We start from the raw sequence: 87,276 nt of genomic DNA, 5'->3' as shown, positions 1-87,276 counted from the left end.
CGGAGATCTCGCCGTCCTGGAAGGACAGGCCCTCGGGCAGACCCGTGACAGTGACCGTCGCGGCCGGATAGCCCGTCGTCTCGATCTTCTGCTCGTACGCCTGGCCCGCCACGACCGGCGCCAGCGACTGCGTCGAGACCGCAGCCGGCTCGGACACCTTGATCGCGTACTGCTGGTCAGTGGAGCCCAGCTCGTTCGTCGCCGTCACCGTGAACTTGAGCTCGCCGCCCTTGCTCGGGGTGCCCGAGATCACGCCCGTCTTCGCATCAAGCGACAGGCCGGCCGGAAGATCCTTCGAAGCGAACGTCACGTCGAGGCCCTCGGCCACGACCTGCACGTCCTTGCCCTCCGTGGTCTTGTACTCCGACAGGGTCGAGCCGTCAGGCAGGGACTGGGTCTTGAACACCGGCTTCTCGTTCACGCGGATGCTCAGCGTCACCGACGCCGAACCCTCGGAGTTCTTCGCCGTGAACGTCACCGGATACACGCGCGGAGCCGCCGCCACGGTGCCCTTCACCGTATTCGTCTGCGTATCGAACGACAGGCCCTCCGGAAGCGTCGTGTAATCGATCTGCGGGGCCGGGGAGCCCGTCACCGTCAGCGGCAGGCTGTACTCGGAGCCCACCGTCGCCGGCTTCACGTCCTGCTGCGTCGTCGAGATCACCGGCGTGCCCTTGACAAGCAGGTGCAGGCCCCTGGACACCTCGCCGTAATCATTGGACGCCTTCACGGTCACCGTGAACTCGCCCGCGACGGCAGGCGCGCCCTCGATCGCACCGGTCCCGGCGTTATACGCCAGGCCCTCGGGCAGGCCCGACACCTCGACCTTCGCGGCCGGATACGCGGCCACGTCGATCTTCTGCGAATAATCAACGGCATACGTCGCATCCGCCAGAGCCGCGGTCGTGACCACCGGGGCCGCGTTCACCGTCAGCGTCAGCTTCGTGCTCACCGCCGGATCCACGCCATTGGACGCGGCAACCGTCAGCTCGAACACACCGGACTCGGTCGGCGTACCCGAAATCGTACCGGTCGTCGAATCATAGGTCAGGCCGGCGGGCAGGCCGGTCACATCCGACGAGGAAGCCGCCGGATTGCCCCTGAACGTCAGCTTCGCGCTATACGCGTCGCCGACCTTCGCCGGATCAAGCGCCGTCTGATCAAGCGACAGCGGGGAGTCGATCTCCAGCGACGGGTGCAGCGTCAGCGTGCCACCCTCGTTCGTCACCGTGATCGTCGGGGTGAACAAACCGTATTCGGTCGGGGTGCCCGAAATCACACCGGTCGCCGCATCAATCGACAGGCCCTTCGGAAGACCCTCGGCCGCAAACGTCGGGGTGTCATACGTCTCGGTGCTGAGCTTGAACTGGTAGCTGTAGGCCTTGTTGACCTCACCAGTCGGAAGCGTCGCGCCATCGACCCCATCGTCAAGCACCGGCGCCTCATACACGAAGAGGGCGTAGGACTTGGTCACCGTGTTGTCGGCGGTCTTCGCCGTCACCTTGACGGTGTAGGAACCGCTCTTGGCCGGCGTACCGGAGATAACGCCGGTGGCCCCGTCAATCGTCAGGCCCGCAGGCAGGCCCTCGGCGGTGAACGTGGCGTTGCCGGTGAAGTTCTCGGCCTTGACGCTCGTGTTGTACGCGGTGTTGTAGGTGGCCTTCGGCAGCGAATCCGTGGAGATCAGCGGGCTGGCCGGAGCTTCGGTCGTCGGATCGGCGGTCGGCGTCGTCGGATCGGTGGTCGGCGTCGTGACGGTGGTGTTGTTGTCATTGGTGTCTTCAGCGTGTGCCGGCAGAGCGAGAACGCCCGCGGAGCACGACACGACGGCAGCGACGAACGCGCCGACCGTGCGGCTGAGGACAATCTTCCTATGTGGCTTCATAAATCCTCCTTAGAGGTTTCCCTTCTGACTCACCCCCCCCCGCAATCACGACAACGTAGAAGCGAAAGTGAGTCAACCCTTCAAGAGAGCTTGTGCTCCCCCTCCTCGACCTTCCGGCACCTCTTTCCCATGCCGTCCGGTGTTTGGATAACTTCACCATACATCGCTTTGACACACCGCGTGTCGATTGTGTTCAAGAATTTTCTTAGAGTTCGCATCGGCCGTGCGGACCAGCCGTGCCGAAACCGCTTTCCGCCAACTCCCGGAAAACCGCGGAAAATTGCGCGGAACGGCACATTATGCGCATCCGTCCGAAACCCCGGGAACCGCATCGTTCCGGAAAGGGGTTTCGCGACACGCCCGGGCGTGTCGCGTGTCATGTCACCACACACCATGCGCTACGTCGTAACACAATGGTCACACGCCACACAGGTCGCGCAGAAAACCGCACAGAAAACCACGGAAAGCCGCGGGCGACGCCACGCCGAATGCCGCTATGCCAGATGCCAGGAGGCACGATGGTACGGCGTCACGCCATGATCATGAATCGCCTGGCGGTGCGCCGCCGAACCGTAGCCTTTGTTGCTCTCCCATCCGTAGCAGTCCCATTCGGGATGGCTTGCGGCGAGATCCATCATCCACCGGTCCCTCGTCACCTTGGCGATCACCGACGCCGTCGACACCAAGGCGCACGATTGGTCGCCCTTCACCCGCGTCGTGATGGCCACCGGGCTGTCCATGGGCGGAGCATACAGCGTGCCGGCCACCGGAGTGATGTAATCGTTCGGCCCATCGAGTATGCCGGCGAAACGCAAGCGGGCGCCCGGCATCGTTGCTCCCTCGGCACGGCGCAGCGTCTCCTCCACCGCCGCGATTGCGCGCAACGCCGCCAGACCCAGGCAGTACGCGATGCCGAACTCGTCGATCTCCGCATTGCTCGCCGAACCGACCGCCCACGCGTCGCACCAGTCCTCAAGCGCCGGAAGCAGGACCTCGCGGCGCTTCTGTGTCAGGAGCTTCGAATCGCGCACGCCGTCGACGGGCCTCTCCCCCGCCAGCAGCCGGCGCGACGATATCGCCGCCACGCCCAGCATGACGGGCCCCGCCAGGCAGCCGCGCCCCACCTCATCGATGCCCAGCACCATATCGGCGCCGTCGGCCGCCAGCGAGCGCTCAAGGTCCAGGGTGGGATCCGGAACGGAGCGCCGCCCGGTCACTGCGTGCCTCCCGGGGACGACGCGCCGGACGCGGCAGGGACGTTGGCGAAAACATCCTCATGGTTCTGCAAGGTCTTCATATCCGCGAAGGGCCAGTACACGGCGAGCGCCACGCCCACCACCTTCGATTCGGGCACGAGGCCGTCGTTGCCGTCCTGCCGGTGGTAGCGCGAATCCGCGGAATTCGCGCGGTTGTCTCCCATGACGAAGAGATTGCCGTCGGTGACGGTCACGCTGAAGGAGAATTCCGAGGGCTCCACGCCCGCTTTGAGATACGAGCTCTCGTCGATGGCCATGCCGTTCACGGTAACCGGGGCGCCGTCGCCGTCGCAGGCCACCACATCACCGGGCAGGCCGATGACGCGTTTGATGAGGTAATCCGAGCCGTCCTGCGTCGCCGTTCCCGACAGCCAGTCGGCCGGGTCCTCGAACACGATGACGTCGCCGCGCTTGATGTCGCCGCGTTCGGCGGCGATGCGGCTCGTCACGACGCGATCGTTGATCTCCAGCGTCGTCTCCATGGACCCCGAGGGGATCACGTACATGCCGAAGACGAAGCAGCGCAGAACGACGACGATAAGAACCGGCACGACGAGCCAGTTGAGGATCTCGCGCAGGGTGACGCCTACGCCCTGTGCATCGTCCTCATCCTGGGCGTGCTTTTTGCGGCGGCGGCGCGAACCTTTGCCGCTCGCCTTGCCGTCGTCCGCACCGTTCCCGGAAGCGGCGCCCGTCATCGCGCCTTCGTCCTCGCGCTTGTCGTCATCGGTTCCGGCGACGGCGCGCATGGTGTCCAAATCGTCCATAACCACTCTTCCTGTGGATTGCCGCCGTCGCTCCCGGCGAGGAACGGGGCGGGCCCTGCCAGCGGGCATGCACAGCCTAGGATACCGGTGCGGGACGAAAGGGTGCATCGTATGGGCGCAAGAGGCATGACATGCACACATCGCGATGCGCACGGAACGCGCAGGGAATGAGCACGGAACGCGCACAGAACGCAAAAGGGCCCGGGACGAACCCGGGCCCTGAACGGCGAGCGCCTGCGCCGGAAACCGGCGCGACGCCCATCGCTTACTTGTCGCGACGCTCGGCGATACGAGCCGCCTTGCCGCGCAGATTGCGCAGGTAGTACAGCTTCGCGCGGCGCACGCGACCGTGACGCAGGACCTCGATGGAATCGATGCTCGGGGAATGCAGCGGGAAACGACGCTCCACGCCGGTGCCGAAGCTGACCTTGCGGACCACGAAGGTCTCGCGCAGGCCTGCGCCCTGGCGGGCGATGACGACGCCCTGGAAAGCCTGGATACGGGAGTTGTTACCCTCCTGGATCTTCACATTCACCTTGACGGTGTCGCCCGGACGGAAGGCCGGGATCTCGGTAGCACCGGCAAGCTGCTTGGCTTCAAATGCCTCAACGGCGTTCATATTGCACCTCTCGCGCCGCCGCATATCAGCGCAATCAGGGACGCGACGCGCGCGTCCGAACCTATCCCCTCCGGTTTGCCATCGGGGAGCGTGCCGATCCGCCGTCGAACGGCTGGACCCTCGATACCCCGCATCTATGCGGCAATGCAGGGCACGGCACAAACAGGCAGCATGATACCACGCACGGCGGCCAACGGCATCCGCGGCATGGGCGGACGCGTCAGGCCGTCAGGCCATCTGGAACATCCGACACGCCGGCCGTCAGGCCGTCAGGCCTTCGGGGAACTCGAGGTCGGATTTCTGCATCTCCTCGATATTCACGTCCTTGAAGGTGACGATGCGCACGTTCTTCACGAAACGCGACGGACGGTACACATCCCACACCCAGGCGTCGGTGAGCTGCACGTCGAAATAGACGTCCTGCCCGGCCGTGCGCACGTTGAAATCCACGTGATTGGCGAGATAGAAGCGCCGTTCGGTCTCCACCACATAGGTGAAGAGCTTGATGACGTCACGGTATTCGCGATACAGGGCCAGCTCGGCGTCGTTCTCGTAGTTGTCCAGATCCTCGGCGCTCATCAGGCGTCTCCTTTTCGATTGCGATTGCGGCCCAGATTGCGCCACCAGGCGCGTTTCTCGGGCTGTCGGCTTGCATCATCACCATACGCCCATTCGGTATGCATGCTCGAGGAGGTCTCCTCGTCGGGCGTGCCACCGGGAAGGTCGGCATCCTGTCCGGCGGCGGAGGAGGCGGCGGAGGTCGCGGCATCGGCGGCGCCAGGCGCCTGGGAGAATCCACGATTCGCCCGGTCGGCACCGGAGGCCCGGCCCGCGCCGTCCGACCCTGCACCGCCCGCGACGGCATCGTCGGAGCCGGCGCCGGCGGCCGCATTCGTGCCATCGGCGCCGTCGGCCGTGCGCTGCGCGATCTCCATCGTGCGTTCGCGGGCCGCCAATGCCTCCTTGACGCCGGGGTTGTCGATGATGTTATGCAGGCCGAAGGCCGCGAGCGAGCGGATCGGGTCGTATTCCTCGGCGATTTCGTCGAAGATGAGCAGGTCATGGTAGGTGCCGTCGCGGCCGTCCCACATGGCGTTGCGCGAGCGGCCGGTCAGGTCGAAGCCAAGCGACTCGTAGACGCTGGAGTTGCGCGTGTTCGCATCCGGTAGGCTCAGCCAGATGCGCTCCAGCCCCAGGCCGACGGGTTCGGGGGCGAAGCCGTAGGTCATGACGCGCGGCATGGCGTCGCGCGAGTAGCCGCGGCCGCGGTAGTCGATGCCGAGCACCACCTGCAGGCGCGCGGATTTGCCCCATCCGTCGATGTCGACAAGGAAGATCATGCCGATCAGATGCGAGGCGGGCTCCTCGGCGTGCCCGCCCGCGTCATCGGAGCCCTGCGGCGCGGCGGACGACGGGCGCTCGGGCGCATACATGGACCAGGCCATGACGCCGCGGGACTCGGGGTCGGAGTAGTCGGGCATGGCGCCGGCGCTGGTGCCGCCCCCCGTCCAGACGATGGAGCGGCTCACCCATGAGCGGACGGCGGCGCGTTCGGCACGGGACGACTTTCCGGTGATGACCTCGGCGTCATCGAAGGCGTGGATATCGTCCATGCGCTCGCAGTCCGCCCATGTCGCGGGGCGCAGCTCGCACATCTCGCCCTTGATATTCGGGATTGTGATGACCTCCGGAAGCGTGCGCTCCGGCTCATCGTGTGGCGTGGACATGGTGCGGATCTCCCCTTTCCGTGTGTCATGCATCGCGTTTGTCTGCATCGCGTCTCCATATATCGGTATATCGCGGATTCGCAAATCAATTCAGGCTATTCCAACAGCACAGGATAATCCTATGCCGTCGCCGGTGTGGCGCGCGTGGCCGAACCCACACCGGGACTTCATATGACGGCGGTCGGCGCGGACATAACGAAGGGCCGGCGTGGCGCCGGCCCTTGTATTGCGAAACCGCCGGGGCAATCGTATGCCCTCGGCCTCGGCTCAGCCCTTGATCTTCTTCATCACGAGGGCGCTCACGGCCTTGGCGTCGGCCTGACCGCGCGTCGCCTTCATGACGGCGCCGATGATGGCGCCCATCGGCTTCATGTTGCCGGACTTGAGCTTCTCGACGATGTCGGGGTTGTCGGCAAGTGCCTTGTCGACCTCCGCCTCGAGCGCGCCGGTGTCCTGCACCACCTCGTAGCCGTGCTTCTTGACGACCTCGGACGGGTGGCCTTCGCCGGCGAGCACGCCGAGCACCGTCTTCTTCGCAAGCTTGTCGTTGAGCTTGCCGTCGGCGATGAGCTTCTCCACCTCGGCCACGTCGGCCGGCGTGATGGCCATCTCCTCAAGCGACTTCTCCTGCTCGTTCGCAGCACGGGCGATCTCGCCGAGCCACCACTTGCGGGCGCCCTGCGCGGTCGCGCCGGCCTTCACGGTGTCCTCGATGAGGTCGAGGGCGCCGGCGTTGACGATGTCGCGCATCGCGTCGTCGCTGATGCCCCACTCGGACTGGAGGCGGTTGCGACGCTCGCGCGGCATCTCCGGCATCTGCGCCTTGATGCGCTCGATATGCTCCGGCGTGATGTGGAGCATGACGAGGTCGGGGTCCGGGAAGTAGCGGTAGTCGTCGGCGTCGGTTTTCAGGCGGCCGCCGGCGGTGGTCTGCGTGGCCTCGTCCCAGTGGCGGGTCTCCTGGAGGATTTCGCCGCCCTCGTCGAGAATCGCGGCCTGGCGGCGGATCTCGTAGGTCACGGTTTTCTCGATGCCGCGGAACGTGTTGACGTTCTTCGTCTCGGAGCGCGTGCCGAGCGGGTCGTTCGGCGTGGGGCGCAGCGACACGTTGACGTCGGCGCGCATGTTGCCCTGCTCCATGCGGGCGTGCGAGATGCCGAGGGCGCGCACGATGTCGCGCAGCGTGCGCATGTAGGCGCCCGCGATCTCGGCGGCGCGCTCGCCCACGCCGGTGATCGGCTTCGTCACGATTTCGATAAGCGGCACGCCGGCGCGGTTGTAATCGCACAGCGAATGGTCGGCGCCCTCGATGCGGCCGTCGGCGCCGCCCACATGCGTGTTCTTGCCCGCATCATCCTCGATATGCGCGCGCTCGATCGGCACGCGGAAAATCGTGCCGTCGTCGAGCTCGACGTCGAGGTAGCCCTCGCCGTTCGTCGGCTTGTCATACTGCGAGATCTGGTAGTTGCGCGGCATATCCGGGTAGAAGTAGTTCTTGCGTGCGAACTGGCTCCACTCGTTGATCTGGCAATGCAGCGCCAGGCCCAGCTTGATGGCGAAGTCCACGGCGGTCTTGTTGATCACCGGAAGGCTGCCCGGCAGGCCGAGCGAGACAGGCGTGAGCTGCGTGTTCGGGGCGCCGCCGAATTCGACGTGCGCGGGGCAGAACAGCTTCGTGTTCGTGCACAGCTCCACGTGGGTTTCCAGGCCGAGGACCGGATCGTACTTCTTCACGGCCTCGGAGAACTTCATCAATTTTTCTGCCATTTTGTTCCGTTTCCTTACGCTGTGAGAATCAGTCGGCGAGCCACGGCGTGGCCATCTTCGTGAGGATGTTGCCGCCCCAGGTCTCCTCCAGCGCCGCCTCGAGCGCAGCGGCCGGCTTGTACATGGCCTCGTCGTGCTGCTGGGGCGCGAAGAACTGGAAGCCGACCGGCATCGTGGAATCGTCCACGCCGCACGGCACGGAGATCGCGGGCACGCCGGCGAGGTTCGCCGGAATCGTGGTGACGTCGCCCAGGTACATGGCCAGCGGGTCGTCCGTCTTCTCGCCGAAGTGGAAGGCCGTGGTCGGGGCCGTGGGGGACGCGAGCACGTCCACCTGCTCGAAGGCTTTCGCGAAGTCCTCGATCACGAGCGTGCGCACCTTCTGCGCCGAGCCGTACCACGCATCGTAGTAACCGGCGGACAGGGCGTAGGTGCCGAGGATGATGCGGCGCTTGACCTCGTCGCCGAAGCCGGCCTCGCGGGTATAGGCCATCATGTTCGCGGCCGTCTGCGGCTTGTCGTCCGGCGGCATGACGCGCAGGCCGTAGCGCATGCCGTCATAGCGCGCCAGGTTGGAGCTGACCTCGGACGGCATGATGATGTAGTACGCGCCCAGGGAGTACGACAGATGCGGCAGGCTGACCTCCGTGACCTCGGCGCCCATGGACTTGAGCAGTTCCACCGCTTCGTTGAAGCGCTTCGCCACACCGGGCTGGAAGCCTTCGCCGGAGCCGCCGATCTCCTTGATGAGGCCGACGCGCACGCCCTTGAGGTCGCGCTTGAGGCCTTCGCGGGCCGCGGCCACGACCGGCGGGACCGGAGCGGGGATGGAGGTGGAGTCGCGGCGGTCGTTGCCGCCGATCACCTCGTGCAGCAGGGCGGCGTCGAGCACGGTACGCGCGCACGGGCCGATCTGGTCGAGCGAGGACGCCATGGCGATGGCGCCGTAACGGCTCACGCCGCCGTAGGTCGGCTTCACGCCGACGCTGCCGGTGAACGACGCGGGCTGGCGGATGGAGCCGCCGGTGTCGGTGCCGAGGGCGAGCGGGGCCTCGTAGGAGCTCACGGCCGCGGCCGAGCCGCCGCCGGAACCGCCGGGCACGCAGTCCTTGTTCCAGGGGTTGTAGGTGTTGCCGAAGGCGGAGTGCTCCGTGGAGGAGCCCTGCGCGAATTCGTCGAGGTTCGTCTTGCCGAGGATCGGCATGCCGGCGGCCTTGATCTTCTCGATGACGGTGGCGTCATACGGCGGCACCCAGCCCTCGAGGATCTTGGAGGCGGCGGTGGTGGGGATGCCCTTGGTCACGATCATGTCCTTGATCGCGATCGGCACGCCCGCGAGTTCGGGCAGGCCGTCGGTGTCGCCGGCGGCGAGACGCTTGTCGAAGGCGTCGGCCTGGGCGAGCGCCTCGTCGGCCGACACGTGGAGGAAGGCGTGCATCGTGGGCTCGGCGGCCTCGATCACATCGAGCTGCGCCTGCGTCAGCTCACGGCTGGAGACTTCCTTGTTCCTGATCTTCTCCGCCATCTGCGCGGCGGACAGCTTCACGAGTTCATTGCTCATCGTTGTGTCTCTCACCTCACTCGCCCAAGATCTGCGGGGCGACGAACATGCCCTGGTCGGTGACCGGGCCGCCGGCAAGGGCCTCTTCCTGCGTCAGCGGCGTCTCGGCGACGTCGGGGCGCAGATAGGCCTCGAGCGGAACGGGGTTGGCGGTCGGCTTCACGTCGTCGGTGGCGACCTTCTGAACCTCGTCGATGGCGTCCGCAATGACGTTGAGTTCGCCCTGCATGCGGGTGATTTCCTCATCGGACAGAGCGATCCTGGCGAGATCGGCCAGGTGCTCCATTTCTTTACGTGTGAATGTTGCCATGGCCCCCACTATATGTGCGCGACGTGACTTGCAGGCAACGTGGGTTCCGCGCGGAGCGGGCGCGGGGGCATCGTTTCATAACACTGTGATGGCTTGCGGACAGAAAACACGATTTTTCCGCCCCGAATCCCCCGATTTGGTCCGAAAACCATCACATTGTTCTTAAGAGAAGCCGAGCAAAGCAAAGCAAACCGGCCGGATCAGGCACGGGCGGCGTGCTGCTGGATCCAGGCGTGCATGGCGACGGCAGCCGCGGCACCGGCGTTGATGGACCGCACGGATCCGAACTGGGAGATGTAGACAACATCGTCGGCGAGGTCGAGGGCCTTCTTCGTCAGGCCCGGACCCTCGGCGCCGAACAGCATCAGGCAGCGCTCGGGGAACTCGTAGGTCTCGATGGGCACCGCCCCGGGAACGATGTCGAGCGCGATGATGCGCGGCATGGGCAGGCCGGCGTCGTCGGATTCGCACCGCACGTCGTCGATCAGCGCGTCAATGCTGGGGTGATGCTCCACATGCTGGTACAGCTCGGTCATCAGCGCGCCCTTGCGGTTCCATTTGTGGGGGCCGACGATATGCACGCGGTTGGCGGTGAAGGCATTCGCGGTTCGCACGATGGACCCGATGTTGAAATCGTGTGTCCAGTTCTCGATGGCGACTTCGAAAGGATGACGTCCGCGAGCGTCGAGGTCGGCCTTGATGGCCTCGACGCTCCAATAGCGGTAGCGGTCCATGACGTTGCGGCGGTCGCCATCGCACAAAAGCTCGGGATCGTACCGCGGGTCGGTCGGCTCCGGCTCGCCGGGATGCTCCTGGCTCCAGGGCCCGACGCCGACCTCGCGGAACTCGGGTTCGCCCGATGCCGCGACGAGCTTCGTGAACTCGGACGGTTCATGCATGGGCTGCGCTCACTTCGTCGACTGGTCGTCGGAATCAGCCGAATCGTCGGAATCGGCGGAATCGGCCTCGGCGCGCAGGTCGGATTCGTGGAAGACCTCGACGAACGGAAGATCGCTCGCCGCATCGGTCACGGTATCGACCACATGCACGACCGGGCGCTCCCCCTGCGCGGAGTCCACCCCGCCCACCAGCGCGGCGACGGCCGCGACGGAGGCGCCTTCGTTCTCGACGATGGAGAAGTCGAGGCTCAGCTCATTGCCGTGGCGCAGCGTCACCAGCGAGGATGTCTGGACATACGATTTCTCCGACAGCCACGCATCGAGAAGGATGACGCGCTTGCCCTTGATGGACGGCCCCTTGATGGACGGATAGACGAAATCCATGACGAAGGCGTCGAGGTCCTGCCCGCGGGAAGCCGCGGCGTGGAGCATGGCGCAGGCCAGGGGGATGGCGGCGGCGGTCAGCGCACCCACGGCATCGAAATCGTCGAGGCCGAAGCCTTCCTCCTCAAGCGCATCGAGAAGCACGTGGCCGGCAAGCTCGGACCCCTCGTGGTCATAGGTGATGGATGTGAGCTCGCTGAAGGGCTTGGCGGCGACCTCGGCGGCGACCATATCGCGCAGGCGGTCCTTCGGCTCGCGGAAGTACGACATGTCAGCACGCGCCGCGTCGGCGCGCAACTCGGGAGAACCCGTTCGCTTGAATTCGGAACTCATATCCACCACACTAGCCCAACCGCGGCACAGTGCCGGCCATGGTGCCGCCCGCGCCGCCGCCCGAGGCACCACCCGATGCCATGGTGGGCCGCGGAGGCATGCCGGGGCGGACGTCGGCGAACTCGGCCGCGGTCAGCTCGCGCACATCGGTTTTCTCCGGATCGAGCTGGCTGACCTCAGGAATGACCTTGCCTATCTCGATTTTCTGGAGCTTGCGCGCCGTCGGCAGCACACGCCCCTCGAGCGTGCCGACGAAGGCGTTGTAGTTCTTGACGGTCTGCGTGATGCTTCCGCCGAGTTTCGCGGCGCGATCGCCCAATGTGGCCATGCGGTCGTACAACTCGCGCGACAACGTGAACAACTCTTGGGCGTCATCGGTCAGTCCCTGCTGCTGCCACGCATAGGAGACGGATTTGAGCACCGCCCACAGCGTAACCGGCGAGCACAGCGCCACCTTCTTCGAGAAGGCGTAGTCCATCAACCCGGAATCCTGTTCGAGCGCGGCCTGAAGCACGGATTCGTTCGGCACGAAGGCGATGACGAAATCGGGCGTATCTCCCAGCGTCGGCGACGCCCAGTATTCGCGCCGGGCGAGCTCGTCCACATGGGCGCGCACCGCCTTGGCATGGCCGGCCAGCAGCTGCGCCTTGAGCCGCAGCTGCGTCTCGTCGGCGGAATCGGGAATATCGCATGCCCTCTGGTAATCGCTGTACGGCGTCTTGGCGTCGATGGGGATGCATTTGCCGCCGGGCATATGCACCACCATGTCGGGGCGCCGTCCGCTGTCCTCGAGCACGACCTGCGTGTCGAAGTCCACGTGTTGCAGCAGTCCGGCGGACTCCACGATGTTCTTGAGCTGGGCCTCGCCCCAGGCCCCGCGCACCTTGTTATTGCGCAATGCGGCGGCAAGCGACTCGGTCTGCTTGCCCAGCGATTGCTGCTGGCGGCCCAGAGCCTGGAGACTCGCACCAAGGGCGCCCATCTCCTGCTTGCGCGACTGTTCCATCGCGGCCACCCGACGCCCCAGCTCGTCGAGGTTCTTCTGCACAGGCGCGAAGGCCTCGAGCAGGGCGGCCTCGCCGTTCTTGCGCGCCTCCTGCGCATCGAGGGCGTCGGACTGCCCGCGCTGCGCCTTGAGCTGCTCCGCGCGCAGGCGCTCGGTTTCCTGCGCACGCATCTGGGTGACCTCGCCCTGCGTGTACTCGAGCTGCTTGCCCAGCTGGTCGCAGGTGGCCTGCGACGAAGCGAGCTGCGCCCGCACGCTCGCGAGATCTTCCACGGCACGGGAATCCGATGGCCGCGCCGTGGCTCGTCCGATGCCGAAACCGACTGCGGCACCAATCAGCGTCATGATGATGAGGATGACGACCTCTCCAAATGTCTCGAACATAGGTTCGATTGTAGCGCGACTCCATCGTGTTTCGCAACCCCCGAAACACGCGACACGCCCAACGCGATATCACAAAAGCCACGACTTGGAACGACGAGCAGGAAAGTACGCCGACAGCATAACCACCCCCGGACCGAGTGCGTTACGTTTGACCCACGGAACGCACCACCGGAAGGAGCGCAGATGGAAACCATCGCCACCATCGTCGTCGCCGCACTGCTGAGCCTTGCCATCGTCTGGTTTTTCTTCGGAAAACGTCAGGGCAGTGCGGCCGTGGTTGACAACGGCCGCCAGCGTATCACGGTCGGCGTGCAGGGAGGCTACTCCCCCGCCACCATCGAGCTGAAGGCCGGCATGCCCACGACCATCACCTTCGACCGCAAGGAAACCGGCGAATGTACGTCGCATGTGGTGTTCTCCGACCTGGGCATCGACGTGCACCTGCCCGGCAACCAGCGTACGAACGTCGAGATCCCGGCGTTGGCGCCGGGCGACTACCCCTTCGCCTGCGGCATGAACATGGTGCATGGTTCGCTTCATGTGGTCGGCGGTTCCACGCCTGCCGCAGGCGCCGCAACGGCGCACGATGCCCAGACGGCTTCCCGCGCCACGGCAGCCGCGCCCGCCCACTCCCCGGCCGCCGACGCCTCCGCCGCGGCGGAGAACGCGAACGAGACGCGGGACCTGACTCGCCGCATCATCGTCGGCACGGTTCTAACGGTTCCGGTGTTCGTCGTCGCCATGGCCATGATGGCGGCCGATATGTCGACGTGGCCGGCATGGCTTATGAACCCGTGGTGGCAGTTCGCGCTGATCACGCCCGTCATGCTCTACTGCGGCTGGCCCATCCACCGCGTCGGCTGGCTGGCGCTCGTCCACCGTTCCCCCGAGATGAACTCGCTCGTCACGCTGGGCACCTGCGCCGCGTACCTGTACAGCCTCGTGGTCTGCATCGCGCCGACCGCGCTGCCAGAAGGCTCGCGCGAGCCGTATTTCGAATCCGTGGGCGTGGTCATCACGCTTGTTCTCGTCGGCCGGCTTCTGGAAGCCAAGGCGCGCCAAGGCACGGGCGACGCCGTGAGCGCCCTCATCGGCCTGCGTCCGAACACGGCGCGTCTCGTCGACGCCGCAGACATCGCGTCCGGCGCATGGCGCAACCCCGGAGCGGGAACCGACGTGGCCATCGACTCGCTGAAGCCGGGCGACACCGTCATCGTGAAGGCGGGCGACCGCGTGCCCACCGACGGTGTCATCGTCGCCGGATGCGCACAGGTCGACGAATCCATGGTCACCGGCGAATCGCGCCCCGTCCCGCACGGGGAGGGCGACGAGGTGACGGGCGCGACAACCGTTCTGGACCGGCCGATCGTTCTGCGCGCCACCACAGTGGGCGACGACACCGTGCTGTCGCAGATCATCGCCATGGTGCGCAAGGCGCAGGCGACGAAGGCGCCGGTGCAGCAGCTGGCTGACCGCATCGCCGCCGTATTCGTGCCGGTCGTCGTGCTCATCGCCGCGTGGACCTTCGCCATCTGGCTTACGGTCGGCCCGCAGCCGCGCCTTGCGCATGCGCTGGTGGCCGCGGTGTCCACGCTTATCATCGCGTGCCCGTGCGCCCTCGGCCTGGCCACGCCGCTGTCGGTGACGTCGGGCCTCGGCCTGGGGGCGCGCAACGGCGTGCTCGTCACATCCGCGAACGCCCTGCAGCGCGCCCGCAATATCACGACCGTCGTTTTCGACAAGACGGGAACCGTGACGCAAGGCGTCGCGCATCTGGCGCAAGGCGGCGAGGACTGCGTGGCGCAGACCGACGATATGCCGAAGGTGTCATACGCCGACGATCCGGTGAAGCCCGATTCCGCCGCGGCCATCGCGGTCCTCCACGCGCGCGGCATCCGCACGATCATGCTCAGCGGCGACAAGGAGGAGACGACGCGCCGCGTGGCCGACGAGGTCGGCATCGACACGGCGATCTGCAACGTCAGGCCGGGCGGCAAGGCGTGGTGGATCGAACGCATCCAGACCGAGGCGGAGGCCGCGGGAGACACGGGCCTCGTGGCGATGGTGGGCGACGGCATCAACGATGCCCCCGCCCTGGCCACGGCCGATATCGGCTTCGCCATGGGCACCGGCACCGACGTGGCGATGCAGTCCGCCGACATCACGGTGATGAACGGCAGCCTGTCGGGCGTCATCACGGCCATCGACCTCTCGCATGCCACGATGCGCAACATCCGCGAGAACCTCACCTTCGCGTTCATGTACAACATCATCGGCATCCCGCTTGCCGCAGGCGTGCTCTACCCTCTGACGGGCTGGCTTCTCAGCCCCATGATCGCAGGCCTCGCCATGGCCCTGTCGTCGATATGCCTCGTCCTCAACGCCAACCGTCTGCGCAACGCGAAGGTGGCGGCCAATCTGGACGACGCCATGCCGACGCCATCGCACGCGGAGATTATCGTGGACTCCCAGGAAACACGTTCTCAGAACGCATTTTCACAGAAAGGACATGACATGTTCCACTTCGGAAAGAACAAGACCAAGGATTCCGACCAGACCTTCGTCGACCCGGTGTGCGGCATGACGGTGGGCGCCGACGCGCAGTCCGTCGAGCACCAGGGCACGACGTACCGCTTCTGCAGCGCGCATTGCGTGGAGGCGTTCAAGGCCGATCCTGCGAAATTCGTCAAGGGCTGAGGCCAAGGGCCGAGACCGCGGGAATCCCGTCACATCACAGGAAACAACACAACAGCACAGAAAGCCGCACCACGATATCCATCTCGAATCGTGGTGCGGCTTTCGTCATACGCGGCACCGGCGTCAGCGTCGCTCAGTCCTTAGGCCTGCGTACCGCCATCCGACGCACCAGCACCACCGGTACCCGCAGCACCGGTGGCACCGGCACCCGCGCCCTTACCGGAGGCGGCGCCCTTCAGCGGATCGGCCTGCCAGGCCGTCAGCTCCAGATGCATGCCGCCGGTCTGGTCCACCAGAACCGTGTCGCCGTTGTGCACCTGGCCGGCGAGGATCATCCTCGCGAGCTGGTCGCCCACCTCCGTCTGCACGAGACGACGCAGCGGACGGGCGCCGTAGGCCGGGTCGAAGCCCATGTCGGCGAGCCACTCGCGGGCCGTGTCGGTGACCTCGAGCTTGATGTTGCGGTCCTTGAGGCGATCGGCCACCTGGCTAACCTGGATGTCCACGATGCCGGCAAGCTCGTCGCGCGTCAGCGGGTCGAACATCACGATCTCGTCGAGGCGGTTGAGGAACTCCGGCTTGAAGTGCGCGCGCACGGCGTCCATGACGGCCGTCTCCTTGGCCTCGCGATCCATCGACGTGTCGGTCAGGAACTGCGAGCCAAGGTTCGACGTCATGATGAGGATCGTGTTCTTGAAGTCCACGGTCCGGCCCTGGCCATCGGTCAGACGGCCATCGTCGAGCACCTGCAGGAGCAGGTCGAAGACCTCGGGATGTGCCTTCTCCACCTCGTCGAACAGCACGACGGAGTACGGACGGCGACGCACGGCCTCGGTGAGCTGGCCGCCCTCCTCGTAGCCGACGTAGCCCGGAGCCGCGCCGATAAGCCTCGTGACGCTGCCCTTGTCCATGTACTCGCTCATGTCGATGCGCACCATGGCCTTCTCATCGTCGAACAGGAAGTCGGCAAGCGCCTTGGCGAGCTCAGTCTTGCCCACGCCCGTGGGGCCGAGGAACATGAACGAGCCGGTCGGACGATTCGGGTCGGAGATGCCGGCGCGCGAACGGCGCACGGCGTCGGAGACGGCCGCAATGGCCTTCTTCTGCCCGATGACGCGCTTGCCGAGATAATCCTCCATATGCAGGAGCTTCTCGTTCTCGCCCTGCATAAGGCGGCCCACCGGAATGCCGGTCCATTCGGACACAATCTGCGCCACGGAATCCGCATTCACGCGATCGGGCACCATCGGCGTGGCCTCAGCGCCGCCCGCGTTGGACTTGGACTCACGCTCCTCGCGCTCGGCCTCGGCGATCTGCTTCTGGATCTGCGGGATCTCGCCGTAGCGGATCTTGCCGACCTCGGTGTAGTCGCCCTCGTTCTGCGCCTTCTGCGCCTTGGTCTCGAGCTCGTCGAGCTGCTTGCGCAGGTCGCCGACCTTGTTACGGCCGCTCTTCTCGGCCTCCCACCGCGCCTTGAGGCCGCTGAGCTTCTCGGTTTTGTTGGCGAGTTCCTCGTTGAGGTTGGCGAGGCGGTCGCGCGACTGGTCGTCGAGCTCCTCCTGAGCCTTCTTCGCGGCATCGGCGTTCTTCGGGTTGCCGAGCAGGTACTGCTTCTCCATGGTCAGACGATTGATGCGCCGCTGGAGCGTATCGATCTCCTCAGGGCTGGAGTCCAGCTCCATACGCAGACGCGCCGCGGCCTCGTCCACCAAGTCGATGGCCTTGTCAGGCAGCTGGCGGCCGGAGATATAGCGGTTCGACAGCTGCGCCGCCGCGACGAGGGCGTCATCGTCGATCGTGACCTGATGGTGCGCCTCGTACTTCGGGGCGATGCCGCGCAGGATCGCGACCGTGTCCTCCACGCTCGGCTCGCCGACGTACACCTGTTGGAAACGACGCTCCAGCGCCGGGTCCTTCTCGATGTACTCGCGGTACTCGTCCAGCGTGGTGGCGCCGATCAGATGCAGTTCGCCGCGCGCCAGCATCGGCTTGATCATATTGCCCGCGTCCATGGAGCCCTCGGCGGAGCCGGCGCCCACGATCGTGTGGATCTCGTCGATGAAGGTGATGATCTCGCCGTTCGAGTTCTTGATCTCGTCGAGCACCGCCTTCATGCGCTCCTCGAAGTCGCCACGGTACTTGGAGCCGGCCACCATGGAGCCCAGGTCAAGCGAGATGAGGCGCTTGTTCTTCAGCGAGGTCGGCACGTCGCCGGCCACGATGCGCTGCGCGAGGCCCTCGACGACGGCGGTTTTGCCGACGCCGGGCTCGCCGATCAGCACCGGGTTGTTCTTGGTGCGGCGGCTCAGGATCTGGATGACGCGGCGGATCTCGGTATCGCGGCCGATAACCGGGTCGAGCTTGCCTTCCTTCGCGCGCGCGGTCAGGTCGGTCGAGTACTTCTCGAGCGCCTTGTAGTTGCCGTCGCCGCTGTCGGTGGTGACCTTCTGGTCGCCGCCGCGCACCTGCTCGATGGTGCCGCGCAGGGCCTTGGCGGTGATGCCGTGGCGGCCGAGGATGTCCTTGGTCTTGGAGTCGACGTCGGCCAGTGCGATGAGCAGATGCTCGCCGGTGATGAAGCTGTCGCCGTTGCGCTGCATCTCGTCATTGGCCTGCGTGAGCACCTTCTCGAGCTGGTTGCTCGGGCTCGGCTGCACGGTGGAGCTGCCCGACGCGGACGGCAGCGCCACGAGGGCGTTGCGGACCTCGGCGCCGACCGTCTTCGGATCGACGTTCAGGGCCTCGATCATGGCCGGGACAGGGCTGTTCTCCTGCGTCAGCAGCGCGTTGGCGAGGTGAAGGGTCTCGATCTGCGGATTGCCCGCGGCAGCGGCGCTCTGCACCGCGTCACTGATGGCCTGCTGTGCCATCGTGGTGAATTTCTGTTCCATAGGTTTTTCTCTTTCCGGTGCCGCCGTCGCGGCCTTCCTCGGCTGGCGCGGCGGGTTCCAATTGCTTTCGTAATCCCATCGCGAAGCGGCGTTCGGTCCGGCTCCGCGTATCTGGTGACTATGATATGCAAAATCTTGAGTCGTGTCCACTCAAGTTTTGGCGTTTCGCCGAGAGCAAGACCGACGGGGCGAGTCTGCGGACGAGAGGAAAGACGATGGAAAAAGACGAGGGAAAAGGAGAGGAAGTCGAGGGAAAGAGGAGGGCGTGGCGAGAACGCCACGCCCCGCCCGGGAAGAGAGCGCCCTGCGACACCCCTACTTCAGAAAGGTGTCGTTCGCGAGGTCGCGCGCCTGGGGCGCGGTCGTCAGGGCGTTGCCGTCGGCATCCTCGTAGGCGCCGGCCTCGTTCTGGAAGTCGAGCCATTCCTGGCCCGCCTCGTAGTCGAGCGATCCGAGCGTGAAGCTGCCGTTGGCCATGGCGTCGGGGTCGCCCCAGTACTGGTCGTCGACGATTTCCTTCATCGACGCCTTGGCCAGGTTGATGTCGATATTCGCGTCCGCCGCCTCGTCCACGAGGATCTGCGCGGCGTCGTCGGGATGAGCGTAGGCCCACTCGTAGCCCTGCTTCGTGGCCTGCACGAAGGCGCGCACGGTGTCGGGATCGGAGTCGATCAGCGACTGGTTCGTGATGATGCCGATCTGCTGTCCGTTGCCCGGCACGCCGTAATCGTGTTCCCAGAAGCAGGTCAGCGCAGGCCCGTCGAGACGCGACTCCACGCCCTCCCAGGTATCGTAGAAGCCGCCGAAATCGGCCTGGCCGCTCGTCATCGTCTCGAACGTGGATGTGCCGACCATCACCTTGTCGAAGGTGCCGGTGCCGCCGTCAGTCTGGATCATGCGGCGGATCACCGCGTCGTCCTCGGACGAGCCGAAGGACGCGAAGATCTTGCCGTCGAGGTCGCGCGGCCGCGTGATCGACGTGTTCGAGGCGAGGGCGCACCACACGGCGCTCGGCTTCTGCTGGACGTCGAGCACCATCTTGTTCTGCGCGCCCTTGGAATCGGCCACGGCGACGTTGTTCAGCGTGCTCAGCGCAAAATCGGCCGAGCCAGCGTCCACGGCCTGGTCGGCGCCGGCCTGCGATGTGGCGAGGACGTCGACGCTGATGCCGGCGGCCTCATACAGACCTTGGTGTTTGGCCACATACACGCCCACATGGTTGGTGTCGGGCGCCCAGTCAAGCATGAATGTGACGGTTTTCAACGATGACGATGACGCCGACGACGCCTGCGATCCGCCGGGCAGCGAACAGCCGCCAAGAGGCATGACGAAGACGAGGGCGCTGAGAAATGCGATGGATGCGATGATGCGCGAGCGGAAACGTGCCGCGAAACGCGCAGAAAGTGTGAATCCTGGCATGGGACCTTCTGGGCTTGTTCGCTTCTAGCCTGATACGCCCTTCACGGGCACGATGGGAAGAAGCGATAGGTCCGACCGCGTCCGCACTGAACGGAACCCGTTCACAGGACCGTCCCATTATGCAGCGCAGCCTGTACAACGCCCGCCGGCCCATCCCCGCAACACCGATTCGCCACGGAGCCCGCCCCTCCCGCAACAATGTAATGGCTTGCGGACAGAATCCGGCGTTTTCAGCGGGGAAAATCGTGGAAAATGTCCGCAAGCCATCACACTGTTATGAATTCGGACACCTGAATTCACAACCTAGCCGAGGAAGGAGGCGTCGGTGAGGTCGCCGGCCTGGGGCGCGGTCGTCACGGTGGCGCCGTCACCGTCCACGAACACGCCGTTCTCGGTCATGAAGTCAAGCCACTCCTGCGCGGCGGCGGTGTCGATCGACCCCAGCTTCAGCGAGCCGTCCTTGAGCTTGGTCGGGTCGCCCCAGTACTGCCCGTCCACAATCGCCTTCATCGAGGCCTTGACCAGAGCCTCGTCGAGATCGGAATCGGCCGCCTCCTGCAGCAGGATGTCGGACGCCTCGTCCGGGTTCTCGTACGCCCACTCGTACCCCTTCTGCGTGGCCTGCACGAAGGCGCGCACGGTGTCGGGGTCGCTGGAGATCTTGCTTTCGCTCGTGATGACGCCCATCTGCCCGCCGTTGCCGGGGATGTCATAATCGGCCGGCGAGAAGCAGGTGAGCGCCGGCCCGTTGAGCTCGGCTTCGATGCCCTCCCAGTTGTAGTAGAAATCGGCGAAATCGCCCTGCCCCTCGGCAAGCGACTGGAAGGTGGATGTGCCGACCGTCACCTGGTCGTAGGTGCCGGTGCCGCCGTCCTTGCGAATCATGGTCTGCACCACGGCCTCGCTTTCGGACGAGCCGAAGGTCACCTCGGTATGCCCGTCGAAGTCACGCGGCCGCGTGATCGACGTATTCGAGGCCAGCGAGCACCACACGTCGCTGTTCTTCTGCTCGATCTGCATGATCATGCGGTTGTTCGCACCCTTGGTATTCGTTTCGGCGGGCCCGGCGAGCGTGCTGATGGCGAAGTCCGCGGCACCCGAATCGACGGCCTGATCGGCGCCCGCGGAGGATGTGGCGAGGATGTCGACGTCGAGACCGGCATCGGCGTACCAGCCCTTGTTCTTGGCCACGTACAGGCCGATGTGGTTGGTGTTCGGCGCCCAGTCGAGCATGAAGTTGACCTTCGTCAGCTGCGTGCCGTTCGATGTGGCGTCGGTGCTGCTGCCGGGCAGCGAGCATGCGGCGAGCGGCGACACGACGGCCGCGAGCGCGGCGGCCGCGGCGAGGAGGCGGAGACGATGGGTGTGACGGATATGGCGGATGCGATGAGTGCGAGGCATATTCTTCTCTCTTGTCAACGATTCTCTTGCTAACGATAGCGATGGCACGGCCCGCCCTCTGCCCAGGGCACGGCCGCATCGGGACGATGCCCGGCCGTGCGAACGCCCTGCCCCTGCGTCCGCACCGCTTACCCATTATGACCGGACGGCGGTACAGGGGCGGAGGGAAACACGATGCTCCCGCGCGAATGCCCCTGCACCGCTGTCCGTTCCGATTGCGCCGCGTACGCCGCGCCTTGCCAGGCGTCAGGCTACGGCAACCTGCGCCGTCCGCTCGTCGGCGTCATCGTGCGCCCACGGAACCTCGACGCCGAAGCGCGCGGCGATCTGCTCCACCTCGCGCGCCGTCTTCTCGTCCACCTCGATGCCCTCGGCATCCGTGCGGTCGGCGGCGGCGAACTCCTTGTCTCCGGGAACGAGCACGGGCGAGCCGTCCACGGACGGCAGTGCGTGGAGGCGGTCCACGAAATCGGCCACGTATTCCTCGGTGGCCTCGCGCCCGCCAAAGGCGTCGGGGTCGAGCGCAAGGAAGAAATGGCCGATGCTCTGGCCGTGCACGTCGGCCGACAGCACGCCCAGCGGCAGCGCGGCCGTGAGCAGCTCCACCACCGCGCCGATGCCGTAGCCCTTGTACCCGGAATTCGTCTCGCCCAGGCCGCCGATCGGCGTCAGGCCGCCGCGGCCGCCCGGCTTCAGCGTCACGTTGTCGATGACGTCCTGCGCGTCGCGGTCGATCGTGCCGTCCGTGTTCATCACCCAGTCGCCGGGCAGCGGCTCGCCGAGCTTGGCATGCACCTCCACCTTGCCCAGCGACACCGTGGTGGTGGCGGCATCATACAGGAAGCGGCCACGCGACGTGGGCACGGCGACGGCAATCGGGTTGCTGCCGATGAACGGCTTGGCCGAATGCGTCGGCACCAGAAGCGCGTTGCTGTTCGTGGACGCGTAGCCCCACAGCCCCTCGTCGGCGGCGAGGCTGGCGTAGTAGCCGGCGGTGCCGAAATGGTTGGAGTCGCGCACCGCCACGGCGCCGATGCCGACCTTCTTCGCCTTCTCGATGGCAAGGCGCATGGCGCGCGTGCCCACGATCTGCCCCATGCCATGGCGGCCGTCGATCAGCGCGGCGGCGGGCATCTCGTGCACGATGCGCCCTTCCTCGTTCGGCTTGATATAGCCGTTAGTGATGCGCTGGTCGTACAGGCGCATGCGCTGGATGCCGTGCGAGGCGATGCCGTGGCGGTCGGCGTCCTCGAGGTTTTGCGCGATGATCAGCGCCTGCTCCTCGTTGAATCCGTAGCCGATGAACAGGTCACGAACCAGGGTGACGAGGCGGTCGTAAGAGACGATGGGCATGGACGATCCTTCCCTTCTGCATGGTTCCCGAGCGATGGGTTCCCGGGCGATGGATGCGATGGGTTCCCGGGCGATGCTTCCCACGCTAGGCCGGCCGGCGCGGCGACACGGGCGCGTGGGCATCGTGTTTCCCGGCACCCGCCCATAACGCGCGCTTATACCTCCGCGCGCCCTCTCCGCCGCGCGCCCTCACGCCTCCAAATACAAGCGATGCCATGGATCGCATACACAACCCATGGCATCGCCTAGCAGGAAATGGCCCGCGTCACTCGGATACGTCGAGGCCGAGCAAGTCGTCGATGGTCTCGCGGCGGATCATGACATGCGACCCGCCGTCGTCCACCGCCACCACGGCCGGGCGCAGCACCTGGTTGTAGTTGCTCGACATGGTGCGGCAGTAGGCGCCGGTCACGGGCACGGCGAGGATGTCGCCGCGCTGGATGTCGGCGGGCAGGTGGCAGTCGCGCACCACGATGTCGCCGGACTCGCAGTGCATGCCGACCACGCGCGCCAGCACCTTCTTCTCGCTGCCATGGCGGTTCGCGAGCGCCGCCTCGTAGTCCGCGCCGTACAGCGCGGGGCGGATGTTGTCGGACATGCCGCCGTCCACCGACACATAGGTGCGCACGGTGCCGTCGGGAAGAGTCACGGGCTTGACGGTGCCCACGCGGTACAGCGTGACGCCGGCCGGACCGGCGATGAAGCGCCCAGGCTCGAAGCTGACGACCGGCGCGGGCAGGCCCTTCATGATCTCGGCCGTGAAGGCCTTGGCGATGCGCCTGAGCGTGGCGGCCACGTCCATGGCCTCGTCCGAATCGAGATACGGCACGGAGTATCCGCCGCCGAGGTCGATCTCGGGCAGCACGTAGCCGTCTGTGGCGTAGAGCGTTTTGCGCAGCAGCAGCACGCGGCCGACGGCCTCGATGAAGGCGTCGGCATCGTGGATCTGCGAGCCGATATGCGAGTGCACGCCCACGAGCTCGAGGTATTCCGAGCGGCGCAGCACGTCCTTGAGCACGGCGATGGCGGGGCCGTCGGCGAGCGCGGACATGGCCTTCTCGAGCTTGGGGTTGCGGTCCTTCTTGCTCGGCGGGATGGCGTACAGCGAATTGACGCGCGGCTCGTCGTCCGGCTCGGCGGCGGAGGCGTGCTCCACCTCGTCGGGCAGATCGTATTCGCCGGTCAGCACGTTCACCGACACGCCGGGGGCGAGCAGCGGGACGCCGAATTTCTGGTCCTCGTGCGCGGTGGAGATGTACTCGTGGCCGCCCGCGTGCACGCCGACGGTCACGCGCAGCATGACCTTGGCGCGCTTGTTGTGGGCGCGGGCGATGCGCTCGACGCGCGCTGCCTCGTCCGGGGAGTCGAGCACGATCTTGGCGAAGTCGTTGTCGATGGCGAGGGCGATCTCCTCGTCGCTTTTGTTGTTGCCATGCAGCACGAGGCGGCGTCCGGGCACGCCCGCGGCGAGCGCGATGCGCATCTCTCCCATCGAGCAGGTGTCGATCGTCATGCCCTTGGACGTGACGATGCGGCAGATCTCCTTGCTCAGGAACGCCTTGCCGGCGTAGCTGACATGCGTCGTGGCGTTCGGGAACGCGTCACGCGCGGCCTTGACGAAGTACTCGGCGCGGCGCGCCACCTCGTCGGTGTCCATGACGTACAGCGGGCTGCCGTACTGGGAGACGAGGTCCCAGGAGTCGATGCCGTGGAACGAGATGTTCCCCTCGCTGTCGCGGCGCGCGGATGCCGGCCACACAGGGCTCATCCTCTCGCTTTGGTTCATCTTTCTGCCCTCCGTTGGGTATGACGGTTTGTTCTGACGATGTTGTGACGATGTTCCGACGATTGGACTGCCGGAATACGATGGCGCCGGCGCGGCGCCGATACGCGGGGCGGCGCCGGCGCCACGGCGGCGTCACATATGCTCGGGGGCGCTCACGCCGAGAAGGTCGAGACCGTTCTCGATGATGCGCTGCACCGCGTCGTTCAGGCGCAGACGGGCGGCGGCGCGGGCGGGCTCGGGGTTCTTCGCGGCCTCGAGCGCGGCCACGGCCTCGGCGTCGCCCTGGCGCTCCGCGTCGGTCAGCGGCATCGGCACCACGCGCTCGGCGGCGTACCACTTGTGGTAGCGGCCGGCGAGCTCCTCGAGATAATGCGCCACGCGATGCGGCTGGCGTTCGTCGCCCGCCTGGGCCACCATCGACGGATACAGCGCGATCTGGGCGAGCACCTCGCCGTCGGCCTCGGTGTCGAGCAGAGACAGGTCGGCGCCCTCGCGGGTCACGCCCGCCTCGGCGGCGTTGCGGTCCACGTTCTTGGAGCGCGCATGCGCGTACTGCACGTAGTACACCGGGTTGTCGTTGGAATGGCTGGCGAGCAGGTCGAGGTCGATGTCGACGGACTGGTCGTAGCTCGTGCGGGCCAGGGAGTAGCGGGAGGCGTCCACGCCGATGGCCTCGACCAAATCGTCGATCGTCACGACGTTGCCCGCGCGCTTCGACATGCGCACCGGCTTGCCGTCCTTGATGACGTTGACCAGCTGGCCGATGAGGATCTGCATATTCACGCCCGGCTCATCGCCGAAGGCCGCGCACATGGCCATCATGCGGCCGATGTAGCCGTGATGGTCGGCGCCGAGCATGTAGATGGCCACGTCCGCCGGGTCGACGTCACGATGGCGCTTGTCGTAGTAGTAGGCGATGTCGGCGGCGAAATACGCGTACTCGCCGTTGGACTTGATGATGACGCGGTCCTTGTCGTCGCCGTACTTGGTGGAGGCGAACCAGGTGGCGCCGTCCTTCTCGTAGATATCGCCCTTGCCGCGCAACAGCTCGATGGCCTTGTCGACGGCGCCGCCCTCGTACAGGCTGTTCTCGTGGAACCACACGTCGAAGTCCACGCGGAAGTCCTTCATGGACTTCTGGATCTCGGCGAACATCATCGGCACGGCGCGGCGGCGGAACTCCTCGCGCTGCTCGGAATCGCCCTCGGCGCCGTCCTCGCCCGTGACGCGCGGCAGCGCGAGCACATCCACGCCGTCGGCCTTGCCCTCGTCGATAACGCGCTGCGCGATCTCGTCGATATAAGCGCCCTTGTAGCCGTCCTCCGGCGTCTCCTCGCCGTGTGCGGCGGCCACGAGGGACTTGGCGAAGCGGTCAATCTGCGTGCCGTGGTCGTTGAAGTAGTATTCACGCACCACCTTGGCGCCGTTCGCCTCAAGCACGCGCGCCATGGAGTCGCCGACGGCCGCCCAGCGCGTGCCGCCGATATGGATCGGGCCGGTGGGGTTGGCCGACACGAACTCGAGATTGAGCGTGCGGCCCGACAGATGCGTGTTGCGGCCATAGTCCGCACCCTCGGCCAGAACCTGGTCGACCACCTGAGCGGCGGATGCGGAGTCCAGCGTGATGTTGATGAAGCCGGGGCCCGCCACCTCGACGCGTGCGATGCCGTCGGCCTTCTCGAGGCGCGCGGCGAAAAGCTGGGCGAGGTCGCGCGGGGCCATGCCCGCCTTCTTGCCCAGCTGCATGGCCACGTTCGTGGCCCAGTCGCCGTGGGAGCGGTCCTTCGGGCGCATCACGACGATTTTCTGGGGGATCATGTCTTCGGCGAGCTGGCCTGCCTCGCCGGCCGCCGCAAGATCGTGGGCGGTTTGGCTGATAATGCTGGAAAGTGCTTCAGGACTCATTCTTCAAAGTCTAGCGAGGGCGTTGCACAAGCGCGCCGCTCAGCCGGCGAGAAAATCGTCGTGCTCCTTCGCATGCCGCCTCCGCCACGCCTCGCGGCCGTAGTAGAACGCATAGCAGGCGGCCACGAACGGCACCATCATGACGATCATCGACCTCTGCGAGGGGTCGACGGCCACGAGCACCAGCGCGAACACGCACAGCGCGATGGCCAGCACCGGCACAAAGGGGAAGCCCGGCGCGCGGTAGCCCAGCGTATCGAGCGACGTGCCCTTGGCATGCAGCTCGCGGCGGAACAGGATATGGCACACCGACACGGAGATCCACACGAGCAGCGTGGCCAGGCCCGACACCGACACGAGCGCGAGGTACACGGTGTCGGCCGCGAACAGGCTCGACAGCAGCGCGAGCAGGCCGCCCGCGAGGCTCACGAGCACGGCCGGAACCGGCACGCCGTGGTAGTTCGTCTTCGCGAGCGCCGTGGGGAGCATGCGCTCCTTGGCCAGAGACCACACCATGCGCGAGCACACGTACAGGCCGGAGTTCGCGGCCGACAGGACGGCCGTGAGCACGACGGCGTTCATGATGTCTCCCGCGAAAGGCATGCCGATGCTCTGGAACACGAGCACGAACGGGCTGGTGTCGACACCGGATTCCTTCCACGGGATAAGCGCGGCCATGACGCCGATCGAGCCGATGAAGAAGATGACGAGGCGCAGCACCGTGGTGTGCACGGCCTTCGGCACGGCGGTGCCGGGGTCCTTGGTCTCGCCGGCGGCCACGCCGATCACCTCGGTGCCGGAGAACGCGAACACCACCGTCAGAAGCGTGGAGAACACGGGGGCGAAGCCGTTGGGGAACCAGCCGTCGGCCCAGAAGTTGCCCAGGCCGGGGGCGCCGGTTGTTGCGGAGCCGGAGCCTGCGCCGGAGCGCGGAATGGCGCCGACGATGACGAGCACGCCAATCACGATGAACGCCACGATGGCGACGACCTTGATGCTCGCGAACCAGAACTCCGCCTCGCCGTAGAGCCTCACCGACAGGATGTTGAGCACGAAGACCACGGCGATGAACAGTGCGCTCCAGACCCAGGGGGAGGAATCGGGGAACCATCGTTGCATAAGAAGACCCGCGGCCGTGAACTCCGACGCGAGCGCCACAGCCCAGTTCAGCCAGTACAGGATGGCGATCGTAAACGCCGTGCCCGGTCCGATGAAGCGGTTCGCGTACAGGTGGAAGCTACCCGCGTAGGGCATGGCCACCGACAGCTCGCCCAGCGACAGCATGACGCAGTACACGAGCACCGAGCCGATGGCGTATGCGAGCACGGCGCCGAACGGGCCGGCCTCGTGGATGGTGTGGCCGGAGCTCAGGAACAGGCCCGTTCCGATCACACCGCCGAGGGAGATCATGGTCAGGTGGCGCGATTCCATCGTGCGAGACAGGGTGTCGTGGGACGATGCCGCCTCCTGCGGGGCGGGGGCGGCGCTCACGGGGTCAGCGGCGTTCGCGGGATTCGGCGTCGCGGGATTCGGCGCGGCGTTCGCGGTCATCTTCGTGCTGGGTCTCTTGCTGTTACGGGCCATGGCCTTCCTTCATAGGGATTCCGCGCCGGTGTCGGTCGAACGGTGCGGATTGGGAATCCTCGGGCTCCTGCCCGGGTTCCGGCAATCAGAAAGGCGCCGGTCCCGTTTTCCACGGGGTTCCGACGCCCTGTGCGTTCCCATTATGCCGATGTCCGCCGACGCGCGCCCGCGCCCGCCCACAGGGCGGGCCGCATCGCATGCGGGGCTGGCAAATCGTCGACTCGCCTCACTCCGCCGCGATCGCGTCGATCTCGACAAGCGCGCCGGCCGGCAGGTTGTTGCCGCCGAAGGCGACGCGGGCCGGCTTCGTGCCGGTGCCGAAAACCTTCGCGTACTCGGCGTCGATGGCCTTGAAGTCCTCGACGTTCTTCATGTAGATCGTGGCGCGCACCACGCGGTCGGTGCCCAGACCGGCCGTGGCAAGAATCGTGGTGATGTTCTTCAGCGACTGCGCGGCCTGCTCGGCGGCCGTGTCGCCCGCGAGCTTGCCGGTGGCCGGGTCGATGCCCAGCTGGCCGGAGACGAACACGAAGCCGTTCGCGCGCACGGCCTGGCTGTAGGCGCCCAGCGCGGCGGGGGCATTCGGCGTGGCGATTGCTTCAAGATCTGCCATGATATGACCTTCCTCTACGATGTTTTCACGATTTTCCCGAGGCGCGACGTGACGATGCGCGGCATGACCGTGCGCGGCATGACCGTGCGCACGACACGGCCTTGCGCAACGCCGCCCCGTACCGCATATTATGGCCCGTCCGCGTTGCGCCCATCCCCGAACGTCCGCGATCCGCGCCCCGCATCTAACAGTGCCCCTCACTGGCACCACGCCAACCAGCAAGACCCACCGTCACGAGAAAACCCCAGCAATCCCAACAACAACCCCGCCAACAGTGCCCCCTCACTGGCACCGTGGTAACCAGCGAGACCCACCGTTGACCAACCCATCGTTGGAAACAGGCCACCCCACACCCAACAGTGCCCCTCACTGGCACCACACCAACCAGCAAGACCCACCGTCGACGGATGGCGGAATCGTATGCGAAGCCAGGTACCTGCCCGGAAACACTGTTCCGACCGACAGGCACGGCGTATGAAGGCGCATGGAAGCGTATGGAAAAGGCGCCGCACGAGGCGACGCCTTGGAGTGAGCCTGGAGGGATTCGAACCCTTGACCTTCTGTTCCGGAGACAGACGCTCTATCCACTGAGCTACAGGCCCTCGACCCTCCTATAATACGCGCATGCGGCGAGCGTGTCGCACATCACGCGCGCACGCGCCCAGCGCCAGTGCCTAGTACATCAGCGTGGCGAGCTTGCGACGAGCCGCCTTCACGCGGTCATCGCCGGGTTCGGGAATCGCGAAGTACTCGAGCAGACGGGCGCGCACCGGCTCCTTGTCGGCCGGATGCGCCGCGAGGAAGTCCAGCAGGCGCGCGAACGCGTCGGACACCTGGCCGCCGATCATATCGACATCGGCCACATCCATCTGCGCCTCGACATCGTCGGGATTCTGCGCGGCCTTCTCGCGCACGGCACGCACATCGGATGCACCATTGCGGGCCAGCAGCAGGCACTTGGAATGCTCGCGGGCCGCGCGCACATCGTGCGGATCATGCTCGAGCAGCTTCTCATACGCCAGCGCCGCACCGGAGTAATCGCCGGACTTCGCCAGCGCGTCGGCCTCGCGATGCTCGGGCGGCACCTGCTCTTCGGCGCCCGCGCCGTCGGCCCCCGCTCCATCGGCATCGGAATCGTCGGAACCGTCGCCGCTCATCGGCGCACGGCCCGTGACACCGGCCTGCTCGGCCAGCTGGAGGAGCTGCGGGATAATCGTGCTTTCGATCTGCTGCATCTCCTCGTCATGCGGCACACCCTCGAGAATCGGCATCGGGCGGCCGTTGATCAGCGCGAACAGCGCCGGCGCGCCCTTGATGCGCAGCGCCTGCGCTACCTCGGGGCTGTCGTTCGCGTCCATGCGGACGAGCTGCATCTTGCCGTCGAGACCGTTCACGATCGACGCGAGGCGCTTGGCCATCGGGAAGCAGCGGTCGTCGTCCTTGACCCAGATGAGCAGGAGAATCGGGAACGTGGCGGACGTGCGCACCATCGCCTCGAAGCCCGACGTGGTGGCGTCGACGACGTACTTGCCCGCCGCGGGCGCTCCGCCTGCCTCGCCGGCCTGCGCGTCGACCTTGTGCTTGAGGTCCTCAAGATCGACGGCACCGGCGAAATTCATTCCAGAAAGATTCGGTTGTGCATTGGACATACGACTATCTTTTCGCGCCGCGCGGCCTTTTGCAAGCTCCGTTCACTGCCCGCATATCGCACAACCCCGATACCGCGCCCACACCACTCGCACCGCGCGCGCCGCGAGCGCCGCGCGCTTAGATCGCCTTGACCGAAATCGGCTGGCGCTGGGCGCCGACGGCGCGAATCTGCTCGGACGACCCGGCCGGCGGTACATAAAGCGCCACCATATTCACATACGTGACCTCGATCGAACTCGTCGCGGTGGCGCCGCCGAACAGCGCGCGCTCCGCATCGGACGCGGGCAGCGCCTGTCGGTTGGAGTCGAGCTGCCGCGTCCACACCGAGTTGATGCGCCCGACCACGAGCTCGCCGCCGTCGACGGTGCGCATGGCCTCGATCTGCGAATCGTCGAGCGCGAAGGTCTCGGTCTGGCTGAAGTGCACCTGGCTCGCGTCGAAGGTCTGCTGGATCTTGTCGGACACGGACTTGACGTTCTGCCGCAGCTGGTCGTCCTCGAACTCGTTCGCGTACTGGCTGGCGTCGCGGTTCTGCAGCACGTCGGCGTATTGCGTGAGCGCGTCCTTCGGCGTCTGCGCGAGGCCGGTGTCGTCGGCGGAGCCCAGCTCGCTGCCATCCACGGAGAACGCGGGCATGACGGCGTTCTGGAACAGCGGGCACACGGCCCACAGCTTGTAGTCGTCATGCGCGGAGTCCTGCGTCATGACGAGAAGGCGCTGCGACTGCTGGTCGCTCGTGGTGGTGGTGAATGTGAAGATCGCGCGCGGCCACGAGTCGGTGATCGGCAGATTGACCTGCGATGCCTCGCCCGGCAGCTCGGTGACATCCGACTGCTTGCCGGTGGCCGCGTAGACGGTCAGCTCGCTGGTTCGCACGTCGAGCTCGGGGCCGGTGACGCGCTGCTGCAGCAGGCTCGCGTCATGGTTCTGCGTGGCGGTGTTCACGACGTCGAGGATGCGCGCACGGATCTGCGCCTCCTGGTCGTCGGTGACGGCGACGGTGACGGCATTCGCCGGGGCCGCGCCGTTGCCGGTGGCCTCGGCGAGCTTGCTCTGCACGGTCGGCAGCGGCTCGGAGCATGCGGCGACCGAGCCGAGCATGACGACGGCCGCGAGCGCCGCGACGGTTCTTTTCGCAAGGCCTTTCCTCATGATGCGCATGCGCTTCATCGCAGGTCACCTTCCTCTGCGTCGGACGGTTCATCGGTTGCGTTGTCTTCGGCTGCGTCGGTTCCACGATTCTTCCGCTCGTCACCGGCGTCGGAATCGCCGCCCTCGGAATCGTCAGCGCCCTCGGCACTGGCGGCGCCCTCGGCACTGGCGGCGGCGAGCTCGGCGGCGGCCGCGGCCACGTCCTCGGCCTGCGGTCGGAAAAGACTGTCGTCGCTCGGCGTACCGGCCGCGCCCGGAGCATCGGCACCGGCCTCGCCCGAAACGCCGCCCTCGCCGGCCGCATCCGAGGCATCCGCCTCGCCCGTCGCTTTCTGAGCAGCTTCCGGGGCATCCTTGATCGGCTCCATGCTGCCGGTTGTTGTGGCCACGTCCTCGAGCACGGCGCTGGCCGACAGGTCCGGGTTCTCGCTCTGCAGCTGGTTGAAGTACTCGCGGAAGTCGGAGACGGAATACGATGCCGTCGTCGTGCCGACCTCGTCCTTGATCTCCACGCCTTCCTGGCTTTCCACAAGCGTCGGCGCCTCGCGCGGGGTGCCATCGTCGGAGGCGGCGTCCTCGCGGTGCGTGTTCTGCTCACGATGGCGCAGGCGCATCATGACGGCGGTCTGCTCCCACAGCGGGGTCTCCTCCTCGCCGGCCTCGCGATGCTTCTTGCTCTCGTGCGCGAACACGGAGGCGGAGAGTACGGCGAGCAGCGCAAAGAGAAGCGCCACCACGTAGAACGGCATGGCGTAGTTCGGCACGCTCGCGCGGTGCCATTCCAGCTGTACCGTGTACGGCGACGACGCGGTTTGCGTGCCGTCGGCCGACTGCGCGTCGGCCGCCACGATCAGCACCGCCTGCGGGCTGTAGGTGTTGGCGTCAAGCTTCACGGAGCCGGTGCCGCAAGTGGCGCCGATCCACGTGTCGGCGTCCTCGAAGGAGAGGGAGGCCGCGGTCGCGTCGTCGGAGCCGGAAGTGCCGGCGGTGGTCTGCTCGGTCGACAGCTCGGTCCACGATTTCATGCCGTCGACCTGCGTGTATGCGGTGCCGTCGAGCCAGGCCGTGGCCGTGGCCTTGTCGGTGACGTCGGCGCACAGCTGCGTGCCGGCGTTCTCGGCGGTCACCTGAACCGTCACGGTGTCGTCGACGAGCTGGAGCGCGCCCGGCACGGTGGCCAGGTACCGCGTGCTCACGCTCGACGCGGTGGCCGCGACGTCATGCTGCGGCTTCCACACCGTGGAGTTGAGAATGCCGAAAACCAGGGCGATCAGCGCCAGCACGGCGAAGATCGGCGTGATGACGCCGCGCATGATGCGTGTGCGGCGATGCGGTTTCGACGCGGGCTTGGCGTTGTCGGAATCGCTGTCGGGGTTCTCGGCGCTGTCAGAGGCCTCGGGAGTCTCAGAAGCTTCAGGGGTCTCAAGGTTCTCGGGGTTCCCCTGGGCGTCCGCGGAGGCCGCGGAATTCTCGGGATCCGCGGCATCCGACGCGTCGGTTGCGTCGGCCACATCGTCGCCGGGCGCCACGAAGGCATCGGAGGCATCCGCTTCGTCGGTATACGATGCCTCCTGCCCGTCGCCGGAATCGCTGGCCGGAAGCACCTGGGTCTCGGCGATGTCGGCATCGTATGCCGGCGCATCGCCGGACGGCGCGGCATCGACCGCGGTATCGTCTGCCGGCGCATCGTATTCCACGGCATCGGACGCCGGCGCATCGTTGCCAGAATCCTGCGGAACCGCCATCACGCCCACCACGCTGTCATCGAAAACAATGCCGTGGAACGGCCCGGACGACTCCATGCCCTGCGCATCGCGGGATTCCTGACCCGCGTCCTCCGCGTCGTCGGGACGCTGCCGGCGCCACGCGCGGTCGTCGCCGTCCCTCGGGGCATCGGCCCCATCGTTCGGATACGTTTTGCTCATGATTCCCGATATTATCAACTCCCCCCTATCGCAAGCCCGATGGCCGGTGCCCGGCACCACGCCTCCACATACGCGAAATACCTAGGAATATGGCCTACCCGACTAGTACCATCGGTCGTATGTCTAGTTTCACCACAACTCTCAAGCACGGCCTCGCCGTCGTGTGCACCGTTGCGCTCTCCTTCGGCCTCACCGCCTGCGGCAGCAAGAACGATGCCTCGCCGAGCAGCAGCGCCACCGGAAACAACAACTGCGCCTCCCTTGCCTCCGTCGACACCAATCTGACCAAGGTCGACGGCATCTGCGCCACCGGCGATCTCGGCCAGGAGCCCCAGATCTCCTTCAAGAGCCAGCCCTTCGACGTGCATAACGACACGTATTCCGTGCTCCAGATCGGCGACGGCGACACCGTCCAGGAAGGCGATCAGGTCTGCCTGCAGAACAAGTTCGTCAACACCGACGACGCCTCGGTTCTCAGCTCCAGCTGGAACGCGGACCCGGCGGATTGCGCCACCATCAGCTCGGATACGATGCAGGACGATTACCTCCACTTCTTCGTCGGCCAGACGGTGCATACCACGATTGCGCTGGGGTACAACCTCGACGAAACCGACAGCGAGGACTCCGCGACGAGCAGCGATTCCGCGTCCTCCGATTCCGCGTCTTCCGATTCGAGCACGGACGCAAGCTCGGACTCGAGCTCCGCGGACGCCACCGCCAGCAACTCCGCCGACCGCCAGGACTCCGCCTCGCCCGTGACGCTCGCCGAGGCGCTGCAGTCCGCCGACTACACCGCGCAGACGGTCGATGACGAGACCTCGACGGATTCCGCCACGAGCTCGAGCTCCGATTCGAGCACCGATTCCGCCACGAGCTCGGGCTCCAGCGCCACGCAGACGCATTACCTCTGGGTGTTCACGATCATGTCCGCCACGGCGTCGAGCGACTCGACCAACTCCGCGTCCAGCACCCCGTCGGTCTCGAGCACGCGCGCGACCGGCGAGCAGGTGACCGACCTGCCCAGCGGCCTGCCGACCGTGACGCTCGATGATGCGACGGGCAAGCCGTCCATCGACGTGAGCACGTACACCGACCATGGCGACCAGCTCGTGGCGCAGCCGCTGATCAAGGGCAGCGGCGACACCGTGCAGGACGGCCAGAGCGTGACCGTGAACTACACCGGCTGGCTCACCGACGGCACCCAGTTCGATTCGAGCTGGGACAACGGCTCCCCCGCCACCTTCTCGCTCGACCAGGTCGTGACCGGCTTCAAGAACGGACTCGTCGGCCAGACCGTCGGCTCGCAGGTGCTTCTTATCGTCCCGCCGGACCAGGGCTATGGTTCGCAGGCGGTGTCGTCGATCCCCGCGAACTCCACGCTGATCTTCGTGGTCGACATCCTCGCGGCTTCCTGATCGCGGGTTGCTTCTGACCAAAACAGCCTGACCACGCACAAGGGCCTCCGACATCCGCCGGAGGCCCTTTCATATCGTTCGTTGCACCGGTTGCACCGATTGCGCAGGGAGCGTCAGAACAGGGTCAGGTCGCCGGAGGCGCGGCCCTTCATATCGTCGTAGTCGAGGATCAGGCATTCGAAGCCGCGCTCGCCGGCGAGAACGCGCGCCTGCGGAGTGATGGTCTGTGCGGCGAAGATGCCGCGCACCGGTGCGAGCAGCGGGTCGCGGTTGAGCAACTTGCAGTAGCGCGTGAGCTGTTCCACGCCGTCGATGCCGCCGTGGCGCTTGATCTCGATGGCCACATGCGTGCCGTCGGCGTCCTCGGCCATGATGTCCACCGGTCCGATGGCCGTCGGATACTCGCGCCGGATAAGCCTTGCACCTTCGCCGATGCGCTCGATCTGCTCGGCGAGGTAGCGCTGTAGATGGTCCTCGACGCCGTCCTTGACCAACCCCGGATCGGAGCCCAGGTCGAAGGTCTGGTCGGAATGCACCCGGTAGATGGCGACGGTGAGGATATCGGGGCCCTTCTCCGCCGTGGCGCGCAGGAAGCGCACCGGTTCGGATCCTTCTTCATCGCCCTCCGCATCGTCCGGGTCATCGTCCACATAGGTGTCGCGCACCAGTGACTCCCACCGCTCGCTGTCGGGGCCGTATTCGCGCAGGCGGCACGGCGCCGCCATCCAGTTCAGCGGCTTGTAGGAGCCGAGCTCCGAGAAGATGAGGACGCTGGAATCGGCCTTGACGAGGATCACGCGCGTGGCGCGCGGCAGCATGGCGTTGAGGCGGCCCGAGTACACCGCGGAACAATCGGCAACAATGATTCGCACATCGTGAAGTATACGGAGCCACCGCTACCGCCGCCTCGCCACGCGCGCCCAGACGCCTCGGCGCCACCGTATGCCCTACTCCCCGCGCTCCAACGCTACCTCGCGCCGGTACGCGTCGGCCTTCGCGCGCCAGTACTCGCGGTCGTCGGCGCCGATCGGGCGGATGACGCGGCAGGGATTGCCGACCGCCACGGAATGCGACGGAATATCCTTGACCACCACGCTTCCCGCGCCAATCACCGCATCGTCGCCGATCGTGACGCCGGGGCACACCACCACATTGCCGCCCATCCACACGTCGCTGCCGATGGTTATCGGCAGGCCGCCTTCGAGCGCCTCGTTGCGCACGCCCGCGTCGATCGGATGATATGGCGTATACAGCCCGATGCGCGGGCCGAGGAACACGTGGTCGCCGATGGTGATGGGCGCCACGTCGAGGAAAATGCAGTCGCTGTTCGCGTAAAAATCGTTGCCCACGATGGTGTTGCAGCCGTAATCGCAATGGAACGGCGGCTCGACCACAAGGTTCTCCCCCGCGCCGCCGAGCAGGTCGCGCATGATGCGCTCGCGCTCGGCGAAGGCGTCATACGGCGCGGTGTTGAATTCCTGCACGAGCCGGCGGCGGCGCAACGACATCCGCTCCAGCTCGGGATCGGCGGCGATGTACAGCTCGCCCGACAGCATGCGGTTTTTCTCGCTCATGGGCATTCCTTTCGTAAGGAGGGCGGTAGAGAGGGAGGCGTCTGGCTGCATGGTCCTCCCATCCCCTGCCATTATCCACGATTCCCCCGCTCTGCCCCGAAACCGTCAAAGCCAACCCAAAACCGCCTTAAACGGGTGCCGCCACACCCGCCGAAGCCCATCTCAACCCCAAAAATCGTCAAAACCAAGCCGAAATCGCCTTAAGCGGGTGCCGCCACACCCGCCGAACGCCATCCCAACCCCAAAACCACCCGCCGGAACCCCGAAACCGCCTAAAGCGGGTGCCGCCACACCCGCCCAAGCCCATTTCACACCAATCCAACCCACCCAACGCCCCGAAATCGCCTTAAGCGGGTGCCGCCACACCCGCCCAACGCCATCCCAACCCCAAAGATCGACAGAACCAAGCAGAAATCGTCTTAAGTGTGTGCCCCAACACCCGCCCAACGCCAAACCGGACCAAAACACCGCCGGACACCACCCCCTCCCATAACAATGGGATGGGAAACGGACACAAAACGGCCTCCGGACGGCAAAATCATACGTTTTCCGTCCGCAACCCATCACACTGTTAAAAGGAACCCGACGAACCACCCAAAGTGGGTGCCGCCACACCCACTTTGCGCGATTCCAACCCCAAAACCGCCCGCCGGAACCCCAAAACCGCATAAAGTGGGTGTCCACACACCCACCGAACGCCATTTCAGGCCGAAAAATCGTCAAAACCACCCCAAAATCGCCTTAAGCGGGTGCCGCCACACCCACCGAAGCCCATTTCACACCAATCCAACCACCCCACCCCAACGCCCCACATACAAAAAAACGGACGTCCGCGATCTATATCGCGGACGTCCGTCCGTAAGAATCCGGCACACCGTCCGACGCGCGAGCCTAGGAAACCCAAGGCCTCGCGCGCCTCACGCAGAGAGCCAGCAAGCCAGCAGCAGCCAAGCAAGCCACCCGCGGCAGCTGGCCCGGCCTACTCCGCGTCTGCCGACGCGCCAGAGCCAGCGGACGCGCCGGAATCGGCGGCGTCCTGCGGCTCCTCATCGTCGGTGCACCTTTCGACGGCCACAGTCAGGGAATTGGAGTCAAAGGCGGCAAACCCATCAGTAACCGTGAAGACGTGCTGGTGCCCGCTCGTGCTCTTCACACGCACGGATCCATGCTCGATCACCGTCAGAACCGGCTCGTGCTCGGGCAGAATTCCCATCTGTCCGTTCGAGGCCGGAATGATCACCGAGTACGCCGTGCCCGACCAGATCGGACGGTCGGCGGCCACGATGTTGACCTTCATGGTGGGTTTTTCGCTAGCCATTACTCGTCCAGTTCCTTCTGCATGTCATGCCACTTGTGCTCGAGGTCCTCGATGCCACCGATGCCGGAGAAGGCCTGGACCGGGACGTCGTCGTACACACCGTCGCAGATGCGCGTGAACGCCTCGATGGTCTCGTCGGCGGGCACATAGGAACCCGGGCGACCCGTGAACTTCTCGGCAACGTAGAAGTTCTGGCCGAGGAACTGCTCGATGCGGCGCGCACGCGCCACGATCGTCTTGTCTTCCTCGCCGAGCTCGTCGATGCCGATCAGGGCGATGATGTCCTGGAGCTCCTTGTTCCTCTGCAGGATGGCCTTGACGCGGTTGGCGCACTCGTAATGGGCCTGGCCCACGTAGCGCGGGTCGAGGATTCGCGAGGTGGAGGCCAGCGGGTCGACGGCCGGGTAGATGCCCTTCGCGGCGATGTCGCGGGAGAGCTCGGTCGTGGCGTCCAGATGGGCGAACGTCGTGGCCGGGGCCGGGTCCGTGTAATCGTCGGCGGGCACGTAGATGGCCTGCAGCGAGGTGATGGAGTGGCCGCGGGTCGACGTGATGCGCTCCTGGAGGGCGCCCATCTCATCGGCCAGGTTCGGCTGGTAGCCCACGGCGGACGGCATACGGCCGAGCAGCGTCGACACCTCGGAACCCGCCTGCGTGAAGCGGAAGATGTTGTCGATGAACAGAAGCACGTCCTGGTTCTCGACGTCGCGGAAGTACTCCGCCATCGTCAAGGCCGTGAGCGGGACACGCAGACGCGTCCCCGGCGGCTCGTCCATCTGGCCGAAGACCAGCGCGGTCTTGTCGAGGACGCCGGCCTCCTGCATTTCGCCGATCAGATCGTTGCCCTCACGCGTGCGCTCGCCGACGCCGGCGAACACGGAGACGCCGCCGTGGTTCTGCGCCACGCGCTGGATCATCTCCTGGATGAGCACGGTCTTGCCGACGCCTGCACCGCCGAACAGACCGATCTTGCCGCCCTGCACGTACGGGGTGAGCAGATCGATGACCTTGATGCCCGTCTCGAACATCTGGGTCCTCGGCTCGAGCTCGTCGAAGGCCGGCGGGTTGCGGTGGATGGGCCAGCGCTCGGTGACGGTGATCGTCTCGCCGGGCTTCTTGTTGAGGATGTGTCCGGACACGTCGAACACATGGCCCTTGGTCACGTCGCCGACGGGAACCTCGATCGGGCCGCCGGTGTTCGTCACCTCGGCGCCGCGGACGAGGCCGTCGGTCGGCTTGAGCGCGACGGTGCGGACGATGTTATCGCCCAGGTGCTGTTCCACCTCGAGGGTGATCTCATTGAGGGTCTCTCCCTCGGTGGAACCCACATTGTTGATATGCACAGTCAGTGCGTCGTAGATATCAGGCAGATGCCCGACGGGGAACTCGACGTCGATGACTGAGCCCTGGACTCGAACAACACGGCCGTGAGCCGCGGCGGCGTTATCCTCCGCCTTCAGCTCGGCCACACTTTCATTCTTAGCCATGGCTTTCCTATTCTTCTGTGGTATTCAGTGCGTCGGCACTGGCGATGATCTCGGTCAGTTCCTGGGTGATGGAGGCCTGACGCGTGGCGTTGAGCTTGCGCGTGAGGTCATCGACCAGGCTGTTGGCGTTATCCGTCGCCGTATGCATCGCGTTCTGCCGACTGGCGGTTTCTGACGCGGCTGCCGTAAGCAGGCACTCATGGATGCGGGACTGCACGTACTTGGGGAGGATCCTGTCGAGGACCTCCGCGGTGCTCGGCTCGAAGGAGTACAGCGGCGCCGTCAGGTCGGGCGCCTCCTTGACCTCCTCCTCGGCGTTCGCATCGCTCATATCGATTTCCTTGTCCACCACTTCCACAGGAAGCATGCGCAGGAGGCGCACCTTCTGCGACACCATGTTGATGAACTCGGTATACACGATGTAGAGCTCGCTCACGCCGCCCTGGCTCGCGGGGGCCATATACGCCTTGAGCAGGGTGTCCGAGATCTCCTCGGCCACCTCCACGCCCGGGGCGTCGGTATGGCCTTCCCACGTGGCCTTGACCTCGCGGTTGCGGTACTTGTAGTAGCTCACACCACGACGGCCGTAGACATACAGCTGCGGCTCCTTGCCCTGCTTGTCGAGGCGGGAGAGAAGGTCCTCCGTCTCGCGAAGGACGTTCGACGTGTACGGGCCGGCCATGCCGCGGTCGCTCGTGAGAGCGAGAACCGCGACACGGGGGTTGTCGGTCGAATCCTTCTTCTTGACAAGCGGGTGGTCGAGGTGCGTATGAGCGACCAGCGCGGCCAGTGCATCGGAAATCGCATCCGAGTACGGCTTCGCGGCCAGGGCCACGTCACGGGCCTTGGCGATATGCGAAGACGCGATCATCTCCTGCGCGTTGAAGATCTTCGACAGCGACTTGGTGGAGGCGATGCGTGACTTGTATGCGAGTTGGGATGCCATGACTAGTTACCCGCCTTCGCGGACTTCTTGGCGGACTTCTTGGTGTGACGCACGATTTTCTCCTGCTTCACGGCCGTCGGTCCTTCGCCCTTGTCGTCCTTGTTGATCAGCGGGGTGCCGTCGAGCTTGACATAGGTGTCGCGGTAGTCGTCCACGGCCTTGTCCAGCGCCTTCTCGGTTTCGGCCGTGAAGTCACCGGTTTCGGCGATCGTCTTGATGACGTCGCTGTTGTGGTCGACGTACTCGAGCATACCCTTCTCGAACGGAAGCACGTCCCCGAGCGGCAGATCGTCGAGCTTCCCGTGGGTGCCGGCCCAGATGGACACGACCTCCTGCTCCGGGGAGTACGGCGAGTACTGCGGCTGCTTGAGCAGCTCCATCAGGTGGGAGCCGCGCGTCAGCTGCGCCTTCGAGGCCGCATCCAGGTCGGACGCGAACATGGCGAAGGACTCGAGGGACTTGTACTGGGCGAGCGAGATCTTCAACGTGCCGGAGACCTTCTTGAGGGCCTTCGTCTGCGCAGCGCCGCCGACTCGGGAAACCGAGATGCCGACGTCCACGGCGGGACGCTGGCCGGCGTTGAACAGGTCGGACTGCAGGAAGATCTGGCCATCGGTGATGGAGATCACGTTCGTCGGAATGTAGGCGGACACATCGTTCGCCTTCGTCTCCACGATCGGCAGACCGGTCATGGAGCCACCGCCCAGGTCATCGGACAGGCGGGCGCAGCGTTCCAGCAGGCGGGAATGCAGATAGAACACATCGCCCGGGTAGGCCTCACGCCCCGGCGGGCGGCGCAGAAGCAACGAGATCGAACGGTACGCCTCGGCCTGCTTGCTCAGGTCATCGAAGACGATGAGCACGTGCTTGCCGTTGTACATCCAGTGCTGGCCGATGGCCGAGCCGGTGTACGGCGCGATGTACTTGAAGCCGGCGGAATCGGACGCCGGGGAGGCCACGATGGTCGTGTACTCCATGGCGCCGGCATCCTCGAGGGCGGCGCGCACGGAGGCGATCGTCGAGCCCTTCTGGCCGACGGCCACGTAGATGCAGCGCACCTGCTTGGCCGGGTCGCCGGTCTCCCAGTTCTTCTTCTGGTTGATGATGGTATCGATCGCGATGGCGGTCTTGCCGGTCTGGCGGTCGCCGATGATCAGCTGGCGCTGGCCGCGGCCGATCGGCGTCATGGCGTCGATGGCCTTGAGGCCGGTGGACAGCGGCTGGTCGACGGGATGACGATGCATCACGTCCGGCGCCTGCGCCTCGAGAATACGGCGGGATTCGCACTTGATGTCACCCAGGCCGTCGATGGGCTCGCCCAGCGGGTTCACCACGCGGCCGAGATAACCGTCGCCGACCGGGACGGACAGGACCTCGCCCGTACGGCGAACCTCCTGGCCTTCCTCGATGCCTGCGAAGTCACCCAGGATAACAACGCCGATCTCACGGGCGTCGAGGTTGAACGCCAGGCCCAGCGTGCCGTCAGCGAACTTCAGCAGTTCGTTGGCCATGCAGCCGGGAAGGCCCTCGACGTGCGCGATGCCGTCGCCCGCAGTCCTCACATATCCGACCTCTTCGGTCGGGGTATCCGAGGGCTTGTAGGAGTCGACGAAATCGTCAAGCGCCCGACGAATCGCGGCGGGATCGATGGACAGTTCAGCCATAGATCACTCCTTATTTCCTTCAGTTGCTACGTATGGATACGTATGGAAGTTCTCTCGTTCTACGCCACGGAACGCTGCAGGTTCTTCAGCTTGGCGACGACGGTGTTGTCGATAACCTCCGCGCCGTACTGAACCCTGATGCCGCCGAGCACGGATGCGTCGACGACGGAGTTCACGTGGACAGGACGATTGAGCTTTTTCGAATAAATCTCGATGATTCGCTTGATCTGCTCGCTCGACAGCTCGACGGCCGAGGTGACCGTCACCACTGTCTCGCCGCAATGCTCAGAGATCTTGTCGATAAGCCACTGGATCGTGTACAGGTAGCGCCTGTTGCGCAAATCCCTCGTGGCCTGCTCGGCGAGCTTCAGCGTGACCGGATTGAGCTGGTCCTTGTCGAACAGGTGGTCCAGCAGGGTCACGCGCCTCTCGGGGTCGGACTGGGGGTCCGACAGCTCGGAGCGCAGCACCGACAGGTTGAGCAGGGCCGAATGGATCTTCGCAAGCTCCACCGCAACCTGGCCCGTGCAGCCCATGGCATCCGCCTGGTAGAGCTGCGCGTCGATGGCAAGGTCCTCGGTGGCGTTCGCAATATGCGCGATACGGCTCCAGCGACGGGCGGCGAGATCGGAGAGAATCTCGACGGTCAGCGGATCGACGGCATTGCTGACGATATCCGTGACCAGCCGGGTTTTATCCGCGGCCGGGCGGGACGTATCGGTCAGCGCCCGTTCCAGCTTGATGTTCGTGTCCAGGATCTGGGTGAAGCCGAACAGCTCATCCGCGATCCGGCCGGCATCCAGGCCCTTGGCCTTGAGCTTCGGCGCGAATTTCTCACGCGCCGCCCTCTCGCTGGTCAGCGAAGTCTCTCCGCGCATTCCGTCACCTCCTTACTCAGTTCTTGTCGGCCGATTCGCTCTCGAGATCCCCGAGGACGGAATCGATCATGTCGGACTGCACGGCATCGGATTCGAGCTGCTTGCCCAGGATCTTGCCTGCGAGCGCGACGGACAGCGATCCGACCTCGCCCTTCAGGCTGACCAGGGCCTGCTGCTGCTGGGATTCGATGGACCTCTGGGCGTTCGCGGAGACCTGTGCGGCCTCCTGCTCGGCGCGCGTCCTGGCATCGGCGATGATATGCGATGCCTCTGCGCGGGCGTCGTCGCGAATCTTGGAAGCCTGCACGCGGGCCTGCGTCAGCTGATCCTCGTACTTCTTCTTGGCCTCCGCCGCCTCTTTCTCGGCGGCAGCGGCCTTGTCCATGCCGCCCTGAATCTTCTCGGCGCGCTCGTCGAAAATCTTCTGGAACCTCGGCAGGAAGAACTTATAGAAGAAGACCGCAAGGATGACAAGGATGATGAGCGACCAGAAGATGTCATACGTCTTCGGAATGAACAGGTCGATTCCGGAATTCTCTTCTGCGAAAGTCGTCATGCATCCCTCCTTTCCTTAACTCATGCCTTATTTGTTCCGCGCGCGAAGGGCGCGGCGGCTTTCGGCTTCGGTTCCTTCTTTTAGCTCTTCATGATGAAGGCGACGAAGCCCAGGAGGGCGAGCACCTCGATGATGGCGAGGCCGATGTACATGATGGTGTTGAGCTTGTTGGAAAGCTCGGGCTGGCGAGCGGTGGATTCCATCGCCTTGCCGAACATGATGCCCAGACCGATGCCGGGGCCGATGGCCGCCAGACCGTAACCGATGACGGAAAGATTACCGGCAACCTCTGCGAGGGTAGTGAGATCCATTGTTTTTCCTTTCTTAACGCAGACAGGATGTCTGCTCTAAGCATCGAAATGAGTTGCTTTATGAATGGTTCCGCGCCCTGCGTATCCGCAGGGGCTTGGTCCTACTCGTCCTCCGGATAGCTGCTGTTGATATAGACAGCGGTCAGCACGGAGAAGATGAATGCTTGCAGGGCCGCGATGAAGATCTCGAAGGCAGTCATCAGGAATCCGAACAGGAACCACAGGATGCCGACCGGCACCATGGCAGCGTTATGCACCTGGATGATGTACCAATCCGTCATCACCAGCGCGGTGGCCAGGGTCAGATGGCCCGACACCATGTTGGCGAAGAGTCGAAGCGTCAGGGCGCCCGGCTGGATGACGGCGATTTCGAGGAACTTGATCGGGGACAGCAGGATGTACACGGGCCATGGAACGCCCGCGGGGAACAGCTCCTTCTTCAGATACTTCCCGAGGCCTCCGTTGGAGCGGATGCCGGAACGCCAGTACTGGACGAGGGTCCACAGGGCGAACATCAGCGGCATGGCGATGGTCGCCGTCGCCGCGATGTTGAATCCCGGGATCACGCCGCAGAGGTTGAAGCACAGGGCGGTGAAGAAAATCGTGCAGCACATGGGCACGTAGCGCTTGCCGCGCAGCTCGCCCATCGTGGAATACACCACGTTGTACTCGACGAATTCGATCATCCACTCAACGAACCCCTGCCAGCGGCCGGGGATCAGCTTCGCCCTTTTCGCAGTGATGCCGAACACCAGCAGGAGGACCACTGTCATGATCGCCCTGATGAGGATGATTCGGTTCATTGCAAAAGGCGTCCCCTGGAAAAGTATTTCCGGGGGAAGGAAGTCATCGATGGAAGGCAGCTCCGAGGGCCCGTCAGCCAGGGTGAGTCCACCCGCGGCCGTCAGGACACTCAGTCCGACAGAACCTGTCATATACGCCTCCTACCTCTTTTGACAGATGTAACTATAGCCCCGCTCCAAGTCATGAATAATTGGCGAATTGTTTCGTATCGCTACGGATTTCGTCATGGCGGCCAGTCGGGAACGTTGTGTTTCCAACGTTTTCGGCATGTTCGTGCACACAGTGTCTTCACATTTTCCGGGGCGTGCGCGGCGCGCGCGTATGACGGCGTATTCTTCGTTCCCAGATGGAACGGCTGGCGCGGAGACCTTGGAAATGCTTGCGTTCCGGCCGGCGCGACGTTCCGGGACGCGAAATGACCAAAGACTGGACATTCGGCCGATTCTTTTTGCCTAAGGCGAAACCCTCCGGGCGTTGCGCCCCTGCCGCGCGAGGTTCTGCGGGGAGTGCGAAATCGTTGGAATTCCAAAGGTTTTCTACGATTCGACCGCCGGCCTCCCCTGCCGTTTTCCCACGATTTTCCGGCCGCAAGACCGACCCGCGCGCCACCCCGCGCCCCGCCGGAACATGACGTCCATGTTACGAACGTGCAAACGGACCCTCAAGACCACACTTCGAGATTCGCCGTCCTGTGGTCGCGGGCGATGGACGGGGAAATCGTGCTTCATGGCGAAGAATCCTCACCACCAACCGCCAAACCGGGCCCAAGCCGCCGCCCCAGCACGAAAACCGTGCCTCATGGCGAAGAATCCTCACCACCAACCGCCAAACCGGGCCCAAGCCGCCGCCCCAGCACGAAAACCGTGCCTCATGGCGAAGAATCCTCACCACCAACCGCCATCCGCCAAAAACGAACGGGGCGGCGGCCTCCTTACTTATATAGGAGACCGCCGCCCCGCGCCAGCCGCGCATCGGCCGCGCATCGGCCGCGCCGACCGCAATCCGAAGCCGGCTCTACCGGAACCCTTCCGTCAGGCCGTAGCCGTCGTGCGCGAAGGGCGCGAAATCGTCCTTACGCGGCGACTCCGCGGCGTGGCGCAGGCTGCGGTCGGTGCCCAGGCGCTTCTCGCGACGCAGCGTCGGGATCTGCGAGAGGTCGTACGGCGTCGTTTCGTACACCCAGTTGATCCAGTTGCGCCACAGCAGGTTGCCGTGCGCGCGCCATGAGAACAGCGGCTCGAGCGTGGGGTCGTCATGCGGGAAGTAGTTGCGCGGGAAGGGCACGTTCTTGAGGCCCTTCTTCATGTCGCGCTCGTATTCCTCGGCGAGCGTGCGCTTCGAGTACTCCCAGTGGCCGAGCGCGAAGACCTCGGAGAAGTCCTTGTTCGCCAAGAGGCCCGGGCCGGAGTCGGGGCCCCATGTGAGGATCTGCAGGTCCGGGTTCGCGCGGATGTCGTCCTCGTCCACGGATGCCAGGCGTGAGTGCGGCTGCAGTGCAATCTCGTCAAAGCCGTTCGTCAGGAAGCAGTACTCGTCCATCAGATACTGCGGGAACACGCCGAAGATCTTCTGCGGCTCGAGGTGCTTGCGCACGCCGTAGTGGTAGTTGAGGCCGGCCATGGCGCCCCAGCACAGATACATGGTGGAGAACACATGCGTCGACGCCCAGTCGAGAATCTCCTTGAACTCGTCCCAGTAATCCACCTCTTCGAAGTCGAGATGCTCCACGGGCGCGCCGGTCACGACGAGGCCGTCGTAGCATTTGTCGCGGAACGAGTCGAGCGTCTCGTAGAACTTGATGAGGTGGTCGTGGCTCACATGCGTCCCGGTGTGCGTGGAGGTGCGCATGAAGTCGACGTCGAGCTGCAGCGGTGACTTGGACATGAGACGGAGCAGCTGGGTCTCGGTCTCGATCTTCTTCGGCATAAGGTTCAGGATTACGAAACGCAGCGGGCGGAAATCCTGCTTCTCCGCCTCCGGATCCTCCAGAGCGAAGATGCGTTCTGCATCCAGCACACCGCGTGCGGGCAATCCCATCGGTATCTTGATAGGCATGTTTTTATTGTAATGAATCGGTGTGTGGCACGTCTTCGCTGGTAGATGAATGGTGGCGGGCGGAGGCGGGGCGGGCGCGCAGGGTGGGCGCGGTCGGGCGCGAGCTTGGCGCGCGGCGAGCAAACACGATTCTCCCGCTCCCCTCACGCCCCGCCCGCCGATACGGATGCGAGGAGGCGGGTGCGAGGAGGCCTGGAATCACGAAAACGCAGTGGGAAAATCGTGTTTTCTACACGGTCCGGGCACAGCCCCATGACAACGACACGCCGAGGCTTGACGCTCCGGCGTTGACCGTTATAGTAGTAGGCGCTGCCTGAAACGGCAGCCGACGCGGGGTGGAGCAGCTCGGTAGCTCGCTGGGCTCATAACCCAGAGGTCCATGGTTCAAATCCATGCCCCGCTACCAATCAGGTCGTTGCCCAAACGGGCAACGACCTTTTCGTTTTCGCACGCCAATGCCGGCCGACACGACCAACGGTGGCCTTGGCTGGCACTGCAGCCGCCAGCCAAGGCCACCCTTCCGGAAAAAGCCCAGCATTCCCAACGATTCCACCGCCAACAGTGCCTCTCACTGGCACGGGAGCCGCCAACGAGAGGCACCGTTACGGAAAAAGACCAGCATTCCCAACGATTCCACCGCCAACAGTCGGTCTCACTGGCACGGAAGGAACCAATGAGAGGCACCGTTGACGAACCCATCGTTGCAAACACGCCACCCCCACCCCAACAGTCGCTCTCACTGGCACGGGAGCCGCCAACGAGAGGCACCGTTCCAGAAAAAGACCAGCATTCCCAACGATTCCCCCGCCAACAGTCGGTCTCACCGGCACGGAAGTCGCCAGCGAGAGGCACCCTTCCAGAAAAAGACCAGCATTCCCAACAACACCCACCCCAACAGTGCCTCTCACCGGCACGGGAGCCGCCAACGAGAGGCACCGTTCCAGAAAAAGACCAGCATTCCCAACGATTCCCGCGCCAACAGTGACCCTCACTGGCACTAGAGGAACCATCCAAGGACACTGTTGGCGGAACCGACCCGACTTCGTGTCCGCAACCCATCACAGTGTTCCCATGTCCGGAACAATGTGACGGCTTACGGACATAATCGGACGTTTTCGAGCCGGAAAATCGTGTTTTCCGTCCGCAACCCATCACAGTGTTACGGAGAAGGCGCGTGCCCCGCCGCGCCCCGCGCGCGCAGGCACGCACCCGCGCCCCGCGCGTCGCTCACCGGCCGCCGCCGATGTGGGCGCGGGTCAGGTTCATCGGATCGAGCACATCGTCGAGTACCTCGGCGCGCACATTGCCCTCCTCGAGCGCCACGTCCTTGACCGTGCGCCCCTCGCGCAGCGCGCGCTTGGCCAGATGGCAGGCGCCCTCGTAGCCGAGGTAGCCGTTAAGCGAGGTGGCGATCGACGCGGACCGCTCGGCGCGCTCACGCCCCAGGCGCTCGTTGGGCTTGATGCCGTCCACGCAGTTGACGCGCAGCGTGTCCATCGCGTGGGCCAGCACGCCCATGCCGGTCAGGAGCATGTGCACGGTGACGGGTTCGAACGCGTTGAGCTGCAGCTGCCCGCCTTCGGCGGCGGCGGTCACGGTGGCGTCCATGCCGAAGATCGTGAACACGCTCTGGTTCACGCATTCGGGGATCACCGGGTTCACCTTGCCCGGCATGATCGAGGAGCCGGCCTGGCGCGCAGGGATGTGAATCTCGGCGAGTCCGGCCTGCGGGCCGCTGGCGAGCAGGCGGATGTCGTTGGCGATCTTGCCCAGGTGCACGGCGAGGCGCTTGAGCTGCGAGGAAAGATCGACGAAGTCGCCCATGTCGCTCGTGGCGGCGATCGGATCGTTGGCCTCGCGGATGGTCAGGCCCGACACGTAGCTGAGCTTGGAGACGACGAGCGAGCGGAAGCGCGCGTCGGCGCAGATGCCGGTGCCGATGGCGGTGCCGCCGAGGTTGAGCACGCACAGCGAGTCGATCTGGGACGCAAGCTTGGCCACGTCATCGTCAAGAACGGTGCCGAAAGCACCGAATTCCTGCCCGAAGGTCATCGGCACGGCGTCCTGCAGCTGCGTGCGGCCGAGCTTGACCATCGTGCTCGAGCGGCGCGCGAGCCTCTGGAACGACAGGGCGAGCGCGCGGGCGGAGCGGATGACCGGGCGCAGCGCGAACACGAGCGCGAGGCGGCAGGCGGCCGGGTACGTGTCGTTGGTGGACTGCGACTTGTTCACGGTGTCGTTCGGATGCACGGGCGTGTAGGTGCCGCGCTGGTAACCTCCGATTTCGAGGGCACGATTGGCGATGACCTCGTTCACGTTCATGTTGGTGCTCGTACCGGCGCCGCCCTGGAGCACGTCGACGGGGAACTGGTCGTCGAAGTCGCCGGCGTACATCTCGCTGCACGCCTGGTCGATGAGCTCGAGCTGTTCGGCCGTGATGCCGCCGAGCTCGGCGTTGGCGCGGGCGCAGGCCTGCTTGATCAGCGCATACGCGCGGATGAGCTCGGGGTGGCTGCTCACCGGAATGCCGCTGACGGCGAAGTTCTCGATCGCGCGCTGCGTGTGCACACCCCAGTAGACGTCGGCGGGAACCTGCTTGGCGCCGAGGGAGTCGTGCTCGATGCGCACGGCGGCGGTTCCGGAAGCGGCGGTTCCGGTGGCCTCCGCGCCGGAGGCCGGCTTGGCCGAGGCGGCCGAGGCGGCGTCCAGCGGCTTGTCCGCCACGTCGATGTCTGTGTTCTGGGTTGCGATCTGGTGGGTCATGGCTTGTCCTTATGTATACGCCGATGGGGCTGCGGATATCGAGGTTGCCGTGTGGTGAACCTCACGTGAAGCGAGAATAGGATCGCGCAAAACCATCTACAAGACCCCTAGTTCCTTGATTTGCCATAGGCAAAACCTATACTTTGAGTATCCACGATTCCCTCGCCGCCTCACCGGAGCGCCGGCCGAGATTCCCGACGAGCCGCCGGAACCCAGCATCCGCGCGGCTGCGCACGCGCCGCGCAATCGTCTGCACTCCCCGCGCCGGGCATCCGATCCGCGCCGGCGCATACCCCTCGCAAGGCCCGGCCGACGCAGGAAACCGTAACACAACCGAAACACCCCGCACGCCCACCCCCACCCCACCCCACCCCGAAAGGACACCCGCCCGCCCCATGATGACCCTCACCCAGATCCAGGCCTTCTACTACGCCGCCACCCTCGGATCGTTCACGTCGGCGGCATCGTATCTGGGCATGACGCAGCCGACCGTCTCCGAGCAGGTGCGGCGCATTGAAACCGAATACGGCATCACGCTGTTCGTGCGCGCCGGCCGCCGCCTCGTACCCACCACCGCCGGCCGCACCCTCATCCCCTGGGCCAAGCGCATGCTCGACGGCGAGCTCGGCGCGGACGCGGCCCTGCGCGCGCTCGTCACAGGTGAAAGCGGCACGGTGTCGTTCGGAATCCTGCGCAACGCGAGTTACTACGGCCTGTCCGACCTCGCGTCGGATTTCGGACGCAGCCACCCGAATGTGCGCCTGCGCCTCGTCGGTCAGAACTCCTTCGAGGTGGCGGACGCCGTGCGCTCCGGCGAGCTCGAGGCGGGGCTCCTGTGCCTGCCGGTTCCCGTCAATGACCTCGACTCCACGCTGCTCATGCAGCAGGAGATCGTGTGGGCGAGCAGCCGCGCGGAGCGCTGCGAGCGCCCGATGAGCGTGGAGCGGATCCCCGACGAGCCGCTGATTCTCTACGATGCGCATCACGGCTGGAACGATCCCTCGCGCCGTCAGCTGGCGCAGCGTGCGCAGCTGCGCGGCGTGACGCTCGAGCCGCAGATCGAGGTGGAGTCGGTGGATTCGGCGGTGCAGCTCGTGGCCAGTGGCCTGGGCGAGACGATGGTGCCGCGCGCGGTGGCGGAGGCGTCGAATTTCCCGACGAACGTGCATATCACGCCGTTCGACCATCCGATTTTCGACACCTTCGCGCTGGTGACGCGCCACGATTGGGAGATGTCTCCGATCACGCGCGAGCTGGCGACGATTGCGGTGACGAGGCTGATCTCCGCCGCCTCGCGCAACGATCAGATCCTCGTGAAGCTTCCGTTCACGCCGCGCTGAGGCATGACCCGCGCCGAAGCGCCACGCCCCGCTGAGGCCAGGCTCCCCGCCCCTTGCCAAGCTACGCGATGTCGATCAAGCTACGCGATGTCGACGCGCGTGCCGTCGGGGATATTCGCGTAGAACCACTGTGCGTCCGACACCGTCAGGCGCAGGCAGCCGTGCGAGGCGGGCTCCCCGAGCTTCTCGGCCTCCGACACGATGTACTCGCCGTTGATATCGGTGGGCACGGTGTGGAACAGGTAGTCGCCGTAGAAGCTGACCCAGTAGTTCGCGCCCATCTGCTCGTTGGGGTTGTAGAACGATTCGCCGCGGCTCTGGATGTAATACGTGCCGGTGGGAGTCGTGCCGTCCATGCCGGACGAGCAGATCATGGTGTAGATGGTGTCGTCGCCGTTCTTGATATACACGCGCTGCTCGGCGAGGGAGACCTGCACGGAAAGGTTGTCGGAGTCGTACTGCGACATATCCGGGTACGCGCCGCCCGAGGCGCCCTGCCAGTCGATGGCCTGCGCGGTGGTGGCGGAGTCGTCGGACGATGGGGCGTCGGTGGGTGTCGCATCGGCGCTGGCGCTGGCATCCGTGGAGCTGGCGCTGGCATCGGCGGAACTAGCGTCGGCGGCACCTGATTCCGCGGGCATGGTGTCGGCCACGGCCTGCTCGGCGCCATACGAGGCGTGTCGCAGCACGGCACGGTTGGTCTGCGCCACCGACAGCGCCACAAGCAGGCTCAGAACCACGATTCCGACGGCAAGCATGCCGAAAACGGTGAGGCGGCGGGTGCGCGCGATGCTGCGCGCGCGGTCCTCGCGGGACGCGTGGCGCGTGCCTTTCTTCGCATCCCCGCGATTCCCGGCATCCCCGCGGTCGCCCTGGCCCGACTGGCCGGCCTGGTCGGCGCGACGACGGGCGCGGTCGTTCTGCGCAGCACGCGACGCCGGGATATCACGGCGTACATCGTTGCGACGGGCATCGTTATGACGGGAGTCCTGCGCATCATGGCCGCGGCCCTGCGCATCATGGCGGCGGTCGGCTGTGTGATTCCGCGCCGGCGGAGGCGGCGGCACCTGACCGCGCCTTTTCGGAGGACGCGGCGGCTGCGACGACGCTCCCGAATGGCGCCTGCCGGCGTCGTGACCCGATCCTTTTCTCGCGCTCATACGTACCTTTCGTCCGTCCCGCCTGTTGGCACCAGGACCCTGCATCATCCGGGCGACCGTCGGATTCGACCGGCCGAATCGTCCAGTTCCATCGTCTTTCTCAATCGTATGCGGCGCCTTGCGCACCGCCGCGCGGCACTCCGCGTCAAACCCGCATCATCGTACCAAAACAAGCAGGGCAACACGTGGTCCGTCACGAAGGCATCACAAAGACCGGGACCGCGCGTATCCTTGATACGGACACCCGGGGTGGTCCCGGGAAGCAACAAGGAGATAACCATGGCAGAAACCTTCGACGTCGTCGTTGAAATTCCGCGCGGCTCGCACAACAAGTACGAAGTCGACCACGAGACCGGCCGCATCCGTCTGGACCGCACGCTGTTCACCTCCATGCAGTACCCGGATGACTACGGCTACATCGATGGCACGCTGGGCGAGGACGGCGATCCGCTGGACGCGCTCGTCATGATCCCGAACTCGGTGTTCCCGGGCTGCGTCATCGAGTGCCGCGCCGTGGGCCTGTACCACATGGTTGACGAGGCCGGCGGCGACGACAAGGTGCTGTGCGTGCCCGCCGACGTGCGTTTCGATGACATCAAGGACATCGACGATGTCTCCGAGTTCCACAAGAAGGAGATCGACCACTTCTTCTCGCAGTACAAGGCCCTCGAGCCGGGCAAGGAAGTCAAGCCGGGCTCCTACTGGACCAACGCCGCGAAGGCCGAGGAGGAGATCGTCGCCGCCCGCAAGCGCCTCGCCGATTCCGAGAAGTAAGCTCCGCGCCGCTGCATAGCGCAACCCAGCGCAGCGTAACGAAAAGCCGCACCCCGAACACGGTGCGGCTTTCTTATTTCCAATCTTTCCAGCGCCTCCGGTGACGAGTGCCCCGGCGACGCGATCAGGCGGCGACTCAATCAGGCGGTGACGACGAACCAGGCGGCGACGGCGACGGCGGCGCCGAACACAAGCACGGGAATCAGGCCCCAGCACAGCCACACGCGGCGCAGACCGGGGATGACTCGCCCCGGCTCGACGGCCACGCGCACGTAATCGGTTATCGAGATGCGGCGCGACCAGATCACGCTGGCCCAGCCGAGCATGACGAACGCCGCCACAAGCCCCGCCACCACGCACCACGCACGCAGGGGGTTGCGCTGCAGGCAGATGCGCCACAGATGCATCTGCGGCAGAAGGCACCATCCCATGCCGCACAGTCCCACGAGCCCTGACATGACGGTGGTGGACAGCGAGTAAATCATGCGCGTGCGCGAGGAACGCAGCAGCTCGTACAGGAAGGCGCCGACCACCAGCGCAGCCGCGAGCGCGGCCACCCACCTAAGCCAGTGCACGCCCAGGGGGTCGAGGAAGCTGAAGGCCACGCCGCCCACGCCCATCGCGATGGCGGCCACACGCGCGGCGACGGTCGACGGGGTGCGCAACGGGAAGGGGTAGGTGAAGGTGAACAGGAGGAGCATGACGAAGGCCTCGAGCGCGGTCCACGGGGACGGCGAGAGGTAGGCGGTGCAAACGCCCGGCGCGAACCACATGGCGGCCATGCACAGGTATCCGACGAGCTGCACGAGCAGGACGCGCATGGTCATGCCTTTGCCCAGGCCCGCGGTCTGCGGCCCTGGCGCGGCGGGCGCCGCGGTGGCGGCATGCGCGGCGGCGTCCGGCGTGTGCGTGGTCCGCCTGCGGTGCCGGGTGGCCGACGATGCACCCGATGATGCATCCGATGCGGATCCGGTGCGTTCGGGGGCCCCGCCGGGCTTCTCGGTGTCGGGCTTCTCGGTGTGCTCGACCATCTCATCCTCCTGACATATCGACGCGCCACCCCGGAGTGCGGCCTATCATGGGCGCACACCACGGCGCTTCCACCAAGCTTACGCGCGGTCGGGCCTGGCCGTCGCATGCGGCGCGCACCGCGCGCGGCAGAGGCGGGCGGAACGGCGGCGGAGGCGGGGTGCGAGGGGATCGCATCGGGTCCGGACCGGAATCCGGATCGGGGCCACGCGGGTCCGGACCGGGGGCACGGCATGCCGGCGTCATAGGGCATTCCTGTTCCACGATGCGGCCCCGTGCGTAAACATCAGGTTAATTTGCGCACCATAACCCGAAATCTGGGCGTGATTAAACTGATAACCGACCGAAACCTTGTGACATAACCGCATCACAGACGCGCCGAACGCGCAACAATGTAACCACACACCACTGCTGGCTCATACCACAACAGCATGCATGAAAGGCACAGCCGTGACAGACCTGACCTTGATGACGAACGCAGAGGACCCCGCGTCGGTCCTGCCGTCCCTGGCATTGCTCTCTCACCGCGTCCGCGTGCTTCCTCTGGACGCCGCCTCGCTGGTCCGCATGCCTGAATCCACGATTCTGTTCATCGACGCGCGCGACGACCTCGCCAGCGCGCGCACCCTGTGCAGGCTCATCCACGCCTCCGGGCTGTCCACCCCGATCATCCTCATCCTGACCGAAGGCGGCTTCACGGTGGTCAACGCGCAATGGGGAATCGCCGACATCGTGATCGATTCGGCAAGCCCGGCCGAGATAGAGGCGCGTCTGCGTCTGATTGCCGAGCGCGGGCGCCCGATGCCGGCGCAGGGCGGCGTGTCGGGCAGCGGTTCGTCGTTCGACACGCAGGAGGGCGTCATCCGTTGCGGCGAGCTGGTGGTGGACACCAACGGCTACACCGCGAGCCTGCGCGGCAAGCCCATCGACCTGGCGTACAAGGAGTTCGAGCTGCTCAAATACCTCGTGCTGCATCCGGGGCGCGTGTTCACGCGCGCGCAGCTGCTGCAGGAGGTGTGGGGCTACGACTACTACGGCGGCACGCGCACGGTGGACGTGCATATCCGTCGTCTGCGCGCGAAGCTGGGCGGCGAGTACGAGCATCTCATCGGCACGGTGCGCAACGTGGGCTACCGCTTCGATCCGCCGCAGGACCACGCGGACGAGATGGGCCTCGACCAGTCCGACGATCCGGCCGAATCCGCCGCATGAGCAACGCATCCGAATCCTCCGCCCGCAGCGGCAGCTCCTCTGCGCACGGCAACACCCGCACGCCAAGCGCAACACAGGACGCGACACGGAGCACATCACGGGGCGCATCGTATCGTGAAACCAAGGCCCAGCGCACAGCGCGCATGCACGACGAATACGAGATCCTGCGCGGAGTCTACCCGGAGCCGCGCTGCGCGCTCGATTTCTCAACGCCGTTCGAACTGCTCGTCGCCACCATGCTGTCGGCGCAGACCACGGACCGCATGGTCAACACCGTCACGCCCGAGCTGTTCTCGCGCTACCCCGGCCCCGAGCAGCTGGCGGGCGCACGCACGGAGGACGTGGAGCGCATCATCCACCCTTTGGGTTTCTTCCGCATGAAGGCGCGGCGCGCCATCGACCTGTCGCGCGCGCTTCTCGACGATTTCGGCGGCGAGGTTCCGCGCACGATGGAGGAGCTCACCACCTTGCCTGGCGTGGGGCGCAAAACGGCGAACGTGGTGCTCGGCAACGCCTTCGGGATTCCCGGCTTCCCCGTCGACACGCATGTGATCCGCGTGACGGGGCGCCTGCGCTGGCGCCGCGACTGGCGCTCGTCCAAGCCCGACCCCGTGGCCATCGAAAGCGAGATCTGCGCCGTGTTCCCGCCCGAGGAATGGACGGACCTGTCGCATCGTCTGATCTTCCACGGGCGCGACACCTGCCACGCGCGCAACCCCGAATGCGGCCGCTGCCCGCTCGCCGGAACCTGCCCCAGCGCCGGAATCATCTGAGCGCAAGCCGTGGATCATGATCGCAATCGCCTATAAGCGCGGGGCGAATCCACGGTCCAGACACGGCGCAATCGGAGCCACGCGCGTTGGGGCATGCACGTACAGTGGGCAACATGAGCACTTCTCACGACGATGGCATGGATTCCCGGACGTTCGCCCAGCCACAACAGCCAACGCCCGCGGCAGAACCGACGCAGACGCCAGTATCTGGCCCGACGTCCACGCCGGCCACATCGTCCACCCCCACATCCGCGCCATCGTCTGCCCGTGCGCAGCGCGCTGCCGCCCGCACCGCCACCCGCGCCACCGCGCGCGGATGGATCGTGTTCACCGCATGCCTCATCGTCTTCGGCTTCGCCGCCTGGCTCGTCTGGGGCATGACCGTCTCGCACAACAACCCCGTCGTGCGGCGCCTGTCGGGCGCCACGGGCGCATCGGTCACCATCGCCGTCGACGCCGTGCCCTCCTCGCTCGACGTGCACACTGACTCCGAGGACGCCGTGGCGCAGTACCTCGTCGGCAACGTCTACGAGACGATCTGCGGACGCAACGCCTCGAACAACGCGGTCGCCGGCCTTGCAACATCGTGGGAGACCTCCGAGGACGGCCTGACCTACACCTTCCACCTCGCCGATGGCATCCGTTTCTCGAACGGGCATACGCTTGACGCCTCCGACGTGGTCTGGTCCCTGCAGCAGACCGTGCAGAACGCCTATCTCGGCTCCGACGCGCTGGCCGGCCTCGCCTCCGTCACGCAGACCGACGCCTCCACCGTCACCATCACCCTGTCCACGCCCGACCCCACGCTGCCCTGGCGCCTGTCGGGCCGCGCGGGAATAGTGTGGGACGAGGAGGACCAAGGCGACGGCACGACGCCCGTCGCCGGCTCCGGTCCCTACGTCATCGGCGCGCTCGATGCCGGGCAGACGCTGACCCTTGAGCGCAACGACGCGTACTGGGCGTCCGGCCACACCGAGAACCCGCGCACCGTGACGCTGCGCGCCTACGCCGACGGACAGTCCGCCGTCGAGGATGTGAAAAACGGCACGGTGGACGCCGTGCTGCCCGCGGACTCCGACGCGCTGGCGTCGCTGGACGGCGTCGAGGGCGTGAGCGAAACCACAATGGGCTCCACCATGAAGACGGCGATTGCGTTCCATTCGGGCGGACAGACGTATTTCGCGGACGTGGCGTCGCGGCAGGCCGCGCGCAAGGCGATCGACACCGCGGGCATCGTCTCGTGGTGCGGCGCCACATGCGGCACGCTGAGCGAAGCCGTCGCGCCGCTTGACCCCGGCGCCGGCGACATCTCCCCCGCCGTCTCCTACGATCCGCAATCCAGCCGCGCGTTCTTCTCGTCGCTCGCCATGAACCTGAGCTTCGTGTACCGCGAGTCCGACGCCGCGGTGGCGCAGCAGGCGATCGCGCAGCTGTCGGCCGCCGGCTGGTGGGTTTTCGGCACGCAGCTCGACGATGCCTCCTACGAGCGGCAGGTGACGCAGGAACACGATTACGACATGACGATCGTGCATTTCGATGACAGCCGCGACATCTCCCGGATCAGCGACCCGAACGGCGTGGCACAGTACACGAGCTCCGAGGCGGACGAGCTGCGCGCGCGGCTCGCCGCCGCCACGAACGGAACCGACTATGCGAACGACGTGGCCGCGCTCGCCGACCGGCTCGATACCGACAGCCCCTATGTGTGGCTCTATGTGTCGACCCCCGTAGCCGCCTCGCGCAGCACCCTCACCGGCATGCCCGCCCTGTACTCGTCCGACCGCCTCGACCTCACCGCCCTCCACGTGAACTGACGCGGCGGGAAAATCGTCTGCCCAGACCCCAAAACCGTGCAAAGCGGGTGCCATCACACCCGCCGAACGCCATTTCAGGCCGAAAAATCGTCAATACCACCCCAAAACCACCCAAAGCGGGTGCCATCACACCCACTTTGCACGATTCCAGGCCGGAAAATCGTAAAAACCACCCCGAAACCGCCCAAAGCGGGTGCCGCCACACCCGCCGAACGCCATTTCAGGCCAAAAATCGTAGAAACCACCCCAAAACCGCATAAAGCGGGTGCCATCACACCCACTTTGCACCATTCCGGGCCCAAAACCACCCGCCGGAACCCCAAAACCGCATAAAGTGGGTGTCCACACACCCGCCGAACGCCATTTCAGGCCGAAAAATCGTCAAAACCACCCCAAAACCGCATAAAGTGGGCGCCACCACACCCACTTTGCGCGATTCCAACCCCAAAACCGCCCGCCGGAACCCCAAAACCGCCCAAAGCGGGTGCCCACACACCCGCCGAACGCCAAAACGTACCGAAACACCGCCGGACGCCACCCTCTCCCATAACAATGTGATGGGAAACGGACACAAAACGGCCTCCGGACGGCACAATCACACGATTTCTGTCCGCAAGCCATCACATTGTTAAAAGGAACCTGTCCCCGCCGCGAGAGGGCGAAGCGGAAACGGTCTCATGTCACGCTGAATCCTTAGACTGGCGGCTATGGCTGATAAAAAAGAATCCATCACAGCGAACCTGACCCCGCTGCCCGATCGCGTCGGGGTCGAGGGCCTCGAGAACAAGTGGGGCAAGGTCTGGGAGGAGTCCCAGGTCTACCGTTTCCGCAACACCCGTGACCGCAAGGCCGTCTACTCCATCGACACCCCGCCGCCCACCGCGTCCGGCCATCTGCACGTGGGCCATGTCTTCTCCTATACGCATACCGACGTCATCGCGCGCTACAAGCGCATGCGCGGTTTCGACGTGCTCTACCCGATGGGCTGGGACGACAACGGCCTGCCCACCGAGCGCCGCGTGCAGAACTATTACGGCGTGCGCGTGGACACGTCGCTGAAGTACGATCCCGATTTCAAGCCGCCGTTCGAAGGCACCGAGGGCAAGAAGATCCAGGCCAAGGACCAGGTGCCCTGCTCCCGTCAGAACTTCATCGAGCTGTGCGAGAAGCTCACCCCGCAGGACGAGGCGCAGTTCGAGCACCTGTGGCGCGCGCTGGGCCTGTCGGTCGACTGGACACAGACCTATAACACCATCGGCACGCACGCACGCCGCGTGGCCCAGAAGGCGTTCCTGCGCAACCTCGCCCGTGGCGAGGCCTATCAGAAGGAAGCCCCGGGCCTGTGGGACGTCACGTTCCAGACCGCGGTAGCCCAGGCCGAGCTCGAAAGCCGCGAATACGATGGCTTCTACCATCGTGTGGCCTTCCGCTTCGAGGACGGCACACCGATCTACATCGAGACCACCCGCCCCGAGCTGCTCCCCGCCTGCTGCGCCCTCATCGCGCATCCTGACGACGAGCGCTACCAGAAGTACTTCGGCCAGTACGTGTACTCCCCGCTGTTCAAGGTCAAGGTGCCGATTCTCGCGCACAAGGCCGCGGAGATGGACAAGGGCGCCGGCATCGCCATGTGCTGCACCTTCGGCGACGTCACCGACGTCGAGTGGTGGCGCGACCTGCATCTGCCGACCCGCTCGATCATCCAGCGCAACGGCCGCATCATCATGAGCGTGCCGGACTGGCTCGAGGACCCGGAGGGCATCGGCCTGTTCCAGCAGCTCGAGGGCAAGACCACGTTCTCCGCCCGCAAGATCATCGTCGAGGCGCTGCGCCAGTCCGGCGATCTGGACGGCGAGCCGCGCCCGACGAAGCGTATGACGAACTTCTATGAGAAGGGCGACAAGCCGCTCGAGATCGTCACCTCGCGCCAGTGGTACCTCAAGAACGGCGGCACCGACCCGCAGCTGAACGCCGAGCTCCTCGAGCGCGGCAAGGAACTCGACTTCCACCCCGACTTCATGCGCGTGCGCTACAACAACTGGGTCGAGGGCCTCAACGGCGACTGGCTCATCTCGCGCCAGCGCTACTTCGGCATCCCGTTCCCGCTGTGGTACCCGGTGAACGCCGACGGCACCACCGATTACGAGCACCCGATCACCCCGGAGGAAGCGGATCTGCCGATCGATCCGACGCAGGACGTCCCGGAGGGCTTCGACGAGGAGCAGCGTGACCAGCCCGGCGGCTTCACGGCCGAGAAGGACATCATGGACACGTGGGCCACGTCGTCGCTCACCCCGCAGATCGTGACCCACTGGGGCGAGCCCGGCGAGGACGGCTTCTTCAACGCGTCGTTCCCGATGGACCTGCGCCCGCAGGGCCAGGACATCATCCGCACCTGGCTGTTCAGCACCATCGACCGCGCGCATCTCGAGAACGGCGTGCTGCCGTGGAAGCACGCGACGCTCTCCGGCTGGATTCTCGATCCGGACCACAAGAAGATGAGCAAGTCCAAGGGCAACGTGGTTGTTCCGAACGAGCCGATCGACAAGTACGGCGCGGATGCCGTGCGCTACTGGGCCGCCTCCGCGCGCCTGGGCGTCGACGCCACGTATGACGAGGGCCAGATGAAAATCGGGCGCCGCCTCGCCATCAAGCTGCTCAACGCCACGAAGTTCGCGCTCGCCATCGGCCGCGAGGACGAGAACCACCATGTGGGCGAGCCCGCGCAGGCCGTGTGGGACCCCGCGAACGTGACGGTTGCGCTCGACCGCGCCACGATGGGTGCGCTGGGCAAGGTTATCGCCGAGGCCACCGAATCGCTCGAGAACTACGATCACGCCAAGGCGCTCGACCTCATCGAGACCTTCTTCTGGCAGTTCTGCGACGATTACATCGAGCTCGTGAAGAACCGCGCCTATGGCACGGCCGACGCGACGCACGAGATGCCGAGCGCCGAGGACGTGCTCTCCGCCCGCACCACGCTGGGCCTGGGCCTCGACGCCTTCGCCCGTCTCTTCGCCCCGTACCTGCCGTACGCCACGGAGGAAGTGTGGAGCTGGATGCACGCGGACGGCGGTTCCGTGCACCGCGCCGCATGGCCGGACGCCGCGTACTACGCGTCCTGCGCCGGCAAGGCCGATCCTGCCCAGCTCGACTGGGCCGGACGCGCCCTCGCCGCCCTGCGCAAGATCAAGTCCGAGGCCAAGGTCTCCATGAAGACGCCGATCCTCAAGGCCGAGATGAACGTCGACCACGAGGGTGCGAACTTCGTGAAGTCCTCCCTGCCCGACATCGCCGAGGCCGGCCACGTGACCGGCAAGATCGTGATCAACAGCGTGAGCCACGCGAACGATGCCGACGACGACCAGATCACCGGCGTCAAGATCGTCTCGAGCGAGCTCGGCGAGGCCCCGGCCAAGAAGCCGAAGGCCCCGAAGGCTCCGAAGGGCGAGTAAGCCAGGGCTTCCGAATACGGAACGAATACGAAAGGGGTCGCATGCTCCGGCATGCGACCCCTTGTTTTATGCGACGTTCTATGCGCCGTTTTATGCGCCATCCGCGCCTCTGGCAGCGCCGCCTCTCACAGCGCTCACAGCGCGTCGTAAATCGCGCCCGCGGCCTGCGCAATCGCGCCCCACGACGACCCATCGGTGAGGATCACCATCACATAGTCCCCCTTGTCGGAATACACGATGGCGGCATCGTGGAGCAACCCGTAGAGGAAGCCGACCTTGTCAGCCACCGTGCCGTGCTCGCCGATGCCCGTCGGAATGCCGGAGCGATACACCTGCGTCGTCATGTCCTCGAGCAGTTTCGCGCGCGAATCCGGGTCCATGAACGTGCCTTTGTACAGGCGCGTGAGGTAGTCGGCGAGGTCGCCGGCCGTGACGTAGGAATCGTCGGCGAAACCGGAGTTCATGAAGCCGGCGTCGCGCATCTCCTGCTGCACCGTCAGCGGGTTCTTCATGTTGAGCCAGGCGAGAGGGCAGGCGTTGTCGGAGTTGACGATCATGGTGTCGAAGCACGAGCCGAGCGTCTGGCCGTTGAACGGCGTGTCCCACGTCATGGTGCCGTTTTCGACGGCGCTGATCATGGAGTAGGCCACGAACAGCTTGTAGGTGCTCGCGCCGGTGAACTGCTGCTCGGGGTCGATGCTCACGATGGTGGCGTCGTTCGCCATGCTCACCACCTGGACGGCGTAGTCGGCGCCGGCGAAGATGGAGTCGAGCGTCGGCTTCATGTCGGCGGTGATGTCGACGTTGCGCGGGGTGGATGGCTCGGGGACGGGGGCTTCTTTCGTGAGGTCGGCGTCGGCGGCGTCGAGGGTTTCGGTAGCGGTGGGAGTGTCGGGGGTTTCGGTAGCGGCCGCGGCCTCCGACGATGCTCCGGCGCCGTTGCGCGTCATACGGTAGCGCGTGTACAGGCCGCATCCGACGACCAGCGCCACGACGATGACGATGGCAATGACGATGAGCGCGGGATGGCGGCGACGGGCGTGGGAGGCCGCCTTGGCGGGGCCGGCCGACGATTCGGATGACGGGTCGGAAAATCGTGCATCGTCTTGTTCGGGACCATCGGAAGGCCCATACGCTCTGTTCATCTTGCCTCGGAATGCTCTCTGCTGGAATCGGCGCCGTTGCGACGCAGTGACGGGACCCTATTCTACGGCGCGGCGTCACCCTTCCGTGCAATCAGGCGTAGACGTCGAGCGTGCCGGGATCGCCACCGGCGTCGATGATGCGCTGGTGGCGCTTCTTGGCCTCCTCGACCACGAACTGCTTGTACATCTCGGCGATCTGCATGTCGAGACCCGCGTCGCGGGCGATGCTGCGCAGACGCTCGATCTGCTGTTCCTCACGCTGCAGGTCGGCCGGGGCGAAGCCAGCCTGGGCCTTGAGCACGCCGACGCGCGACGTGGCCTTGAAACGCTCGGCGAGCAGGTGGATGACGGCCGCATCGATGTTGTCGATCGTGGAGCGCAACGCCTCGATCTGCTTCACCGCCGCATGCGTGCGCGGAGTGTCGGCCGACTCGATCGTGGTCGTGCGCTCGGTCGGCGTGGCGGATGCGGATGCCGCGGCGGATGCCGCGACGGATGCGATGCCGGAGCGCGCATCGGTGCGCGTCGCGGCGGATTCATCATGCTGGAAGGAATTGCTCTGGCCCTCAGGCCACTCGCCCGTAGTCGTTTCACTCATACGCCCAGCTTACCCATTCCCCGCGCCGTTCGCGTAAACCCGCACGCCAGATAAACCACGCGAGCCGGGAAACCACGCGAGTCTCACAAGCCACGACGGTCCGGAATCCGTACCACTTGTTATCGGAGATGGTGCCCGCCCCGTGCTCCATCCTCTCCACCCGCCAACGATGCCTCTCACTGGCGGCCACACTGCCAGTAAGAGGCATCGTTAACCAGAAACCCACCCATTCCCAACGATGCCCCCGCCAACAGTCGGTCTCACTGGTCGCCACAGTGCCAGTGAGAGGCACCGTTGAGAAAACAATCGTTGAAAACACTAGGCTTCCCCACCAACAGTCGCCCTCACTGGTCACCGCCCTGCCAGTGAGAGGCACTGTCGGACGAACGATCGTTGAAAACACTAGGCTTCCCCACCAACAGTCGGTCTCACTGGTCGCCACACTGCCAGTGAGAGGCACTGTCGGACGAACGATCGCTGAAAACACTAGGCTTCCCCACCAACAGTCGCCCTCACTGGTCACCGCCCTGCCAGTGAGAGGCACTGTTGAATTCGCGAGGAAGCGTGCGGATGGGAATCGGTCCGAAAGCCGTACCACCGTTATGAAAAACGACAACACTGGTATGGGCTTCCGACGTCGCCGGACCCCACGCCGAATCTCACGCACCGGAGCCCACCCGCCGGCTCTCGCGCACAAAGGCCCGAAACCCAGGCGCGCCCTTAGGCGAAAGCGCGGGTGTAGGTCTCGGCGGCGCAGAGTATGGCGGCGACGAAGGCGAGCATGTGAATCGTGGTGGTGTTCCAACCAGGGATATACACCGCCGACACGGCAAGCGCCACCAGAACCATGACGGACGCGATGCCGCTGGGCGCAAGATACCGGCGCGACAGCAACGCAACGGCAAGGGCCAGCGGCACCATCGCGCTAATTAGCACAACGGATCCGACAAGGCTTGCCGGCAGGGTGGGGTCGTTCACGATTCCCCAGCCGTATCCGTTCGCCGCGAGCATGCCGGCTTCGATGGCACACAGCACGGCCACCGCCAGCCATAGTCGCGCGATCAGGCGGTTCGGCTCGCCATCGGAACCGGGTGCGCGCTCCGGCGTAGGCCGGCTATCCCGCCCGGTCCGCTCTTCCACGATGTCACGATCGGTCTCGAAATCAGCCTCGTACTCGGTTTTCTGATCGGTCATGTCTCTCCAAACGTCTCTCCGATATTCCCCGACGGCGCGACGCACTGAGCGGCGCGCATCGATAGTCCCATCGTATGACGATTTTCACAATCGTGGTGTATTTCCAAACGCCGCCTTTCACATTGCGCTTCGCACACCGCCAGCTGCGCACACCGCTCGCCGCACAAAACACGCGCCGCGGCTGTCAACCCTCCATGTCATACTCGCAAATGTCCAACACCCGGGCGCCCCAAAAGGGGCTGAGATCAGGATGAACGTCCTGAGCACCGGCCGAACCTGTCACGTCAATGCGTGCGAAGGAAGTGAGTGGCTTCTTATGCCTATTCAGCAGTTCCCCACATCTCAATTCGGTTCCGATTCCGTCAACCCTGCCGACCCCGCCGTCCCCGCGTCTCCGGACGTCGCCCGCGCGATGGCCGCGTTCGAGGCAGCGAAATCCGTGGCGACCGCCGCCGACGGCACACCTGATGCCAACGCCGCCTCCGCGCATGAATGCACCTGCGGCGCGAACGGCGTCGACCCCGCCGACGCGAAGCGCTTCGCCAAGCAGCACAAGGTCGACGACCAGGCCCGCGGCAGCTCCCGTCGCGACGCCGTGCAGAAGCGCATCACACGCCCCGTGCATTTCGAGAACGCCTCCGGCTCCTACGACCTCGAGATCCCCTTCACCGAAATCAAGCTCAGCGACACGCCGAGCTTCACACTCGCCAGCGGTCGCACGGTGCCGTCGAAGCCGAACGCCCCGTTCTACGATTACAACACCGAGGGCCCGCAGACCGACCCGAAGGACGGCCTGCCCGCCATCCGCCTGCAGTGGATCGCCGACCGCGGCGACACCGAGGCCTACGAGGGCCGCGCCCGCGACCTCGCCGACGACGGCCGTCGCGCCGAGCAGCGCGGCGAGGCATCGAAGGAATGGCGCGGCGCCAAGCGCGCCCCGTTACGCGCCGCCACCGATCCGCAGACCGGCGAGACCAAACACCCCGTCACGCAGATGTGGTATGCGCGCCACGGAATCGTGACGCCGGAAATGCGCTACGCCGCCGCACGCGAGGACTGCGACGTCGAGCTCGTGCGCTCCGAACTGGCAGCCGGCCGCGCCGTCATGCCGCTGAACATCAACCATCCCGAGGCCGAGCCGATGATCATCGGCGAGCGCTTCCTCACGAAGCTCAACGCGAACATGGGCAACTCCGCCGTCACCAGCTCCATCGACGAAGAGGTGGCGAAGCTGCGCTGGGCCACGAAATGGGGCGCCGACACGGTGATGGACCTCTCGACCGGCAACGACATCCACACCACACGCGAGTGGATCCTGCGCAACTCCCCCGTCCCGATCGGCACCGTGCCGATGTACCAGGCGCTCGAGAAGGTGCAGGAGGACCCGTCCAAGCTCAGCTGGGAGCTGTTCCGCGACACCGTCATCGAGCAGTGCGAGCAGGGCGTGGACTACATGACGATCCACGCGGGCGTGCTTCTGCGCTACGTGCCGCTGACCGCGAACCGCGTGACGGGCATCGTGTCCCGCGGCGGCTCGATCATGGCGCAGTGGTGCCTCACGCATCACCGCGAGAGCTTCCTGTATACGCATTTCGACGAGCTGTGCGAGATTTTCCAGAAATACGATGTCTGCTTCTCGCTCGGCGACGGACTGCGCCCCGGCTCCCTGGCCGACGCGAACGACCGCGCGCAGTACGCGGAGCTCATGACGCTGGCCGAGCTCACGCAGCGCGCGTGGGACCACGATGTGCAGGTCATGATCGAAGGCCCGGGCCACGTGCCCTTCGACACCGTGCGCATGAACATCGAGATCGAGAAGGCGCTGTGCAAGGGCGCGCCGTTCTACACGCTCGGCCCGCTCACCACCGACGCCGCGCCCGGCTACGACCACATCACGTCCGCCATCGGCGCCACGGAAATCGCGCGCTACGGCACGGCCATGCTGTGCTACGTCACGCCGAAGGAGCACCTGGGCCTGCCGAACAAGGACGATGTCAAGACCGGCGTCATCACGTACAAGATCGCCGCGCATGCCGCGGACATCGCCAAGCACCATCCGGGTGCGCGCCGCCGCGACGACGAGATGAGCCGCGCGCGCTTCGAATTCCGCTGGGACGACCAGTTCAACCTCTCGTACGATCCGGACACCGCGCTGGCCTACCACGACGACACTCTGCCGGCAGGCGCCGCGAAAACGGCGCATTTCTGCTCGATGTGCGGGCCGAAGTTCTGCTCGATGGCGATTTCGCAGAACATCCGCAGCGAGTTCGGCGGCGCCACGGAGCAGCGCCGGCTCGCCGACGAGGTGCTCGGCGAGAACGCGGCGGGCGCCGGCGTCGGCGGCATGACGTGGGATGGAGCTGGCGCTGGGCTCGGCGCTGGCGCGGGCACGGGCGGCGTCCAGCGCGGCGTTTTCCGCAAGGTCGCGTCCCCGAAATCGTCACGATAGTCCCGCTCTCCGTGCGAACATCGTGAACATCGTGCACACTGCGCGCGGCCGCATAACCGCGGCCGCACAACGGAAAACACAACAGAAAACACAGACGTGCGACGCGAGCCCTGCCCGGCGTCGCGTCGCATAGACCTGCCGGCGGTTCCCTTCTTCCGCCGCGCGGATCTTATGGCCTGCGGGACTGCCTTCCCGCAGGCCTTTTCCATACCCGCGGCATCGCGGCACCGACAACCAATCTCCCAACCGAGGCGCTGCCCACCAACCGCCCAGCCAACCTCCAAACCACCGCATCACCCCACTTTTGCGGCCAACTCACCGCAAAACTACCCCATTACCGCAACCACCAACCGCCCGCCATACGCAAAACGCCCACTTTTGCGGCCACATGACCGCAAAAGTGGGCGGATATCGCAATCGTCGGAGCCAGCCTCGGGCCAACCCTAGGCCAAAGCCCCAGCCAGCCCCAGCCGACCTCAGCCTTTACGCGGAGGGAACGGCGGCCGGATTCTGACCGGAGGCCAGCGCGGCGAGGAAGTCGCGGTTGGACGCGGTCTTCTTCATGCGCGGAACGATGGCGTTGTACGCCTGCTCCACCTCCATGCCGCCGAGCGCACGGCGCAGGCGGTAGATGATCATGAGCTCCTTGGGATCGGTGATGAGCTCCTCGCGGCGCGTGCCGGACGCATTGATGTCGATGGCCGGGAACATGCGCTTCTCGGCGAGCTCGCGCGACAGGCGCAGCTCCATATTGCCGGTGCCCTTGAATTCCTCGAAGATCACCTCGTCCATCTTGGAGCCGGTTTCCACCAGCGCCGACGCGATGATCGTCAGCGAGCCACCGTTCTCGATGTTGCGCGCCGCGCCGAAGAACTTCTTCGGCGGGTACAGCGCCTGCGCGTCCACGCCGCCCGACAGGATGCGGCCGGAGGCGGGCGCCGCGATGTTGTAGGCGCGCGCGAGGCGGGTCATGGAGTCGAGGAGCACAACCACGTCCTGCCCCAGCTCCACGAGGCGCTTGGCGCGCTCGATGGCGAGCTCGGCCACGATGGTGTGGTCGCTGGCCGGACGGTCGAAGGTGGAGGAGATGATCTCGCCCTGCACCGTGCGCTGCATATCGGTGACTTCCTCGGGTCGCTCGTCCACGAGCACGACCATGAGATGCACCTCGGGGTTGTTCGTGGTGATGGCGTTGGCGATCTGCTGCAGCGTGATGGTCTTGCCGGCCTTCGGCGGAGACACGATAAGTCCGCGCTGGCCCTTGCCGATCGGCGCGCACAGGTCGATCATGCGGCCGACGAGGCGGTTCGGCGTGGTCTCCATCCTGAGGCGCTCCTGCGGATACAGCGGCGTGAGCTTGCTGAACTGCGGGCGCTGCGCCGCCTCCTCCACGCTCATGCCGTTGATGGTCTCGAGGGACTGCAGCGGCACGAACTTCTGGTGCGCGTTGCGGTTGTTGCGATTGTTGCCGCCGTCGTTGTTATTGTTGGCGCGCGTGTAGCCGCGCACCGCGTCACCCTTGCGCAGACCGTACTTGCGCACCTGGCTCATCGACACATACACGTCGTTCGGGCCCGGCAGGTAGCCGGAGGTGCGGATGAACGCGTAGGAGTCGAGCACGTCCACGATGCCCGCGACGGCGACGAGGTTGTCCTGACGCTCGTCGGCGCGCATGCGGCGGTCGTCGCGGTTCTGGCGGTCGAAGCGGTCGGACCTGTCGGCGTAGCGGTCGCGGCCCTGGCGGCCCTGGCGGTCCATGCGGTTGTCACGATTCGCTCGCTCGTCGCGGTCGTCGCGCATGCGGCCCTGGCGCATGCCGCGGCGGTCGCGGTTGTCGCGCATGGCACGGTCCTGTCGGGCGTCACGGGTGTCACGATCGCCACGCTGGGCACGGCGCTGGTCGCCGCCCTGCGGGCCGGGCACCGGCTGCTCGCCGGAACGGCTCGGCAGGCTCGCGAGGATGTTGTCGAGCTCGCTGGCTGCGCTGACGCGACGGCGGTTCTCGCCGCGGTTCTCCGCGTTGCGATGGCGGCGACGCGGCAGATCGAGGTCAAGGTCGAGCTGACCGGTCTGGAGGGAGGCGCCACGGTCGCGCGTCTCGGTGTGCGCGTTCTTGGAATCGTCATGCGTGGGGCGGCCTGCGTCGCGGGTCACGCGGCGCGCGCCTGCAAAGCGGGGCACACGCACCTCGCCGGCGCTGTCGTCGCGCGTGGCCTCGGAGGTCTGGGCGCTGTCCTCACGCGTGCGGTTCCTGGGCTCGGGAAGATCGAGAAGCGGCAGGCTCTTCCTCATCCCTCCCTGAGCGGAGCTCCCGTAACTGGGTGATTCGTCCAAAGCCTGTGCCGCCATCGCCTGGGTTGCGACGGAGACCGCGCTGGCCTGCGAGTCGCCCTGCTCCTGCGCAGAGGCCACAAGCGAGACCAAGTCGGATTTCCTCAGCGCGGTAAAGCCCTTCAGGCCCATATCCTTGGCCTTTTCACGGAGCTCCGCGACCGTCATTGTTGAAAGATTCTGGCTATCTGCCACTTCCGATGTACCTTTCGCTGCTCCCGGCCATGCGAATATCGTCATTGCGATGCCGGAATTTCCATAAGATACCGAGGCAGAAACCATTCCGCCTCTTGTGCCAGGAGCCGAGTGCTGTGCTACGAACGCCCGAAGACCATGTCAATCAGATAAATGGATGTGAATGAAGCTTCCTCGAAGCGCTTCCTAACTCCTGAGCTGTCAGACACAATAATAACAGCCGGCGACCAATGCAAGCTGCACGCCACGCGGATGAGCGCCGGAGACGGGAAAGATGCACGATATACGGCGTGTCCACGATGCGCGCGCCCTCCGGAAGCCGCGCCTTATGCGAATGTCTTATGCGAATGTCGCCGCGCAGGCATGACAAAGGGCCCCGGATTCCTCCGGGGCCCTGATGCCTCAGCATGCGATGGCGTCATCGTATGCATGACGGCACGGCATATCGTATGCCGTCACGACAAGCCGCCATGGCATGCCGCGACGCGCGCCTTAGCGGCGATGCGCGCGGTAGAACTTGATGAGGCCCTGCGTGGACTGATCCTGCGCAGCGAGCGCGTCGTCATCCTGGGAGATGGCCGGCGTGATCTGCTTGGCGAGGACCTTGCCGAGCTCGACGCCCCACTGATCGTAGGAGTCGAGGCCCCACACGGTGCCCTCGACGAGGGTGATGTGCTCGTACAGGGCGATGAGCTCGCCGAGCGCGAACGGGGTCAGGTCGTCGCCGAGGATGGACGTGGTCGGGCGGTTGCCGGTGAACACGCGGGCCGGGACGACGTCCTCGCGGGTCTCGCCGTCGGCGCGCACCTCGTCGGCGGTCTTGCCGAAGGCGAGAGCCTTGGTCTGGGCGAGGAAGTTGCCCAGGAACAGCTCGTGCACGTCCTGGTCGCCGTCCTTCGTCGGGTTCTTCGTGTTCACGAAGGCGATGAAGTCGGCCGGGATGAGGCGGGTGCCCTGGTGGATCAGCTGGTAGAAGGCGTGCTGGCCGTTGGTGCCCGGCTCGCCCCAGAAGATCTCGCCGGTCTCGGTGGTGACGGGGGTGCCGTCCCAGCGCACGGACTTGCCGTTGGACTCCATCGTGAGCTGCTGCAGGTAGGCCGGGAAGCGGTGCAGGTACTGGTTGTACGGCAGCACGGCGTGGCTGGCGGCCTTGAAGAAGTTCACGTACCACACGTTCATGAGACCCATGAGCGCGACCACGTTCTTCTCGAACGGCGTGGTGGCGAAGTACTCGTCGATGGCGTGGAAGCCGCGCAGAAAGTCCTCGAAGCGCTCCGGGCCGAGCACGACGGCCAGGGAGGTGCCGACGGCGGAGTCGACGGAGTAACGGCCGCCGACCCAGTTCCAGAAGCCGAAGGCGTTGGTCGGGTCGATGCCGAAGGCCTCGACCTTGTCAAGGGCGGTGGAGACGGCCACGAAGTGCTTCTTCACGGCGTCCTTCTTGGACTCCTCGGAGCCGTCGATGGCGCCCTGGGCCTTGAGGGTGTCGAGCAGCCAGGTGCGGGCGCAGCGGGCGTTCGTCAGGGTCTCGAGGGTGGTGAAGGTCTTCGACACGATGATGAACAGCGTGGTCTCCGGGTCGAGGTCCTTGGTCTTCTCGGCCAGGTCGGTCGGGTCGATGTTGGAGACGTAGCGGGCGGAGATGCCGGCGTCGGCGTAGGCCTTGAGGGCCTCGTACGCCATGTTCGGGCCGAGGTCGGAGCCGCCGATGCCGATGTTCACGACGGTCTTGATGGTCTTGCCCGTGACGCCCTTCCACTCGCCGGAGCGGACCTTGTTGGCGAAGGCGTAGATGCGGTCGAGGGTCTCGTGCACGTCCTTGACGGTGTCCTGGCCATCGACGATGTACTTGCCCTCATCCTCCACCGGACGACGCAGCGCGGTGTGGAGCACGGCGCGGTCCTCGGTGTTGTTGATGTGCACGCCCGTGTACTGCTGCTTGATGCGCTCGTCGAGCTTGATGTCCTTGGCGAGGTCGGCGAACAGCTGCAGGGTCTCCGGCTTGATCAGGTTCTTCGAGAGGTCGAAGTAGAGGTCGCCCGCCTGGAAGCTGAGCTTCTCGGCGCGCTGCGGATCCTCGGCGAACCACTTGCGGAGGCTGATGCCCTCGGACTGGAGCTCGTCGTAGTGCTTCTGCAGGGCGGCCCACGCCGGGGTCTGCGTTGCGTCGATAGGAGGATTGATGGCCATTATGCTGGTCCTTTCCTTATGGTCACTGAGGGCTTGTGGGCCCTAAACGTTCCTCTCAATAATGTACTCACGCAAAGGACAGAACAGGCCCCTGGCGCGGGCGCGTGGAATGGGTTGCGCCAGAGGAGGGAATCGTGGAATCGTTCGGAGCGCCGCCCGCATGTCAGAGGATATCGTCGCGGCCGATCTCCTGCAGCTTCGCCACCATCGCCTTGACCTCCTGGCTGCGCGCACGGGGCGCGACGAGCAGCGCGTCGGGCGTGTCGACCACCACCATGTCGTTGACGCCGAGCAGCGCGATGGTGCGGCCCGCCTCCGTCACGATGACGTCGCCGGCGGAGTCCAGCTGGACGAGGTTGTCGGGGTCGCCGAGAAGCTTGATGTTCTGCGCGTTGTGGCTTGGCAGCAGCGCCGCGAGGGAGTTGAAGTCGCCGATGTCGTCCCAGCCGAAGCCGCCGGGGACCATCGCGACGCCGCCTTCCGCGGCGAGCGGCTCGGCGATGGAGTAGTCGAAGGCGATTTTCTCGATGGCGGGCCATACGGAGGCCATCGTCTCTGCGCGGCGCGGCGTGTCCCAGGCATCGGCGATCTGCGCGATCTGCTGCGCCATCTGCGGCTTGTACTGTGCGAGGCGGTCGAGCAGCGTGCGGGCGCGCATGACGAACATGCCGGCGTTCCAGTGGTAGTCGCCGGTGATGAGATAGGCCTGCGCCGTGGCGGCGTCGGGCTTCTCGACGAATTCGCGCACCGTGAAGGCGTCGGGCGCGTCGGGGACGGACGATGCGAGCGAGTCGCCCTTGCGGATGTAGCCGAAGGCCGTGGACGGACGCGACGCCGCGATGCCGATTGTGCACACGTAGCCGGCGCGGGCGGCGGCGACGGCCTCGCGCACGGATTTCGCGAAGGCGGCCTGGTCGCGGATCACGTGGTCCGCGGCGAAGGAGCCGACCACGATGTCGTCGCCGTGGCGACGCGCGAGAATCGCCGTGGCCAGGGCGATCGCGGCCGTGGAATCGCGGCCGACGGGCTCGGCGAACACGGCGTCGTCGGCGAGGGCCGGGATCTGCTCGCGCACGGCGTCCACATGCTTCTCCCCCGTGCTCACGACCACGTGCCCCTCGCCCGCCAGCGCCACGAGGCGCAGGTAGGTGGACTGAATCAGCGTGCTGCCCGAGCCAAGGAAATCGTAGAGAAACTTCGGCCTGTTCTTGCGGCTGATCGGCCACAGGCGCGAGCCGACGCCGCCCGCGGGGATTATTGCGTAGAAGTCGTCAATCTTTTCGCCAGTCATGCGCCCATCTTCTCACACCGCGTGCCCCGCCGCGCGCCTCGACATGCGCGGAAGCGAGTTCCGCTGCCTCGGCGCATGCTCTGTGTCGGCCTCCGCCGCGCCCGTCCCGTCCTGTCCTGCCGCGCCGTCTCGCCCGCCGCGCCCCGTCCTGCCCGCCGCCGCTCCGTCCTGCCCGCGCGACACGCGCGAAAATGGGACGATTTTCGCGTCTTTTCAGTGTTTCCCAAGCGACTTTCTATTCTCGATTGGACAAATCGTGAAAAAGCATTATGCTTTGTTAACTGTGCATGGCGCTTCTACGAGCGCGGCATGCCACTTTAGCTCAGTCGGTAGAGCGGCTCACTCGTAATGAGCAGGTCGGCAGTTCGATTCTGCCAAGTGGCTCCCTGAAATCCCGGCCGATTGACCGGGATTTTTTCGTGCACGAGATTTTCAATGCAATGGGGGTTCTTTCAGATCTTTCCATGCGCAGCGCGAGTGGCGGAATCGGTAGACGCGCAGGATTTAGGTTCCTGTGTCTTTTGACGTGAGGGTTCAAGTCCCTTCTCGCGCACTTGTTTATCCGGGGCGGCGGGGCGACTGCGCGCGGCAACACCCGCCCAACGCCAAACCGGTCCGAAACACCGCCGGACGCCACCGCCTCCCGCAACAATGTGATGGGAAACGGACACAAAACAGGGTTTTGGCGGCACAATCGTACGATTTCTGTCCGCAAGCCATCACATTGTTAAAAGGAACCCGGCAAACCACCCAAAGTGGGCGTCCCGACACCCACTTTGCGCCATTCCAGACCCTGAAATCGTCAAAACCACCCCAAAATCGCCCAAAGTGGGTGCCGCAACACCCGCCGAACGCCAAACCAGCGGAAGACCCGACCGGACGCCGCCTTCTTCCGCAACAATGTGATGGGAAACGGACACAAAACGGGCTCCGAACGGCACAATCACACGATTTGCGTCCGCAAGCCATCACATTGTTCCGCAGAGGCCGCGCATCGCGAGACGGACGGCCGCGGAACGTACACTGGAGTCATGAACGACAACCGCACCGCCGCGGGCCACATCCCCACCAACACCCCCGCCTCCACCGAAACCCTCGTCACTCCCACCGGCACCTTCGACATCCCGCGCTTCCACGCGGCGCTCGACGGCCTTTTCGCCAGCCATCGCACGGACGCGGTCGAATCGTTCCTCCTCGACGCGCTCGCGCAAACCGACGACCTCGCCGACGCGCGCGGCCGCCTCGCCGTACTCGCCGAGCTCATCGGATTCTACCGGTCGCGCGGCCGCCACGACGAGAACCTGCCGCTCGTGCAGCAGTCGATCGAACTCGCGCTGTCGCTCGGCCTCGAGGGCACGCCCGAGTTCACCGCCACGCTGATCAACGCGGCGACCGAGCTGCGCGCCGCCGGCCGCTATGAGCAGGCGGAGGACCTGTATCGCCAGGCGCTGGCGGAGGCGGAGTCGACGCTCACGCCCGGCAGTCGCGAGCTCGCGGCGCTGCACAACAACCTCGCGCTGCTCTACCAAGACACCGATCGCCACGCCGAGGCCGTGAAGGAGTTTGCGAAGGCGTTGGCAATCCTGGGGTCGCAGGCCAATGATGGCGCGGACGATAACGCCGCCACTCACTCCCCCGCCGATGTCGACATCGCCTCGACGCATGCGAATCTCGCGCTCAGCCTGCTGTCGCTGGGCCGCCTCGACGAGGCGCTCAAGCACGCAACGACGGCGACGGCGATGTACGCAACGGGGCTGGATTCGGCGCATCGTGCGGCGGCGGAGGCCACCGAGGCGCAGGTCCACTTCATGCGCGGCGAGTTGCCGGAGGCGCAGCGGCATTACACGACGGCGCTCGGCATCATCCGCGAGCGCTACGGCGCCGACAGCGAGTATTACCGCGTGACGCGCGACAATCTGTCCGCCGTGACCGAGGCGATGGGCAAGGCGCCGGACAAGGCGAGCGCCGCGCAAGGCATGGCGCACGATATTCCCGCCGCCACACGCGACGCAACCACCGACGCAACGACCGTACCCGAAGCAAAGCCCGACACAACCCCCGACACCTCCCCCTCCCCCGCACCCGCCACAATCGTCGACACCATCACCGGCCTTGACCTCGCGCGCGCCTACTGGGAGGAATGCGGCAAGCCGATGATCGCCAGCCGCTACGCCGACGTACGCGGCCGCATCGCCGCCGGCCTCGTGGGCCACGGCTCGGAATGCTACGGCTTCGACGATGCCATCAGCCGCGACCACGATTTCGGCCCCGGCTTCTGCATCTGGCTGACCGACGAGGACTACGCATCGTTCGGCGTGCGCTTGCAATCCGATTACGACGCGCTGCCACGCACCTTCCGCGGCTTCGGCCCGCGCCTCGAAACGCCGCGCGCGGGCAAGCGCGTGGGCGTGTTCCGCATCGGCGAGTTCTTCGAATCGGTCACGGGCCTCGCGCAGGCTCCCGACGACCCGCGCATGTGGGTGACGTTTGACGAGCCGACGCTCGCCGCCGCCACGAACGGCCGCGTGTTCGCCGATCCGGTCGGCGCGTTCAGCCATGCGCGCCAGGCGTTCCGCAATATGCCGGACGGCGAGATCCTACGACGCGTCTCGCAGCGCCTAGGCATGGCGGCGCAGGCCGGTCAGGCGAACCTGCCGCGCATGGCGCGCCGCGGCGACGCCCCGGCTGCGCACCTGTGCGTGGCGGAATTCTGCACGGCGGTGACATCGTTGGTCTTCCTGCTGAACAACCCGATGCCCGTGGGTTACATGCCGTATTACAAATGGCAGTTCGCGGCGTTGCGGCGCCTCAGCGAGCGCCCCGGCATGCGCCTGACGGGCGTCTGCGCCGAGCTCGAGGCGCTGACGGCCGCCGACCCGCTGTCCGACCGCGCCGCCACGCTCGTCGATTCGGTGTGCCGGCAGATCGTGCACACGCTGCGCGTCATGGGCCTGACGCGCTCCGACGAAACCTTCCTCGACTGGCATCGCCCCTACGTCGAGGAGCTCATGCGCGCCGCGTTCGGAGGCGGCGGCTTCGAGGGCGGCGCAGGCAACGGCGGCGCGGGAAGCAAGGAGGAAACACGATGACACGATGGGCCAACGGGCATCGCCACGATGAGAAAGACGATGCCTTCGTCAGCGATTTCGGCGGCATCGGCGACGAACCGGATGTTCTGGCACATGACGCTGGCGCGGATTCCGGGAACGCTGCGGATGCAGCGGACATGGCGAAGCGCATATCGTCGAAAGAAAAATCGTCGAAAAGCACAGCGCCGGACGCACCAATGCCCGCCTCGCCAACGCCCGCCGACGCCTCGACACCCGACGACGCCGCGTCACCGCGGCTCGACCCGGACCGTCGCATCGGCATGCCCGGCGGAACGCCGCTGGTCGAGGCAATCGTGCGCGAGGAATGGAAGCAGTTCCAGGATGTGAACAACGAAGGCGGACGCGCGGCGTGCCAAGGCAACTGGCCGGTGTTCCACCAGATGCGCCTGAGCCAGTTCCTCACGTGGCCCGAGGACCTCAAGTCGAGCTATCTCGCGGATCTGCGCGGCGCGGCGGCCGAGGGGCGCAACCTGCTCACCGAGAAATACGCGCGCATGATGGCATCCACCGATCCGGTGTATTACCGCGAGCGCCTCGAGCCGTTCCTGCCCGCGATCGGCGAGGCGCGCACCGCCCAGCAGGAACGCATCATCGCCCGGCAGGTGGCGTGGGCTGCGGATTTCGCAGCACGTTATCCGCGCCTCGGCGCAGGCATGCGCCGCCTGCGCACCAGTGACGACACGCGCGACGCCACGAGTTTCGAAACCTACCTGCGCGGCGAACTCGGCACGTATTCGCAGCACACTCTCGACCTTTACGATGCGATGATCGACGATGACGTGCGCCTCGGCCGCAACCTGACCGAGCTCACGATCTACAACACCGTCCTCCTCGGCGGATTCGCCTCCCTCGACGAAGCCGAGCACGCCCAGCCCGCGGCGTGACTGCGCGCCGGCACCCGCCGAACGCCACCGCCTCCCGCAACAATGTGATGGGAAACGGACACAAAACAGGGTTTTGACGGCACAATCGTACGATTTCTGTCCGCAAGCCATCACATTGTTAAAAGGAACCGGGCCAAACCGCCCAAAGTGGGTGCCACCACACCCGCCGAACGCCATTTCAACCGGAAAATCGTCAAAAACCACCCCAAAACCGCCTTAAACGGGTGCCGCCACACCCGCCGAAACCCATCTCGACCCTCTCCAGACCCCGAACCGGCCCCGCCCCGCCAGTAAAAGGAACCCGCCCCACCCAGCAGAAAGAACCACTTCGTCACAATGTGAAACGCGGCAGCCCCGCTCCGCCACGCGCCGCACCCTCGCGCAGAACCGCCGAAAACCGCGCAAAATCCCGCGAAATCCGCACCGCGCACCGCACGGAACCCGAAAATTTGCAAAAAAGTCGGCAAAAGCCATGTTCAATCCACGAACGGTGGCTTACCATGTTTTCAGCGACCGCACCGCCCGCCGGGGAGTGTCGATGACGACTGGCAAGGCGTCCCGGCGATCGCAACGCGACCCGGATATGCGCATCCGCGCCGCAGCTTAGAAGCAAAGGAGAAAGACATTGTTCACCAACGACTATGTCAAGCGTGTCTATGAGCAGGCCGAGCGCCGCGACGGCGACCAGCCCGAATTCCTCGAGGCCGTGCGTGAGGTCCTCGAAACCCTCCAGCCGGTTGTGGAAGCCCACCCCGAGTACGAAGCCAACGCCGTGCTCGAGCGTTTCATCGAGCCCGAACGCGTGATCAAGTTCCGCGTCGCCTGGGTGGACGACGAGGGCAAGCCACAGGTCAACCGCGGCTATCGCGTGCAGTTCAACAGCGCCATCGGCCCGTACAAGGGCGGCCTGCGCTTCCATCCGTCCGTGAACGAATCCGTCATCAAGTTCCTCGGCTTCGAGCAGATCCTCAAGAACTCGCTGACCACGCTGCCGATCGGCGGCGGCAAGGGCGGCTCCGACTTCGACCCGAAGGGCAAGTCCGACGCCGAGGTCATGCGCTTCTGCCAGGCCTTCATGACCGAGCTGTGCCGCCATATCGGCCCCGACACCGACGTGCCGGCGGGCGACATCGGCGTGGGCGGCCGCGAGATCGGCTACCTCTTCGGCCAGTACAAGCGCATCCGCGACCAGTACTCCGGCGTGCTCACCGGCAAGGGCCTGGAGTTCGGCGGCTCCCTCGCCCGCACCGAGGCCACCGGCTACGGCCTGTGCTATTACACGCAGGAGGCGCTGCAGACCCTGCGCAACGACAGCTTCGCCGGCAAGACCGTCATCATCTCCGGCTCCGGCAACGTGGCCATCTTCGCCACGCAGAAGGCGCAGGAGCTGGGCGCGAAGGTCGTCACGGCCTCCGATTCCAACGGCTATGTCTACGATCCGAACGGCATCAACCTCGACGTGGTCAAGGACATCAAGCTCGGCCACCGCGGCCGCATCAAGGAATACGCCGACCGCGTGCCGGGCTCCGAGTACCACGAGGGCTGCAAGGGCGTGTGGACCGTCAAGGGCGACATCGCCCTGCCGTGCGCCACGCAGAACGAGATCGACGAGGAATCCGCCAAGACGCTCGTCGCCAACGGCGTGACCGTGGTGTGCGAGGGCGCGAACATGCCGTCCACCCCGGAGGCCATCGCGGTCTACAAGGCCAACGGCGTGCTGTACGGCCCGGCGAAGGCCGCGAACGCGGGTGGCGTGGCCACGTCCGCGCTCGAGATGAGCCAGAACTCCGAGCGTCTCTCCTGGACCTTCGAGGAGGTCGACACGAAGCTGCATGACATCATGGTGGGCATCGTGCACAACTCGCTCGACGCGGCCAAGCGCTACGGCCACGAGGGCGACCTGCAGCTGGGCGCCAACGCCGCCGGCTTCGAGAAGGTGGCGAACGCCATGGTGGCGCAGGGCATCCTGTGACGCCGCATCGCGCATAGCGAACGGGGCCGTGCATCCTTCGGTGGGTGCACGGCCCCGTTGTTTTTCCACGATTTTCCCGACGATTTTTCAACGATTGCGCCAGACGATGCCAATTCTCAGCGCCGCACCATCTCAGCGCCGTGGCATGACGCCGCCGTAGCGGCACATCAGTTCGTCCTGCGCCACCTGCTTGTTGAGATCGTCGATGAACGGCTGCATCTCGCTCAGCGTCGCTCCCCATGTTCCGATGCTGATGGCCGTTCCGTCATACCGAATCTCGAGCATCTTGATGAAGGCACTGCAGATGGTGCCTACCGCGAGGAACAGAAGCAGGATTCCCAGCAGGACGAGGCCACCCGCGGAGTCGATGCCCTCGGAGAAGCACAGCACCGCCCCGGCCAGCATCACAAGGCCTAGGATGAACAGCCAGACCCTGAATCGACGCGCGATGCCCACCGAGGAGATGGCGCGAATCGGAACGGAGATGCAGGTCCGGCAGCTTCCATACCTGTAGGTCCGGCACCGTACGAACACGCCGTCGCAGTCCAGACGGATGGAGCGCCCGAGCGAACGGACGAGCTCCAGGCTATGGGGCGTCACATCCATCCGCGGCGCGGTTCCTTGCGCGGTTCCCTGCGTCGTTCCCTGTGCCGCGGGCACGCCGGACGCCGTCGAAGACCCGGAACTGGACGGCGTAAACAAGGCCTGGGGCGAACCGCCCAGCTTGTTATCGATGGAATCGGACAGGTTCCGGAACCTGATGTTCCGCGCCTCGGCACGGTGCCGAACGCGTTCGCGCGAGGCGACCTTCGCCTCTTCCGTCGCCTGGCTCGCCGCGGCGACGTCATTCGGATCGGCAATCGGCGGCAGCTGGAGACCGCATGACGTACAGAACGACGCGCCGTCCAGAATCGGCGCATTACATCTCGGGCACAGTGCCATATACTCCCCTTCCATACAAGTGATGCTTCCATTATGGCATCGTCGAGGGCGTCGGCAGGAATCCCATCCTGCGCTGAACGCACACCCCGCACCCCGCGGCTCCGCTACAGCCAACCGCCGCTACAGCCGCCTCCAGACGGCGGCGTGGTGCACCGGCATCCACCGCGAGCGCCGACGGATCACACCCCACGCCGCAATCATCACGACGCCCGTTCCCAAGCCGGCCGCCCAGGCGATCAGCTTCGTGTCGCGGCGCGCATCCTGCGGGTACGGCGCCGGCTGCGGCATGGACACGCGGTGCCCGGAGACCAGCAGGCGGTGCGTGTTGACGCCGTAGGGCGTGCACGTCATGAGCGTCACGCGGTCTTCGCCGGGGCGCACGCGCAGGTACTTGGTGCCCTCGGTCGGAAGAATCACGGTGATGGCGTCCACCTCGTAGGCCAGGGTCTCGCCCATGACGGAGATGTAGAAATCGTCGCCGACCACGAGCTCGTCGATGCGCGTGAACATCAGCGCATTCACCATGCCGCGATGACCGGTGAGCACGGCATGCGTGTCGGTTCCGCCCACCGGAAGCGACGTGCCGTACAGATGCCCCGATCCGCGTGTCAGGGATTCGGAGCTCGTGCCGTGGTAGATCGGCAGGTTGAGCGAAATCTTGGGAATGACGACGGAGCCCATGACGCCGTCGTTCGAAGCGTTGAGAAGGCTCATGTAGGTGGCGTCCTGCGCGGAGGCGGAGTCGTTGCTCCCGTTGGCGCTGGACTGGCCGGACGCGCTGGAGAAAGGGTCGGCTTCCTCGCCGATATGCGGCTGGCCGCTGGCGGCGAGGGCCGCGTTATAGGCCTGCGCCGCCTCGATGGCCTCCTCGGCCTCGGGGTAGGGCCACGATGACACCGCGTCGTTCGCATCGTCGGCGATCTGCGCCTGGCGCCGCATGTCGATGCCTTGCAGCACGTACGGGTAGCCAATGACGACCAGCCCGACGACGAGGCAGATGACGGCGATGGCGGTGAAGATGCGCGCCTGCCGCTGCGCCGCGCGCGCCCGCTCCTTGCGCGCGACGTAGTCGGGGCCGAAGACCTCGGGAAGGAAGGCGGAGGTTTCCGACGATTCCTTCGCCGACGCGACGGCGGCACGGGAATGGCGCGCGGACGCACCACGGTCTTGCCACGGCAGATGCATCGTCGACCGTCCTTCCTTTTCGCTCCAAGGGTACTCCGGAAACCATAAGACCCTGGAAGCGGCGGGGCCTGGGGCCGCGTCCCTTCCAGGGTCTTATGAGGTGGCATGGGGTCTTTTAGGATTTGCGATCCCACGACCCTACGTCAGACGAATCCGATATCAGACGGCCTGACGTGCCTTGCGGGCGCGCACGGCGAAGAGGGCCGCGGCGCCGATGAGGGCGACGCCCACGATCACGAAGAACGCGATGCCCGCGGCACCGGTCTTCGGCAGCTGCGTGACGGACGTGACGTTGGTCACGTCCACATTGCCGGAATTGTTGTCGGATGCGGTGACGAGGTCGTTGGAATCCTTGCCGTTGGAGATGGTCAGCGCGGTGATTTCGTAGTCACCCCAGCTGGCCTTCTTAGCCGCATCGTTGGCATATGGATTCGTAGAGGAATCCTGCTCGTAGGTCGGGGTGATGGTCACCGGGAAGCTCGGCAGCAGGGCGTTGAGGTATCCGCTCGGGGAGGCGATCTCCTCGATGGTGTACTCGCCGGCCTTGAGGCCGTTTAGGGAAACGGTGCCGTCGGCCCTCGAGTAGAAGATGCCCTTGGCATTGGGCTCTGACTGGTCCGCGGGGGCGGCCGAGGTCTGCGCGGCGGCGGTCGGCTTGGCGGCGAGCTCGGTCCATGCGGTGCCGGACCATGCCAAGTACTTGTCAGCATTGTTCTTGATGACGAACTGGGCGCCGGGGAGCGTATCGCCCTTGCGGTTCTTCTTGGTGATCTGGAACTTGTACGTGTACACGTTCACTTCGCCGCCGGGCTGCACGTGCTCATCGGTCACCTTGTTCGGCTGATGCGAGTAGCCGAGGCTCGTCTTGTTCTTGTTCGGCGTCTGTGCGGTGGCGTCGGAGACCTTTGCCTTGGAGTTGAGCGTGGCCTTGACCGTGACGGTGATGGTGCCGCCGGATGCGACGGTGCCCTGCTTGGCGGAAACCGTGCCCGCGCGCATATTCACGTAGTTCGCAAGATTGATGACTGTTTTGGTACCGCCCTTGTAACTGTCGGTGGAATCAGAATCAGTGCTGGTTTCAACGGTGTAGTCGGTATCCTTCACCAGCTTGGTGGCCGTGGAGGATCCGTCCGGGGTCACGGTCACGGAGTCCACAGAATCAATGGTCAGGCCGGGCTCGGCCTCATCGTAGATCTTAAGCACGCGGGCCTTGGCCTTGGCCTCGGTGTTATCCCCGCCCGTGGTATCGATGTCATAGCCCGTGTAGGACGGGATGGTGGCGGTCAGCTCGTAGTCCACCTCGTCGCCGATGGAGAAGTCCGGGTTGGCATTGGTGGTGTTGCCATTGGTGAGCTGCTTGGTGATGGTCGGGCTCGTGGCCTTGAGGTTGATGGTGCCCACACCGGTGTTGACGGTCGTGGAGGTGTCGGCGGAATCGGTCAGCGTGTAGGTGGTCGACACGATCATCGGGGCGGAGTTCACGGCCGCGCCGGTGATGGCAGAAGTGGTGGCGTTGGCAAGGTTCGTGGTCTCGGTGATGAGGTACAGGCCCTGCGGCACGTTCTTGTTCTCACCGGTGGTCATCGTGTCGTCGGCCGGATACGTGGTGGTGTCGGCTGCAAGCGCCGCCGAAAGTTTGTCGGCGAACTGACGCATGACGGTGTCTTTGCTGCCATCGCCTTTATCGCCGCCCCACGACGAACCCGTCTCGCTCACTGCACCGTAGGTGGCCGCGATATAGCCCAGCGGGTTGTCGATATTAGGGGTCACGCTGGTGTTGTAATACGATGCATCGGCCTTGAAACCTGCCAGCAGCGTGGCGTTCTTCGTGGTGTCCGTGATCTGGCCCATGACATCCTCAATAACCGCCGTGTACTTGCTGTTGGTCTCCACGGTGAAGGACTCCAGCGCCGTGCCGGTCGAATCCGTCTTCACATTCTTCAGAGAGGCGAGCCTGTAGCCATTGAAGCTACGGGTCTGCGTATCGACAGGGTTGATCGTAATCGTGCCGGTATCGGCCGGGTTGGTGATCGTGCTCGTGTCGTAGCCATCGGCATGGGCGGCGGCGAGGCCGAACGTGCCGAGTGCCACAATCATCGCGGCGATGAGCGCCACGACCTTCGTAATGGAGGAGCTTATGGCTTTCATTTTCTCTCCTTGGTCTTCTCTTACTAGGGGAACCAGATTCAATCCTTTCCCCACGGGCGCCCGTTTCCGACGGCCGCCCGTCCTGCCGCCGCCACGTGTCTGTACGGGCGGCGGAAAGTCTGTGTTGCTTTTCAGCTGTGGTTTTCAGTTATGGTTACTGCTTGGCCGCGTTTTCGCGGCTGCGGTTTCGCATCACCGACGGCGGCGTCCGCGCCACGCGCTGCGCCGTGCGAGGGCATACGATGCCACCGACAGCGCCAGCAGGCCCGCGCCGATTGTCAGCACGCGCCGTGGCGTCCACACACCTCCCGTCATAGGCAAAGAGGTGATGGTAGCCTCATTGGTCACCGTGCCGTAGTCGATGGTAAAGTCGGATCCCGCAGTGCTGCCGCCAACCGTCTTCCCGGCAATGGCGGCGCCGACGTAGTGTCCTGAAGGCGCCTTCGTCTCGGTGAGCACATAGTACCCCCACGGAAGCCCTGACACGGAAAACACCGACAACGCGGTCGCGCCCGAGGGCGATGTCACGGACAGCGTTCCCGCGTACCGCGCGCTACACGGGTTGTCGGAATCAGTGCCGACGGCGCACGACATGGCGTAGCTACCCTGTGTGGCCGTTCCTTTCGGCGCGGTGTACGTGATCTTGTAGACGCGCAGCGCCGAGGATGCGGTGGCGAAGCTCGCCTCGTCGGCGTACTGCGTAAGCGTCCATTCGGAACCTTCCAGCGCCGTGCCCGAGCCGTATTCCGTCTTGTTCCACGATGCCGTTGCCGCCTTGCGGTTGTAAATCGGGTAGGTGCCGTTGGATTCCTGCGCGTCAACCTGCCCCTGCACCGCGGAGTCATTGGACAGCGGCGTGACGGTGCCCCATGCGCCGGAGCTCGAGGAGCCCGTGGCGATCACCGCATAATACGGCGCGTCGCCCAGCAGGTATCCGGCCGGGGCCTGGGTCTCGACGAGCAGGTAGTAGGTGTTGAGTTCGAGGGAATCGTATTCGAAGGTCGAGGCGGAGGTGCCGTCGAAGGTCTGCACGGATTCCTTGCAGGCGGTGGTGCTGACGGCGTCCGGCGCGGTCACGTCCGTCCCACAGCTGAACAGCTGCCAGTCGGAACCCTTCAGCGCCTTGTGCGTTCCGTCGGACTGTGCGGTTTCGTCGTACTTGGCCCAGCTCACCCTGCCGTAGGATTTCGAATTCGGGATGCCCAGGTCGGTGTTGCCGTCCACGGTGCTCTTCTTCGATGCCACGCCCGACACGACCATGGTGTAGGAGGCCTCGCTCAGCTCGTAGCCCTTCGGCGCGGCGGTCTCGGTCAGCGTATACGTGCCGGCGGGCAGGCTCGTGACGGTGACGGTGCCGTCATCCTTGCCGTCCGTGTCGGCCAGCACCGAGCCTGTGCCGGCAACGGCGCAGTTGTTGGGCGTATCGTTGGCAGTTCCGCCGTCCGCCACGCACCACGCCGATGCACCGTCCTCGCTCGTGATCTTCCAGGAGGCATCGGGGAGCTTCGTTTTGGTGTTGTCAGCGTCCACCTTGCTGTCAGCGTCCACCTTGCTCCACGTGACGGTGGTTGGAGTGTTCGGGACGCCCGTGCTCGGAATGGTCGAAGCCACCAGTTTGCCGGCGGACAACGTGAAGGTGTAGCAGGTGTCGCCCTTGGAGTCACCTGCCGCATAGCCGCTCGGCGGCGTCGTCTCGCACAGCGTGTAGGAGCCGTCCGGCAGACCGTTGACCGTGAACTGGCTGCCGGCAGCGTCGGTATCGTTCCAGTACGGCGGTGTGGTGACGACCTTCAGGGAGATCATACCCGTTTTCGACTCGCTGTCGGGTCCGGCTGCCGTAGCGTATCCGGTGGCCGTGATGGTGGCGGTGCCGGCGGAGACCGCGGTTACACGGCCGGTCTGGTCCACCGTGGCGACGTCGGGGTTCGAGCTCTCCCATGAGGTGATTGTGACGGCTTTCTCACCGTCGAGCTGCGCGGTGAGCGTCTGTGTGCGGCCGACGATCATCTCGTCGTTGCCGTCCACAATGACCTCGCCGTCGGTTTGGGGACGAACCGTAAGGTTGATCAGCGTCTGCTGGCCGCCTGCCGTCGCGGCGATCGTGGCGGTGCCGGCCTTAAGCGCCGTGACCAGGCCCGTGCCATCGACGGTGGCGACCGTCGTATTGTCGGATGTCCATGTGACTTTCGCCGCACCGGTCGGCGTGATGGTGGCGTTCAGCTGGGATTTGGTTCCCGACTGCATCGTCATCGTTCCGTCTGCCGCCACATTGCTGCCGGTCACGCTCAGCGAGGTGACGGAGCAGGACGGGGCGGTGTGGTTGGTGCCGTCCGCCTCCTGGTCGAACACGTAGGTGTCGTAGCCGGCGGCCAGGTAGTAGTTCTTCGAGTTGTTGGAATCCCAATGCGCGTTGGTCTGCGTAGTGCCCGCCTGATACGGCGTGTCGGTGAAGGTCACGACGAGGGGCAGCGCGTCGGCGTCCGTCACCGTGGCCTTGACCCAGTTGGAGCACGCCGAGTCCATCTTGATGTCGCTGTTGTCGAATACCGCCGAGCCGTTCTTCACGAAGGCGTAGTGGAGGTAGTAGGCGTTCCACGACGGACGGCGCGGCGTGTAGTAGTAGATCGTGATGGGGTTCTTCCACGTCACGACGTTGGAGGAGGCCACCGTTATGTTAAAAGTGTCGGTGTAGCCCTGGTACTGCGCGGTGATCGTGACCTGGCAGCCGGAGGCGGATGTGCAATCGCCCGTTGTCACATTGCCACCGTTTACCGTTGCCACTGTTGCATCACTGGACGTCCATGTCGCCACGGACGGATTGGGCAATGCCACCCCGCCTTGACGCAGCATGAGCTTCTGCTGCTCGTGGGGCTGCATGACGGACGCACCACGAATGCTGATGGAGTCGCCTGACCCGGAAGACGTAGGGGAGCTTGATGACACCACACGCACCTGAATGGTGGCGGTTTTGTCTCCTGCATAGGCGATGACCTGCGCGCTGCCCACAGCATGCCCGGTGACGAGACCCGTGGAGTTAATCGAGGCGACGTCAGGGTCCGTGGAGGCATAGCGGATGGCTGACGTGACGCCGTCCGATGTCACCGTCACCTTGGTTTGATTGGTGTTGCCAGACATCAAGCCAAGAAAGGTTGTGCCCGTCGAAGTCGTGAATGTCAGACCCGTGACCGGGTCAGCAAGGTCATCGACCTCGTATTCGGCGTTCGTACCGGTATTCGTCAATGACCATTTCGACCCGGAAAGCGGCTTGGTGCCGTCGGATGCGACCTTCTTCCACGAGACGGAACTGGGAGCGTCACATATGTTATAGATATTGATGCCGCACGCAGGGTTTCCCTTTGAATCAGTGTCTCCCTGCACCATGTAGACGCCGTTGACGTATTTGTTACTGTCTGCCGCCCATTCGGACGTTGTTTTCACAGTGTAAACGTTGTCGTTGTTTTTATAGCCGTCCGGCGGCGACACCTCCCGCACGTAATAGGTGGCGTTGATGTTCAGGCCGTGCACTTCGAGGCGGCCGTTCGCCGATGCCCAATCATTGCTCGCATCGTCAGTAACATACAGGATGGCGTTCGTATCGTTGTTGGCATCATCTTCTGTAGCGAACACGCCCCATGACGAACCCCCTACGGGGACACCGCTCACATCGCTGCCGTACTTCCACCAGCCGATTGCAGAGCAGCTGCTGCTGCTCATGCCCCACGGAAGGTTGTGACGCTCCTGATCCATGTCGATGACCGACGCGGTGCTCGCGCCATTGGCGTTGCCCGTGGGGTTGTTCATCATGAAGTCGCCGCCCACCCATACGCGGCCATTCGTCGTCGCGTGGTCGTCGAAGAATCCGCTGGGAATGAGGATGGATCCGAGCATGGCGGCTGCCGGATCATCAAGCGATGCGTTGTTGTCGAGGCCGCCTGCAGCCTTCAACCCTTCATATGCTTTGCCGCCGCCAATCGTCACCGATCCTGCGTCACCGAAATTCCACATGATGCTTTCGCCTGCGGTCGCATAGGCATTGCTGATTGACGAATCCACGGCATGCTTCCCAGAGGTCACATAACCATTGGAAATCTCGTCATTGTTCCACCAGAAGCGCCAACCCGTGTTGAAGCTCACGGTATCGGTTTTTCCCAGCGAGCTTCCATCGTCCTTGACAACATTGATGACGACACTCGCATTGGCTGGAATGTTGGAAAACGCAAAATCAAGTCCACGGTATCCGTCGGAATTCAACTGGCTAACGGTGACGTTGAAGACCTGGTTGTTGGAGTGGCCGTCGCCGGCGAAAAACAGCACCTTCTCGTTGTTGATACCCGAATAGGTCTGGGAGCCCACCGTGTAGTTCACGGTATCGTTGGTGAACTTCATGCCGTAGGACTTCGAACTGTCATACTTGTAGCGCGTATATTCGCCGGTGGGCGCCACACCGGTGGTGACGACGCCGGTGGAGGTCAGAGACGAAAGGTTCTCAGACAAGCTGGCGATGGTTTTCTGATAGTTCGCCGCACCTGTGATGCCGCTCTTGTCAAGCCCCGTGGTGCCGCTCCATGTGACGGCATTAGACGCGGTGTTCGTGTATGCCCTCACCGACGGCGTGGCGGGGTCACCCCACACGGTGGATTTATTGCCCGCGATGTAGGCCTTGTAGCCGTATTCCGTGGAGGTGTTCGTCGCCTTGCTCTTGATGCCGACGCCGGCGTTCCATGCCTGCGCGTGGTCGGTGTCGCCACCGCCAAGGGTGGAAATAGCTCCCGGATTGCTGCCTACCTTTCCTCCCACGGCAAGGATGGTGGTGCCGGCAGCGGGAAGGTACTGTGCACCAAACGCCACCATGCCGAGGGTGAAGAAGGATTTGCCATCCGAGCCCGTCTTGATGGGTCGCGCCAGCAGGTCTCCCCTGACCACGGTCTGGCCTTCGGCTTCCACAGCGTACGAACCGTTGATGGCGTCGGCGCTCCACGTGGCTCCGCTCTTGGGGGAGCCAATGTACATGTTGCCGCCCACGTAGGTGGCTATGCCGGT

General features: G+C 65.3%; 58 protein-coding genes, 4 tRNA genes, 1 pseudogene and 1 riboswitch (1 of these 64 only partly in view). Of the genes and pseudogenes, 15 read left to right on the top strand and 48 right to left on the bottom strand.

What is annotated here, in order from left to right:
• From PSRA_RS03290 to PSRA_RS03235, 12 genes are all read right to left on the bottom strand, one after another.
• Positions 1–1,885, bottom strand: a 1,885-nt coding sequence (locus PSRA_RS03290) for an Ig domain-containing protein (protein WP_143516312.1), incomplete at its 3' end; no start/stop codon positions are given.
• A 494-nt stretch (positions 1,886–2,379) separates the two neighbouring features.
• Entirely contained in the window at positions 2,380–3,030 is a 651-nt protein-coding gene (locus PSRA_RS03285; protein ID WP_094660487.1) for a ribonuclease HII, read from the bottom strand.
• A gap of 68 nt (positions 3,031–3,098) precedes the next feature.
• Entirely contained in the window at positions 3,099–3,908 is an 810-nt protein-coding gene (gene lepB / locus PSRA_RS03280; RefSeq protein WP_245834854.1) for a signal peptidase I, read from the bottom strand.
• A 265-nt stretch (positions 3,909–4,173) separates the two neighbouring features.
• Complete coding sequence (rplS, locus tag PSRA_RS03275) at positions 4,174–4,527, bottom strand: 50S ribosomal protein L19 (protein WP_094660463.1); 354 nt, start codon at positions 4,525–4,527, stop codon at positions 4,174–4,176.
• Between the two features lie 261 nt (positions 4,528–4,788).
• A complete protein-coding gene (locus PSRA_RS03270; RefSeq protein WP_094660462.1) occupies positions 4,789–5,106 on the bottom strand; it encodes a DUF2469 domain-containing protein in 318 nt (105 codons plus the stop codon).
• Positions 5,106–6,287, bottom strand: coding sequence for a GNAT family N-acetyltransferase (locus PSRA_RS03265; RefSeq protein ID WP_169712468.1), 1,182 nt, complete (start codon positions 6,285–6,287; stop codon positions 5,106–5,108). The genes PSRA_RS03270 and PSRA_RS03265 overlap by 1 nt, the downstream gene beginning before the upstream one ends.
• A 234-nt stretch (positions 6,288–6,521) precedes the next feature.
• Positions 6,522–8,021, bottom strand: coding sequence for an Asp-tRNA(Asn)/Glu-tRNA(Gln) amidotransferase subunit GatB (gene gatB / locus PSRA_RS03260; RefSeq protein WP_094660461.1), 1,500 nt, complete (start codon positions 8,019–8,021; stop codon positions 6,522–6,524).
• Between the two features lie 28 nt (positions 8,022–8,049).
• Complete coding sequence (gatA, locus tag PSRA_RS03255) at positions 8,050–9,582, bottom strand: Asp-tRNA(Asn)/Glu-tRNA(Gln) amidotransferase subunit GatA (RefSeq protein ID WP_094660460.1); 1,533 nt, start codon at positions 9,580–9,582, stop codon at positions 8,050–8,052.
• Positions 9,583–9,598: 16 nt separating this feature from the next.
• A complete protein-coding gene (gene gatC / locus PSRA_RS03250; protein WP_094660459.1) occupies positions 9,599–9,892 on the bottom strand; it encodes an Asp-tRNA(Asn)/Glu-tRNA(Gln) amidotransferase subunit GatC in 294 nt (97 codons plus the stop codon).
• A 200-nt stretch (positions 9,893–10,092) separates the two neighbouring features.
• Positions 10,093–10,791 carry a TrmH family RNA methyltransferase gene (locus tag PSRA_RS03245; protein ID WP_094660458.1) on the bottom strand — a complete coding sequence of 233 codons (699 nt, stop codon included), beginning with the start codon at positions 10,789–10,791 and terminating at the stop codon, positions 10,093–10,095.
• A 9-nt stretch (positions 10,792–10,800) separates the two neighbouring features.
• The gene (locus tag PSRA_RS03240; RefSeq protein WP_094660457.1) at positions 10,801–11,508 is read right to left on the bottom strand and encodes a type I phosphoribosyltransferase; all 708 of its coding nucleotides are present in this window, start codon (positions 11,506–11,508) and stop codon (positions 10,801–10,803) included.
• 10 nt (positions 11,509–11,518) lie between these two features.
• Positions 11,519–12,898 carry a DNA recombination protein RmuC gene (locus tag PSRA_RS03235; protein ID WP_094660456.1) on the bottom strand — a complete coding sequence of 460 codons (1,380 nt, stop codon included), beginning with the start codon at positions 12,896–12,898 and terminating at the stop codon, positions 11,519–11,521.
• 183 nt (positions 12,899–13,081) lie between these two features.
• On the opposite strand from PSRA_RS03235, the gene PSRA_RS03230 reads away from it, so the two are divergent.
• Positions 13,082–15,595 (top strand): HAD-IC family P-type ATPase, encoded by a 2,514-nt coding sequence (locus tag PSRA_RS03230; RefSeq protein WP_094660455.1) that lies wholly within the window; start codon positions 13,082–13,084, stop codon positions 15,593–15,595.
• 140 nt (positions 15,596–15,735) lie between these two features.
• On the opposite strand, the gene clpB is transcribed toward PSRA_RS03230, so the two are convergent.
• From clpB to PSRA_RS09335, 12 genes are all read right to left on the bottom strand, one after another.
• Positions 15,736–18,486 (bottom strand): ATP-dependent chaperone ClpB, encoded by a 2,751-nt coding sequence (gene clpB / locus PSRA_RS03225; protein WP_094660454.1) that lies wholly within the window; start codon positions 18,484–18,486, stop codon positions 15,736–15,738.
• Between the two features lie 315 nt (positions 18,487–18,801).
• On the bottom strand, positions 18,802–19,905 hold the full coding sequence (locus PSRA_RS03220; RefSeq protein WP_420820536.1) for an ABC transporter substrate-binding protein: 1,104 nt from the start codon (positions 19,903–19,905) through the stop codon (positions 18,802–18,804).
• Between the two features lie 303 nt (positions 19,906–20,208).
• Positions 20,209–21,306, bottom strand: a complete 1,098-nt coding sequence (locus tag PSRA_RS03215; protein WP_094660453.1) for an ABC transporter substrate-binding protein — start codon at positions 21,304–21,306, stop codon at positions 20,209–20,211.
• 246 nt (positions 21,307–21,552) lie between these two features.
• Positions 21,553–22,659, bottom strand: a complete 1,107-nt coding sequence (locus PSRA_RS03210) for an Ldh family oxidoreductase (protein ID WP_158216303.1) — start codon at positions 22,657–22,659, stop codon at positions 21,553–21,555.
• A gap of 265 nt (positions 22,660–22,924) precedes the next feature.
• Positions 22,925–24,427: a diaminopimelate decarboxylase family protein gene (locus PSRA_RS03205; protein WP_169712464.1), complete on the bottom strand. Its 1,503-nt coding sequence runs from the start codon at positions 24,425–24,427 to the stop codon at positions 22,925–22,927.
• 150 nt (positions 24,428–24,577) lie between these two features.
• Entirely contained in the window at positions 24,578–26,350 is a 1,773-nt protein-coding gene (argS, locus tag PSRA_RS03200; protein WP_094660450.1) for an arginine--tRNA ligase, read from the bottom strand.
• A gap of 39 nt (positions 26,351–26,389) precedes the next feature.
• A complete protein-coding gene (locus tag PSRA_RS03195; protein ID WP_420820538.1) occupies positions 26,390–27,781 on the bottom strand; it encodes an amino acid permease in 1,392 nt (463 codons plus the stop codon).
• A 379-nt stretch (positions 27,782–28,160) separates the two neighbouring features.
• On the bottom strand, positions 28,161–28,547 hold the full coding sequence (locus tag PSRA_RS03190) for a Rid family detoxifying hydrolase (RefSeq protein WP_420820535.1): 387 nt from the start codon (positions 28,545–28,547) through the stop codon (positions 28,161–28,163).
• A gap of 529 nt (positions 28,548–29,076) precedes the next feature.
• Positions 29,077–29,149: transfer RNA gene (locus tag PSRA_RS03185), tRNA-Arg, on the bottom strand.
• A 72-nt stretch (positions 29,150–29,221) separates the two neighbouring features.
• Positions 29,222–30,196, bottom strand: a complete 975-nt coding sequence (locus PSRA_RS03180; protein WP_094660449.1) for a tetratricopeptide repeat protein — start codon at positions 30,194–30,196, stop codon at positions 29,222–29,224.
• A gap of 118 nt (positions 30,197–30,314) precedes the next feature.
• The gene (locus PSRA_RS03175; RefSeq protein WP_094660448.1) at positions 30,315–31,367 is read right to left on the bottom strand and encodes a DUF8094 domain-containing protein; all 1,053 of its coding nucleotides are present in this window, start codon (positions 31,365–31,367) and stop codon (positions 30,315–30,317) included.
• Positions 31,364–33,274 carry a prolipoprotein diacylglyceryl transferase gene (locus PSRA_RS09335; protein WP_094660447.1) on the bottom strand — a complete coding sequence of 637 codons (1,911 nt, stop codon included), beginning with the start codon at positions 33,272–33,274 and terminating at the stop codon, positions 31,364–31,366. Before PSRA_RS09335 ends, PSRA_RS03175 begins: the two co-directional genes overlap by 4 nt.
• A gap of 119 nt (positions 33,275–33,393) precedes the next feature.
• Between PSRA_RS09335 and PSRA_RS03165 the strand changes: the two genes are divergently transcribed.
• Positions 33,394–34,689 carry an FKBP-type peptidyl-prolyl cis-trans isomerase gene (locus tag PSRA_RS03165; RefSeq protein ID WP_245834852.1) on the top strand — a complete coding sequence of 432 codons (1,296 nt, stop codon included), beginning with the start codon at positions 33,394–33,396 and terminating at the stop codon, positions 34,687–34,689.
• A 113-nt stretch (positions 34,690–34,802) separates the two neighbouring features.
• Here PSRA_RS03165 and nucS read toward each other — a convergent pair whose 3' ends face one another.
• The 11 genes from nucS to PSRA_RS03110 all read right to left on the bottom strand — a co-directional run bounded on the left by nucS (position 34,803) and on the right by PSRA_RS03110 (position 46,282).
• A complete protein-coding gene (gene nucS / locus PSRA_RS03160) occupies positions 34,803–35,561 on the bottom strand; it encodes an endonuclease NucS (protein ID WP_094660446.1) in 759 nt (252 codons plus the stop codon).
• A 75-nt stretch (positions 35,562–35,636) separates the two neighbouring features.
• Positions 35,637–36,263: a sugar O-acetyltransferase gene (locus PSRA_RS03155; protein ID WP_338053277.1), complete on the bottom strand. Its 627-nt coding sequence runs from the start codon at positions 36,261–36,263 to the stop codon at positions 35,637–35,639.
• Positions 36,264–37,242: 979 nt separating this feature from the next.
• A complete protein-coding gene (locus tag PSRA_RS03150) occupies positions 37,243–37,581 on the bottom strand; it encodes a F0F1 ATP synthase subunit epsilon (RefSeq protein WP_094660444.1) in 339 nt (112 codons plus the stop codon).
• On the bottom strand, positions 37,581–39,068 hold the full coding sequence (gene atpD, locus PSRA_RS03145) for a F0F1 ATP synthase subunit beta (protein ID WP_094660443.1): 1,488 nt from the start codon (positions 39,066–39,068) through the stop codon (positions 37,581–37,583). Before atpD ends, PSRA_RS03150 begins: the two co-directional genes overlap by 1 nt.
• A 7-nt stretch (positions 39,069–39,075) precedes the next feature.
• On the bottom strand, positions 39,076–40,014 hold the full coding sequence (locus tag PSRA_RS03140) for a F0F1 ATP synthase subunit gamma (RefSeq protein WP_094660442.1): 939 nt from the start codon (positions 40,012–40,014) through the stop codon (positions 39,076–39,078).
• Between the two features lie 2 nt (positions 40,015–40,016).
• On the bottom strand, positions 40,017–41,678 hold the full coding sequence (atpA, locus tag PSRA_RS03135) for a F0F1 ATP synthase subunit alpha (RefSeq protein ID WP_094660441.1): 1,662 nt from the start codon (positions 41,676–41,678) through the stop codon (positions 40,017–40,019).
• Positions 41,679–41,737: 59 nt separating this feature from the next.
• Positions 41,738–42,556, bottom strand: a complete 819-nt coding sequence (locus PSRA_RS03130; protein WP_094660440.1) for a F0F1 ATP synthase subunit delta — start codon at positions 42,554–42,556, stop codon at positions 41,738–41,740.
• 16 nt (positions 42,557–42,572) lie between these two features.
• Positions 42,573–43,112 (bottom strand): F0F1 ATP synthase subunit B, encoded by a 540-nt coding sequence (locus PSRA_RS03125; RefSeq protein WP_094660439.1) that lies wholly within the window; start codon positions 43,110–43,112, stop codon positions 42,573–42,575.
• An 80-nt stretch (positions 43,113–43,192) separates the two neighbouring features.
• Positions 43,193–43,423 carry an ATP synthase F0 subunit C gene (atpE, locus tag PSRA_RS03120; RefSeq protein WP_094660438.1) on the bottom strand — a complete coding sequence of 77 codons (231 nt, stop codon included), beginning with the start codon at positions 43,421–43,423 and terminating at the stop codon, positions 43,193–43,195.
• A 101-nt stretch (positions 43,424–43,524) separates the two neighbouring features.
• A complete protein-coding gene (gene atpB / locus PSRA_RS03115) occupies positions 43,525–44,358 on the bottom strand; it encodes a F0F1 ATP synthase subunit A (RefSeq protein WP_094660437.1) in 834 nt (277 codons plus the stop codon).
• An 883-nt stretch (positions 44,359–45,241) separates the two neighbouring features.
• A complete protein-coding gene (locus tag PSRA_RS03110; RefSeq protein WP_094660436.1) occupies positions 45,242–46,282 on the bottom strand; it encodes a homoserine O-succinyltransferase in 1,041 nt (346 codons plus the stop codon).
• A 329-nt stretch (positions 46,283–46,611) separates the two neighbouring features.
• On the opposite strand from PSRA_RS03110, the gene PSRA_RS03105 reads away from it, so the two are divergent.
• A tRNA-Met gene (locus PSRA_RS03105) sits at positions 46,612–46,688 on the top strand.
• 821 nt (positions 46,689–47,509) lie between these two features.
• Here PSRA_RS03105 and PSRA_RS03100 read toward each other — a convergent pair.
• The gene (locus tag PSRA_RS03100; RefSeq protein ID WP_094660435.1) at positions 47,510–49,045 is read right to left on the bottom strand and encodes an aspartate ammonia-lyase; all 1,536 of its coding nucleotides are present in this window, start codon (positions 49,043–49,045) and stop codon (positions 47,510–47,512) included.
• Positions 49,046–49,440: 395 nt separating this feature from the next.
• On the opposite strand from PSRA_RS03100, the gene PSRA_RS03095 reads away from it, so the two are divergent.
• Positions 49,441–50,385: a LysR family transcriptional regulator gene (locus PSRA_RS03095; protein WP_245834851.1), complete on the top strand. Its 945-nt coding sequence runs from the start codon at positions 49,441–49,443 to the stop codon at positions 50,383–50,385.
• 80 nt (positions 50,386–50,465) lie between these two features.
• Here PSRA_RS03095 and PSRA_RS03090 read toward each other — a convergent pair whose 3' ends face one another.
• Positions 50,466–51,452 (bottom strand): L,D-transpeptidase, encoded by a 987-nt coding sequence (locus PSRA_RS03090; RefSeq protein ID WP_245834850.1) that lies wholly within the window; start codon positions 51,450–51,452, stop codon positions 50,466–50,468.
• Between the two features lie 372 nt (positions 51,453–51,824).
• On the opposite strand from PSRA_RS03090, the gene PSRA_RS03085 reads away from it, so the two are divergent.
• Positions 51,825–52,319, top strand: coding sequence for an inorganic diphosphatase (locus PSRA_RS03085; protein ID WP_094660434.1), 495 nt, complete (start codon positions 51,825–51,827; stop codon positions 52,317–52,319).
• 140 nt (positions 52,320–52,459) lie between these two features.
• Here the strand turns inward: PSRA_RS03085 and PSRA_RS03080 are convergent, their stop codons facing one another.
• Positions 52,460–53,350, bottom strand: coding sequence for a hypothetical protein (locus PSRA_RS03080; RefSeq protein WP_094660433.1), 891 nt, complete (start codon positions 53,348–53,350; stop codon positions 52,460–52,462).
• A gap of 448 nt (positions 53,351–53,798) precedes the next feature.
• On the opposite strand from PSRA_RS03080, the gene PSRA_RS03075 reads away from it, so the two are divergent.
• The 4 genes from PSRA_RS03075 to valS all read left to right on the top strand — a co-directional run bounded on the left by PSRA_RS03075 (position 53,799) and on the right by valS (position 60,602).
• Positions 53,799–54,560: a winged helix-turn-helix transcriptional regulator gene (locus PSRA_RS03075; RefSeq protein ID WP_094660432.1), complete on the top strand. Its 762-nt coding sequence runs from the start codon at positions 53,799–53,801 to the stop codon at positions 54,558–54,560.
• A gap of 143 nt (positions 54,561–54,703) precedes the next feature.
• Positions 54,704–55,333: an endonuclease III gene (gene nth / locus PSRA_RS03070; RefSeq protein ID WP_094660478.1), complete on the top strand. Its 630-nt coding sequence runs from the start codon at positions 54,704–54,706 to the stop codon at positions 55,331–55,333.
• A 113-nt stretch (positions 55,334–55,446) separates the two neighbouring features.
• Positions 55,447–57,147 carry an ABC transporter substrate-binding protein gene (locus tag PSRA_RS03065; protein ID WP_143516311.1) on the top strand — a complete coding sequence of 567 codons (1,701 nt, stop codon included), beginning with the start codon at positions 55,447–55,449 and terminating at the stop codon, positions 57,145–57,147.
• A gap of 707 nt (positions 57,148–57,854) precedes the next feature.
• Positions 57,855–60,602 (top strand): valine--tRNA ligase, encoded by a 2,748-nt coding sequence (gene valS, locus PSRA_RS03060; protein ID WP_094660430.1) that lies wholly within the window; start codon positions 57,855–57,857, stop codon positions 60,600–60,602.
• Positions 60,603–60,736: 134 nt separating this feature from the next.
• Here valS and PSRA_RS03055 read toward each other — a convergent pair whose 3' ends face one another.
• The 3 genes from PSRA_RS03055 to PSRA_RS03045 form a co-directional block, all read right to left on the bottom strand.
• A complete protein-coding gene (locus PSRA_RS03055) occupies positions 60,737–61,747 on the bottom strand; it encodes a serine hydrolase (RefSeq protein WP_094660429.1) in 1,011 nt (336 codons plus the stop codon).
• 91 nt (positions 61,748–61,838) lie between these two features.
• A complete protein-coding gene (locus PSRA_RS03050) occupies positions 61,839–62,183 on the bottom strand; it encodes a chorismate mutase (protein ID WP_245834864.1) in 345 nt (114 codons plus the stop codon).
• Positions 62,184–63,065: 882 nt separating this feature from the next.
• Positions 63,066–63,539 carry a hypothetical protein gene (locus PSRA_RS03045; RefSeq protein WP_094660427.1) on the bottom strand — a complete coding sequence of 158 codons (474 nt, stop codon included), beginning with the start codon at positions 63,537–63,539 and terminating at the stop codon, positions 63,066–63,068.
• Between the two features lie 210 nt (positions 63,540–63,749).
• Positions 63,750–63,858: riboswitch (TPP riboswitch) on the top strand.
• A gap of 189 nt (positions 63,859–64,047) precedes the next feature.
• Between PSRA_RS03045 and thiC the strand changes: the two are divergent.
• A pseudogene (gene thiC / locus PSRA_RS03040) lies at positions 64,048–65,988 on the top strand (phosphomethylpyrimidine synthase ThiC); the annotation flags it as partial.
• Positions 65,989–66,471: 483 nt separating this feature from the next.
• Here the strand turns inward: thiC and rho are convergent.
• From rho to PSRA_RS03025, 3 genes are all read right to left on the bottom strand, one after another.
• Positions 66,472–68,514 carry a transcription termination factor Rho gene (rho, locus tag PSRA_RS03035; RefSeq protein ID WP_094660426.1) on the bottom strand — a complete coding sequence of 681 codons (2,043 nt, stop codon included), beginning with the start codon at positions 68,512–68,514 and terminating at the stop codon, positions 66,472–66,474.
• Between the two features lie 492 nt (positions 68,515–69,006).
• A complete protein-coding gene (pgi, locus tag PSRA_RS03030) occupies positions 69,007–70,704 on the bottom strand; it encodes a glucose-6-phosphate isomerase (RefSeq protein ID WP_094660425.1) in 1,698 nt (565 codons plus the stop codon).
• Between the two features lie 163 nt (positions 70,705–70,867).
• Complete coding sequence (locus tag PSRA_RS03025) at positions 70,868–71,995, bottom strand: mannose-1-phosphate guanylyltransferase (RefSeq protein WP_094660424.1); 1,128 nt, start codon at positions 71,993–71,995, stop codon at positions 70,868–70,870.
• Between the two features lie 311 nt (positions 71,996–72,306).
• On the opposite strand from PSRA_RS03025, the gene PSRA_RS03020 reads away from it, so the two are divergent.
• From PSRA_RS03020 to gdhA, 5 genes are all read left to right on the top strand, one after another.
• Positions 72,307–72,379 (top strand) — tRNA-Thr (locus PSRA_RS03020).
• 87 nt (positions 72,380–72,466) lie between these two features.
• Positions 72,467–72,548, top strand: a tRNA-Leu gene (locus PSRA_RS03015).
• A gap of 478 nt (positions 72,549–73,026) precedes the next feature.
• Positions 73,027–75,084: a DUF4037 domain-containing protein gene (locus tag PSRA_RS03010; protein ID WP_094660423.1), complete on the top strand. Its 2,058-nt coding sequence runs from the start codon at positions 73,027–73,029 to the stop codon at positions 75,082–75,084.
• Positions 75,085–75,365: 281 nt separating this feature from the next.
• Positions 75,366–75,989 (top strand): DUF4125 family protein, encoded by a 624-nt coding sequence (locus tag PSRA_RS03005; protein WP_094660477.1) that lies wholly within the window; start codon positions 75,366–75,368, stop codon positions 75,987–75,989.
• A 625-nt stretch (positions 75,990–76,614) separates the two neighbouring features.
• The gene (gene gdhA, locus PSRA_RS03000) at positions 76,615–77,961 is read left to right on the top strand and encodes an NADP-specific glutamate dehydrogenase (protein ID WP_094660422.1); all 1,347 of its coding nucleotides are present in this window, start codon (positions 76,615–76,617) and stop codon (positions 77,959–77,961) included.
• Between the two features lie 132 nt (positions 77,962–78,093).
• On the opposite strand, the gene PSRA_RS02995 is transcribed toward gdhA, so the two are convergent.
• The 4 genes from PSRA_RS02995 to PSRA_RS02980 all read right to left on the bottom strand — a co-directional run.
• Positions 78,094–78,918 (bottom strand): zinc ribbon domain-containing protein, encoded by an 825-nt coding sequence (locus tag PSRA_RS02995; RefSeq protein WP_143516310.1) that lies wholly within the window; start codon positions 78,916–78,918, stop codon positions 78,094–78,096.
• 105 nt (positions 78,919–79,023) lie between these two features.
• Positions 79,024–80,088: a class C sortase gene (locus PSRA_RS02990; protein ID WP_094660420.1), complete on the bottom strand. Its 1,065-nt coding sequence runs from the start codon at positions 80,086–80,088 to the stop codon at positions 79,024–79,026.
• Positions 80,089–80,247: 159 nt separating this feature from the next.
• Positions 80,248–82,236, bottom strand: a complete 1,989-nt coding sequence (locus tag PSRA_RS02985) for a SpaA isopeptide-forming pilin-related protein (RefSeq protein WP_094660419.1) — start codon at positions 82,234–82,236, stop codon at positions 80,248–80,250.
• A gap of 192 nt (positions 82,237–82,428) precedes the next feature.
• A protein-coding gene (locus PSRA_RS02980) for a SpaA isopeptide-forming pilin-related protein (protein ID WP_158216302.1) crosses the window boundary here: on the bottom strand, positions 82,429–87,276 show its 3' portion. Its footprint extends 252 nt past the window's final position; 4,848 of the gene's 5,100 nt are visible here — the last part of the coding sequence; the start codon falls outside the window, past its right edge; the stop codon is at positions 82,429–82,431.

Source organism: Pseudoscardovia radai, assembly GCF_002259605.1.
Lineage (GTDB): Bacteria > Actinomycetota > Actinomycetes > Actinomycetales > Bifidobacteriaceae > Pseudoscardovia > Pseudoscardovia radai.
The sequence above is the reverse complement of the archived record's forward strand: the minus strand, read 5'-3'. Positions and strand labels throughout refer to the sequence as shown.

Excerpts from the sequence above, each read along its gene's own strand:
- PSRA_RS03140 (WP_094660442.1), bottom strand. The coding sequence starts at position 40,014 with ATGGCATCCCAACTCGCATACAAGTCACGCATCGCCTCCACCAAGTCG.
- PSRA_RS03055 (WP_094660429.1), bottom strand. The coding sequence starts at position 61,747 with ATGAACAGAGCGTATGGGCCTTCCGATGGTCCCGAACAAGACGATGCA.
- PSRA_RS03110 (WP_094660436.1), bottom strand. The coding sequence starts at position 46,282 with ATGCCTATCAAGATACCGATGGGATTGCCCGCACGCGGTGTGCTGGAT.
- gatA (WP_094660460.1), bottom strand. The coding sequence starts at position 9,582 with ATGAGCAATGAACTCGTGAAGCTGTCCGCCGCGCAGATGGCGGAGAAG.
- valS (WP_094660430.1), top strand. The coding sequence starts at position 57,855 with ATGGCTGATAAAAAAGAATCCATCACAGCGAACCTGACCCCGCTGCCC.
- atpA (WP_094660441.1), bottom strand. The coding sequence starts at position 41,678 with ATGGCTGAACTGTCCATCGATCCCGCCGCGATTCGTCGGGCGCTTGAC.
- PSRA_RS03270 (WP_094660462.1), bottom strand. The coding sequence starts at position 5,106 with ATGAGCGCCGAGGATCTGGACAACTACGAGAACGACGCCGAGCTGGCC.
- atpB (WP_094660437.1), bottom strand. The coding sequence starts at position 44,358 with ATGACAGGTTCTGTCGGACTGAGTGTCCTGACGGCCGCGGGTGGACTC.
- PSRA_RS02990 (WP_094660420.1), bottom strand. The coding sequence starts at position 80,088 with ATGCATCTGCCGTGGCAAGACCGTGGTGCGTCCGCGCGCCATTCCCGT.
- PSRA_RS03230 (WP_094660455.1), top strand. The coding sequence starts at position 13,082 with ATGGAAACCATCGCCACCATCGTCGTCGCCGCACTGCTGAGCCTTGCC.
- PSRA_RS03165 (WP_245834852.1), top strand. The coding sequence starts at position 33,394 with ATGTCTAGTTTCACCACAACTCTCAAGCACGGCCTCGCCGTCGTGTGC.
- PSRA_RS09335 (WP_094660447.1), bottom strand. The coding sequence starts at position 33,274 with ATGAGCAAAACGTATCCGAACGATGGGGCCGATGCCCCGAGGGACGGC.
- PSRA_RS03175 (WP_094660448.1), bottom strand. The coding sequence starts at position 31,367 with ATGAAGCGCATGCGCATCATGAGGAAAGGCCTTGCGAAAAGAACCGTC.
- PSRA_RS03150 (WP_094660444.1), bottom strand. The coding sequence starts at position 37,581 with ATGGCTAGCGAAAAACCCACCATGAAGGTCAACATCGTGGCCGCCGAC.
- PSRA_RS03005 (WP_094660477.1), top strand. The coding sequence starts at position 75,366 with ATGCCCGGCGGAACGCCGCTGGTCGAGGCAATCGTGCGCGAGGAATGG.
- argS (WP_094660450.1), bottom strand. The coding sequence starts at position 26,350 with ATGAGTCCTGAAGCACTTTCCAGCATTATCAGCCAAACCGCCCACGAT.
- atpE (WP_094660438.1), bottom strand. The coding sequence starts at position 43,423 with ATGGATCTCACTACCCTCGCAGAGGTTGCCGGTAATCTTTCCGTCATC.
- PSRA_RS03245 (WP_094660458.1), bottom strand. The coding sequence starts at position 10,791 with ATGCATGAACCGTCCGAGTTCACGAAGCTCGTCGCGGCATCGGGCGAA.
- PSRA_RS02985 (WP_094660419.1), bottom strand. The coding sequence starts at position 82,236 with ATGAAAGCCATAAGCTCCTCCATTACGAAGGTCGTGGCGCTCATCGCC.
- PSRA_RS03215 (WP_094660453.1), bottom strand. The coding sequence starts at position 21,306 with ATGCCTCGCACTCATCGCATCCGCCATATCCGTCACACCCATCGTCTC.
- nth (WP_094660478.1), top strand. The coding sequence starts at position 54,704 with ATGCACGACGAATACGAGATCCTGCGCGGAGTCTACCCGGAGCCGCGC.
- PSRA_RS03065 (WP_143516311.1), top strand. The coding sequence starts at position 55,447 with ATGAGCACTTCTCACGACGATGGCATGGATTCCCGGACGTTCGCCCAG.
- PSRA_RS03210 (WP_158216303.1), bottom strand. The coding sequence starts at position 22,659 with ATGCCCATCGTCTCTTACGACCGCCTCGTCACCCTGGTTCGTGACCTG.
- gatB (WP_094660461.1), bottom strand. The coding sequence starts at position 8,021 with ATGGCAGAAAAATTGATGAAGTTCTCCGAGGCCGTGAAGAAGTACGAT.
- PSRA_RS03195 (WP_420820538.1), bottom strand. The coding sequence starts at position 27,781 with ATGGAATCGCGCCACCTGACCATGATCTCCCTCGGCGGTGTGATCGGA.
- PSRA_RS03125 (WP_094660439.1), bottom strand. The coding sequence starts at position 43,112 with ATGACGACTTTCGCAGAAGAGAATTCCGGAATCGACCTGTTCATTCCG.
- PSRA_RS03080 (WP_094660433.1), bottom strand. The coding sequence starts at position 53,350 with ATGGTCGAGCACACCGAGAAGCCCGACACCGAGAAGCCCGGCGGGGCC.
- PSRA_RS03025 (WP_094660424.1), bottom strand. The coding sequence starts at position 71,995 with ATGACTGGCGAAAAGATTGACGACTTCTACGCAATAATCCCCGCGGGC.
- PSRA_RS03100 (WP_094660435.1), bottom strand. The coding sequence starts at position 49,045 with ATGACCCACCAGATCGCAACCCAGAACACAGACATCGACGTGGCGGAC.
- atpD (WP_094660443.1), bottom strand. The coding sequence starts at position 39,068 with ATGGCTAAGAATGAAAGTGTGGCCGAGCTGAAGGCGGAGGATAACGCC.
- PSRA_RS03235 (WP_094660456.1), bottom strand. The coding sequence starts at position 12,898 with ATGTTCGAGACATTTGGAGAGGTCGTCATCCTCATCATCATGACGCTG.
- gatC (WP_094660459.1), bottom strand. The coding sequence starts at position 9,892 with ATGGCAACATTCACACGTAAAGAAATGGAGCACCTGGCCGATCTCGCC.
- PSRA_RS02995 (WP_143516310.1), bottom strand. The coding sequence starts at position 78,918 with ATGGAAGGGGAGTATATGGCACTGTGCCCGAGATGTAATGCGCCGATT.
- pgi (WP_094660425.1), bottom strand. The coding sequence starts at position 70,704 with ATGGCCATCAATCCTCCTATCGACGCAACGCAGACCCCGGCGTGGGCC.
- PSRA_RS03155 (WP_338053277.1), bottom strand. The coding sequence starts at position 36,263 with ATGAGCGAGAAAAACCGCATGCTGTCGGGCGAGCTGTACATCGCCGCC.
- lepB (WP_245834854.1), bottom strand. The coding sequence starts at position 3,908 with ATGGACGATTTGGACACCATGCGCGCCGTCGCCGGAACCGATGACGAC.
- PSRA_RS03240 (WP_094660457.1), bottom strand. The coding sequence starts at position 11,508 with ATGAGTTCCGAATTCAAGCGAACGGGTTCTCCCGAGTTGCGCGCCGAC.
- PSRA_RS03045 (WP_094660427.1), bottom strand. The coding sequence starts at position 63,539 with ATGACCGATCAGAAAACCGAGTACGAGGCTGATTTCGAGACCGATCGT.
- PSRA_RS03220 (WP_420820536.1), bottom strand. The coding sequence starts at position 19,905 with ATGCCAGGATTCACACTTTCTGCGCGTTTCGCGGCACGTTTCCGCTCG.
- PSRA_RS03085 (WP_094660434.1), top strand. The coding sequence starts at position 51,825 with ATGGCAGAAACCTTCGACGTCGTCGTTGAAATTCCGCGCGGCTCGCAC.
- rplS (WP_094660463.1), bottom strand. The coding sequence starts at position 4,527 with ATGAACGCCGTTGAGGCATTTGAAGCCAAGCAGCTTGCCGGTGCTACC.
- PSRA_RS03130 (WP_094660440.1), bottom strand. The coding sequence starts at position 42,556 with ATGCGCGGAGAGACTTCGCTGACCAGCGAGAGGGCGGCGCGTGAGAAA.
- PSRA_RS03180 (WP_094660449.1), bottom strand. The coding sequence starts at position 30,196 with ATGTCCAATGCACAACCGAATCTTTCTGGAATGAATTTCGCCGGTGCC.
- PSRA_RS03205 (WP_169712464.1), bottom strand. The coding sequence starts at position 24,427 with ATGAGCCCTGTGTGGCCGGCATCCGCGCGCCGCGACAGCGAGGGGAAC.
- PSRA_RS03190 (WP_420820535.1), bottom strand. The coding sequence starts at position 28,547 with ATGGCAGATCTTGAAGCAATCGCCACGCCGAATGCCCCCGCCGCGCTG.
- PSRA_RS03265 (WP_169712468.1), bottom strand. The coding sequence starts at position 6,287 with ATGCATGACACACGGAAAGGGGAGATCCGCACCATGTCCACGCCACAC.
- PSRA_RS03095 (WP_245834851.1), top strand. The coding sequence starts at position 49,441 with ATGATGACCCTCACCCAGATCCAGGCCTTCTACTACGCCGCCACCCTC.
- PSRA_RS03285 (WP_094660487.1), bottom strand. The coding sequence starts at position 3,030 with ATGGTGCTGGGCATCGATGAGGTGGGGCGCGGCTGCCTGGCGGGGCCC.
- PSRA_RS03010 (WP_094660423.1), top strand. The coding sequence starts at position 73,027 with ATGAACGACAACCGCACCGCCGCGGGCCACATCCCCACCAACACCCCC.
- clpB (WP_094660454.1), bottom strand. The coding sequence starts at position 18,486 with ATGGAACAGAAATTCACCACGATGGCACAGCAGGCCATCAGTGACGCG.